118 protein-coding genes and 2 tRNA genes (1 of these 120 running past the window's edge) are annotated in these 108,308 nt (G+C 67.6%); 49 read left to right on the forward strand and 71 right to left on the reverse strand.

Translation table 11 applies throughout. The features are described from left to right. Window positions 1-51: 51 nt before the first annotated feature. The gene (locus OCH7691_RS23840) at window positions 52-801 is read right to left on the reverse strand and encodes a tyrosine-type recombinase/integrase (RefSeq protein ID WP_217808187.1); all 750 of its coding nucleotides are present in this window, start codon (window positions 799-801) and stop codon (window positions 52-54) included. Window positions 802-1,348: 547 nt separating this feature from the next. On the opposite strand from OCH7691_RS23840, the gene OCH7691_RS21050 reads away from it, so the two are divergent. Genes OCH7691_RS21050 through OCH7691_RS21060 form a run of 3 tightly spaced genes read left to right on the forward strand, consistent with a single transcriptional unit; the run spans window position 1,349 to window position 4,100 of the window. Continuing rightward, window positions 1,349-1,912 carry a DUF3489 domain-containing protein gene (locus tag OCH7691_RS21050; protein WP_085885594.1) on the forward strand — a complete coding sequence of 188 codons (564 nt, stop codon included), beginning with the start codon at window positions 1,349-1,351 and terminating at the stop codon, window positions 1,910-1,912. A 14-nt stretch (window positions 1,913-1,926) separates the two neighbouring features. Continuing rightward, window positions 1,927-2,382 (forward strand): DUF2924 domain-containing protein, encoded by a 456-nt coding sequence (locus OCH7691_RS21055; RefSeq protein ID WP_085885595.1) that lies wholly within the window; start codon window positions 1,927-1,929, stop codon window positions 2,380-2,382. After that, the gene (locus OCH7691_RS21060; RefSeq protein ID WP_085885596.1) at window positions 2,379-4,100 is read left to right on the forward strand and encodes a recombinase family protein; all 1,722 of its coding nucleotides are present in this window, start codon (window positions 2,379-2,381) and stop codon (window positions 4,098-4,100) included. Before OCH7691_RS21055 ends, OCH7691_RS21060 begins: the two co-directional genes overlap by 4 nt. Window positions 4,101-4,278: 178 nt before the next feature. Here OCH7691_RS21060 and OCH7691_RS21065 read toward each other — a convergent pair. Then, window positions 4,279-4,371: transfer RNA gene (locus OCH7691_RS21065), tRNA-Ser, on the reverse strand. 281 nt (window positions 4,372-4,652) lie between these two features. On the opposite strand from OCH7691_RS21065, the gene OCH7691_RS21070 reads away from it, so the two are divergent. After that, complete coding sequence (locus OCH7691_RS21070) at window positions 4,653-4,952, forward strand: hypothetical protein (protein WP_139839837.1); 300 nt, start codon at window positions 4,653-4,655, stop codon at window positions 4,950-4,952. A 374-nt stretch (window positions 4,953-5,326) separates the two neighbouring features. Here the strand turns inward: OCH7691_RS21070 and OCH7691_RS21075 are convergent, their stop codons facing one another. The 4 genes from OCH7691_RS21075 to OCH7691_RS21090 all read right to left on the reverse strand — a co-directional run bounded on the left by OCH7691_RS21075 (window position 5,327) and on the right by OCH7691_RS21090 (window position 8,137). Beyond that, window positions 5,327-5,596, reverse strand: coding sequence for a tetratricopeptide repeat protein (locus OCH7691_RS21075; RefSeq protein ID WP_085885717.1), 270 nt, complete (start codon window positions 5,594-5,596; stop codon window positions 5,327-5,329). A gap of 165 nt (window positions 5,597-5,761) precedes the next feature. Further along, window positions 5,762-6,262 (reverse strand): YbaK/EbsC family protein, encoded by a 501-nt coding sequence (locus OCH7691_RS21080; RefSeq protein WP_085885598.1) that lies wholly within the window; start codon window positions 6,260-6,262, stop codon window positions 5,762-5,764. 12 nt (window positions 6,263-6,274) lie between these two features. After that, a complete protein-coding gene (locus OCH7691_RS21085; RefSeq protein WP_085885599.1) occupies window positions 6,275-7,426 on the reverse strand; it encodes a trans-sulfuration enzyme family protein in 1,152 nt (383 codons plus the stop codon). 21 nt (window positions 7,427-7,447) lie between these two features. Further along, window positions 7,448-8,137: a glutathione S-transferase N-terminal domain-containing protein gene (locus OCH7691_RS21090; RefSeq protein WP_085885600.1), complete on the reverse strand. Its 690-nt coding sequence runs from the start codon at window positions 8,135-8,137 to the stop codon at window positions 7,448-7,450. Window positions 8,138-8,304: 167 nt separating this feature from the next. On the opposite strand from OCH7691_RS21090, the gene OCH7691_RS21095 reads away from it, so the two are divergent. Both OCH7691_RS21095 and OCH7691_RS21100 read left to right on the forward strand, forming a co-directional pair. Continuing rightward, window positions 8,305-8,982 (forward strand): cupin domain-containing protein, encoded by a 678-nt coding sequence (locus tag OCH7691_RS21095; RefSeq protein ID WP_085885601.1) that lies wholly within the window; start codon window positions 8,305-8,307, stop codon window positions 8,980-8,982. Window positions 8,983-9,056: 74 nt separating this feature from the next. Beyond that, window positions 9,057-10,466 (forward strand): amidase, encoded by a 1,410-nt coding sequence (locus tag OCH7691_RS21100; protein WP_085885602.1) that lies wholly within the window; start codon window positions 9,057-9,059, stop codon window positions 10,464-10,466. A 15-nt stretch (window positions 10,467-10,481) separates the two neighbouring features. Here the strand turns inward: OCH7691_RS21100 and era are convergent, their stop codons facing one another. The 10 genes from era to folK all read right to left on the reverse strand — a co-directional run bounded on the left by era (window position 10,482) and on the right by folK (window position 18,668). Continuing rightward, a complete protein-coding gene (gene era, locus OCH7691_RS21105) occupies window positions 10,482-11,414 on the reverse strand; it encodes a GTPase Era (protein WP_085885603.1) in 933 nt (310 codons plus the stop codon). Then, a complete protein-coding gene (gene rnc, locus OCH7691_RS21110; RefSeq protein WP_085885604.1) occupies window positions 11,407-12,102 on the reverse strand; it encodes a ribonuclease III in 696 nt (231 codons plus the stop codon). Before rnc ends, era begins: the two co-directional genes overlap by 8 nt. Beyond that, a complete protein-coding gene (gene lepB, locus OCH7691_RS21115) occupies window positions 12,090-12,836 on the reverse strand; it encodes a signal peptidase I (RefSeq protein ID WP_085885605.1) in 747 nt (248 codons plus the stop codon). The genes rnc and lepB overlap by 13 nt, the downstream gene beginning before the upstream one ends. 91 nt (window positions 12,837-12,927) lie before the next feature. Continuing rightward, window positions 12,928-13,344 carry a holo-ACP synthase gene (acpS, locus tag OCH7691_RS21120; protein WP_085885606.1) on the reverse strand — a complete coding sequence of 139 codons (417 nt, stop codon included), beginning with the start codon at window positions 13,342-13,344 and terminating at the stop codon, window positions 12,928-12,930. 14 nt (window positions 13,345-13,358) lie between these two features. Next, window positions 13,359-14,114, reverse strand: a complete 756-nt coding sequence (locus tag OCH7691_RS21125; RefSeq protein ID WP_085885607.1) for a pyridoxine 5'-phosphate synthase — start codon at window positions 14,112-14,114, stop codon at window positions 13,359-13,361. Between the two features lie 9 nt (window positions 14,115-14,123). Further along, entirely contained in the window at window positions 14,124-14,738 is a 615-nt protein-coding gene (locus tag OCH7691_RS21130) for a DUF2062 domain-containing protein (RefSeq protein ID WP_085885608.1), read from the reverse strand. Window positions 14,739-14,744: 6 nt separating this feature from the next. Next, window positions 14,745-15,332 carry an orotate phosphoribosyltransferase gene (gene pyrE, locus OCH7691_RS21135; RefSeq protein ID WP_085885609.1) on the reverse strand — a complete coding sequence of 196 codons (588 nt, stop codon included), beginning with the start codon at window positions 15,330-15,332 and terminating at the stop codon, window positions 14,745-14,747. Between the two features lie 27 nt (window positions 15,333-15,359). Further along, the gene (locus OCH7691_RS21140; RefSeq protein WP_139839838.1) at window positions 15,360-17,501 is read right to left on the reverse strand and encodes a RelA/SpoT family protein; all 2,142 of its coding nucleotides are present in this window, start codon (window positions 17,499-17,501) and stop codon (window positions 15,360-15,362) included. Window positions 17,502-17,624: 123 nt separating this feature from the next. After that, window positions 17,625-18,020, reverse strand: a complete 396-nt coding sequence (gene rpoZ, locus OCH7691_RS21145; protein WP_085885610.1) for a DNA-directed RNA polymerase subunit omega — start codon at window positions 18,018-18,020, stop codon at window positions 17,625-17,627. 105 nt (window positions 18,021-18,125) lie between these two features. Next, a complete protein-coding gene (gene folK, locus OCH7691_RS21150) occupies window positions 18,126-18,668 on the reverse strand; it encodes a 2-amino-4-hydroxy-6-hydroxymethyldihydropteridine diphosphokinase (RefSeq protein WP_085885611.1) in 543 nt (180 codons plus the stop codon). A 153-nt stretch (window positions 18,669-18,821) separates the two neighbouring features. Between folK and OCH7691_RS21155 the strand changes: the two genes are divergently transcribed. Continuing rightward, on the forward strand, window positions 18,822-19,445 hold the full coding sequence (locus tag OCH7691_RS21155; protein ID WP_085885612.1) for a LabA-like NYN domain-containing protein: 624 nt from the start codon (window positions 18,822-18,824) through the stop codon (window positions 19,443-19,445). Next, on the forward strand, window positions 19,442-20,107 hold the full coding sequence (locus OCH7691_RS21160) for a uracil-DNA glycosylase (protein WP_085885613.1): 666 nt from the start codon (window positions 19,442-19,444) through the stop codon (window positions 20,105-20,107). Before OCH7691_RS21155 ends, OCH7691_RS21160 begins: the two co-directional genes overlap by 4 nt. Before the next feature lie 16 nt (window positions 20,108-20,123). On the opposite strand, the gene smpB is transcribed toward OCH7691_RS21160, so the two are convergent. Together smpB and dapA are read right to left on the reverse strand one after the other, a co-directional pair. Continuing rightward, window positions 20,124-20,579: an SsrA-binding protein SmpB gene (smpB, locus tag OCH7691_RS21165; RefSeq protein WP_085885614.1), complete on the reverse strand. Its 456-nt coding sequence runs from the start codon at window positions 20,577-20,579 to the stop codon at window positions 20,124-20,126. A gap of 32 nt (window positions 20,580-20,611) precedes the next feature. Beyond that, window positions 20,612-21,487, reverse strand: a complete 876-nt coding sequence (gene dapA / locus OCH7691_RS21170) for a 4-hydroxy-tetrahydrodipicolinate synthase (protein ID WP_085885615.1) — start codon at window positions 21,485-21,487, stop codon at window positions 20,612-20,614. 229 nt (window positions 21,488-21,716) lie between these two features. Here dapA and pepN point away from each other — a divergent pair, with 229 nt between their 5' ends. The 6 genes from pepN (at window position 21,717) to OCH7691_RS21200 (ending at window position 29,926) form a co-directional block, all read left to right on the forward strand. Beyond that, window positions 21,717-24,350: an aminopeptidase N gene (pepN, locus tag OCH7691_RS21175; protein WP_085885616.1), complete on the forward strand. Its 2,634-nt coding sequence runs from the start codon at window positions 21,717-21,719 to the stop codon at window positions 24,348-24,350. Window positions 24,351-24,424: 74 nt separating this feature from the next. Further along, window positions 24,425-26,632 (forward strand): lytic transglycosylase domain-containing protein, encoded by a 2,208-nt coding sequence (locus OCH7691_RS21180; RefSeq protein ID WP_085885617.1) that lies wholly within the window; start codon window positions 24,425-24,427, stop codon window positions 26,630-26,632. Between the two features lie 85 nt (window positions 26,633-26,717). After that, window positions 26,718-27,407: a haloacid dehalogenase type II gene (locus OCH7691_RS21185; protein ID WP_085885618.1), complete on the forward strand. Its 690-nt coding sequence runs from the start codon at window positions 26,718-26,720 to the stop codon at window positions 27,405-27,407. Between the two features lie 2 nt (window positions 27,408-27,409). Then, window positions 27,410-28,276, forward strand: coding sequence for an alpha/beta fold hydrolase (locus OCH7691_RS21190; protein ID WP_085885619.1), 867 nt, complete (start codon window positions 27,410-27,412; stop codon window positions 28,274-28,276). Further along, entirely contained in the window at window positions 28,254-29,252 is a 999-nt protein-coding gene (locus OCH7691_RS21195; RefSeq protein ID WP_176245195.1) for a threonine/serine dehydratase family protein, read from the forward strand. Before OCH7691_RS21190 ends, OCH7691_RS21195 begins: the two co-directional genes overlap by 23 nt. Window positions 29,253-29,374: 122 nt before the next feature. Continuing rightward, window positions 29,375-29,926 (forward strand): hypothetical protein, encoded by a 552-nt coding sequence (locus tag OCH7691_RS21200; protein WP_085885621.1) that lies wholly within the window; start codon window positions 29,375-29,377, stop codon window positions 29,924-29,926. Window positions 29,927-30,044: 118 nt separating this feature from the next. On the opposite strand, the gene OCH7691_RS21205 is transcribed toward OCH7691_RS21200, so the two are convergent. The 9 genes from OCH7691_RS21205 to OCH7691_RS23085 all read right to left on the reverse strand — a co-directional run bounded on the left by OCH7691_RS21205 (window position 30,045) and on the right by OCH7691_RS23085 (window position 39,241). Further along, complete coding sequence (locus tag OCH7691_RS21205) at window positions 30,045-30,914, reverse strand: OmpA family protein (protein ID WP_085885622.1); 870 nt, start codon at window positions 30,912-30,914, stop codon at window positions 30,045-30,047. 271 nt (window positions 30,915-31,185) lie between these two features. Continuing rightward, entirely contained in the window at window positions 31,186-34,662 is a 3,477-nt protein-coding gene (locus OCH7691_RS21210) for a tetratricopeptide repeat protein (RefSeq protein ID WP_085885623.1), read from the reverse strand. An 11-nt stretch (window positions 34,663-34,673) separates the two neighbouring features. After that, window positions 34,674-35,381: an OmpA/MotB family protein gene (locus OCH7691_RS21215; protein WP_085885624.1), complete on the reverse strand. Its 708-nt coding sequence runs from the start codon at window positions 35,379-35,381 to the stop codon at window positions 34,674-34,676. 3 nt (window positions 35,382-35,384) lie between these two features. Continuing rightward, window positions 35,385-36,074 carry a flagellar motor protein MotB gene (locus OCH7691_RS21220; protein WP_085885625.1) on the reverse strand — a complete coding sequence of 230 codons (690 nt, stop codon included), beginning with the start codon at window positions 36,072-36,074 and terminating at the stop codon, window positions 35,385-35,387. A gap of 112 nt (window positions 36,075-36,186) precedes the next feature. After that, window positions 36,187-36,858, reverse strand: a complete 672-nt coding sequence (locus tag OCH7691_RS21225) for a MotE family protein (RefSeq protein ID WP_085885626.1) — start codon at window positions 36,856-36,858, stop codon at window positions 36,187-36,189. An 11-nt stretch (window positions 36,859-36,869) separates the two neighbouring features. Then, entirely contained in the window at window positions 36,870-37,349 is a 480-nt protein-coding gene (locus OCH7691_RS21230) for a DUF6468 domain-containing protein (protein ID WP_085885627.1), read from the reverse strand. Further along, window positions 37,346-38,362: a flagellar motor switch protein FliM gene (gene fliM / locus OCH7691_RS21235; RefSeq protein ID WP_085885628.1), complete on the reverse strand. Its 1,017-nt coding sequence runs from the start codon at window positions 38,360-38,362 to the stop codon at window positions 37,346-37,348. Before fliM ends, OCH7691_RS21230 begins: the two co-directional genes overlap by 4 nt. Before the next feature lie 60 nt (window positions 38,363-38,422). Continuing rightward, the gene (locus tag OCH7691_RS21240; protein ID WP_085885629.1) at window positions 38,423-39,004 is read right to left on the reverse strand and encodes a flagellar basal body-associated FliL family protein; all 582 of its coding nucleotides are present in this window, start codon (window positions 39,002-39,004) and stop codon (window positions 38,423-38,425) included. A gap of 51 nt (window positions 39,005-39,055) precedes the next feature. Then, window positions 39,056-39,241 (reverse strand): hypothetical protein, encoded by a 186-nt coding sequence (locus OCH7691_RS23085; protein WP_139839839.1) that lies wholly within the window; start codon window positions 39,239-39,241, stop codon window positions 39,056-39,058. Between the two features lie 41 nt (window positions 39,242-39,282). Here OCH7691_RS23085 and flgF point away from each other — a divergent pair, with 41 nt between their 5' ends. Genes flgF through flgH form a run of 4 tightly spaced genes read left to right on the forward strand, consistent with a single transcriptional unit; the run spans window position 39,283 to window position 42,577 of the window. Beyond that, on the forward strand, window positions 39,283-40,005 hold the full coding sequence (gene flgF, locus OCH7691_RS21245; protein WP_085885630.1) for a flagellar basal-body rod protein FlgF: 723 nt from the start codon (window positions 39,283-39,285) through the stop codon (window positions 40,003-40,005). 22 nt (window positions 40,006-40,027) lie between these two features. Beyond that, window positions 40,028-40,813 carry a flagellar basal-body rod protein FlgG gene (gene flgG / locus OCH7691_RS21250; RefSeq protein WP_085885631.1) on the forward strand — a complete coding sequence of 262 codons (786 nt, stop codon included), beginning with the start codon at window positions 40,028-40,030 and terminating at the stop codon, window positions 40,811-40,813. Window positions 40,814-40,832: 19 nt separating this feature from the next. Then, window positions 40,833-41,795, forward strand: a complete 963-nt coding sequence (gene flgA, locus OCH7691_RS21255; RefSeq protein ID WP_085885632.1) for a flagellar basal body P-ring formation chaperone FlgA — start codon at window positions 40,833-40,835, stop codon at window positions 41,793-41,795. A 14-nt stretch (window positions 41,796-41,809) separates the two neighbouring features. Beyond that, complete coding sequence (gene flgH, locus OCH7691_RS21260; protein ID WP_085885633.1) at window positions 41,810-42,577, forward strand: flagellar basal body L-ring protein FlgH; 768 nt, start codon at window positions 41,810-41,812, stop codon at window positions 42,575-42,577. Window positions 42,578-42,739: 162 nt separating this feature from the next. Here flgH and dksA read toward each other — a convergent pair whose 3' ends face one another. After that, on the reverse strand, window positions 42,740-43,156 hold the full coding sequence (gene dksA / locus OCH7691_RS21265; protein WP_085885634.1) for an RNA polymerase-binding protein DksA: 417 nt from the start codon (window positions 43,154-43,156) through the stop codon (window positions 42,740-42,742). 123 nt (window positions 43,157-43,279) lie between these two features. Then, window positions 43,280-43,699 carry a flagellar assembly protein FliX gene (locus OCH7691_RS21270; RefSeq protein WP_085885635.1) on the reverse strand — a complete coding sequence of 140 codons (420 nt, stop codon included), beginning with the start codon at window positions 43,697-43,699 and terminating at the stop codon, window positions 43,280-43,282. 241 nt (window positions 43,700-43,940) lie between these two features. Between OCH7691_RS21270 and OCH7691_RS21275 the strand changes: the two genes are divergently transcribed. From OCH7691_RS21275 to OCH7691_RS21285, 3 genes are read left to right on the forward strand one after another with little or no spacing between them, the layout of a single operon-like run. Continuing rightward, the gene (locus OCH7691_RS21275; protein WP_085885636.1) at window positions 43,941-45,101 is read left to right on the forward strand and encodes a flagellar basal body P-ring protein FlgI; all 1,161 of its coding nucleotides are present in this window, start codon (window positions 43,941-43,943) and stop codon (window positions 45,099-45,101) included. A gap of 11 nt (window positions 45,102-45,112) precedes the next feature. Then, complete coding sequence (locus OCH7691_RS21280; RefSeq protein WP_217808188.1) at window positions 45,113-45,442, forward strand: rod-binding protein; 330 nt, start codon at window positions 45,113-45,115, stop codon at window positions 45,440-45,442. Then, window positions 45,439-45,915: a hypothetical protein gene (locus tag OCH7691_RS21285; protein ID WP_085885637.1), complete on the forward strand. Its 477-nt coding sequence runs from the start codon at window positions 45,439-45,441 to the stop codon at window positions 45,913-45,915. The genes OCH7691_RS21280 and OCH7691_RS21285 overlap by 4 nt, the downstream gene beginning before the upstream one ends. A gap of 449 nt (window positions 45,916-46,364) precedes the next feature. Here OCH7691_RS21285 and OCH7691_RS21290 read toward each other — a convergent pair whose 3' ends face one another. The 10 genes from OCH7691_RS21290 to OCH7691_RS21335 all read right to left on the reverse strand — a co-directional run bounded on the left by OCH7691_RS21290 (window position 46,365) and on the right by OCH7691_RS21335 (window position 55,257). Beyond that, window positions 46,365-47,198 carry a flagellin gene (locus tag OCH7691_RS21290; protein WP_176245197.1) on the reverse strand — a complete coding sequence of 278 codons (834 nt, stop codon included), beginning with the start codon at window positions 47,196-47,198 and terminating at the stop codon, window positions 46,365-46,367. Between the two features lie 329 nt (window positions 47,199-47,527). Beyond that, window positions 47,528-48,343 (reverse strand): flagellin, encoded by an 816-nt coding sequence (locus OCH7691_RS21295; protein ID WP_085885638.1) that lies wholly within the window; start codon window positions 48,341-48,343, stop codon window positions 47,528-47,530. Between the two features lie 311 nt (window positions 48,344-48,654). Further along, a complete protein-coding gene (locus OCH7691_RS21300) occupies window positions 48,655-49,287 on the reverse strand; it encodes a PEP-CTERM sorting domain-containing protein (protein WP_176245198.1) in 633 nt (210 codons plus the stop codon). 159 nt (window positions 49,288-49,446) lie between these two features. Further along, on the reverse strand, window positions 49,447-49,827 hold the full coding sequence (locus OCH7691_RS21305; RefSeq protein ID WP_085885640.1) for a flagellar protein FlaG: 381 nt from the start codon (window positions 49,825-49,827) through the stop codon (window positions 49,447-49,449). Between the two features lie 140 nt (window positions 49,828-49,967). Further along, on the reverse strand, window positions 49,968-50,789 hold the full coding sequence (locus OCH7691_RS21310) for a flagellin (RefSeq protein ID WP_085885641.1): 822 nt from the start codon (window positions 50,787-50,789) through the stop codon (window positions 49,968-49,970). A 223-nt stretch (window positions 50,790-51,012) separates the two neighbouring features. Then, window positions 51,013-51,378: a flagellar biosynthesis regulator FlaF gene (flaF, locus tag OCH7691_RS21315; RefSeq protein ID WP_085885642.1), complete on the reverse strand. Its 366-nt coding sequence runs from the start codon at window positions 51,376-51,378 to the stop codon at window positions 51,013-51,015. Further along, window positions 51,329-51,763 (reverse strand): flagellar biosynthesis repressor FlbT, encoded by a 435-nt coding sequence (flbT, locus tag OCH7691_RS21320; RefSeq protein WP_085885721.1) that lies wholly within the window; start codon window positions 51,761-51,763, stop codon window positions 51,329-51,331. The genes flaF and flbT overlap by 50 nt, the downstream gene beginning before the upstream one ends. Before the next feature lie 212 nt (window positions 51,764-51,975). Then, on the reverse strand, window positions 51,976-52,482 hold the full coding sequence (locus OCH7691_RS21325; RefSeq protein ID WP_085885643.1) for a MarR family winged helix-turn-helix transcriptional regulator: 507 nt from the start codon (window positions 52,480-52,482) through the stop codon (window positions 51,976-51,978). A gap of 70 nt (window positions 52,483-52,552) precedes the next feature. Then, window positions 52,553-53,263, reverse strand: a complete 711-nt coding sequence (locus OCH7691_RS21330; RefSeq protein WP_085885644.1) for a hypothetical protein — start codon at window positions 53,261-53,263, stop codon at window positions 52,553-52,555. A gap of 2 nt (window positions 53,264-53,265) precedes the next feature. Further along, window positions 53,266-55,257: an adenylate/guanylate cyclase domain-containing protein gene (locus OCH7691_RS21335; RefSeq protein WP_085885645.1), complete on the reverse strand. Its 1,992-nt coding sequence runs from the start codon at window positions 55,255-55,257 to the stop codon at window positions 53,266-53,268. A gap of 514 nt (window positions 55,258-55,771) precedes the next feature. Here OCH7691_RS21335 and OCH7691_RS21340 point away from each other — a divergent pair. From OCH7691_RS21340 to moaA, 4 genes are all read left to right on the forward strand, one after another. Beyond that, entirely contained in the window at window positions 55,772-56,815 is a 1,044-nt protein-coding gene (locus OCH7691_RS21340) for a DUF2336 domain-containing protein (protein WP_176245199.1), read from the forward strand. Between the two features lie 144 nt (window positions 56,816-56,959). Then, complete coding sequence (locus tag OCH7691_RS21345) at window positions 56,960-58,585, forward strand: sensor histidine kinase (RefSeq protein WP_085885647.1); 1,626 nt, start codon at window positions 56,960-56,962, stop codon at window positions 58,583-58,585. Between the two features lie 150 nt (window positions 58,586-58,735). Further along, the gene (locus OCH7691_RS21350; RefSeq protein WP_085885648.1) at window positions 58,736-59,821 is read left to right on the forward strand and encodes a DUF2336 domain-containing protein; all 1,086 of its coding nucleotides are present in this window, start codon (window positions 58,736-58,738) and stop codon (window positions 59,819-59,821) included. A gap of 130 nt (window positions 59,822-59,951) precedes the next feature. Beyond that, window positions 59,952-60,941, forward strand: a complete 990-nt coding sequence (gene moaA / locus OCH7691_RS21355; protein ID WP_085885649.1) for a GTP 3',8-cyclase MoaA — start codon at window positions 59,952-59,954, stop codon at window positions 60,939-60,941. Window positions 60,942-60,977: 36 nt separating this feature from the next. Here moaA and OCH7691_RS21360 read toward each other — a convergent pair whose 3' ends face one another. Next, window positions 60,978-61,460, reverse strand: a complete 483-nt coding sequence (locus OCH7691_RS21360) for a hypothetical protein (protein WP_085885650.1) — start codon at window positions 61,458-61,460, stop codon at window positions 60,978-60,980. A gap of 168 nt (window positions 61,461-61,628) precedes the next feature. On the opposite strand from OCH7691_RS21360, the gene OCH7691_RS21365 reads away from it, so the two are divergent. Beyond that, window positions 61,629-62,396 carry an NAD kinase gene (locus OCH7691_RS21365; protein ID WP_085885651.1) on the forward strand — a complete coding sequence of 256 codons (768 nt, stop codon included), beginning with the start codon at window positions 61,629-61,631 and terminating at the stop codon, window positions 62,394-62,396. Between the two features lie 13 nt (window positions 62,397-62,409). On the opposite strand, the gene OCH7691_RS21370 is transcribed toward OCH7691_RS21365, so the two are convergent. From OCH7691_RS21370 to OCH7691_RS21405, 8 genes are all read right to left on the reverse strand, one after another. Beyond that, window positions 62,410-62,766 carry a VOC family protein gene (locus tag OCH7691_RS21370; protein ID WP_085885722.1) on the reverse strand — a complete coding sequence of 119 codons (357 nt, stop codon included), beginning with the start codon at window positions 62,764-62,766 and terminating at the stop codon, window positions 62,410-62,412. 84 nt (window positions 62,767-62,850) lie between these two features. After that, window positions 62,851-64,857 carry an ASKHA domain-containing protein gene (locus OCH7691_RS21375; protein ID WP_085885652.1) on the reverse strand — a complete coding sequence of 669 codons (2,007 nt, stop codon included), beginning with the start codon at window positions 64,855-64,857 and terminating at the stop codon, window positions 62,851-62,853. Between the two features lie 22 nt (window positions 64,858-64,879). Further along, on the reverse strand, window positions 64,880-65,788 hold the full coding sequence (locus tag OCH7691_RS21380) for a methyltetrahydrofolate cobalamin methyltransferase (protein WP_085885653.1): 909 nt from the start codon (window positions 65,786-65,788) through the stop codon (window positions 64,880-64,882). After that, entirely contained in the window at window positions 65,785-66,804 is a 1,020-nt protein-coding gene (locus tag OCH7691_RS21385) for a methylenetetrahydrofolate reductase (RefSeq protein ID WP_085885654.1), read from the reverse strand. The genes OCH7691_RS21380 and OCH7691_RS21385 overlap by 4 nt, the downstream gene beginning before the upstream one ends. Further along, window positions 66,801-67,379: a methylenetetrahydrofolate reductase C-terminal domain-containing protein gene (locus OCH7691_RS21390; RefSeq protein WP_085885655.1), complete on the reverse strand. Its 579-nt coding sequence runs from the start codon at window positions 67,377-67,379 to the stop codon at window positions 66,801-66,803. Before OCH7691_RS21390 ends, OCH7691_RS21385 begins: the two co-directional genes overlap by 4 nt. Continuing rightward, entirely contained in the window at window positions 67,315-67,632 is a 318-nt protein-coding gene (locus tag OCH7691_RS21395) for a virulence factor (RefSeq protein WP_085885656.1), read from the reverse strand. Before OCH7691_RS21395 ends, OCH7691_RS21390 begins: the two co-directional genes overlap by 65 nt. Continuing rightward, complete coding sequence (locus OCH7691_RS21400; protein WP_217808189.1) at window positions 67,632-68,240, reverse strand: DUF1638 domain-containing protein; 609 nt, start codon at window positions 68,238-68,240, stop codon at window positions 67,632-67,634. Before OCH7691_RS21400 ends, OCH7691_RS21395 begins: the two co-directional genes overlap by 1 nt. Window positions 68,241-68,271: 31 nt before the next feature. Next, on the reverse strand, window positions 68,272-68,913 hold the full coding sequence (locus tag OCH7691_RS21405) for a cobalamin B12-binding domain-containing protein (protein ID WP_085885723.1): 642 nt from the start codon (window positions 68,911-68,913) through the stop codon (window positions 68,272-68,274). A 381-nt stretch (window positions 68,914-69,294) separates the two neighbouring features. Here OCH7691_RS21405 and OCH7691_RS21410 point away from each other — a divergent pair, with 381 nt between their 5' ends. Genes OCH7691_RS21410 through OCH7691_RS21420 form a run of 3 tightly spaced genes read left to right on the forward strand, consistent with a single transcriptional unit; the run spans window position 69,295 to window position 72,806 of the window. Further along, complete coding sequence (locus OCH7691_RS21410) at window positions 69,295-70,731, forward strand: pyridoxal phosphate-dependent decarboxylase family protein (RefSeq protein ID WP_085885658.1); 1,437 nt, start codon at window positions 69,295-69,297, stop codon at window positions 70,729-70,731. Continuing rightward, a complete protein-coding gene (locus OCH7691_RS21415) occupies window positions 70,728-72,281 on the forward strand; it encodes an acyl-CoA carboxylase subunit beta (RefSeq protein ID WP_085885659.1) in 1,554 nt (517 codons plus the stop codon). Before OCH7691_RS21410 ends, OCH7691_RS21415 begins: the two co-directional genes overlap by 4 nt. Window positions 72,282-72,296: 15 nt before the next feature. After that, window positions 72,297-72,806 carry a pentapeptide repeat-containing protein gene (locus OCH7691_RS21420; RefSeq protein ID WP_217808190.1) on the forward strand — a complete coding sequence of 170 codons (510 nt, stop codon included), beginning with the start codon at window positions 72,297-72,299 and terminating at the stop codon, window positions 72,804-72,806. Between the two features lie 72 nt (window positions 72,807-72,878). Here OCH7691_RS21420 and OCH7691_RS21425 read toward each other — a convergent pair whose 3' ends face one another. The 15 genes from OCH7691_RS21425 to OCH7691_RS21495 all read right to left on the reverse strand — a co-directional run bounded on the left by OCH7691_RS21425 (window position 72,879) and on the right by OCH7691_RS21495 (window position 86,781). Then, window positions 72,879-74,201: a peptidoglycan DD-metalloendopeptidase family protein gene (locus tag OCH7691_RS21425; protein WP_085885661.1), complete on the reverse strand. Its 1,323-nt coding sequence runs from the start codon at window positions 74,199-74,201 to the stop codon at window positions 72,879-72,881. 52 nt (window positions 74,202-74,253) lie between these two features. Beyond that, window positions 74,254-74,892, reverse strand: a complete 639-nt coding sequence (locus tag OCH7691_RS21430) for a protein-L-isoaspartate(D-aspartate) O-methyltransferase (protein WP_085885662.1) — start codon at window positions 74,890-74,892, stop codon at window positions 74,254-74,256. Beyond that, on the reverse strand, window positions 74,889-75,647 hold the full coding sequence (gene surE, locus OCH7691_RS21435; protein ID WP_085885663.1) for a 5'/3'-nucleotidase SurE: 759 nt from the start codon (window positions 75,645-75,647) through the stop codon (window positions 74,889-74,891). Before surE ends, OCH7691_RS21430 begins: the two co-directional genes overlap by 4 nt. 14 nt (window positions 75,648-75,661) lie before the next feature. Continuing rightward, complete coding sequence (gene serS, locus OCH7691_RS21440) at window positions 75,662-76,936, reverse strand: serine--tRNA ligase (protein WP_085885664.1); 1,275 nt, start codon at window positions 76,934-76,936, stop codon at window positions 75,662-75,664. Window positions 76,937-77,021: 85 nt separating this feature from the next. Continuing rightward, the gene (tatC, locus tag OCH7691_RS21445) at window positions 77,022-77,858 is read right to left on the reverse strand and encodes a twin-arginine translocase subunit TatC (protein ID WP_085885665.1); all 837 of its coding nucleotides are present in this window, start codon (window positions 77,856-77,858) and stop codon (window positions 77,022-77,024) included. A 4-nt stretch (window positions 77,859-77,862) separates the two neighbouring features. Continuing rightward, complete coding sequence (gene tatB, locus OCH7691_RS23550; protein ID WP_085885666.1) at window positions 77,863-78,333, reverse strand: Sec-independent protein translocase protein TatB; 471 nt, start codon at window positions 78,331-78,333, stop codon at window positions 77,863-77,865. A 60-nt stretch (window positions 78,334-78,393) separates the two neighbouring features. Then, window positions 78,394-78,639 carry a twin-arginine translocase TatA/TatE family subunit gene (gene tatA / locus OCH7691_RS21455; RefSeq protein WP_085885667.1) on the reverse strand — a complete coding sequence of 82 codons (246 nt, stop codon included), beginning with the start codon at window positions 78,637-78,639 and terminating at the stop codon, window positions 78,394-78,396. Between the two features lie 127 nt (window positions 78,640-78,766). Beyond that, window positions 78,767-79,804, reverse strand: coding sequence for an ABC transporter ATP-binding protein (locus tag OCH7691_RS21460; protein WP_085885668.1), 1,038 nt, complete (start codon window positions 79,802-79,804; stop codon window positions 78,767-78,769). 2 nt (window positions 79,805-79,806) lie between these two features. After that, window positions 79,807-81,426: an ABC transporter permease gene (locus OCH7691_RS21465; RefSeq protein WP_085885724.1), complete on the reverse strand. Its 1,620-nt coding sequence runs from the start codon at window positions 81,424-81,426 to the stop codon at window positions 79,807-79,809. 210 nt (window positions 81,427-81,636) lie between these two features. Beyond that, complete coding sequence (gene scpB, locus OCH7691_RS21470) at window positions 81,637-82,296, reverse strand: SMC-Scp complex subunit ScpB (protein ID WP_085885669.1); 660 nt, start codon at window positions 82,294-82,296, stop codon at window positions 81,637-81,639. Then, window positions 82,293-83,087 carry a segregation and condensation protein A gene (locus OCH7691_RS21475; protein WP_085885670.1) on the reverse strand — a complete coding sequence of 265 codons (795 nt, stop codon included), beginning with the start codon at window positions 83,085-83,087 and terminating at the stop codon, window positions 82,293-82,295. Before OCH7691_RS21475 ends, scpB begins: the two co-directional genes overlap by 4 nt. Before the next feature lie 74 nt (window positions 83,088-83,161). Next, a complete protein-coding gene (locus tag OCH7691_RS21480) occupies window positions 83,162-83,854 on the reverse strand; it encodes a site-2 protease family protein (protein WP_085885671.1) in 693 nt (230 codons plus the stop codon). Further along, entirely contained in the window at window positions 83,839-84,891 is a 1,053-nt protein-coding gene (nagZ, locus tag OCH7691_RS21485; RefSeq protein WP_217808192.1) for a beta-N-acetylhexosaminidase, read from the reverse strand. Before nagZ ends, OCH7691_RS21480 begins: the two co-directional genes overlap by 16 nt. Further along, the gene (locus tag OCH7691_RS21490) at window positions 84,878-85,813 is read right to left on the reverse strand and encodes an SPOR domain-containing protein (RefSeq protein ID WP_085885673.1); all 936 of its coding nucleotides are present in this window, start codon (window positions 85,811-85,813) and stop codon (window positions 84,878-84,880) included. The genes nagZ and OCH7691_RS21490 overlap by 14 nt, the downstream gene beginning before the upstream one ends. Then, the gene (locus tag OCH7691_RS21495) at window positions 85,813-86,781 is read right to left on the reverse strand and encodes a DALR anticodon-binding domain-containing protein (protein WP_176245200.1); all 969 of its coding nucleotides are present in this window, start codon (window positions 86,779-86,781) and stop codon (window positions 85,813-85,815) included. Before OCH7691_RS21495 ends, OCH7691_RS21490 begins: the two co-directional genes overlap by 1 nt. Before the next feature lie 63 nt (window positions 86,782-86,844). Between OCH7691_RS21495 and erpA the strand changes: the two genes are divergently transcribed. From erpA to OCH7691_RS21510, 3 genes are all read left to right on the forward strand, one after another. Then, window positions 86,845-87,201 carry an iron-sulfur cluster insertion protein ErpA gene (erpA, locus tag OCH7691_RS21500; protein ID WP_085885675.1) on the forward strand — a complete coding sequence of 119 codons (357 nt, stop codon included), beginning with the start codon at window positions 86,845-86,847 and terminating at the stop codon, window positions 87,199-87,201. Window positions 87,202-87,312: 111 nt separating this feature from the next. Then, window positions 87,313-88,080 carry an exodeoxyribonuclease III gene (gene xth / locus OCH7691_RS21505; RefSeq protein ID WP_085885676.1) on the forward strand — a complete coding sequence of 256 codons (768 nt, stop codon included), beginning with the start codon at window positions 87,313-87,315 and terminating at the stop codon, window positions 88,078-88,080. 10 nt (window positions 88,081-88,090) lie between these two features. Continuing rightward, window positions 88,091-88,510 (forward strand): GFA family protein, encoded by a 420-nt coding sequence (locus OCH7691_RS21510; protein WP_085885677.1) that lies wholly within the window; start codon window positions 88,091-88,093, stop codon window positions 88,508-88,510. Between the two features lie 30 nt (window positions 88,511-88,540). On the opposite strand, the gene ilvD is transcribed toward OCH7691_RS21510, so the two are convergent. The 5 genes from ilvD to OCH7691_RS21535 all read right to left on the reverse strand — a co-directional run bounded on the left by ilvD (window position 88,541) and on the right by OCH7691_RS21535 (window position 96,138). After that, window positions 88,541-90,265, reverse strand: coding sequence for a dihydroxy-acid dehydratase (ilvD, locus tag OCH7691_RS21515; RefSeq protein ID WP_085885678.1), 1,725 nt, complete (start codon window positions 90,263-90,265; stop codon window positions 88,541-88,543). Window positions 90,266-90,338: 73 nt separating this feature from the next. Beyond that, entirely contained in the window at window positions 90,339-92,990 is a 2,652-nt protein-coding gene (locus tag OCH7691_RS21520) for a valine--tRNA ligase (RefSeq protein WP_085885679.1), read from the reverse strand. A gap of 87 nt (window positions 92,991-93,077) precedes the next feature. Continuing rightward, window positions 93,078-93,788: a DUF2497 domain-containing protein gene (locus OCH7691_RS21525; protein WP_139839843.1), complete on the reverse strand. Its 711-nt coding sequence runs from the start codon at window positions 93,786-93,788 to the stop codon at window positions 93,078-93,080. Between the two features lie 130 nt (window positions 93,789-93,918). Next, window positions 93,919-95,304: a TolC family outer membrane protein gene (locus OCH7691_RS21530; protein ID WP_085885681.1), complete on the reverse strand. Its 1,386-nt coding sequence runs from the start codon at window positions 95,302-95,304 to the stop codon at window positions 93,919-93,921. A gap of 180 nt (window positions 95,305-95,484) precedes the next feature. Further along, window positions 95,485-96,138 (reverse strand): protein-L-isoaspartate O-methyltransferase family protein, encoded by a 654-nt coding sequence (locus tag OCH7691_RS21535; RefSeq protein WP_085885682.1) that lies wholly within the window; start codon window positions 96,136-96,138, stop codon window positions 95,485-95,487. A 195-nt stretch (window positions 96,139-96,333) separates the two neighbouring features. Between OCH7691_RS21535 and OCH7691_RS21540 the strand changes: the two genes are divergently transcribed. Continuing rightward, window positions 96,334-96,407: transfer RNA gene (locus OCH7691_RS21540), tRNA-Cys, on the forward strand. Window positions 96,408-96,442: 35 nt separating this feature from the next. On the opposite strand, the gene OCH7691_RS21545 is transcribed toward OCH7691_RS21540, so the two are convergent. Continuing rightward, window positions 96,443-97,552, reverse strand: a complete 1,110-nt coding sequence (locus tag OCH7691_RS21545) for a tyrosine-type recombinase/integrase (RefSeq protein WP_085885683.1) — start codon at window positions 97,550-97,552, stop codon at window positions 96,443-96,445. Continuing rightward, window positions 97,549-97,788, reverse strand: a complete 240-nt coding sequence (locus tag OCH7691_RS21550; protein ID WP_085885684.1) for a helix-turn-helix transcriptional regulator — start codon at window positions 97,786-97,788, stop codon at window positions 97,549-97,551. The genes OCH7691_RS21545 and OCH7691_RS21550 overlap by 4 nt, the downstream gene beginning before the upstream one ends. A gap of 265 nt (window positions 97,789-98,053) precedes the next feature. Between OCH7691_RS21550 and OCH7691_RS21555 the strand changes: the two genes are divergently transcribed. Then, window positions 98,054-98,689 carry a hypothetical protein gene (locus tag OCH7691_RS21555; RefSeq protein ID WP_139839844.1) on the forward strand — a complete coding sequence of 212 codons (636 nt, stop codon included), beginning with the start codon at window positions 98,054-98,056 and terminating at the stop codon, window positions 98,687-98,689. Window positions 98,690-98,695: 6 nt separating this feature from the next. Here the strand turns inward: OCH7691_RS21555 and OCH7691_RS21560 are convergent, their stop codons facing one another. Then, window positions 98,696-99,388, reverse strand: a complete 693-nt coding sequence (locus tag OCH7691_RS21560) for a helix-turn-helix domain-containing protein (RefSeq protein WP_085885686.1) — start codon at window positions 99,386-99,388, stop codon at window positions 98,696-98,698. Window positions 99,389-99,475: 87 nt separating this feature from the next. On the opposite strand from OCH7691_RS21560, the gene OCH7691_RS21565 reads away from it, so the two are divergent. The 15 genes from OCH7691_RS21565 to OCH7691_RS21635 form a co-directional block, all read left to right on the forward strand. Then, a complete protein-coding gene (locus tag OCH7691_RS21565) occupies window positions 99,476-99,691 on the forward strand; it encodes a hypothetical protein (RefSeq protein WP_085885687.1) in 216 nt (71 codons plus the stop codon). An 82-nt stretch (window positions 99,692-99,773) separates the two neighbouring features. Next, entirely contained in the window at window positions 99,774-100,286 is a 513-nt protein-coding gene (locus OCH7691_RS21570) for a hypothetical protein (protein WP_139839845.1), read from the forward strand. Further along, complete coding sequence (locus OCH7691_RS21575; RefSeq protein WP_085885689.1) at window positions 100,283-100,621, forward strand: hypothetical protein; 339 nt, start codon at window positions 100,283-100,285, stop codon at window positions 100,619-100,621. The genes OCH7691_RS21570 and OCH7691_RS21575 overlap by 4 nt, the downstream gene beginning before the upstream one ends. After that, window positions 100,618-101,202: a hypothetical protein gene (locus OCH7691_RS21580; protein WP_085885690.1), complete on the forward strand. Its 585-nt coding sequence runs from the start codon at window positions 100,618-100,620 to the stop codon at window positions 101,200-101,202. Before OCH7691_RS21575 ends, OCH7691_RS21580 begins: the two co-directional genes overlap by 4 nt. Next, the gene (locus tag OCH7691_RS21585) at window positions 101,195-101,548 is read left to right on the forward strand and encodes a hypothetical protein (RefSeq protein ID WP_085885691.1); all 354 of its coding nucleotides are present in this window, start codon (window positions 101,195-101,197) and stop codon (window positions 101,546-101,548) included. The genes OCH7691_RS21580 and OCH7691_RS21585 overlap by 8 nt, the downstream gene beginning before the upstream one ends. Beyond that, window positions 101,545-102,042: a hypothetical protein gene (locus OCH7691_RS21590; RefSeq protein ID WP_085885692.1), complete on the forward strand. Its 498-nt coding sequence runs from the start codon at window positions 101,545-101,547 to the stop codon at window positions 102,040-102,042. Before OCH7691_RS21585 ends, OCH7691_RS21590 begins: the two co-directional genes overlap by 4 nt. Then, window positions 102,039-102,872, forward strand: coding sequence for a DUF6551 family protein (locus OCH7691_RS21595; RefSeq protein ID WP_085885693.1), 834 nt, complete (start codon window positions 102,039-102,041; stop codon window positions 102,870-102,872). The genes OCH7691_RS21590 and OCH7691_RS21595 overlap by 4 nt, the downstream gene beginning before the upstream one ends. Then, a complete protein-coding gene (locus OCH7691_RS21600) occupies window positions 102,869-103,141 on the forward strand; it encodes a hypothetical protein (protein WP_085885694.1) in 273 nt (90 codons plus the stop codon). The genes OCH7691_RS21595 and OCH7691_RS21600 overlap by 4 nt, the downstream gene beginning before the upstream one ends. Next, window positions 103,132-103,353, forward strand: coding sequence for a hypothetical protein (locus tag OCH7691_RS21605; protein ID WP_085885695.1), 222 nt, complete (start codon window positions 103,132-103,134; stop codon window positions 103,351-103,353). Before OCH7691_RS21600 ends, OCH7691_RS21605 begins: the two co-directional genes overlap by 10 nt. A gap of 82 nt (window positions 103,354-103,435) precedes the next feature. Next, window positions 103,436-103,792, forward strand: coding sequence for a DUF2312 domain-containing protein (locus OCH7691_RS21610; RefSeq protein ID WP_245826631.1), 357 nt, complete (start codon window positions 103,436-103,438; stop codon window positions 103,790-103,792). Between the two features lie 11 nt (window positions 103,793-103,803). Further along, window positions 103,804-104,922 carry a DUF5131 family protein gene (locus tag OCH7691_RS21615; protein ID WP_085885697.1) on the forward strand — a complete coding sequence of 373 codons (1,119 nt, stop codon included), beginning with the start codon at window positions 103,804-103,806 and terminating at the stop codon, window positions 104,920-104,922. Window positions 104,923-104,934: 12 nt separating this feature from the next. Then, window positions 104,935-105,342 (forward strand): hypothetical protein, encoded by a 408-nt coding sequence (locus OCH7691_RS21620; protein ID WP_139839846.1) that lies wholly within the window; start codon window positions 104,935-104,937, stop codon window positions 105,340-105,342. Window positions 105,343-105,413: 71 nt separating this feature from the next. Continuing rightward, the gene (locus tag OCH7691_RS21625; protein ID WP_139839847.1) at window positions 105,414-106,970 is read left to right on the forward strand and encodes a DNA cytosine methyltransferase; all 1,557 of its coding nucleotides are present in this window, start codon (window positions 105,414-105,416) and stop codon (window positions 106,968-106,970) included. Then, window positions 106,967-107,713: a helix-turn-helix domain-containing protein gene (locus OCH7691_RS21630; protein ID WP_085885700.1), complete on the forward strand. Its 747-nt coding sequence runs from the start codon at window positions 106,967-106,969 to the stop codon at window positions 107,711-107,713. The genes OCH7691_RS21625 and OCH7691_RS21630 overlap by 4 nt, the downstream gene beginning before the upstream one ends. Then, window positions 107,710-108,308 carry the 5' portion of a hypothetical protein gene (locus OCH7691_RS21635; protein ID WP_085885701.1) on the forward strand. Its footprint extends 310 nt past the window's final position, so the window shows 599 of its 909 coding nt (coding positions 1-599); the start codon lies at window positions 107,710-107,712; its stop codon lies beyond the right edge, outside the window. Before OCH7691_RS21630 ends, OCH7691_RS21635 begins: the two co-directional genes overlap by 4 nt.

The following is a 108,308-nucleotide window of genomic DNA, read 5'->3' on the forward strand; positions in this document are numbered from 1 at the left end:
GCTGGTATAATCCCGCCAGGCGCCATTCCGCCCTCGGCTATCAGTCACCCATCAACTACGAAAGGAGCGCCCAAACGAGACTGGAATCCCCAAGCCCTTAACTGTCCACGAAACCGGGGGAACTCCAAGGAGCACAAAGTCATGCAGTTGCTCGGCATGCCATTTGTAGCGCTTGGTTTTCGGTTTGGCCGCGTTGTCACGCGTAGCTGTATAGAGCTGCTTGTATTCGTTGGGTGTGAACCAAGGCCGGCGTTCGATCTTGCTCTGCCGCCGGTAGGGGTCCGATAGATCGGGCAGGTTCTCCAGCCAGCCATGACGCTGGGCCGTCTTGAGCACCATGCTCAGGGTGACGACTTCGTTATGGATGGTATTGCGGGCAGGCGGCTTCCAGGGCCTCGGCTTCGGCTCTGCCTTCTTTTTCGCCTTGCCCTTGCCGCCCGCGTCTTTCTTGGTTTTGTCCTCGGGCGGATCGACGGGCTCCGGCTCCGTCATGCGATGCACGCGATATTCCTGCACCATGCCCGACGTGATCTGGGTGACGGTCTTCTTGCCGAAGAAGGGCAGGAGATGGAGACGGATGCGGTCCTTGTGGCCTTGCACCCATTTCGGGGAGCGTCGGCCTCGGGTGATGGCCTCATATTCCTCCTCGAACTTCTTCGCTGCCTCGGCAAAGGTCTTGCCGGTGTGCAGCTCGCCGAAGCGGTCCTTGGCGCACAGTTCGAGATACCAATCCTCGGCCACGTCCTTCGCACGGGCGAGGCTCTTCTCCTTCGTGCTCTTACGCCACTCCTTGCCTTTCATGTAGGTGGAGCAGTGCCATGTCCCGCCGTCAACACGGCGGTAAATGCGGACTTTGTCGCCTAGGGTTCGGTGTATCTCCATGGTGCGCCCATTTGTGTGATTCTGTGTGATTTTGTGTGAGTCCTGTGCGACCCATTTTTATTATATCACAGGGCGATTCTGGAAAGAATCGGAAGGCTTCAGAAATAGCAAAAGCCCTTGCATGTCAATGACTTGCAAGGGCTTTGATTTGGTTGCGGGGGTAGGATTTGAACCTACGACCTTCAGGTTATGAGCCTGACGGGTATAATGTATCCTGGCTGCCAAGGGCGCTCCTGTACGCCGGCTACGTTGTCCAAACGCGAATTCTAGGCATGCGGCAATTTCGCTCTTAGACCAGTTCATAGGAATAGCACTGGACTTCGCCCGTCTGGCAAGCATGCATGGTGGATGAGAGCTGCCCGGGCCCGATGAACCGGTAGCCCCGCCCCTGACCGGCCTCCCGGCGGGGCTTTGGGTGGTGGAAGCGCCGCGATCACCGCGGCGCTGAACACCAAAGGAGGCCACCATGCCCAGGCTCACCGATACCCAGCTCGTCATCCTCTCGACCGCCGCCCAGCGCGCGGATCGGGCCATCCTGCCGCCGCCCAAGTCACTTCGGCTCAACAAGGGCGCCGTGACATCGGTACTCAAGAGCCTGATCAGGAAAGGCCTGGCCGAGGAGCGACCCGCGGCCGCCGGCGCCGGGGTCTGGCGTGAGGAAAAGGATGGCAGTCGCCTGACGCTCGTCATCGCCGAGGCCGGTCTCGCGGCCATCGGCGTCGACGCTGCCAAGCCGGCCGACGCCCCCAAGACGAAGGTCAAGGCCACGGCGAAGGCGCCTCGCACGCAGGCCGCCAAGCCGCCAGCCAACGACGCCCCGCGCCCTGGCACCAAGCAGGCCCTGCTGGTCGACCTCCTCAAGCGCAAGAGCGGAGTGACCCTCGACGAGGCCGTCGAGGCCACCGGCTGGCAGCCGCACTCGGTCCGCGGCGCGATCAGCGGCACCCTCCACAAGAAGCTCGGCCTGAGCGTCTCGTCCGAGAAGGTCGAAGGCCGCGGCCGCGTCTATCGCATCGCCGCGCAAGCCTGAGGTCGGCGCCGCCCATGCCAAAGCCGATTGACGAGGCGCTGGAGGCCCTGCAGGCGCTCGACACGCCAGCACTGCGGACGCGCTGGGGGAAGGCCTTCAAGAGGCCTCCCCCGAAGCACGCTCGCCGTGACCTGCTCTTGCGCGCCCTCGCCCATCATGTCCAGGCGCAGGCGGCGGGCGGGCTCCGGCCGGTCGCACGCCGCAAGCTGGCCCGGGCCGCCCAGGACCTCCAGGACGGCAAGCAGGCCACGGCCCCGCCGCCGCAGCTACGACCGGGCACGCGGCTGGTCCGCGAGTGGAACGGCGAGACCCATGTCGTCGAGGTCCTGGCCGGAGGTTTCGCCTGGCGCGGCGCGACCTATGCCTCCCTCTCCGCCATCGCGCGGGCGATCACCGGTGCGCGTTGGTCCGGGCCGCGCTTCTTTGGCCTGCTGGTCAAGCGGCCAAGTGGCGGAAGGAAGGGGGCATGAGAGAGCGCCTCCGCTGCGCCATCTATACCCGCAAGTCCTCCGAGGAAGGTCTGGACCAGGACTTCAGTTCCCTGGACGCCCAGCGCGAGGCCAGCGCCGCCTACATCAGGAGCCAGGCCCACGAGGGCTGGCGGCTGGTCGACGAGCGCTTCGATGACGGCGGCTTTTCAGGGGGCACCACGGAGCGGCCCGCCCTGCAGCGTCTTCTCGAGAAGGTGCGGCAGCGGCGCATCGACGTCATCGTCATCTACAAGATCGATCGCCTGACCCGCTCCCTGGCCGACTTCGCCCGGCTTGCCGAGCTGTTCGACGCTTGCGGCGTCTCCTTTGTCTCGGTCACCCAGCAATTCAACACCACGACCTCGATGGGCCGCCTGATGCTCAACGTCCTGCTCTCCTTTGCCCAGTTCGAGCGGGAGATCACCGGCGAGCGTATCCGCGACAAGATCGCCGCCTCCAAGAAGAAGGGCCTCTGGATGGGCGGCACGCTGCCCCTCGGCTACGACGCCGTGGACCGCAAGCTGGTGATCAACCAGGCGGAAGCGGAGACGGTGCGGAAGATCTTTCGGCTCTATCTGGAGCACGGCAGGGTGCGGGCGGTCGTCGAGGAGGCCGAGCGCCTCGGGCTGCGCTCCAAGTCCCGCATCGGCCCCCGCGGCCAGTCGATCGGCGGCTTCCGCCTGCTCGCCGGGAACATCTACCAGATCCTGAAGAATCCCCTCTACATCGGCCGGATCCGTCATCGGGAGCTGAGCTACCCTGGCATGCACGAGCCCATCCTCGACCTGGAGACCTGGGATGCCGCCCAGCAGCAGCTTCTCGGCAACCGCAACGGTCACCGCTCCCGACCCAATGCCAGGGAGCCGAGCCCACTTGCCGGCATGATTGTCGATGCTGACGGCAACCGGTTCACCCCATCCCATACAACCAAAGTCGGGCGGCGCTATCGCTACTACGTCGATCAGGCCCTGATCACCGGTGAGAAGCCGAACGGCAGGCGCTTGCGGCGCCTCCCGGCCCTGGAGATCGAGGGCATCGTCCGACAAGAGCTCACGCAGCTGCTCTCCGAGCCCGGCCGCCTCCTGGCCGCCCTGGGCGACTCCCTGGACGCGGCTGAGACCGATCAGGCACTCCGCGAGGCCGGGAACCTCCACCAGGCTTTGGCGGAGGCCACGCCGGCCGCCTGGGCTGACCGCGTGCGGCCGATCCTTCGGCAGGTGGCAATCGGCGAAGACTTCGTACGGCTGAGGATCTTGCGCGACGGCTTGCGCGCCGCGCTATCCCTGCCCGCCATGGCGAACGAGCTCCTCGTCGAGGATGGTGACCGGGCTGACCGGGGGCTGCACGACATCCTGGTCCAGGCCCGGGTGCGCACGCGCGGCGGCCAGATCAAGCTCATCGTCGGGCCGCAGGGAGACCACGCCCGTCGCGACAAGGACGCCGCGCTGATCAAAGCGGTGGCCCGGGCCCATCTCTGGTTCGACCGCCTGAAGAGCGGCGAGGCGACCTCGGCCCGTGCGATCGCGCGCGAAGAGCAGGTGACAGGCTCCTACGTCAGCCGGTTCCTGAAACTCGCATTCCTGGCGCCCGACATCGTCGAAGCTATCCTCGACGGGCGGCATCCTGTCGACCTGACCGCCGAGCGCCTGCTCGTCCACCAGGACCTCCCCCTGAGCTGGGACGAGCAGCGCCGGCAGCTGGGTTTCAACCCCGGCTGAGTGGTACCACCGGATAGGCCCGACAGAGACAGCATCCCGGATTCGGCGGTTGGGCCCGCTGCAGACCGTCTCCCGGTCACACCCGCAAACAGCAGGACCCCGGAAACCCCGCGGAGCCGCGCGGTTCTCAGTCGACAGAAAATGCTTCTAAGACATTGATATAAAAAAGAAAAATGGGTGGCGGTGAGGGTGGGATTCGAACCCACGGTACAGCTTTTGACCGTACAACTCCTTAGCAGGGAGCCGCCTTCGACCACTCGGCCACCTCACCTCGCGCCCCCTGCAAATAACCCAGCCCACCGGGGGACGCAAGACCCGAAAGCCGTCCGCGATGCGCCTTTCGCGGAGAAATCGCGGGCCGGGCCGGTTTCGCTAACGTTCGGCGCTTAATACTAAATTAAGCGCGTTGGCCGTATCGTGCTGTCAGTGCGGGACGCTTGCCCGGTCACAGTCGCTCGCTCAGGTTCGTCGTTGATCGTAACCGGCGGCCCATAAGTGATCACCCGGCGTAGTGAGGCACAAGCCACCCCACTCTCGGCGATGGAGGTTGCCATGTTCAGTAAGAGTATCGCAGTCGGTGTCCTGGCCGGCGTTCTCGTGTGCGGCGCCGCTGCGGCCAACCCGATGTGCAACGATCGGACGAAGTTCCTCGATCATCTGTCGGCCAAGTACGAGGAAGCGCCGGTCTCGATGGGGCTCGCCTCGAACGGAACGGTTCTCGAGGTGCTCGCCTCGGAGAAGACCGGAAGCTGGACGATCATCATCACCAACCCGACCGGCCAGGCCTGCGTGATCGCGACCGGCGACAGTTGGGAAAACATCACCGTCGCGCTCGGCGAACCCAAGGTCTGAGACCGTATTCCGTCCGGGCGCCATCCAGGCGCCGGGACGGCGGTGCCCGGCGAGCGGCGGGTCGCACCCGTCTGCGCGGCAACGAGGCCCCGGCACAGCCGGGCGTCGAGGCCGATCGCCCGACACGGGAAATCCCGTCCCGACACGGCGAACGAACCGGAAACCCGCCTCGCACGAGGCCGCGAACCACCATGTAAGATCTGATTACGGGGCGCCTGCCCGGCCATGCGCCGGGTTGTTCCGCATTGCGCCTGCGCGGAGGACGCGCCGCCTGCCCGTCCGCCCTTGTCCCGGCGTCCGGACGTCCTCCGGAGAGCGCGGCCGTCAGTGCGATCCGGCGGCGAGGCCGCCAGGGCGACTCGACGGCATGGCCGTCAGTGCGACAGATACCATTCCCGCGCCAGGCGCTGGGCCTCGGCGATCTCGCGCGGCGTCATGTCGCGGGCGAGCTCGGAACGCAGTTCGCGAGCCTCCCGGAAACCGGCCATGGCCGCGATGTTGAACCATTTGTGGGCGGTGATCATATCGACCGGCACTCCCTGGCCGGTTGAATACATCAGGCCCAGGTCGAACTGGGCGGTCGGCTCGCCCCGCAGGGCCGCCTTCTCCCGGTTCCTGATATCGCTGCGTGCAACAGGCGTCATATCAACCTCCATCGTCTTCGGCGGGAGGGTCGTCCGACGCTGCGGTCATGCAGCCGTTACGCCTGCTCCCTATCTATGACGTATGGTGGAGCGAATTTGGTAAACATTTTCTTTCCGGATATTAGGCAATTTTGCTTCAAACTGTATCGAGCGCGCCGGACATGCCTATTTGCCGGCGTCGCTACCGATGTCGTCGAGCACGATGCCGCCGGTGAGCCGGCAGAGACCGGCGAAGTCGATGGCGAACACGCAATGGGGATGGCCGGCGGCGGCGTAGATCGTCTCGAAGCGCGCCAGCCCGGCATCGATGGCGAGCGGCATCGCGGTCGCAAGCCCGACCGGCGACACCCCGCCGATCGTGTAGCCGGTTGCCTGGCGGACGAAATCGGCATCGGCCCGTCCGACCCTGGCCTCGAGCCCGAGGCCGCGCCTCAGCGCCTTCGTGTCGCATTGCCGGTCGCCGGAAACGAGCGCCATCAGGGCCTGCTCGCCGGCGGCGAAGACCAGCGACTTGACGATGGCGCCCTGCGGGCAATCCAGACTGCGGGCCGCGTCGGCGGCGGTCCGCGCGGTTTCGGCGAGCGTCAGCACCTCACCCGCCCCGGCGGCGGCAAGCACTGCGGCGACCCGGCGAACCGGTTCACGTTCAAGCAGCTTCTCGTTCATCGGCCGTGACTCTCAGAGACTGGCAAGGGTGCGGTCGATATCGGCGATCAGGTCGCGGACATCCTCGACACCGATGGAGAGCCGGACCAGGTCGGCCGGCACCGGCGAATTCGGCCCCTCGACGCTCCGCCGATGTTCGGCGAGGCTCTCGACGCCGCCGAGCGAGGTGGCCTCGGCGAACAGCCCGAGCCTGGCCGCGAAGGACCGCGCCGCCGCCTCGCCGCCGGCGAGCCGGATACTGAGCATGCCGCCATAGAGCCCGTCGCGCATCTGCCGGCTGGCGACCGCATGCCCGGGGTGATCGGGCAGGCCCGGGTACAGCACCGCCGCGACCGCCGGGTGGTTGCGGAAATGGCCGGCGATCTCGGCGGCATTGGCGCTTGCCTGCCGGACCCGGAGAAACAGCGTGCGCATGCCACGGAGCAGCAGCCAGCTTTCGAACGGGCCGAGCACCGCGCCGTCGCCGCCCCGGCGTTCCCGGATGGTCCGCCAGAAATCGTCGGCCGCCCGGCAGACCAGCGCACCCGCCAGCACGTCGGAATGGCCGTTCAGGTACTTTGTCGCCGAGTGCATGACGATATCGGCGCCGAGTTCCAGCGGCCGCGTGATGACCGGGGTCGCGACCGTGGAATCGACGGCGACCTGCGCACCGGCCTGGTGGCCAAGCTCGGCGGCGCGGGCGATGTCGGTCACCTCCCAGGTCGGGTTGGCCGGCGTCTCGATCCAGAGCAGCCGGGTCGCGCCCGGATGCAGCGCCGCCTCGAGCGAGGCGATGTCGTCATTCTCGTAGTAATCGAGGGTCAGGCCACGGTCCGCCGCCTCGCGCTCGAGAAAGGCGCGGAAGCCCCAGTACATCCGGTGCGGCACGGCGATCCGGCTGCCGGACGGAACCGCGCGGATCACCGCCGCCGCCGCCATGCCGGAGGCGAAGAGCAGCGCCTCGGCGCCCCCCTCGAGGGCGGCAAGGACCGCCTCGGGCGTCGCATAGCCGGGATTGCGGTCACGGGTGTAGCGGACCGGTCCGGCGCCGCTCTCGTCGTGCTCGCGGACGAAGGTGGTCGCGACATGGATCGGCGGCACGACGGCGCCGAACGGCGCCGCCTCCCCGAAGGACGCCTGCACCGCCTGGGTCTCGGGCGTGAGCCCGTTGGTCTTGCCGCTCATGGATTGCCTTTGCCGGGGTTGTCAGCGGGCGCGCTGGCCGAACAGGATTTTCTGCGCTTCCGGATCCGTTACCTTGCCCTGCTCACGCAGTTCGGCGGCGAGCGCCTTGCCTTTCACGACGGCCGGACGCGCCGCGATGGTCTCGAACCAGCGTTTCAGGTTCGGGAATTCGTCCAGGTCCTGGCCCTGCCGCTCGTAAGACACGACCCAGGGCCATGACGCCATGTCGGCGATCGAGTAGTCGCGGGCCAGGAATTCGCGGTCGGCAAGCCGACGGTCCATGACGCCGTAGAGGCGGTTGACCTCGTCGGTATAGCGCTTGACCGCGTAGGGCGCCTGCTCAGCGGCATAGTGCCGGAAGTGATGCGCCTGGCCGCACATCGGTCCGAGGCCGCCGATCTGCCAGAACAGCCATTGCTGGACGTCGTACCTGCCGCGCAGATCACGCGGCATGAAGCGGTCGTGCTTCTCCGCCAGATAGGTCAGGATGGCGCCGGATTCGAAGATACTGAGCGGGCCGCCGCCATCCGCCGGGGCATGATCGACGACCGCCGGCATGCGGTTGTTCGGCGCGATGGCGAGGAAGGCCGGCTCGAACTGCTCGCCCTTCATGATGTTGACCGGCTTGAGCGTGTAGGGCGCCGCCAGTTCCTCGAGCATGATGGAGATTTTCCACCCGTTCGGCGTGGGCCAGTAATATAGATCGATCATTCGGCAACTCCCGTTCCGCGCCCCAACAGTGCCTCTCGACAGTCATCGTCAAAACCCGGCGCGCCGCACAGGAGCTTTGCGAGAACGCCGCGCGGTGCGACATTGAGTGTCCGGCCGGATCGCGCAGCTAGAATGGCACCGGTCACGCCCTGGCAGGAAGGACACCCATGTCGCATGAACTGAACGCCGATTTCCACGCGCGCGTCGCTATGGATACAGCGGCGATGGCCTGGCAAGCAAGCCCGAGCCCGAGTGTCTGGCGAAAACGCCTCGATCTCTCGGGGCCGGCCGAGGCCGGCCGGGTGACCGCCCTGGTCCGCTACGAACCGGGCAGTCGCTTCCCCGCCCATGAACATCCGGACGGGGAGGAAATCCTTGTCCTCGAAGGGACCTTCTCGGACGAACATGGCGACTATCCGGCCGGCAGCTACCTGCTGAACCCGGAAGGATTCCGGCATGCCCCCTTCTCCGTCGACGGCTGCCTGCTGTTCGTCAAGCTGCGCCAGTTCGGCGGCCCGGGGCGGGCGCATCACGCGATCGACACGGCGGCGCTCGACTGGCAGCCGGGCAACATGCCGGGGCGGTCGGTGAAGCCGCTCTATGCCGCCCCCGACGGGATCGAGCAGATGCGCCTCGTGCGCCTCGATCCGGGCGCGCAGGTCCCGCGCCATGTCCATGACCGGGGCGAGGAAGTGCTGGTCCTCGAAGGGGCGATCGCCGACGAGGACGGGACCTACGGCAAGGGCAGCTGGCTGCGGTTCCCCGACGGCAGCGCGCACAGCGTGCGGAGCGAGCACGGCGCCGTGATCTACGTCAAGCAGGGCCATCTGCCGCCGGCGTCGTAGGACGCGGCCTTCTGGCGCTTGCGCGAACCGCCCGAGGCACTAGGCTTTTCCCGAACCACAGGGGGAAGGACGAGATGTCTGACGATGCATGGCGCCTCGGCGCGATCGAACTGGCGGGCCGGATCGCCAACCGCGAGCTATCGGCGCGCCAGGCGGCGGAATCGGTGCTGGCGCGGATCGATGCGGTCAACCCGGCGCTGAACGCGGTCACGGTGATCGACCGCGACGGCGCGCTCGCCGCCGCGGACGCCGCCGACGAACGGCAGGCCGCCGGCAAGCCGCTCGGCCTGCTGCATGGCGTGCCGGTCACCGTGAAGGAGAATATCGACCAGGCGGGCCAGGCAACGACCATGGGCGTCGTCGCCATGAAGGACCTGGTGGCCCGGGACGACGGCCCGGACATCGCGCGCCTCAGGGCCGCCGGAGCGATCTTCGTCGGGCGCACCAACACCCCCGACTTCGGCCTGCGCTGGCATACCGACAACGCGCTGCGGGGCGCCACGGTCAATCCCTGGAACGCAGGCGTCACGCCCGGCGGATCGAGCGGCGGCGCCGCCGCCGCGCTCGCCACCGGCATGGGGCCGATCGCGATCGGCAACGATCTCGGCGGCTCGGTCCGCTACCCGGCGCAATGCTGCGGGATCGCCTCGCTCCGCCCGACCTTCGGCCGCAACCCGCGCTATACCGCGACCCAGACCGCCGAGCCGCTGCCGATGTCGCAACTGATGGCGGTCAACGGCCCGATGGCCCGCTCGGTCGCCGATGTCCGCCTCGCCTACCGGGTCGCCGCCGGCGCCAGCGCCGACGATCCGTGGTCGGTCCCGGCCCCGCTCGACGACATGCCGGCGGCCGAACCGGGCCGCGTCGCCCTGACCCGGGCGCCGGGCGGCAACGCCGCCGACCCACAGGTCGAGGCCGGGCTGGATCGCGCCGCCGCGGCGCTGCGCGATGCCGGCTACGAGGTCGAGGAAATGGAGCCGCCGGCGATCGCCGAGGCGTCCAATCTCTGGCAGGACCTGCTGTTCGCGGAGATCGCCGAGGTCACCTACCCGCGGCTGCGCGACATCGTCGGACCGGGCGCGCGGGAAGTGCTCGACCAGATGCTTGTCATGCGCCGCCCGCTCGACCTCCCCGGCTACATGCAGGGCGTGGCGAAACGGGCCACCCTGCTCCGCGAATGGCAGCAATTCCTGGTCCGCTACCCGATCGTTCTCGGGCCGATCTCGACGCGGGTACCGTTCGCCGTCGGCGCCGATATCGGCGCCGGTTCCGATTTCACCGGGATCGCCGACAGCATGCGGCTGGTCATCACCGTCAACCTGCTCGGCCTGCCCGCCGCCGTTGTCCCGGTCGGCGCCGACGGCGGCCTGCCGCAGGCGGTCCAGCTCATCGGCGCCCGCTTTGCCGAGGAATCCTGCCTGCGCGCGGCCGAGGCGATCGAGGACCGGCTCGGCCCCCTGACCCCGATCGACCCGCGCAACTGAGAACGCGACAGCCGTTCAGTCGGAATAGTCGAGGCCCATCTCGCGATAGCGTTCCGGATCGTCCTCCCAGCGCGGCCGGACCTTGACGAACAGGAAGAGGTGGACCCGGCCGTCGAGTATGGTTTCGAGTTCGGCGCGGGCGGCGGCGCCGATCTTCTTGATCATCGAGCCGCCCTTGCCGAGGACGATGGCCTTCTGGGTCTCGCGCGCGACATAGATGACCTGCTCGATCCGGACGGCGCCCTTGGCGGCGTCCTTCCAGCTTTCGGTCTCGACCGTCGTCGCGTAGGGCAGCTCCTCGTGCAGCTGGGTATAGAGCTGTTCGCGGGTGATCTCGGCGGCAAGCTGGCGGAGCGACGCCGTCGCGAGCTGGTCCTCCGGGAACAGCCAGGGGCCGGCCGGCAGGCGCGCGGCGAGATGGGCCTTCAGGTCCTCGACCCCGTCGCCGGTCAGCGCCGAGATCATGAACACGGCCTCGAAGGGAAGCATCTCGCTGAGCTGCTGCGCGAGATCGAGCAGGGTCACCCGCTTGACCGAGTCGACCTTGTTGAGGGCGAGAACGAGCGGCCGCTTGTCACCTTCGAGACGGCGCACGATTTCCCGGACGTCGCCGGTCAGTCCGCGCTTGGAATCGACCAGCAGGACGACCATGTCGGCGTCGGCGGCGCCGCTCCAGGCGGCCTCGACCATTGCCCGATCGAGCCGGCGACGGGGCTGGAAGATGCCCGGCGTGTCGACGAACACGAGTTGTGCCGGCCCGGCCATCGCGATGCCGGTGATGCGCGTCCGGGTCGTCTGCACCTTGGGCGAGACGATCGCGATCTTCGAGCCGACAAGGGTGTTGAGCAGGGTCGACTTGCCGGCATTGGTCGCGCCGATCAGGGCGATGAAGCCGGCCCGCGTGGTTTCGGCCGTGCCTTCCGCTTCGGGTCCGGTCGGTTCAGTCATGATCGATACGCCCCAGCAGGTCCTGTGCCGCCGCCTGTTCCGCCTTGCGCTTGGAGAGCCCGGTCGCCCGTGCCGGCCGGCGCTCGCCGAGCTTCACCTCGACGGTGAAGACCGGTTCGTGCGGCGGTCCCTCGGTACTGACAATCCGGTATTCCGGGAGCCCGAGGCCGCGGCGATGGGCAAGTTCCTGCAACAATGTCTTGGGGTCCTTCGTGCTCTCGGATTGTTCGAGACGGCTTTGCCAGTGGTCGATGATGAAGCGTCGGGCGACATCCATGCCGCCGTCGAGAAACAGTGCGCCGATAACCGCCTCCAGGCAGTCGGCGAGGATGGCCGGCTTCTCCCGGCCGCCGCTCGCCGCTTCGGAGGTGGCCATGCGGATATGCTGGCCGAGGCCGATTTCCAGGGCGATCGCCGCCAGGCTCTCGCGCCGGACCAGGGCATTCAGGCGCGGCGCCAGGTCGCCGGCCGGATCGCTCGGATGGCGTTCGAACAGCAGCGTCGTGATGACCAGGCCGAGGACCCGGTCGCCGAGAAACTCCAGCCGCTCGTAGTCGCCGCCGCTCTCCGAGCCCTGGAGCGAGGAATGCGACACCGCCTCGCGGAGCAGCCCCTGGTCGGCGAAGCGATGCCCGAGCGTTTCCTGCAGCGCGGCGAAATCCCCTGGCGTTTCGGTCAATGGAGCCATTCGAGGAAGCGGCTCCAACGCCAGGCCCAGGGCCATTTCCAGAATTCGAAGAAGGCCGCGCTGCCGTCATGGGAGAAGAAGATGATCTCCGCCCGGCCGACCAGGTTGACCGCCGGCACGTAGCCGACCGCGCGCTGCACGCGGCTGTCCTGGCTGTTGTCGCGGTTGTCGCCCATCGCGAAGAAATGGCCCTCGGGAACCGTGTAGACATCGGTGTTGTCGAGATCGCCGCGCGGCGTCATGTCTAGGACATTGTAGCTGACCCCGTTCGGCAGCGTCTCGCGATATTGCGGGATGCGCCGGAAGTTGCCGTAGGGATCGGTATAGACGAAATCCTCGATCTTGGTCTTCTCGACCGCCATGTCGTTGATGTAGAGGACGCCTTCCCTGACCTGGATATGATCGCCCGGCAGGCCGACGATGCGCTTGATATAGTCGGTCTTGTTGTCGGCCGGCAGCTTGAAGACGGCGATGTCGCCGCGCTCGGGCTGGTCGAAGAAGACCCGGCCGGGAACGAGCGGCAGGCTGAACGGCAGGGAATGACGGCTGTAGCCGTAGGAAAATTTCGAGACGAACAGATAGTCGCCGACCATCAGGTTCGGCAGCATCGATTCAGAGGGGATATTGAACGGTTCGAACAGGAATGTCCGGATGCCGACCGCGATCAGGACCGCGTAGACAATCGTCCGGACCGCTTCGCCGAAACCGCCTTTGGCGGTCGTATTCGCTCGCATTACGCCAACCTTCCCGTCTCATTCCGATTATGTGTGTCTGTTCTGGGTATCGGCCGCCACCCGGCGCAGGCGCGCGGGCGCGCGGCGCCGGTCATTCGGACGCCGCCTGGCCGGACGGGATCGCGGAAATCAGGACGATCGCCTGCGCCTGCGGCGGCTCGTCGGTGATGGTCAGGTCGATCTGCGCGACCATCCCCTCCGGCGTGATCTCCTCCAGCCGGCGCAGCGCGCCGTTGGTGAGCCGCATGGTCGGCTTGCCGGACCGCATGTTGACGACCCCCATGTCGCGCCAGAACACGCCTTTCCGGAAACCGGTGCCGAGCGCCTTCGAGCAGGCCTCCTTGGCAGCGAAGCGCTTGGCGTAGGAAGCGATGCGGTTGCGGCGGCGCTCCGACTTGGCGATCTCGACATCGGTGAAGATGCGGTCGATGAAACGCTGGCCGAAGCGCTCGATCGTCCGTTCGATCCGCCGGATGTCGATGATGTCGTTGCCGATGCCGATAATCAAGAAACTGTCCCCGTTCAGGCGCTGCGCGCGCCGGCGGCGTCCGCGCGCGCCTTGTCCATTAGGCCGCGCATCCGGCGGATCGCGCTGTCGAGACCGGAGAAGATCGCCTCGCCGATCAGGAAATGACCGATATTGAGTTCGACGACGGTGCGGATCGCCGCGACGGGCGCGACAGTCTCGTAGGTCAGACCATGCCCGGCATGGCATTCGAGACCGAGCTCGTCGGCCAGCGCCGCGGCGCGGACGAGCCGGTCGAGCTGCGCCGCCCGCTCCTCGCCCTCGGCATCGCAATAGGCGCCGGTATGAAGCTCGATCACCGGGGCACCGAGCGCCCGGGCGGTCTCGATCTGCACGGGATCGGCCTCGATGAACAGCGAAACGCGGATCCCGGCCTCGTTCAGGCGGTCGATATAGGGGGCGAGCGTCTCGCGCTGACCGGCAATGTCGAGGCCGCCCTCCGTCGTCCGTTCCTCGCGTTTCTCGGGCACGAGGCAGCAGGCGTGCGGGCGATGGCGAAGCGCGATCGCCAGCATCTCCGGCGTCGCCGCGATCTCGAGGTTGAGCGGCAGGGCGATGGCGTCCATCAGGCGGCTGATATCGCCGTCGCCGATATGGCGGCGATCCTCGCGCAGATGGGCGGTAATGCCGTCGGCTCCCGCCGAGGCGGCCTGAACGGCGGCGCGCACGGGATCGGGATGCCGGCCGCCGCGTGCGTTCCGGATCGTCGCGACATGATCGATATTGACGCCCAACCGTAGCTTGTCTGCCATCTTGTCAGCCTATTGCCTTGGCGCTTCGTCGGCATTCACGCGTCGACGGCCGCGCCGCTTCGCGCCCTGGCCGCGCCGCCGCCTGCGCTCGTTCTGGTACGATTCTATCAGGAAGCGCAAGGGGTAAAAAGTCGCGACCCAGGCGATCACGGCGATCGGCACCGCGGCAACCATCATCGGCAGCAGGATGCTCCAGGCAATATGGGTCAGCACCGCCCACTCGCCGTTGAGCGCCGCTTCCCAGAACCGCTGCAGGGCGGCGCCGATGCCGATCGCGGTCGCCGGATCGTCGCGCCCGATCAGCCAGCTTCCGACCTCGTAGAGAAAGGTCCAGATGAAGGGAAAGGTCCACGGATTGCCGACCACGGTACCGATCGCCGAGGCCAGGATATTGGCCCGGGTCGCCCAGGCGCCGAGCGCGGCGAGAAAGAAGTGCAGGCCCACGAAGGGGGTGAAGGAGACCGCCGATCCCCAGGCGAAGCCGGCCGCCAGCGAGTACGGCGTGCCCGGCATCCGCGCGACGCGATGCGCGACATATGTCGCGAAGCGCCGGAATCCCATCGTCGGCCAGAGAAAATCCCTGAGACGGTGATGGGTGGGGCGATTCTGGCGGCGGCGGAACATGTCGGTTCAGGCGAGCCCGCGGCTGCCTGGTTTCACCGCCGGTGTTGCCGCGAGCGCGGCCGGAACCTCGTCCGGCGCATAACTCGGCACCTCGACCCGGGCCAGCGAAATCAGCGGCACGCCGAGCGCCGCGCTGCCCCCGGAGCGGTCGATCAGGGACGCCTCGGCGACCACCTCGCCGCCGGCGGCGCGGATGCAGTCGAAGCATTCGAGGCTCGACTTGCCGGTGGTGACCACGTCCTCGACGACCAAGACCCGGGCGCCCGGCGCCAGCGTGAAGCCGCGGCGGAGCGCGAAACGTCCCTCCACCCGTTCGGCAAAGATCGAATCCAGGCCCAGATGGCGGGCCAGCTCGTAACCGACGATGACGCCGCCCATGGCCGGCGCGACGACGATATCGACCGCATCGTCACCCAGTTCCGCCCGCACCATCGCGGCCAGCGCCCGACACAGCCGCCCGCCGCGATCCGGCGACATCATGACGCGGGCGCATTGCAGGTAAAGCGGACTGTGACGGCCCGAAGTGAGCAGGAAGTGCCCCTCCAGAAGCGCCCCGGCGTCGCGGAATTCCGAAAGTACCTCTTCATGCGTCATGGCGGATCCGAATGTCTGCTGAATGTCCTAGCCGCTGGCCCGGTCGACGGAGCTGACGACCGGGTCGGCACGTAGCGCGGCGATGATGTTGGTCAGATGCCGCACGTCGCGGACCTGTATATCGATGATCATCTCGAAGAATTCCAGCGACCGGCTGGTGATCTTGAGATTGTTGATATTGCCGCCGTTCTTGGCAATCACCGTGGTCAGGCTGGAGAGCGCGCCGGGCTCGTTCGCGATGACCGTCGTGATCCGCCCGATGTGGTAGTCCTCGGGGCTGCTGTCGGGGCTCCACGAGACGTCGAGCCAGCGTTCCGGGGTCTCGGCATATTGCTCCAGCGTCTCGCATTCGATGGTATGGACGGTGACGCCGCGCCCGGTGCTGACGATGCCGACGATGCGGTCGCCCGGCAATGGGTGGCAGCAACCGGCGAAATGCACGGCCATGCCGGGAATGAGGCCGCGAATGGGCACCGAGTGGCGGTGCTTGCTCTTGCGGTCGGTCCGCGCGCGGGCGAGCGGGACCACGTTGTCGTCCGGTTTCGCCGCCTCCGGAAACAGCACGTCCTTGACCTGGCGCGGCGTCAGCGTGCCCTCGCCCAGCGCGACATAGAGGTCGTCGGACTTGTCGCACTTGAAGAAGCGGACCGCCTCCTGGATCGCGCGCTCGGTCAGGGTCTGGCCGGCCTCGCGGAGGATCTTCTCGGCGATCGCCTTGCCGAGCTCGTGATATTCGACCCGCTGGCGGTTGCGGGTGAAGCGCCGGATCGCCGACCGCGCCTTGCCGCTGACGACGAAGTTCTCCCAGGTCGGCGATGGCGTCTGGTTCTTGGAGCGCAGGATCTCGACCTGGTCGCCGTTGCGCAGGATGGTGCGGAGCGGCGTCATGCGCTGGTTGACCTTGGCACCCACGCAGGTGTCGCCGACCCCGGTATGAACGGCATAGGCGAAATCGACCGGCGTCGCCCCGGCCGGAAGGGCGATCAGGTCGCCCTTCGGGGTGAAGCAGAAGACCTGGTCCTGGAACATGGAGAGCTTGGTGTGCTCGAGGAATTCCTCCGGGTCCGAGGCATGCTCGAGGATCTCCAGCAGTTCGCGCAGCCAGCGATAATCCCTGCCCTCGCCGGTCTCGACCCCCTGCTTGTACTGCCAGTGGGCGGCGACGCCGAGTTCGGCGATCTCGTGCATTGCCTGGCTGCGGATCTGGATCTCGATGCGCTGCTTCTCCGGCCCGATGACCGAGGTATGCAGCGACTGGTAGCCGTTCCGCTTCGGCGTCGAGATGTAGTCCTTGAAGCGATCCGGGACCATCTTGAAGTGGGAATGGAAGACGCCGAGCGCCTGGTAGCATTCCGCGATATTGGCGACGATCACCCGGAAGGCGATGATGTCGGAGAGCTGCTCGAAGGAGACGTTCTTCCGCTCCATCTTGCGCCAGATCGAGAACGGCCGCTTCTCGCGCCCGTTGACGATCGCCTTGACGCCGTATCGGGCGAGGGTCTCGGTAAGCTGCTGGCTGATCCGGCTGACGACGTCGGCGCCTTCCTCGCGCAGATAGCTCAGACGCTTCTGCACCGACGCGCGGGCGTCCGGATTGAGCTCCGCGAAGGCCAGGTCCTCGAGCTCGTCCTTCATGCTCTGCATGCCGATCCGCTCGGCCAGCGGCGCATAGATCTCCATCGTCTCGAGCGCGATCCGGTGCCGCTTCTCCGGGCGCTCGATGAAATGCAGCGTGCGCATGTTGTGCAGCCGGTCGGCCAGCTTGACCAGCAGGACGCGAATGTCGTTCGACATCGCGATCAGCAGCTTGCGGAAATTCTCCGCCTGCTTGGTCCGGTCGGATTGCAGTTCGAGCTGCGACAGCTTGGTGACGCCGTCGACCAGGGTCGCGACTTCCTCGCCGAATTTCGCGGCGACTTCCTCGCGCGTCGCGACCGTGTCCTCGATCGTATCGTGGAGCAGCGCGGTGACGATGGTCGCGGTATCGAGCTTGAGGCCGGTCAGGATGCCGGCGACTTCGATGGGATGGGAGAAATACGGGTCCCCGGAATCGCGCAGCTGGCTTCCATGGGCCCTGACAGTGAACACGTAGGCGCGGTGGAGCAGATCCTCGTCGGCGTCCGGATCGTATGCGAGAACACGATCGACTAGCTCGACCTGTCGCAGCATCAACAGCCCTCGCAAGTCATCGGTCTACCCTGCGCACCCACTAAACTCCGTCGACTGTCGCTGCCGACGTTCTCAGCGTGAGCCAACCGGCAACGGCGCGTCCGCTGCCCGCGGCCGGCGCCTTCACTCGACCTCGGTCTGGCCTTCTTCCTCGTCAGGCACGACAACCGGCTCGGCATCGCTCGACACCTCGATGATGCTGTCGCCACGGGGCTGCTGTTCCTGGGTGACGCCGGCCCATTCGCTTTCGGCCATGAGCAGCGCCATGTTGTCCTCTTCCGGCTCGTCGACCTCGACCCGGCGCTGCAGGCCATGGATCAGATCCTGCCGCAGTTCGTCGACCTCGACCATGCTGTCGCCGATCTCACGCAGCGCGACGACCGGGTTCTTGTCGTTGTCGCGATCCACCGTGATCGAGGCGCCGGCCGAGATCGCGCGCGACCGCCGGGCCGCTAGCAACACCAGTTCGAACCGGTTCGGAACCTTCTCTACGCAATCTTCGACGGTAACGCGAGCCATTCGACGAATTCTCCACATGCGGCAGGGGCCGCGCCAGCGCGGCAACGGGGCCGTCATTGATATTTCATTTGGCGGTCGGAAATCAAGGCTGATGCGCGGTTTGCCTCAATTCTCCCGCGCCGCCGCCGGCGCCCCGCCAAGGGGCCGGAGACTGTCGCTGATGTCGCCGAGCCGGGACAACAACTCGGTTGCCGTGAGCCCGCTCATCGGATGCCGCCAGTCGGGCAGGATATCGACCAGCGGACGCAGCACGAAGGGGCGGTTCTCGAGGCGCGGATGCGGCAGCGTCGCGACCCCGTGGCGGTGCGGCACGGCTGGCGCGACCACATGCCCCCGGTAGTCGAGCAGGTCAAGGTCGACGGTGCGCGATTCCCAGCGCGCCTTGCGGACGCGGCCGAGTGCGGCCTCGATCTCGTGCAGCATGGCCAGCAGGCTGTTGGCCGCGAGCACGGTATCGACCTGGGCGACGCCGTTCACATACCAGGGCTGCCCTTCGTCCGGCACGGGGCGGGTCAGGTACCAGGGGGACAGACGGACGACGGAGACGCCGCCGAGGGCGAGGGCATCAAGGGCGGCGAGCAGCGTTTCTCTCGGACCGCCGTGAACGGGATGATCGAGGTTAGCGCCAAGACCAATCAGTACTACCATAGTGATCCCCTGAAAGTTACGAGACGCGGCAAAAAGCAGATCCGGGAGGCTCCGGCCCGTCAATTCCTGTATTTTTTGGCGTCGCCCGCCGCTATACAATCGGAAGCGCATTTTTGCGACACGTAATCCATTCTCGTATTCAGGTAACGATCAATGCCATTTTATCCACAGGAACGAATTGCCTTGTTTATCGACGGCGCGAACCTCTATGCCGCCGCCCGATCGCTCTCGTTCGACATCGACTACAAGAAACTGTTGGAGGAATTTGCCTCGAAGGGGCAACTCGTCCGCGCTTTCTATTACACCGCCCTTGTCGAGGATCAGGAATATTCGCCGATCCGGCCGCTGGTCGACTGGCTCGACTACAACGGCTACACGATGGTCACCAAGCCGACCAAGGAATTCACCGATTCCCTCGGCCGGCGGAAGATCAAGGGCAACATGGACATCGAGCTCGCCATCGACGTGATGGAGATGGCCGAGCATCTGGATCACGTGGTGCTGTTTTCCGGCGACGGCGACTTCCGTCGCCTGGTCGAGGCGGTGCAGCGCCGCGGCAAGCGGGTGACGGTGGTCAGCACGATCCGCTCGCAACCGCCGATGGTCGCCGACGAGCTGCGCCGCCAGGCCGACACCTTCCTCGAACTGCAGTCGCTCATGCCGCGCATCGCACGCAACCTGCCGCAGCGCGAACAGGCGGCGGCCGGCGACGATTACGACGACTACGAGGACGACGAGGAATATGACGAGCCCGAGAGCCTCGACGGCAACGCATGACGGCACTTCCGAAAGACCAGCCGGCGGCCGCTGAGCCGCCGGTCGACTGCCGCCTGTGTCCCCGGCTCGCCGAATTCAGGGCCGCGAACCGGGTTCGCCACCCGGATTTCCGGAACGCCCCCGTCCCCGCCTTCGGCGACAGGGCGGGACGGCTGCTGATCGTCGGGCTGGCGCCGGGGCTGAAGGGAGCGAATGCCACCGGCAGGCCGTTCACCGGCGACTATGCCGGCGACCTCCTCTACGCGACATTGCTCCGCTTCGGCTGGGCCGAGGGCCGTTACGACCGCCGCCCCGACGACGGCCTGCGGCTGATCGACTGCCGCATCACGAACGCGGTGCGCTGCGTGCCGCCCGAGAACAAGCCGGTCGGCGCCGAGGTCAAGGCCTGCCGGGGCTTTCTCGAGACCGACATCGCCGGCATGACGGGGCTGAAGGGCCTGCTGGCGCTCGGCGGGCTGTCACACAACGCGATCCTGGGCACGCTCGGCGTCCGCCGGGCGTCCTATCCGTTCGGCCATGGCGCGCGCCATGCCCTGCCGAACGGCCTGACCCTTTTCGACAGCTATCACTGCTCGCGCTACAACGTGAATACCCGGGTCCTCACCGAGGACGGCTTCTACGACGTCTTCCGCGGCATCAACGCCTTTTTCGGGCGCGCCTGAAACGGCCGAAGCGACCTCAGACCGAGCGTTTGAGCATCCGCTGTTTCGCGCGCTGCCAGTCGCGGTCGCGCATGTCGGCGCGCTTGTCGTACTGCTTCTTGCCGCGCGCCAGGCCGAGCGAGACTTTGGCGATACCGCGCTCGTTGAAATAGATCGACAGCGGCACGAGGGTCGCGCCGCCGCGTTTCAGCAGGCCGAGCAGTTTGTCGATCTCGCGGCGATGGAGTAGCAGCTTGCGCGGCCGCCGCAGTTCGTGGTTGAAGCGGTTGCCGTGGCCGTATTCCGAGATATGCAGGTTGAGCAGGTAGATTTCCTCACCCTGCGGCGCGGCATAGGAATCGGCGATGTTGGCGCGCGCGGCGCGCAGCGCCTTGACCTCCGTGCCGACAAGCTGGATGCCGGCCTCGAACGTCTCGTCGATGAAATAGTCGTGTCGCGCCTTGCGGTTTTCCGCAACGGTCCGGGATTTCATCTCGATGCTCCGAAGGACAGTCTGTCGTCCCGTCAGTTGATCAGGCCGGCGCCCCGCATGGCCGCCTCGACCGCCCGCTTGGTCGGGTCGGTGATGCCGACCAGCGGCAGGCGGATCTCGTCGCGGCACTTGCCGAGCAGCGACAGCGCGTATTTCGCCGGCGCCGGATTGGACTCGATGAATAGCGCCTTGTGCAGCGGCATCAGTTGATCGTTCAGCTCGATCGCGCGGTCGCGCTCGCCGGCGAGCGCCGCCTCCTGGAAGGCCGCGCAGAGCCGGGGCGCCACGTTGGCGGTCACCGAGATGCAGCCATGCCCGCCGAGCGCGTCGAACCCGAGCGCGGTCGCGTCCTCGCCGGAAAGCTGGATGAAGTCGGTGCCGCAGGCGAGGCGCTGCTCGCTCACCCGCTCGATCTTCGCCGTCGCGTCCTTGACGCCGACGATGTTGGGCAGTTCGGCAAGCCGGGCCATCGTCTCGACGCTCATGTCGATCACCGAGCGGCCGGGAATGTTGTATATGAAGATCGGCAGCTCGACGGCGTCATGTATCGCCTTGAAATGGGCGTACAGGCCTTCCTGGGTCGGCTTGTTGTAATAAGGCGTCACGATGAGCGCGGCATCGGCCCCGGCTTCCTTGGCATGCCGGGTCAGGTCGATCGCCTCGGCGGTCGAGTTCGAGCCGGCGCCGGCGATGACCGGCAGCTTGCCGCCAGCCGTCTCGATGCAGAGTTCGACGACCCGCTTGTGCTCGTCATGGTCGAGGGTCGGCGACTCGCCGGTCGTGCCGACCGGCACGAGGCCGTGCGTGCCTTCCGCGACATGCCACTCGACAAGCCTGCGGAACGCGTCCTCGTCCACTTTGCCGTCCGCAAAGGGTGTAATGAGGGCAACGAAGGAACCGGAAAACATGGCGTAGCCTCCCCTTTGCTGGATGTGGTGCCACAGGCACGCGAAATCGCCGGGCCCGTGCCCGTGCGTCCCCGGTGAACTAACGGATGCCCGGCCCGAAGGCAAGATCCAAGAAGACGCGGCCCGCCCTTCCCCGTGCCGCCCGGCATCACTATGTTGCACGGATATCGTCTTCCGTCGCCGCACCGAACGCCGCCGGCGCACGCCCCGCAAGCAACCAGAGCCCGACATGCCGCAGAACAACCCGGACGTCATTCATCTCGAGGATTACAGGGTCCCCGACTTCCTGATCGAGCACGTCGAACTGCATGTCGACCTGGGCGACGGCGGCACCCGCGTCGGCTCCCGCCTGACCTTGCGGCGGAACGGCGAGCACGGCCGGCCCCTCGTGCTGCACGGCGAGGGGCTCGAGCTTCTGTCGATCGCGCTCGACGGCAAGTCGCTCGCTGCCGGGCGCTACCGGCTCGACGACGAGACGCTGACCGTCGAGGGCCTGGGCGCGGAGGCGGTGCTCGAAACCGAATGCCGGATCGATCCGGACGGCAACACCGCGCTCGAAGGGCTCTACCGTTCGAACGGAACCTTCTGCACGCAGTGCGAGGCCGAGGGCTTCCGCAAGATCACCTGGTATCTCGACCGCCCCGACGTCATGGCGCGCTTCCGCACGACCATCGTCGGCGACCGGACGACCCAGCCGGTCATGCTGTCGAACGGCAATCCGGTGGCCAGCGGGACGACCGGCGACAACCGGCACTGGGTGACCTGGGAGGACCCGTTCCCGAAACCGTCCTACCTGTTCGCGCTCGTCGCCGGCGACCTTGCCGTGGTCGAGGACAGCTTCACCACCCGCTCGGGCCGGGAGGTGGCGCTCAGGATCTATGTCGAACATGGCAACGAGGACCGGTGCGGGCACGCGATGACGGCACTGAAGCATGCCATGGCCTGGGACGAACGGGTCTATGGCCGGGAATACGATCTCGACATCTTCATGATCGTCGCGGTCAGCGACTTCAACATGGGGGCGATGGAGAACAAGGGCCTCAACGTCTTCAACGCGAAATACATACTGGCCAAGCCGGAGACCGCGACCGATGTCGATTTCGACGGCATCGAGAGCGTGGTCGCGCACGAGTATTTCCATAACTGGACCGGCAACCGGGTGACCTGCCGCGACTGGTTCCAGCTTACCCTGAAGGAAGGCCTCACGGTGTTCCGCGACCAGCAGTTCTCGGCCGACATGAACTCGGCCGCGGTCAAGCGGATCGCCGACGTGCAGCGGCTCCGCGCTGCCCAGTTCCCCGAGGACGGCGGCCCCCTCGCCCATCCGATCCAGCCGCAGTCCTATATCGAGATCAACAACTTCTACACCGCGACGGTGTACGAGAAGGGCGCCGAGGTCATTCGCATGATCCACCGCCTGCTCGGCACCGACGGTTTCCGCAAGGGCAGCGATCTCTACTTCGAGCGCCATGACGGCCAGGCCGTGACGACCGAGGATTTCGTCGCGGCGATGGAGGATGCCAACGACGCCGATCTCGGCCAGTTCCGCCGCTGGTACGTGCAGGCCGGAACGCCGCGGCTGATCTGCTCGGGCGACTATGACGCGGCGGACGGGAGCTATCTCCTGACGGTCCGCCAGGAAACCCCGGCGACCCCCGGGCAGCCCGAGAAGGCGCCGCTGCACATGCCGTTCGCCGTCGGCCTGATCGGCCGCGACGGAGCGGACCTGCCGCTCCGCCTCGCGGGCGAGAACTCGGCCGAGGCAGGAACGCGGGTCCTGCAACTTCGCGAGGCCGAAAGCCGTTTCCGCTTCGTCGACATTCCCGAGCGCCCGGTGGCCTCGCTGCTGCGCGGCTTCTCCGCCCCGGTCCGGCTCGAATTCGCCCAGCCGGCCGAGGACCTCGCCTTCCGGATGGCGCATGACAGCGACGACTTCAATCGCTGGGAAGCGGCGCAGGAACTGCAGAACAAGGTCCTGCTCGGCCTCGTCGCCGACCGCCGCGCCGGCCGGCCGCTGGTCCTGCCGGATATGCTTGCCGAGGCGCTCGGCACGGCCCTCGACGATGACGGCGCGGATCCCTCCCTGCTTGCCCTGATGCTGACCCTGCCGGGCGAGGTCATGCTCGCCCAGCATATGGAGGTGATCGACGTCGAGGCGATCCACGACGTCCGCGAATTCGCCGTGAAGGCCCTGGCCGAACGGCTTCGCGACCGCCTGCTGGCGCGCTACCGTGCCTGCCACGCAGCCGCCCGCCCGGGCTTCGACGGGGCATCGATGGCCGCCCGCCATCTGCAGAACGCCTGCCTCGCCTATCTCAGCCAGCTCGACGATATCGGCCGGGAGACCGCGCTCGCCCAGTATCGGGAGCGCCGGACGATGACCGAGACGATGGCCGCACTCGCCCGCATCGCCGCCAGCGACTGGCCGGAACGTGACGAGGCCCTGGCCGATTTCCACGCCGCCTGGCGGAACGATCCGCTGGTCATCGACAAGTGGTTCACGGTGCAGGCGACGGCGGCCCGGGCCGATACCCTGGAGCATGTCCTGGCGCTCGCCGGACACGAGGATTTCACGCTTCGCAATCCGAACCGGGTGCGTGCCCTGATCGGCGCCTTCGCCAGCGCCAACCCGACCGCGTTCCATCGCGCCGACGGCGCCGGCTATGATTTCGTCGCCGAGCGGATCCTCGCGCTCGACGCCAGCAACCCGCAGGTGGCGGCCCGGCTAATCGCGCCGTTCGGCCAGTGGCGGCGCTATGACAAGGCGCGTCAGGAACGAATGCTTAACCAGCTGAAACGTATCGTGAGCCAGCCGGGGCTCTCGAAAGACGTCCGCGAAGTCGCTTCCAAGAGCCTGAACTAAAGGGACGCGTCGTGGGATTCGCGGCGAACGGATGATATCGTCGACGCAGTCGACCTTGCTGACGGGAGAGTGAGTTGCGCCTGGTCGCCAGTCTCTCTGGGATCGCCTGCCGGACCGTCTGCGGTCTGGCGCTTGCCCTGGCCGTTCTGCCGGACGGCACCACGGCCCTGGCCCGGAGCGTGCCGTTGCCGGTCGCCAAGCCCGACGTGCCCGCCAGGGCATCGGCCGCGCCGGCCGCAGACCCGGAAACGCCCGTCGCCGCCGACGATGCCGCGCCGCTTCCGGCGGCAAAGCCGGTCGTGCCGACCGCTGCCGCCGACGGCACCCCGCTCCCGCTCGACAAGCCGCTGCATCTGGTCGCGCCGCGTTACCTCACGCCAACGGACCTTCAGCTCTACCGCGCCGCCTTCAAGGAAGCACACGCACGGCGCTGGGCCGAGGCCGAACGGATCGCCGGCAAGGCCTCCGAACGATTGCCCGGCGTCGCGGTGACCTGGATGCGGCTCAGAAGCGATGACGACGCGTCCTATGCCGAGATCGAGGCCTTCCGCCTTCGCCACCCCGAATGGGACGCGCTCGGCGACCTCGACGGCCGGGCCGAGGAGGCGCTGGCCCGGCAGGGCTCCAATGCCGCCCTGCTCGCCCGCTTCGCGGCCAGCCCGCCCGGCCGGCCGCTCGCCATGGTCCGCTACGGCGAGGCCCTGCTCGCGACCGGCGAGACCGCGAAGGGCGAGGACTGGATCCGCCGGGGCTGGGTCGCGGGCGATTTCGACGCTGCCGACGAGGCCCGGATCTGGCGCCGCCATCGCGCGCTGTTCACCGCCTCGCACAACATCGAACGTCTCGACCGCCTGCTCTGGGACCAGCGCCGGAGCGCCGCCGGCCGCATGCTGCGCCGGGTCGACCAGGACTATCGCAGTCTCGCCGAGGCCCGCCTTGCCCTGATGGGCCAGTTGCCGGGCGTCGACGGCGCGGTGCGCCGGGTCGCCGCCCGCTACCGCGACGATCCGGGCCTCGCCTTCGAACGGGCCCGCTGGCGCCGCCGCGCCGGACTCGACGACGGCGCCCAGGAGATCCTTCTCGACCCGCCGGCCGCGCTCGGCCGCGCCGACGCCTGGTGGGGGGAAAGCCGGATCCAGGTGCGCGAGCTGCTGCGCAAGGGTTTCATCACCGACGCCTACCGCCTCGCCGCCGGACATCGCCTCGAGAGCGGCGGCAGCGAGTTCGCCGAGGCCGAATGGCTGGCCGGATGGGTGGCGCTGCGCTTCCTTCGCGACAGCCAGGTCGCGCTCACCCATTTCCGCACGCTCTACGAGAATGTCAGCTACCCGGTCAGCCGGGCCCGCGGAGCCTACTGGGCCGCCCGCGCCGCCGAGGCCATGGGCGAACGCAACGGCGCGGCCCGCTGGTACGGGCTCGCCGCCACCCATCGCACCACCTTCTACGGCCAGCTTGCCGCCGGGAAGGCCGGCCTGCGTCCCGGCCTGGACGAGGCGCCGCCGATCACGATACGGGCCGCGGCGCGGCGCGACTTCGACCGGCGCGAGCTGGTCCGGGCGGCACTGATGCTGGCCGAGGTCGGCGAGGATTCTCTGGTCCGACGGATCGTCCGCAACCTTTCAAGGACGGCGAAGACGCGCGAGGATCACCTGCTGGTGGTCGGCCTGGGCGAGCGCATGGGGAGCACCGCGCTGGCGCACCGCGCCGCGAAGGACGCCCTGAAGGACGGCATCGTCCTGCTCGACCAGGGCTGGCCGGTCGAACTCGGCGTGGCCCCCGCCCCCGACATCGAACTGCCGCTGGTGATGGCGGTGATCCGGCAGGAAAGCGGTTTCGACGACGGCGCGGTCTCGCATGCCGGGGCGCGCGGCCTGATGCAGATCATGCCGGCCACCGCCCGGCAGGTCGCCGGCGAGCTCAAGATCCGCTATTCGCACGAACGGCTGCTCGGCGATCCCTTCTACAACAGCCAGATTGGCAGCCGTTACCTCGCCGACCTGATCGCCCGTTTCGACGGCTCCTACGTGCTGGCGCTGGTCGCCTACAATGCCGGCGAAGGGCGGGCCCGGCGCTGGATCCGCGACTGGGGCGACCCGCGCTCGGGCGCCATCGACCCGATCGACTGGATCGAGCTCATCCCGTTCACCGAGACCCGCAACTACGTGCAGCGGGTGCTGGAAAATCTCCAGGTCTACCGCTCACGCATGCATGGCAGCGGGGCATTGCCGGACAGCCTCCGCACCGATCTCGAACGCGCCATGCGGGGCCGCGCCGATTCCTGAATCGGGGCGGCAATCGGTCACTGGACAAAGGCAGCCGTTCGGCTACCGTACCGCCCGAAGCGAGTAGTGGCAGAGGAAGCGGTTGATGAGCGATATCCGGTTCGACGATATCGGCGCCTGCGTATTCGACGCCTATGGCACGTTGTTCGACGTCAACGCGGCGGCCCGCGAGGAAGCGGCGGCGCTGGGCGATGACTGGCAGCGGCTCGCCGAGACCTGGCGGAGCCGCCAGCTGCAGTACACTTGGCTGCGCAGCCTGGCCGGCCGCCACGCCGATTTCTGGCAGGTCACCGGCGATGCGCTGGATTTCGCCCTTGCCGAGATCGGAAAGTCGGACAGCGCCCTTCGCGAACGCCTGATGGCGCTCTATCTGCGCCTAGACTGCTACCCGGACGTGCCGGCAACGCTGGCCAGGATCAAGGCGGCGGGAATACGGACCGCGATCCTCTCGAACGGCTCGCCCGACATGCTGGCCTCGGCGGTCGCCAATGCCGGCATCGGCGACAGTCTCGATGCCGTTCTCTCGGTCGAGGAGGTCGGCATCTTCAAGCCCCATCCCCGCGTCTACCAGCTTGCCGTCGACCGCCTCGGCGTCGGGGCCGGGCGGATCTCGTTCCAGTCGTCGAACGGCTGGGACGCCTACAACGCGAAGGCATTCGGCATGCGGGTGGTCTGGTGCAACCGCTTCGGCCAGCCGGCCGAGCGGATCCCCGAGAGCCCGGATGCCGAGGTGACCAGCCTCGCCGCGCTGCCCGCAATCCTCGGCATCGCCTGATCATGGCCCTGGCCTTCCGTGACATCGTCTTTCACGCCCAGGACGACCTGCCGCTCTACTATCGCGATTACGGCGATCATGACGCGCCCCGTACGCCGCTGGTCTGCCTCGGCGGCCTGACCCGGAACTCGAAGGATTTCCACGACTTCGCCCAGCGCTACGCGGACGAGCGCCGGGTCGTCGCGCTCGACCTGCGTGGCCGGGGCCGGTCCGGTTACGACACGAATTTCCGCAACTACCGGCCGGAAACCTACCTGCTCGACATCGTCGCCCTGCTGGCCGCGGCCAACCTGCATCGCGCGGTTTTCGTCGGCACCTCGCTCGGCGGGCTGCTGACCATGGGGCTTGCCGCCTTCCGGCCGAGCGTGCTCGCCGGCGTGGTGCTCAACGATGTCGGACCGGCCGTGAGCGCCGACGGGAGCGCCCGGATCGCCGGTTACGTGGGCGAGGACAAGCGTTTCGCGGATCTCGACGAGGCGGCCGAGCATCTTCGCGGCCAGTTCACCGGCGCCTATCCCGACCTCGACGCGCCGGGCTGGAAGCGCATGGCGGCCGCCACCTTCGTCGCTGACGACGAGGCGGGCAACGTGCGTCTCGACTACGACCTGGCGATCGGCAAGGCACTGCGGGAACAGCTCGCCAACGGCGCCACCCCGGATCTCTGGCCGCTGTTCGGGGCGCTCCGCAGCATCCCGACCCTGCTCATCCATGGCGCGCGCTCGGACGTGCTCTCCCTCGAGACCGTGCAGGCCATGCGGGCGGTCAAGCCCGACCTCGAGATCGTCACGCTTGCCAATCGCGGCCATACCCCTAACCTCGACGAAGCCGAACTGCTGCCCCGACTGGATGCCTTCCTTGAACGGTTCTGAACCCGAATTCGCCGACATCAGGCGCGCCGCCGACCGCCTGGACGGTCTCGCGGTCCGCACGCCGCTGCTCGAATCCCCGCTCCTGAACGAGCGCCTGGGCGGCCGCCTGCTGGTCAAGGCCGAACCCCTGCAGCGCACCGGGTCATTCAAGTTTCGCGGCGCCTACAATTGCCTACAGGCGATGCTCGAAACCGATCCGCCGAAGGCAGTGATCGCCTATTCGTCCGGCAACCACGCCCAGGGCGTCGCCGCCGCCGCCGGGCTGGCCGGCGTTGCCGCGACCATCGTCATGCCGTCGGACGCGCCGGCCCTGAAACGGGCGAACACCGCCGCCTACGGGGCGCGCGTCGTGCTGTATGACCGGGCAAACGAGGACCGCGAAGCGATTGCCGAAGCGCTCCGACGCGAAACCGGCGCTACCCTGATCCGGCCCTACGACGATCCGAACATCATTGCCGGACAAGGCACGGTCGGCCTCGAGATCGCCCAGCAGTGCCGCGAAGCGGGCATCCGGCCCGACGCGGTGCTGGTGCCCTGCGGCGGCGGCGGGCTGGTCTCCGGCACGGCACTCGCGCTCCACGGCGAATGGCCGGACCTGCCTATCCACGCGGTCGAGCCGGACGGTTTCGACGATACCCGGCGGTCGCTGATCGAGGGCATCCGGGTCCGCAACGCCGCCATGACCGGCAGCATTTGCGACGCGCTGCTGTCGCCGATGCCGGGGGAACTGACCTTCGCGATCAACGCCCGCGAGCTGGCCGGCGGCATCGCGGTGAGCGATGACGATGTCCGGGGGGCGATGCGGGCGGCGGTCGAGAACTTCAAGCTGACGATAGAGCCGGGCGGCGCCGTCGCCGTTGCCGCGGTCCTGTCGGGCCACCTCGACTGCCGCGGCAGGACGGTCGTCGTCGTGGCCTCCGGCGGCAACGTCGATCTTGCCGCGTTCGCCGCGGAGCTTGCGCCGGCCACGCCTTGAAAGCCGGCCCGGACCGGGCGTCCGGCCCGGCTTACACGTTAAGGTTATCCTGACACGGCTTGTTAAGCCTTGTTTAAATAGGATAAGACGCTGATGCACGGGATGTGAGGAGGAATCCGAGAATGAAGAGGCCCGAACCGGCCAGACGCTTCAATGCGAAGCGCGGCCACTCCCGCACCAGGATCGCGGCCGCGGTTGCGGCGACGCTGGCATTGTCGACCGGCATCACCTCGCTCGCCGAGGCGGCGACCAGCTGCGTCAACGCCGACGTGATGAGCGCGGTCTCGCTGCGGGTCCTGCAAAGCGACCTGATGGTCGTGGCGCTCGGCTGCGGCTCGCGCGACGCCTACAACCGGTTCGTCGTCCAGAACAAGGATCTCCTGGCCGGGAACGGCGCGGTCCTCCGCCGCCATTTCTCCCAGCGCTACGGCGCGAACGGGACCAAGAAGCTGAACCGCTTCATCACCTTCCTCGCCAACCAGGCGTCGATCCAGCGTAATCACGGCGGGCCGGATTTCTGCGAGGTCGCGGCCGAGCGCTTCGAGGCCGTGCTGACGCTCCCGCCGAAAGACCTGCATCGCTTCTCGGTCGAACGTGCCCGCGAGACGGGCTACTCGTCGATCGCCTGCGCCGGCGACATCGCCTCCATGGAATCCGCCGTCGCCGAGAAGTAGGACCGGGGCCGGGCCTCGGCCCGGAACCGCCCGCGCTTCCCGCCGCCGGCCGCATCGGCCAAAAGAAAAGGGGCGCCCCGCGAGGGGCGCCCCTTCCTTTTGGTGCGATCGCTGCTGGTTACTTCAGCATGATCTCGACGCGCCGGTTCTGCGGCTCGCGGACACCGTCGTCAGTCAGGACGAGCGGATCCTCTTCACCGCGGGCGTTCACTTCCATGACCGAGGCCGGAATGCCCATGGCCTGGAGAGCCGCCTGGACCGCTTCGGCGCGGCGCAGCGACAGGCCCATGTTGTAGCTGTTCGGGCCCGAACGGTCAGCATGGCCGACCAGGGCAACGCCCTTGGCGCCGCTGAGCTTCATGTTGCCGGCGACATCCGCGAGGATGGAGTCGGCCTCGCCGAGAACCTTGCTGCTGTCCCAGTCGAAGAAGACCAGGTAGGAGCGCGGCACTTCCGGGGCCTTCGGCGCCGGCGCAGGGGCCGGGGCAGGCTGGGCGACCGGCTTCGGCATCATCGCCTCGACCTTCTCGATCGCCTGGATGAAGCCGTCACGGCAGGCCGCGATGTCGCGGGGCTGGAAATTCTCTTCCTGCTCCTGCATCCAGCAATCGAACATGCCCTGGGCCATCGCGGCCTCGGCCGGCGAATTGTCACGGGCGCCCTTCGAGAAGGCACTCATCAGGCGTTCGCGCGCGCCACGAAGGACGGACACGCGGTCGGCCGGAAGCTCGCGGCTCTCGATTTCCTCGGGAAGGACGAGCTCGCCCTTGGCCGCGGCAATCGCGCGCATCGCGAAGGTGTCCGAGTCGGCGTAATCGCCTTCCTCGTACTCGGCCGCCGAAAGGTCCAGATAGACCTTGTAGAGGGCCTTGTCGAAGGACGTGCCTTCAGCCGTCACATCGCGGGCATGGTCGAGCTGGAACCCGGCGCAGCCTGTGAGCAACGCGGCAAACGTCGCCACGATGACGAATTTTGCGGATCTTATCATTCGATACCTCCTGGTGGTGCAGTGACCCCACGCGTTTGCTCATATTCCATACAACGCTGGTCGTGGGAAACTACTTAGAAGCCATGACCCGGTACGCGGACGCCAGCCGGGCACTGATTTTTGGTGGGATGTGTGATTTCTGTCGCAACGCATCACTTGAGAAGGCGGTTCGCACGCTCAAGGAGCCATTTTCATTCATGCATATTGCATATAGTGCAGACCCCGGTAGTGCAAGCGCCTATTACCCTCACCATAACACACTAACGCGGGTTTATGTATTTGGTTCACTCGGCGTGAACAGGCCGCCGCGCTCGAGTTGCTGGCGATAGTTGGTCATGAATGCTTCCAGCCGATTGACTTGCGCGATACTGCTGGCCAACTGGCGGAAATCGGTTTCATCCCGATTGACCTGGGCGGTGATGACCTCGAAAGCATCGCTCTCCGGCGTATCGTGCAGCAACGGCCCGTACCGACCCCGCAACTCGGCGAGCGCCTCCCAGTCATTCGCCATGCTGAGCGCCACCGCCCGCTTCATCACATGCTCCAGATCCGACCGGTCGAGCGGCGATTCGTCATTCCAGCGCTCGCCGAGCAGCGCCTGGTAGGCCTTCTCCGCCGCCGCCCAGTCACGCGAGCGCCAGTGAACGTCGGCGCGCAGCATCTGCGCCTCGTGGCTCGCGTCGTTGCGCAGCAGGGAAAGCGCCTCCCCGTAACGTTCGAGATCGACCAGGGCGCGCGCCTCCAGGTGCGCCCGGGTTTCCCGGATCGGCGCTTCCAGGCCGAGATTGTTGGTGGTTCGCAGCACCTCGAGCGCGCTGGAGGCCTGCCGGTCGAGCAGGTAGATGACGGCGAGCCGGGCCGCGACCTCCGACTGCTCGGCACCTTTCAGGCGGTATTTCACCTGGTGCTGCAGCAGGTCGGCCGCGTTGCCGAGCAGGTCGACCGAGACCAGGCGCTCGGCAAGACGCCGCACCATCTCGTCGCCGGCCCTGCCGACCGGGGTCAGTTCCTGGAAGTCGTAATAGAGACCGAGCGCCTGGATCGGCGGCAGGCTGTCGGCCTCGCCGCTGACATAGAGGCCGGTGAAGACCTCGCTCATGCGCCGCGCGATCGACTGGGTCTCGCTCGACTTCGGGAAATAGCCGACCGCCTGGCGAAGCGTGTTCAGGCCCTCCGCATACTTGTGCTCGGCGATGTAATGTTCGCCGAGATCGACCAGAAGATGCCGTTCGAAATCGTCGCCGCGCCATGTGAAGCGCAGGCCTTCCAGCTCGGCGGCCTTCTCCTCCGGCGTGATCTCGTTCATCGCCTCGCGCAGCTTGACCTTCTCCAGGCGCGCCTCGACCGCCGCCTTGCGGTCGACGCCGGCGATCGTCGCGTCGAGCCGTTCGCGGGCCTCGTCGAAGGCGCCGTCGAGAAAGGCGAGCCTGCCACGGGCAAGATTGATCCACGACCGCTGGCGCGGTTCGATGAAGGGCTTCTCGTCGCGTTCGAGGATGTCGAGCGTCGCTTCCGCGCGATCCGGCTCGTCGAGCTGCATCATCGCCTCGACCTGCTGCAGCGTGAAGGCGATGCGGGATTCCGGATCCATGACCGGCATGGCGTCGGCCCCGGTCGCGAATTCCAGCCGCGCGGCGGTCCAGTCCTTCAGGCGGGCCGACACGGCGGCCCGCCACAGGCCGATTTCCGGGATGTCGTCGAAAGCCGGCCGGTCGAAGATCTGGCGCGCCTCCTCGTAACGACCGAGACCGTATTCGGCGAGCCCGCGCATGGCGAGATAGACCGGGTCCAGGGCAACGTCGCGGCTCTTCGCCACCAGGCGCTCGAGAACGCCCAGCGCGTCGGCATAGAAGCGGTGGCCGAGGTAGAACTTGGCGAGATCCATCCGCGCGGCCGCGCGGCCACCCTCCGGTGCCAGCGCCAGTGCCCGCTGAAGATCCTGGCGCACCAGGTTGAACGGCCCTGCCCCGTCGCGCCGCCATTCGGCCAGCTTGAGCAGGCTCGGTTTCATCGCGATCGTGCCGCCGCCGCTCTCGGCCTGCATCTCGAAGGCGGAGGCCGCCGCGGTTCGCGAAAGCAGCAGGCCGTCCCGGGCAGTGACCCGGACGCCGGTGGCCGCGACCTCGACCGCCAGATCGTCGGCGCGCACGGCCATCGCCACGCCGAGCCGGCTCGGCAGCACCTCGAACTGCGTGAAGGCGCGGCCGGTGGCAACACCAGGCCCCTCGGAGAGCAAGGGCACGGCAATGATCGTGTCGCCGACCTCGGGGTCAGTGAAACTGACCCGCGGCGCCGCATCGGTGACCGGGAAGAAGATCTCGGGGCCGCCTTCGGCGCGCGGCTGCGGCTTGACGTCGATGACCTTGCCGAGCGGCGGCGCCGGTGTCGGCAGGAAGTCGGCGATCCACCGGAAATCGCGGCGGCTCACCTCCGGGTAGACCTTGTCGGTGGCGCGGATTCGAACCACGGTCGCGCCGCCATGGGCGACCTGCTCGGCCTCGACGATATCGCTGCCATAGCCGGCCCGGACCTCGCCGTCGTCGACGATGGCCTTCCTGTCGAACACGAAGTACCAGTTGCCGCCGCGCTCGAAGGCGGCGAGACCGGTCGCCTCGTGCCAGGCGAAGACCAGCCGGGTCGCATCGCCGCGCCGCTCCGGCTCGATCACGACGGTCGGCAGATCGCTGGGCAGTGACGAGGGCGCGGCGGCACTGGCGCCCTGCACGTCGGTGTCGGCGAGAAGGTTCCGGGGTGCCGGCGCGGGCGCCGCATGGGCCGGCGCGCGCGGGCTCTCGACCACCGGGAGCGTCGACGGCCTGGCCGCGGGCTTCGCGGCCGGCGGCGCCGCCGGCATGGCCGCCGGTTTCCCGGCACCGGTGTCGGCGGCGACATCAGGCTTCGGCGCGGCGGACGGCTTGGACGCGGCTGCGGTGGAAGGTTGCGGGGCGGCCGCGCGGCGTTCCTCGACCCCGGTGCCGCTCTTTCCGTTGCCGGCGCCGGGCTTCGGCCGCATGACGTCGACGACGATCTTGTTGCCGAGCCTGAAATGGCGAAGGTCCGAACCTTCCGGGACCGCGAAGCGGGTCTCCGATCCATCCGCGCCGCTTTGCGCCGAGAGCCGGCCAACGAAGGCCGGCAGGTCGCGATTGACCTCGGACAGGTCGAGGCTTGCCGGGGCAGCGAAGCGGATCGTGACCCGGTCGCCCTCCTGCATCGTCTCGTACTCGACCTTGCGCGGCCAGTCGAAGACCAGCCGGCTGTAGGCGTCGTGCTCGCCCCGGCGGACCGCGACACGGGGCGGCGACGCCGCTTCGGCGGCAGGCGCGCCGGTCGCGACGGTGCGGACCGGCGGTGTCGCCGCCGCCTTCACCTCGGTCGCCGGCAGCAGATCGATCGCGACGACATTGTCGTAGGACTCGCTCCGGACCCGGAAGTCACCGGTCAGTTCGAACCGCACGCTCCTGCCGTCCTCGCCGGGCACCACGCCGGTCACGTAGCTGCCGAGCTGGTCGGTCACCGAGCCGTAGTCGGCCGTGAACGGGTGGTCGAAACGGACCACCAGCCCGCCCTCCTCGATGGCCGCGCGGTAGGGCTCGGCGCTCGCCCACTGGAAGGCGATCCGGCCATGGCCGTCATGGGCCCAGGCCCGCACCGCGATCCGGGCAGGTTCGGCCAGGGTCGCGCCGGCGAGAAGCGTCAATGCCAGCAAGGCAAGCGAGAGGCGCGTGAACAGGGTGCGGATAGCCATTCTGCCGTCCTTTACTTGTCGGCGCGCACGACGACATCGACCCGTCGTGCCCGCTCGTAACGCTCTTCCAGCGGCAGGTTGCCGGGAAGGCGGAAGAATTGTGAATCGGCGAGGCCCAGGACCCCGATCGGCCGGCGGTAGCCGGTTCGGCGAAAGGCATTCTCGACCGCCAGCGCCCGGGCCAGCGAAAGCTCCCAGTTGCTCGCGAAGGCGCCGGCGCCGCTGACCGGGTCGGGATCGGTATGGCCCTGGATCTCGATCCGGTTCGGCACCAGCCGCAGGACATAGCTGAGCACGGCGGCAACCGACATCACCTTGTCGTTGACCGAGGCCTCGCCGGCGCCGAACAGGATCGCGCCGGGCAGCGAGACGACCACCCTGTCCTCGCCGCGCTCGACCCGAGCACCGGCAAGCAGCGGCTCGCCCGTGATCTTCTCCGCGAGCAGCGATTCCAGATAGCTGAGGTCGGTGGCGTACTCGACCGCCGTCGTCGAGACATTGTCGCGGGAGGTCGGCCCGACATGGACTTCGGAATCGATCTCCGCGTCGCGTGACGACAGCGCCTGAACGACCTGCCGCCAGGCATCGGCCTTCACCTCGCTCATCGAATAGAGCAGGACGAAGAAGGTCAGCATCAGCGACAGGAGGTCGGCGAAGGTGATCAGCCACGGCGCATCCATCGGGCCGGGCAATTTCTGGTTGGGCGCGCGCTCGTCCATCGCTCAGCCCCCGAGGCTTCGGAACAGGCCGGGGCGGCTCTCGAACTCGCGCTCCGGCACGAAGACGAAGGTCACCTCGCGCGGATCGCCCCGATGCAGGCCAATGGCGATCGATTCCGCGGCAACGCCGCGCTCGCGGAAGTCGCGGGCGACCATTCCCGCCCGCTGTATCTGCAGGATGCGCCCGGGATTGGCCGCATCGGGCAGCGTCGCGCCGCTGCCGAAGAGGACTTCCATGCCATAGCGCTTGCCGCGCTGGCGATCGGTCATGGCCTTGGCGACCGCCCGGAACAGCCCCGTCCGGGTGCGCAGCAATGTCGCCCTTCCAGGCTCGAACAGGCGGTCGGCGGGAACCGTGATCGACATCTGGTTGGTGTCTTCGTTGAATTCGTAGCGCGCGACAGAGATTGCCGTCTCGAAGACCCGGCGTATGCGCGTCTGGATCTGGTCGGCGCCGAGCGTCACGCCCTGGGCAAGGCTCTGCGCGACCTGCACGGCGTCGGCCGGGCGCGGCGCATTGAATTCCGCGTTGACGCTGGCCATTGCCGCCTTGGCCCGTTCGGCCTGCTGTTCGGAGATCGAGTTCATCAGGATGAAGAAGGCGAGCAGCAGCAGGTAGAGCGACAGGAAGACGACGATGCTGGGATCGCTGCGCGGTCCTGGCTCGAAGGTGTCGAGATCGTCGCCGGTCATCGCGGTCTAGCCGCGCGTCATGCGCGGCGCGGCGGTCTCGCCCCGCCTGCTCAGATCGTCACTGAACGCTGCCATGCACATCATTGATAACCTTCAGAAAAGCGCGCCGAGATCAGCCGCTGTTGCTTTCGCCCGGCAATTGCCGCCGCGTCGCCAGTTCGACGGTAAGCTCCTTCGCCTTCTCCTGGTCCATGGCCGCCAGGACCGGCGCGAAGCGGATGCCGCTCATCCGCTCGGCCATCTCGATCAGGATCGGCATTTCCAGGGAGTTGAAGATCCGCGCCGCGTCCTTCGGCTTCATCTTCTCGTAGACCTTGACCAGCGCCGCCATCTGGGCGTCCTTCTCGGCGTCGTGCTGCTTCAGAAGGCCGCGGATGGTTTCCTCGATCTTCTTCAGCTCGGCGATCTTGTCGTCGATCCGGGCTTCCGTGACGTTGAGGAGCTGCTCGCGCATGTCGAGGTCGCCCGCGCGCTCGTCGAGTTCCGCCCGGCGCGCCGACAGGCGCCCGAGGACATCGATCTCGCTCTCGGTATAGCCGGCCGGTGCGGGCCGGATGGCCGGCGCCGGCATCTCTTTCTCGGCTGCCTTGCCCTCGCCCGCCGGGCTGTCCCCCTGCGCCGCCTCGTTCTTCTTCTCCTCTTCCGGCGCGGCCGAAGACGCGGCCGCTTCCGGCACGGCGACGGTCAGGGCGATCGTGTCGTCCCAGACCACCCCGAGCTTGAGGACGAACAGGAAGGCCGAAGCGAAGATCACCAGCGGCAGAAGCCTGATGCGCGTGAGCATGGCGCCGTCCCCTATTTCCGGGCCGAGCGCCGCAGCGCCTCGACCAGTTCCCGTTCGGCGACAGAATTGCCGTCGGCTGAATCGTTGTCGTCATCGCCGGCGCGACCGTCCGTGCCCGCTTGCGGCCGGGACTTGGCGGCCGGCGACTTGCGGGAACCGGCGTCGCGATGTCGGTCGACCGCGGCCTCGAGACGTTCGGCAAGATTCTCGCCGGAGCGGGTCATCAGGGCGAGTTCGTCGACCAGGCTGCGCGCCGTCGCGATCCGCTCATCCAGCTCGGTGCCGGCCCCGGCGCTCGCCGCGACCAGGTCGTCAACCCCGTGGCGGGCGCTCTGGAGCGATTTCTCGAGTTCCTTCCCGAGTTCGCGCATCTCGTCCTGGGCATTCCTGAGCTTGTTGAGACGTCGATTGAGGATGACGCAGTAAACAATTGTCGTCGCGAGAAGTGCGGCGAGAAGAACTTCCAGGATGAAGGTGGGATCAGCGATCATGACCGGCCTCCGCCGTTGGCCGCGTGCATCGATTTCTCGACCCGGATCGCGATCTTCTGACCGATCCGGCCCATCCGCCCCTCGACCATGTCGATGTTGCCGCATCGCAGCATGATCGGGCTTTCGGGGCTGGCATTGAGCATCACCGTGTCGCCGATCTGAAAGGCCATCACGTCGCTGAGCGACATGACCTGCTCGTCGAGCACGGCATGCAGGTCGAGCTTGGTATTCCACAACTCGGTCGCCAGATGGTTTTCCCAGATCGAGTCGCGGCCGAACTTCTCGCCCATGAACATCTGCAGCAGGAGTTCGCGGACCGGCTCCAGCGTCGCATAGGGCAGCAGCAGCTCGAGCCGGCCGCCGCGATCCTCCATGTCGATGCGGAGCTTGATCAGGATGGCGGCATTGGCCGGCCGGGCGATCGAGGCGAAGCGCGGATTGGTCTCGACCCGCTCGTGGGCGAAGCGGACCGGGCTCAGCGGCTCGAAGGCGGCCGTCATGTCGTCGAGGACGACATCGACCATGCGCTCGACGAGATTGCGCTCGATCGTCGTGTAGGGCCGCCCCTCGATGCGGAGCGGCGCGGTCCCGCGGCGCCCGCCGAGCAGGACGTCGACGATCGAGTAGATCAGCGAGCTGTCGACCATCATCAGGCCGTAATTGTCCCATTCGACGGCCCGGAAGACGCTCAGGATCGCCGGCAGCGGGATCGAGTTCAGATAGTCGCCGAAGCGGATCGAGGTGATGTTGTCGAGGCTCACCTCGACATTGTCGGAGGTGAAGTTCCGGAGACTGGTCGTCATCATCCGGACGAGGCGGTCGAAGACCACCTCGAGCATCGGCAGCCGCTCGTAGTTGACCAGCGCCGAGTTGATGATCGCCTTGATGCCGGAGCGATCCTTGTCGCCCTCGCCGTCCATGTCGAAGCCCAGCAGGCTGTCGATCTCGTCCTGGTTCAGGACGCGCGCGGACTCGTCACCGTCAGCGGCGGGTGCACTCTCTTCTTCAGCCATGTTCGCTCACTCGCCCGCCTTACTCTGGTCGGCACTCGCCGTCTCGTTGGTCATACTCACCTACTGAACAAGCATTTCCTTGAACAACACGTCGTTGATCCGGACCGGCTTCAGGGCCGTGTTGACGCGGATCAGCAATTCTTCCTTCAGGCGATAGAGGCCGCCGGATCCCTTCAGGTCCTCGTTGCGCAGTTCCCGCAGATAGGTCTGGAAGTTGTCGAGGACGCGCGGCAGCAGGTGCTCGATCTGCGGTACCGCCGCCTCGTCGGCGAGTTCCAGCGAGACACGGATCTTCAGGTAGCTCGTCCGCTTGCCGCCGGTATTCAGGTTCACCAGCATTTCCGGCAGGTCATAGAAGACGACACCGCCGCCATGGCTGACATTCTCGTTTGCCGGGGCGGCGCCGTGGCCGCCTTCCGCCTCGGCGCTTGCATGCTGCTCCCCCTCGCCCGCGTCGGCCGTATCCTCGGCACCGAGCAGGCCGTCGAGGGCGCCGGCGAAATAGGCCCCGGCCCCGCCGCCGACCAGCAGCAGCACCGGCAGCACGACAAAGAGGATGAGCTTCTTGCCGCTCATTCCCTTCTTTTTCTTCTTGGCCTCCTCGCCGTCGACTTCGGCGTCTTCGTTCTCTGAATCTGCCATGTTCTCTGTCACTCAATACCGGACGGTCAGGGCTCGGTTCCTCGAAACACTCTATGGGGCCGTGGTTAACAACTCGTTGCCCGGGGCCCACTTGGACGCCGGCCCGGAAAGATTGTCCCCGGCGGCAGCTTCTGCCGGGCCGAAGCCGGCGAGATCCTGATCCGCCGACTGGGCGAGATCCATTAATTGATTGATTTCATTCACGGTTTTCTGGGAACGGCGATTGGCACGGCGCATGCAGATACGTCGGGGCCAGCAGCGGCCAGAAAGGCAGGCAGATGGAAAACGCGGTTTATATCGGACTATCGAAGCAAATGGCGATGCGGCGCGAGCTGGACATCATCGCCAACAATATCGCGAACATGAACACCACGGCGTTCAAGAGCGAGACGGTCCTGTTCGAGGAATATCTCGTCGACACCGCCGTCGGTGAGAAGGCATCGTTCGTGCAGGACTACGGCGTGCTGCGCAATGTCGGCGAAGGCGCGCTGCGCGAAACCGGCAATACGCTCGACGTCGCCCTCCGTGGCAACGGCTACATGGTCGTGCAGACCCCGGGCGGCGACCGCTATACCCGGGTCGGCCAGCTTCATGTGGACGATGCCGGCAACCTGGTGACCGGCGACAACCACCCGATCCTGGACAGCGGCGGCAGCCCGATCTTCCTCGATCCGCAGGGCGGACGGCCGGTGATCGCGACGGACGGTTCGGTTTCCAACGGTTTCGGGCCGCTCGGCCGTATCGACCTGGTCACCTTCGCCAACGAACAGGCGCTGAAGCCGGTCGGTACCGGCCTCTATGCCGCCGGCGACCAGGTGCCGGAGCCAGCCGAAGGGACCGAGGTCCTGCAGGGCTGGCTGGAAAGCTCGAACGTCCAGGGCCTGCAAGAAATGACCCGGATGATGGATGTGCTGCGCAGCTACCAGTCGCTGCAGCGGCTTCTCGACGCCAACAACGAATTGCAGACCCGCGCCGTCGAACGGCTGGCGCGGTTCGGCTGACCCCTAACGCAAGGAACCCGTCATGACTGCACTCGGTACCGCCGCCAGCGGCATGGAAGCCCAGCAGCTGAATGTCGAGGTGATCTCGAACAACATCGCCAACATGTCGACGACCGGCTTCAAGCGCCAGCGCGTCGCCTTCCAGGATCTGCTCTACCAGAACCTGAAGAGGGTCGGCTCGTCCTCGTCCGACGCCGGGACGATCGTCCCCTCCGGCATCCAGATCGGCGTCGGCGTCAAGCCGGGCTCGGTCTATCGCATCGACGAGCAGGGCAACCTGCAGCTGACCGAGAACAAGTACGACCTGGCGATCCAGGGTTCGGGCTATTTCCGGGTCCAGATGCCGGACGGCAGCGAGGCCTACACCCGCGACGGGGCCTTCCAGGTCAGCGCCACGGGCGAGCTCGTGACTCTCGACGGCTATACCGTGCAGCCGGGCATCACGATCCCGCAGGATGCCATCGACGTCACCATCAACCCGACTGGCGAGGTCCAGGTGAAGCTCGCCGGCCAGGTGTCGCCGCAGACCGTCGGCCAGCTCGACCTGGCGATCTTCTTCAACGATTCCGGCCTCGAGTCGATCGGCGACAACCTCTATCTCGAGACCCCCGCCTCGGGCACCGCGACGACCGGCGTGCCAGGCGCGCCGGGCTACGGCACGGTGGTCCAGGGCTACCTCGAGACCTCGAACGTGAACGCGGTCCAGGAGATCACCACCCTGATCGCCGCGCAGCGCGCCTACGAGATGAACTCCAAGGTCATCACCACCGCCGACGAGATGATGGCCGAAGTCAGCCGTCTCCGCTAAGCGGCCGAAAGGATTGATCATGCGTATCGCAACATTCGTTCTGGCGCTCGGCCTGGCACTCGGCGTCTTCACCGCCGAGGCGACCGCGGAGACCGTGGTCACGCTTCGCCACGACGCGGTCGTGGACGGCAACCAGATCCGCGTCGGCGATGTCTTCGACGGCGCGGGCGCGGCGGAAAAGCTGATCCTGTCCGGCGCCCCCCGGCCCGGCGAGACGGTCGTCTTCCGGCCGTCCAGCCTGGTCAGCTACCTGCACCGCAACAATCTCGCCTGGCGACCGTCGCCCGACCTGCGGCGCGTCGTCGTGCGACGGGCCGGCAACCTGGTGTCGAGCGAGGCGATCGTCGACGAGATCCGCTACGCGATCGAGCAGCAGGGGCACGACGGGTCGTTCGACATCCAGCTTTCGCTGCGCAACTTCTCGCTCTATGTCGCCAGCGACGAGATGCCGACGGTTGCCGTCCGCGACCTCGTCTACGATGCCCATCGCGGCCAGTTCCAGGCCCTGATCGTCGCCCCGGCGACCGGCGAGGGCGGCCAGCGCCTGCGCGTTTCCGGCCGGGTCTTCAAGAGCGTCGAGGTGCCCGTCCTGGCCCGGCAGCTGTCGCCGGGCGAGGTGATCGCGGCCGATGACGTGCGCCTGGTCGCGGTGCGCGAGTCGACGGTTCGCCGCAATACCGTGCTCGAGTCCGACACCCTGGTCGGGATGGCCGTCAAGCGCCCGATCCGGGCCGGCCAGCCGGTCCGCGTCGGCGACCTGACGACCCCCAAGCTGGTGACCAAGGGCGAACTCGTGTCGATCCGCCTGCGCTCGGGTTCCCTCTCGCTGACCGCGAGCGGCATTGCCCAGGAGTCGGGCGCTGCCGGCGACATCATCCGGGTCGTCAACCAGCAGAGCCGCAAGACCATTCAGGCCACCGTCGAGGGTCCGCGTATCGTGACCGTCGACCTTCAGCGCCGCGTCCTCGCTGACGCCCGCTGAGCAGGAGCAGTAACATGTACCAGACCGCGAAAGCCCGCTCGGGCCTTGCCCGCCTCGCCCTCTCGGCAATTCTCCTGACCGCGCTCGCAGGCTGCAACGCCTACAGCCGGATCGCTTCGATCGGCGAGGAGCCGCCGCTTTCCCCGATCGAGAACCCGGTCCAGCAGCGCAACTACAAGCCGGTGGCGTTGCCGATGCCGAAGCCGGAGCCGATGGTGCACCAGGCCAACTCGCTCTGGCGGCCGGGCTCGCGCGCCTTCTTCAAGGACCAGCGGGCATCCCGGGTCGGCGATATCCTGACCATCAACGTGACGATCGAGGATTCCGCCTCGCTCGACAACACGACCAGCCGCACCCGTGCCAGCGGCGAGGACGCGAACCTGACCAACCTGCTGGGTCTCGAGACGCAGCTTGCCCGCCTGCTGCCGAACGCCGTCGATCCGACCAACCTGGTCAATCTCGGGGCGAATTCGTCGGCGACCGGCAGCGGTACCGTCGACCGGGCGGAGAAGATCAACCTGAAGCTTGCCGCGATCATCACCCAGGTCCTGCCGAACGGCAACTTCGTGATCACCGGCCGGCAGGAAATGCGCGTCAACTACGAGGTCCGCGAACTCCAGGTCACCGGCGTGGTGCGCCCGGAGGACATCTCCTCGCTCAACACGGTCAACAGCGCCCAGATCGCCGAGGCCCGCATCGCCTACGGTGGCCGCGGCCACATCTCGGACGTCCAGCAGGCCCGCTACGGCCAGCAGCTCTACGACATCATCTTCCCGTTCTGATGGCGTCCGCCGCCGGCGGGTCGCCGGGGCACCCCGAATAACCGCGTCGTGTGCCACGCCAAGGCACACAGCGAAAGGGCCGGTGCAAAATGCACCGGCCCTCAGCCTTTTCAGGATCATGTCGTCCGGAAAGCACCTGCGACGGCGATCATCCGCCGCCCGCTAGTCGTCCCGATAGAGCCGCTCGCGGCGCTCGTGCCGCTCCTGGGCCTCAATGCTCAGCGTGGCGACCGGCCTGGCCTCCAGCCGCTTCAGGGAAATCGGCTCGCCGGTTTCCTCGCAATAGCCGTAGGTTCCGTCCTCGATCCGCCTGAGCGCCGCGTCGATCTTGCTGATCAGCTTGCGCTGGCGATCGCGGGTACGCAGTTCCAACGCCCGTTCCGTCTCCGTGGAGGCCCTGTCCGCGATATCTGGCACTTGCGCGGTATCCTGCTGAAGGCTCCGAAGCGTCTCGTTCGCCTCGTCGAGGATCTCCTTGCGCCAGCGCTCCAGTTTCCGACGGAAATAGGCGAGCTGCTGCGGATTCATAAACGGTTCATCATCTGACGGACGATAGTCTGCAGTGATGTGAGTTCCCATAACGCAACTCCACCGTGTTTCGCGAAAGAGTGAGCGCGGAATATATAGAGGCTGTGCGTCAGCCGCAAGAATTCTGGTCGAGCATGCCGATATATTTTTACAACTGCATTTTGGCGCGTAAAATCAATATCCTAGCTTCGCCAATTCGACTGCTACCCTAATTTCAATCTCGCTGACGATCACTGCGAGGCGAGGATCGGCCGCGGCCCCCGCCCTGTTCTTCAGACGCTCCTGCAGCGCCAGCAGCCGGCGTTCGGGCACCCTGCCGAGCAGCATGTCGTGTCGAAGCTGCTCCAGCTCACCGAGCAGATCCTCGGCGCGCTCGACCTGTTCCCGCTGACCGCGGCGGCCGTCCTCGTCGACTTCCTGCGCGGCCAGGATGCCGCTCAGGGTCGCGATCTGCCCGACCGGTGCGGAACTCCATGTGGCCGCCGTCTCCTTTGGCCCTTCCGGGATCGAGAATTTTGCGCCGGACACACCCCCGGCGCGCTCTTTCGAGCCCGCCGGGCTGGATCGCGTGCTCCGCGGTCCGGTAATACGCATGACGCCTCATTCCTCCACTTCGACAGGGTGCAGTCTGCAGGCAACAGCTTAATGGCCGGTTAAGTATATCGGGCAACAGGGCAAAGAATGCCCCCGACCCGGCAATTTCCGCCCGGCGCCTCCGGGGCGCCCACCGGGACGGCGGAGAAACCGCAGGATCGCGGGGTTTCCGGGTATCGCCGATCTGGCACGATATTCGCTACGGACACGGCGAGTTCTATTCTTGTGTTGGATGGCCAGAATGACCTTCTCCCGGAAAACCCCGACCCTGATGCACGACGGCGGCCGTTTTCTCCGCCTCGTCGCATCGCTCTGCGTCTTCGTCGCCCTTCTGGTGCCGGCGACCGGCGCGGGCGCCACGTCGCGGATCAAGGATATCGCCGAATTCGAGGGTATCCGGGACAACATGCTGGTCGGCTACGGCCTCGTCGTCGGCCTGAACGGCACTGGCGACACGCTCAACAATTCGCCCTTCACCCGCCAGAGCCTGGAAGCGATGCTGGAACGGCTCGGCGTCAACACCCGCGACCAGAACCTGAAGACCGAGAATTCCGCCGCCGTCATGGTGACCGCCACCCTGCCCGCCTTCGCGCGCCAGGGCGGCCGCATCGACATCACGGTAAGCGCCCTCGGCGATGCCTCGAACCTGCTCGGCGGGACGCTGCTGGTGACCCCGCTGCTCGGTGCCGACGGCGAGGTCTACGCGGTCGCCCAGGGGTCGGTGACGGTCGCCGGCTTCTCCGCCGGCGGTGCCGCGGAAACGGTCACCAAGGGCGTGCCGACGTCGGGCCGGATCGCGAACGGCGCCATCGTCGAGCGCGAGGTCGCCTTCGAGCTCGCCTCGCTCGACACCATTCACATCATGCTGCGCAATCCCGACCTGACCACATCGCGACGGGTCGCCGGCGCGGTCAATGCCTATTTCGGCAACAACGCGGCGCGCGCGCTCGATCCGTCCACTATCGCCGTCGCCATGCCGTCCGGCGCCGGAGTCGACCGGGTCTCGCTGATCACCGACATCGAGCAGCTGCGCGTCGAGCCTGACCAGATCGCCCGCGTCATCATCGACGAACAGTCCGGCGTCATCGTCATCGGCCAGAATGTGCGCGTCGATACCGTCGCGATCGCCCAGGGCAATCTCACCGTCCGCGTCACCGAAACGCCGCAAGTCTCGCAGCCGGCGCCGTTCTCCGAGAATGGCGAGACCGTCGTCGTGCCGCGCACCGACGTCACGATCGACGAGGACAAGGACAAGCGGCTCGCCGTGCTGCAGCAGGGTGTCAGCCTGCAGGACCTGGTCGACGGCCTGAACGCCCTCGGCATCGGTCCGCGCGACATGATCGCGATCCTGCAGGCGATCAAGGCCGCAGGCGCGCTGCAGGCCGAAATCGAACTGATGTAGGATCCGATCCGATGCAGAGCGACATGCTGGACTCATCGACGATGCCGACCGCGGCCACGCTGCGGAAGGCGCTCGCCCACCCGCGCCCCGGCCAGACCGAGCTGCCGGATCGCGCCCTCGACGCGGCGAAGGACTTCGAGGCGGTCTTCCTCACCGAGATGCTGAAGTCGATGTGGGCCGGGATCGAGACCGACGGTCCCTTCGGCGGCGGCCACGGCGAGGAGATGTTCCGCTCGCTGCTGACCGAGGAATATTCCAAGACATTGAGCCGGGCCGGCGGCCTCGGGATCAGCGACGCCGTCCACCGCGAGATTCTTGCGCTACAGGAGATCCATCGATGAACGAACAGAACGGCGGCCATAATGCGGGCCTTCTCAGTCCGGGCGAACTGCAGTCCCTGCTCGCCAAGCTGACCGACATCCTCGAGCAGGAGAACCGGCAGCTCGATGCCCGCAAGCCTCGGGCCCTGCAGGAAACGGCGCAGGAGAAGAACCGGCTGGTCGCGATCTACAATCAGCAGATGCGCCTGATCGCCGCCTCTCCCGACGCCTTCCGGAAGGCGAGCGACGCGCGCGCCGTCGAGGCCCTGAAAACCGCGAGCCGGAGCTTCCACGAGAGCCTGGACGAGCATTTCCGCAAACTCTCGACGGTAAAGTCGGTAACCGAGGGGATCGTCAAGTCGATCTCGGCGGAAGTCGAGAAGCAGTCCCGTCCGGCGCCGGGCTATGGCGCCAATGCCCATCTTCGGCCGGCCGGCGTCGCGGCGCGGCAGACCAGTGCCGCCACCTCGATCGCCCTGAACCGGGTCATCTGACGACCCCGACCCGCTGGCGGCATCCGCCGGCGGACCTTCGAAGACCGGAAAGGCCCGCGCCCGTCGCGGGCCTTTTTCGTGCGGGACGGTACCAACCGAGCCGGCACGCAGGCCATTCCATCCCGGCGTCGACCGGCCCTGCCTGCGCTCTCCCGGGCCTGCCCGAGCCGCGCCGGTCCTGTCTGCCGCATTGATGCCGACGGGCGCCCCGGGAAGCCGGCGGACACGCGGTCGGCGGCACCCCTCTCGCCTGCGTTCCGGCGGACACCGCGGCGCATATCCCCGTGGCCCGACCGCCTGCCGGCGCATCGGCCAGGACGGCTCTCCGTCGCCCCGGCCAAGCGATCGACCATGGCCCGGAGAGATGGTCGCGGATTCCGGGCACGAAAAAGGGGCCGCCCGCGGGCGGCCCCCAGTTCGTGAGTTCGTGATGGTCTGTCAGGCGGAGCTCAGCTCCGGAACAGGCTGAGGATCGACTGCGGCGCCGAGTTGGCGATAGAGAGCGCCTGCACGCCGAGCTGCTGCTTGACCTGCAGCGACTGCAGCTTGGCGCTTTCGACCGCCATGTCCGCATCGACCAGGTTGCCGATGCCTGCATCCAGGCTGTCGATCAGCTTGCTGACGAAATTGTTGTGGATCTCGAGGCTCTTCGAACCGGTGCCGAGCACGCCGAGGCGCTGGTTGACCGTCAGGATCGCGTTCTCGATCGCGGTGACCGCGGCCTGGGCGTCTGTCGTCGTCGTCAGCCCCTCACCCGAGATATTGAGACCGGTCGCGCCCACCGACAGGTCCTGCGCGGCCACCGTGATGGTATTGGTGCCGTCCTCGTTGGCGATCGAGACGACATCGTCGCCGTTCGCCTTGATGATGTTCAGGCCGTTGAACTCGGCATTGGTGACGATCGTGGTGATCTGCTGCATCAGCGCCTGGAAATCGGCATCCAGCAGGGTCTTGGAGACCGTGTCCATGCCGTTGTCGGCGGCGAGCACGGCCTTTTCCTTCATCTCGATCAGGATGTCCGAGATCGCCCGCCCGCCGGCGATCGCTACATCGACCGCGCTGACCGCGTTCGAGAGCGCCGTCGAAACGGAATGCAGACCTCCGACGGATCCGCGCATGTTCTGCGCGATCGCGAAAATGGAGGCATTGTCCTGGGGACCCGAGATCTTCAGACCGGTGTTGATCCGGTTCTGGTTCTGGGCAAGGTCCTGCGCTGTCTTGTTGAGATTCTGCAGCGCGGTCATCGCACCGATATTGGTGTTCACGGACATCGAAACGGCCATCGATCTTCTCCTCGAACTCACGTTGCCGGCATTCGGCCGGATATTCTCCTCAACTACTTAGCAATCGTCGTGCCAGTTCGAAATTGTCCATAACTATCTGATTTTATTTTTCTTTTTTATCTTCTTCCGGACCGAGCCGTGCCGGGTCGGCGGCAATTGCCGGATCCGGCCCGGTGTGCCCTGCAGGAATTGCCCGGGCGTGCGCGCCTCGCGCGGCACCCTGCGGTCGGGCACAGACGGATGCACCCGCGCGTGGCACGGGTGGCGATCAGATTCCCGGATCGAGGAAAAGCGGTGGGGCCGGCCGCAGCCGGCCCCACGGGAAGTGCTTACCTGAACAGGCTGAGGATCGACTGCGGGGCCTGGTTCGCAATCGACAGCGCCTGGAGGCCGAGCTGCTGCTTGACCTGCAGTGACTGCAGTTTCGCACTTTCGACCGCAAGATCGGCATCGACCAGGTTGCCGATACCGCGATCGAGCGAGTCCTGCAGCTCCGTGACGAAGGAGGAATGGACCTCGAGCGCCTTCGCGCCGGTGCCCAGCGATCCGAGGCTGGTATTCAGGCTCGTGATCGCCGCATCGACCGCGGTGATGGCGGTCGACGCATTGGTCCCCGTCGTCAGGTCGTTCGACGTGATGCTCAGACCGGCCAGAGACAGATCCTGCGCGGCGACGGTGATGGTGTTGGTGCCGTCGGAGTTGGCAATCGTCACCACATCGTCACCACTCGCCTTGATCATGTTGATGCCGTTGAACTCGGCATTGTTCACGATCGTGGTGATCTGCGTCTTCAGGGCCTGGAAGTCGTTGTCCAGGGCGGTACGCTGATCCGTCGTGAGACCGGAATCGGCGGCGAGAACCGCCTTTTCCTTCATCTCGATCAACAGACCGGCGATGCCCGAGCCAGCGGAAAGCGCGACATCGACGGAGGAGACGCCATTCTCGAGGGCAGTCTTCACCGAGCGAATACCGGCCACTTCCGACCGCATCGTCTGGGCAATAGCGAAGACCGCGCCGTTATCCTTGGCGGTCGACACCTTGAAACCCGTGTTGATGCGGTTCTGGGTCATCTCAAGCGCGTTGTTGGTCTTGTTCAGGTTCTGGAGCGCGATCATCGCGCCGACGTTGGTGTTGACGGACATCATGGTCAGGGTTCTCCTAGGCTTGATTAGCGTTCTGCTATCGGGCGTTTTGCCCTGCCCCACAGAAAGCAATCACCGTGCCAATCGGGACTTTCCCATAACTCATTGATATTATTTATGTAAATCAAATTCCCGAGCCCGCCGGCAGCAACGGAACATGACCTGCCCGGCAATCCCTGCCTGGCTGGCCGGGGCGAAATGACCCCCTCACACCGCGCGGACGGCCTCGACACAAAAAAAGACCCGCCGGAATGGCGGGCCTTGAAGTGGGTAACAAGTCGGTCCGTCAAGACCTTGAGAGAGGAACCACTGAACTACACGATCCGGCGCCGCCGCACGGCGAACACGAGAAGCCCGATACCGAGCATGAAGAGGATGAGGAACGGCGGTTCCGGCACTTCCGTCGACAGGCTGACCTGATCGAGCAGGGCGCCGATATTGTCGCCGCCGACGCCGGAGATGCGGAGCGATGCCGAGGTCGCGTCGGTGACGGTGATCTCGAAACTGTACCGGGTCCAGCTCTGGTTGCCCTCGACCTCGATCTCCTTGCTGAAGAGATCGCCGAGCGCGACGATGACCTTGTCGCCGCTTCGCGTCCGCTGGTTTCCCGAGAGCCAGAACTCGAGCGTGTAACTGCCCGGCGCGAGCGCCAGGGCCGCGGTCTGGAGGCCGCCGGCCTTGCCGGTCGAGCCGTCGAGGTCGACGCAATTGCCGTCGTCGCCGAGGCAGTTGATCGAGTAATCGCTGTTGTAGACGATATCGACCGTGCCGTCGAAAATGGACCAGTTGTCGTCGCCCAGCCAGTTCAGGTCGGACATCCGCGACCTGCCTTCGTTGCCGTCGGCCACGCCATCGAAATTGTCGGAGAAGATGACGCCCGCCTGGGCCCCGGTGGCGATCCCGACGGCGAGGGCGATACCACCGACAATCCTGCTGATCCTGCGCATCTCGATCCTTCTCCCCGCGCTGTCGCCGGTTGAACCGGTGGCGACTGCATTCGTCATGAATTCGGCTAAAATTTGAACTTTCGGTCCGGCGGATTGGCCATCCCGCGTCCCTCGTTCCCGAGGCGAGGCAGGCTTCAGCGGCGTTTCCGTTCCTGGCCTTCAGACCTGCTTGTCAACAGAGAGCCCGGACAATCCCCGGAAGTAGGCGATACGTTTCAGCGCCTCTTCGCTCGGGAACTGCTTGATCACCTCGCCGTCCTCGTTGTTCACGAGGAGGTAGACGAAGTTGTTGGACTCCTTGTGGAAATCGACAGCAAAGCGGGCATTGGGATAATCGGGTAACTGCACCGCGCTGTTCAGTGTCGTTTCCAGAATCTCGCGGAGGCTCTTGCGTTCGTCCTTGACGTCCGCTTCTTCCTCGCGCTTGACAATCGGCTCGACGGTCTCGCTTTCCTTCTTTGCGGGACGCGTCTCGGCGGTGGCTTTCACCTCGCCGACGCCGCGGGTCTGCGCCAGTCCTGGTAATGCGGATATATTCATGACGTTTCGTCCATAAACATATCGACCATTCGAACGGTCACTTGCTCACTCGACCGCTCACTCTCCAGTTACCGGGGTTGATTCATCGTGCGAACGCTGACCGGGGAATGGCGCTGGTGGGCGCCATTCCCCGACGGCCATTAACGGAAGAGGCCGAGAAGCGTCTGCGGGGCCGAGTTGGCGATCGACAGCGCCTGGAGGCCGAGCTGCTGCTTGACCTGCAAGGACTGAAGTCGGGCGCTTTCCACGGCGAGGTCGGCGTCGACCAGGTTGCCCACACCGCGTTCCAGCGAGTCCTTCAGTTCGCCGACGAAGCTCGAATGGACCGAGAGCGCCTTGGCGCCGGTGCCGAGCTGGCCGAGCGAGCTGTTCAGTGTGGTGAGCGCTGCATCGACCGCGGTGATGGCGGTCGAGGCGTTGGTCCCGGTCGTCAGGTCGTTGGCCGAGATGCTGAGGCCGGCCAGAGACAGATCCTGCGCGGCGACCGTGATCGTGTTGGTGCCCGAGGAGTTGGCGATCGAGACGACGTCGTCGCCCGAAGCCTTGATCATGTTGATGCCGTTGAACTCGGCGTTCGACACGATCGTGGTGACCTGGGTCTTGAGGGCCTGGAAGTCGTTGTCCAGGGCCGTGCGCTGCGCCGTCGTGAGGCCGGAATCGGCGGCGAGAACCGCTTTTTCCTTCATCTCGATGAGCAGGTCGCCGATGCCCGAACCGGCCGAGAGGGCCACGTCCACCGCCGAGACGGCGTTGTCGAGGGCGGTCTTGACGCCGTTGATGCCGGCGACTTCGGCCCGCATCGTCTGGGCGATCGCGAAGATGGCGCCGTTATCCTTGGCGCTGGAGACTTTCAGGCCCGTGTTGATACGGTTCTGAGTCATCTCGAGGGAATTGTTGGTCTTGTTCAGGTTCTGCAGCGCAATCATCGCGCCGACATTGGTATTCACTGAAAAGCCAGCCATTACCGGTACTCCTGTTCTAGGGTCTGAGCGTTCTGCTCCGGGGCATTTTGCCCACGTCCCTTACACAGCAAGTCGCGTACCAGTTTGGCGAGTTTCCCCTAGTGGATTGTTTTGCCTGGATAATTATTGCCGGGTGTCGGAATTGCCGGGCGGCAGATCTGGCTCGGCGGCAGTTCTTGCCCGGCAAAATCTGCCGCGACCGGCAGAAATTGCCGATCCGGGTTCAGCCGGCGGGCTCGGCGGCCTGGCGCGCGGCAAGGCCTTCCATGATGTTCCGGTTGACGTCGATGAGGGCGGAAATGTCGGCATCGCCACGCATCGTCTGGGAGCTGTACTTGCCGACCCAGAGCGCGATCGAGATCAGGTTGGCGCGAAGCGCGGCCGGCAGGCCGTTCGCCTCCTGGGACAGGTCGTTGCTCAGCGCATTCCAGACCTGACGGTTCCAATGCACGGCATCGACGAACTTGCGTTCGTAGGGCTTCATCTCGCGGGCCTCGATGAGGGCCCGGGTAACCTGCGCGAAGAGGCGATACTCGACGCTACGCGGACTGCCGGTGTTCTTCTGTATCTGCTGATACGCCTGAAGCATCGCCAAGCCTTTCCTTCTCATACGCGATCAAACGCTTGGCCAGGGCGAGCGCCTTGTAGTAGCGCGCGTCCATGACCTCCTTGCTGACGGCGACGCAAAGCGTCTTGCCCTCGCCGCTGACAAGCGCGGCCATCAGTTCGGTCATCCGGACCACGAATTCCTCGTAGTAGGTGGCCCGGTTCGCCTCGTCGATATACATCATCATGACCGAGAAATAGATCCGCCGGGCGGGCGAGTTGACGTCGCTTTCCTGGAGGATGTCGCGCTCGCGCAGGATCGCGGCGCGGTTCTTGATCACGAGATTGGAGCGCCGGTCGCCATTGGCGATCACGGCACCGTTCACGACCAGTTGTTCGTTCGGCTTCAGCGACAGTTTCAGTGCCATGTCCGCCTCGTTCCTTCCGGCAAGCATCGGCCGCGGTCTCGGGGGGCGAGGATTCAGCCCCTGCCCGCCCGCGTCCATCGAAGTCCAAAGTTAGAAGGAAAGCGGTTAATGCTTTACTAAGGCGGCACTTCTGCGCCCCCTTGGCCGGCTCTTCCGCGGCCCCGGCGATCCCGCCCGGGTCCGCCGCGGCGCCGGCGGCAACTCGCGGGCCGTCAGAGCCCGTAGTTCATCAGATCGGACCAGAACCGTTCGAGACGGCGCAGCGTCTGGTGCGTCTCGTTGAGGTCGAAGGGCGGGTTCTGTTTCCCCAGGGCTTCTTCCTGCTTCTTCTCGAACAGGTCGATCGCGCGGCAGAGCTCGCGGCCCTTCTCGGTCACGCTGATCAGCGTCGCCCGGCGATCATGCGGCGATTTCTGCTGCACGATATAGCCGGTCTCGACCAGCTTCTTGAGATTGTAGGAGGCGTTCGAGCCGAGATAGTAGCCGCGGTTCATCAACTCGCGGACATTGATCTCTTCGTCGCCGATATTGACCAGCAGCAGGGCCTGGACCGCATTGATGTCCTCGATCTCGCGCCGGTTCAGTTCGCCGCGCAGCACGTCGAGAAAGCGACGGTGCAAACGCTCGATGAGCCGGGTGAGCTCATGATAATTCTCCAGGCCGGAGGTCACGGGGCTGGCCTCGGTGGTGCGGTTTGCGAAGGCGGCGTTGTCCAACATGATTCCGGCATACCGCGCCAGGAGTTAAAAGTTGGTGAAGGGCCGCCGTCCGCCGTCGAACCGGCGACGCTCAGCCGAGGCTTTCCAGCAGCAGTTGCGCCTGCTCGCGGCACCCCTTGTCGATCATGTAGGCGGCCTCCCGAACCGGGCCATCCAGCCCGCCGGGCACGAGGTGGACGGTCAGCCGGGACGCGGTGAACGCGCCCTGCATCTGGACGAGATACTCGCCGCCATCCTTGAGCGGCACGCCGTCCGGCCAGGCCGTCAGCGGTTCGCCGGCCTTCCAGCGCAGGTCGCCGCGCTTGTTGCGGGCGACTTCCTTGACCGAGGCCGAGCCCTTGCCGGACTTGCCCTCGCGCCAGAAATTCGCGGTCTTGCCGTCAGCCACGCAATAGGTGCCCGACTTCTCCGCGTTGATCGCCCAGATCTCGCCCGAGGTCGGGCCGCCGCCGTCGCGCGTCGCGCCGAGCTTGGCGCCGCCCGCCTTCTGTTCCCTCATGAACACGCTGATCCGCTTCAGCAGGTTGGCATCGCCGCCGCCCGAATCCGCCGCGACCCCGTCGAACGGGCCCTTGAAGGAAATCGGCTTGCCGCTTTGCGACAGCAGCGTCAGCGTTTCCCCCTTGCCGAGCGCGATCTTTGCGCCGGCCGCCACCTGCTGGCCCGGCTGATAGGCCTGGGCGGTCGATTTGATGACCACGAGTTCGGCCGCGAACGCGCTTGCCAGAGGCAGGGACAGCGTCAACGCGACGATCAGGGGCAGCCCGGGAATGCGCTTCATCACTATTTTCCTTCCATTACGACGCGCGCTCCGCCTTCGCCCTTCTGCAGACGCCTGTGGTGGAACGCGATCAAGCCGTCTTGCCCATATATATGATGCAATTCGGTGAACGCCGCCTTGGCGGCCGTCACATCATTGTCGATCAGCAAGGCGAATGCACGGGCGTAACGCTCGACCGACGGATCCCCGGCGCGCTCGCCGGACAACGGTTCGCAGACCGTGATGCCGGTTTCCTTGCCCATCGCGACCACGTCGCCCACGGGACGGAACACGTAACCGGAGGCACAGTCCGCGACCGCGCTGCTGACCAGGATGCGGGTGCCGAAATACTTGTTCATGCCCTCCAGCCGGGCGGCGGTGTTCACCACGTCGCCGATCGCCGTGTAGTCGAAGCGCTTCTCGCCGCCGAAATTGCCGACCGTGGCCTCGCCGGCATGGAGGCCGATGCGGGTGTGGCCGAAGGTGATGCCCTTCTGGCGCTGTTCCTCGCGGAAGCGTTCGGCGAATTCGTCCATTTCGAGCGCGCAGGCGAGTGCCCGCTGCTGATGGTTCTCCATCGGCTTCGGGGCGCCGAAGAAGGCGACCACCGCGTCGCCGACGAACTTGTCGATCGTCCCGCCGTGCTTCAGCACGATCTGGCTCATGCCGTCGAGATAGCTGTTCAGAAGCGGCACGAGGAAGCGCGGCCGGGTCGATTCGGAAAGCGTCGTGAAGCCCGCGACATCGGTGAAGATGAAGGTCATCTCGCGCTTCTCGCCATGCACGGCGAGACGGTCGGGATCCTCCTCCAGTTCCTGCACGATCTCCGGCGGCACGAAGGCGGTGAAGGCGCGGCGGATGGTCTGGCGCTGCTTCCACTGGCGCCCGCGTTCGTAGGCTTCCTTCAGGAAGCTCCCGAGCAGCAGGCCCGCCGACGGCGCCACCACCGGCAGCAGCAGGCCGCCATAATAGAAGACCAGGATCGCGACGCCGGTCACCAGCGTCGGCCCGCCGATCACGACCAGCGCCAGGCGCCCCGCGATGTTGATGCGCCAGTGAACGAGGATCATCCCGAACAGCACCGCGAGGGTACAGACGACCGCCCGCAGGAAGGTCGAGGCCAGCGGCAGGCGCCGGCCATCGATCATCTGGGCAAAGGCGTGGGCATGGATCAGCACGCCCGGCATCTCCCGCGTGTGACTCTGGAAATCGGCACCGAACGGCGTTCCGTGGCGGTCGCTCTGCGGCTGGTCGGCGCCGATGAAGACGGCCCGGCCGGCGAACCAGTCGGCCGGCAGGACCCAGCTCCCGTCGTCGTTCCGCCTGACAACCCAGGCGGCATCGTAGGCGGCGAAGGCGGCAGCATCCGGCCCCGGCCCCTGGCGATAGGCCAGCCGGCGCGGCTCCTCCGACGGCTCGAAGCCGAGGCTGCGGGCGAGTGCCAGGGCGAGCCCGTCAACCTCGGTTCCGTCGACGACGAAGCGCAGCGGCAGGTCGCGGACCTTGCCATCACCGGCCTGGGACAATTCCGCGTAGCCGGTCAGGATCCCGTCCAGGTAATCCCGCTGGAACGCGAGCTGCGCGTCGGTCAGGCCGGCCTTGCTGTCGCCCGTGGCCACCACGATCGGCACGCTGGCGCCGGTGAGAACCGATCGCAGCCGCTCGTCGACGCCGCTGAGCGTGCGCTGGTCGAACAGGATGTCGATGGCGATCCCGGCGACCTCGCGGGCCTCGAGCGCCTCGACGAGATCGGCGAGAAAGTCGCGGTTCACGGGCGAGCGGTAGGGAAACGCGGCCAGCGTGTCCTCGGTGATCGTCACGACCACGATGCGCTCGTCCAGCGGCTCGCTGCGGCCGAGCGTTCCCTGCATGCGGTCCGCGACGTAATTCTCGGTTCGCTCGACGAACCCGAACAGGTTCGGGCCGACCGTGGCGGCAACGGCGCAACCGGCGCCGATCAGCAGGAGCGCCAGCCATTCCTTTGATTCCCGCTTGCGCCGAGTTCCAGCCGCCATGCCGCCCCTTATCCGTTCATGGCCCGCCCCCTGGCCGGGGGATCGGTCGCCGGCCGGCAGGATAACACCGCCCGGCCCGGGTCGACACCGGTTGAGGCGCGCCCGATTGTAACGCCCGTCATGACATGCGCAGGTTGTCCGCCGCCGCGCCCGGTTCCGCCGCGGCGAACGGCCCGGCGACGCCGCCTGGACGACAATCTCCGGCCGGGCGCCCGCACTTAATACGGGCTTAAGAAAGAACTGGTAAACTGCGAATCGGGTGTGGTAGATGAATCTATCAAGGATTGTAACGGGATAGGTTCGTATTTTCAGCTTGGTTCTGAGCAACGCAATAGCCGGCGCCGAAAGTTAGGCCGGAAAAGCCGATCAGGGGGACTATAATGATCGGCTATTGGCGGCGCGAAGGCATTGGAGGGGGCCTATCAGTACGGTAATGGTAGAAGCAGGCGACGCGTACATATCGGGCCTGATTGCGCTGGCCCGGGACAAGCGATCCGAGAGCCGGAAACGGCTCATGGAGAATATGTCCGACCTGTTCGTGAGTGCGAACGGCCGTCTGAACGACCGTGAGCGGGCCATGATGTCGGACATCCTGCGCAAACTCGTCATCAGCATGGAAATGGCCGTCCGACGGGACCTTTCCGACCGGCTGGCTGCGAACGACGCGGCGCCGCGCGATCTCGTCAACCAGCTCGCCAACGACGAGATCGAGGTTGCCCGGCCGATCCTTCTGCGCAGCAAGGTGCTGGAGGAACTCGACCTCATCGAGGTCATCAAGCATCGCGGACAGGAACACCAGATTGTCGTCGCCCAGCGCGAGGGCCTGAGTGCCGCCGTCGCCGACGTGCTCATCGATTTCGGCGACGAGGACGTGATCAGCGCCCTCATCGAGAATCACGAGGCGGAGATCTCGGCGCGCGCGCTCGATTACCTGGTGAGTGAATCGCGCCGCATCGACCGCTTCCAGGAACCGCTCCTGCAGCGCGAGGACCTGCCGACCCGCCTCGCCCAGCGCATGTTCTGGTGGGTCTCGGCGGCGCTCCGCAAGCATATCCTGAGTGAATTCGATGTCGACGAGGGCATGCTCGACGACGAGCTCGAGGCGGCCACGCAGTCGATCGTCGACGAGGCGACGTCGCCGCGCATGACCGAGGCCGAGCAGCTCGTTGCCGAGCTCGAGGCCCGCCGCGAACTCAACGAGCGTTTTCTCGTCCAGTCGCTCCGCAACAACCAGGTATCGGTCTTCATCGCCGGCCTGGCGCGGATTGCCGGTATCGACCGCTTCATCGCGCGCCGCATCGTCTTCGACATGGGTGGCGAGAGCCTCGCCGTCGCCTGCCGCGCGGCCGGCTTCGACCGGACCAGCTTCGGCGCGATCTTCATGCTGACGCGCGCCGGCGCGCAGCCGGGCGGCCGCGGCGCCGATCCGGCGACGCTGCAGGCAATCCTGCAGTTCTTCGACAAGTTGACGGTGCAGCGCGCCCATTCGGCGCTGCGCTACTGGATGCGCGACGAAGGGTATCTTGCCGCGATCGAGCGGCTCGAGGCGATGGCGTGATCGAACAGCGGTCGCCGATGGTGTATGAATAGTCTCAAGAGCGTAGTGGTGTGAGGGGCATTAGCGGTCTGATCGGTGCACAACCGACATGCGACCGTCCTGCAGAACGAAGAATTCGATCTGGTGGGTGACAGGGGGCTATTGATGAGCCGGCAACAGAATGAGCGGCTCGCGTCGGTCGACGAACGATTGGCCGGTCGCGGACGGGGTACCGATACGGTGATGAAGGGGGTCGTCGGAAACGTCTTCTTCGACGCGCTGTTCGAGCAGGCGCCGCCGACCTACGTGGCGCGACAGGACGGCACCCTGATCTATGCCAACAGCGCCTTCCGGCGCGCCTTCCGGCTGCCGGGCGGCAGTGCCGGCGGCACCCTGCCCTCGCTGCCCGACCAGCATCTCGCGATCATCCGCGAAGTCGCCGACAACGGCCGGATCAGCGCCCGGCGGATCACCCATGACTGCGGCAACCAGCGGCTTCACTTCCTCGGCCGCCATTTCCCGATCCGCGACCAGGGCGAACAACTTCTCGCGGTCGGCGCCACCTTCATCGACGCGACCCGCGAGGCGGAGGTCGAGGAACGGCTCCGCCGCGAACGGAAGCGCTTTTCCGATGTCGCCCGCGCCGCGTCCGACTGGATCTGGGAAACCGACGCCAAGCTGCGCCTCACCTTCGTTTCCGATCCGGTGACCCAGGCCCTTGGCCTGCCGCCACTGCTCCTCAAGGGGCGCCGCCTGCACGAGCTCGGCCGTCTACCCGAGACGGGACACGACCTGGAGAACATCGCCACTTCCGCCTTCCGCGCCCACAGCCCGTTCCGCGATGCGCCCTTCGAGATCGACACCCCGGACGGGACGACGCGGAACTACCTGCTGAACGGCGTTCCGGTCTTCGACGAAGAGGGCGATTTCGACGGCTATCGCGGCACCAGCACCGACGTGACCGCCCGCCTCAGCGCCGAGAACGAGGCCAACACTTCCAAGAACGAGCTGGAAAAGGCGCTCGAGGCACTCACCAACAAGAATCTGCAGCTCGAACTCGCGGTCAAGGAAGCCAATTCCGCGATCCGCTCGAAAAGCGAGTTCCTCGCCAACATGAGCCACGAGCTGCGCACCCCGCTGAACGCGGTGATCGGCTTCGCCGAGGTCATGAAGCTGGAGACCTTCGGCGCGCTCAGCGACCACTACCGGGGCTACGTCGACAACATCCTGAATGCCGGGCGGCACCTGCTCAGCCTGATCGAGGATATCCTCGATATCGCCCGCATCGAGAACGACATCGTCACCATCAACGTGACGCCGATCCCGCTCTCCGACATCATCCGCGACGCCCGGGCACTGATCGAACTGCGCGCCGGCGACCGGGGCATCGATATCGGCGAGGTCGCCTACGACGGCCCGATGACCCTGCGGGTCGACGGGATGCGGACCCTGCAGATCTTCGTCAACCTGCTCGGCAACGCGGTCAAGTTCACCCAGCCGGGCGGCAAGGTCGGCATCGACGTGCGCCTGGATGCCACGCGCCAGCTTGCCGATATCGTGGTCTGGGACAACGGCCCCGGCATCTCCGATGAAATGCGGGAGACGATCTTCGATGCGTTCCGGCAGGGCCAGGAAGGCGTCATGACCAGCCCGCAGGAGGGCGTCGGCCTCGGCCTGACCTTGTCGCGCAAGCTTGCGCGCCTGATGGGCGGTGACGTTACCCTCGAGAGCGCGGGGGGCGAGAGCTGCCGGTTTGTCGTCAGCCTGCCTGTCGGCACCGGCGAGGACTGACCGCAACGGCACTCCCTGCTCCGACCCAATTTCTGGTTACCGGATTCTGAAATTGATCGTAACGCCGAAATCGCTTTCAGGTTTTGTTAAACCTGCTGGTGCAATCTGTGCGTAGTTCAGTAGTAGATCCCATCAACCAGTGTGTCCGAAGTGCCAGAAGCTCAATTCAATGTCTCTCCAGACCTGGTCTCGCCGGCTCGTCTCCGCTCCGCGGAAGGTCGTCGCCATCTGTTTGGAGAACTGAGCGGCACGCTCGTTCGCGGCAGCGCGAACCTGACACCTGCCGAACGCCGGCTGACCGAGGAAATCCTCTGCCAGCTGCTCTCGAGCGTCGAGGTATCGGTACGCCTGGGACTGGCGGAACAGATCGCCGACATGCCGGAGCCGCCCCGGGATCTCGCCATTGCCCTGGCCAACGACGCGATCGAGGTCGCAACGCCGGTCATCCTGCGCTGCACGGCGCTCACCGACAACGACCTGCTGGATCTGATCCGCGCGCGCGACCTGCCCCACCAGCTCGCTGTCGCGGTTCGCGAGAATATCGGCGAGGCCGTCACCGAAGCGCTGGTCGAGATCGGCGACCCGAAGCTCATCGAGGCCCTGGTCGACAATCTCACGGCCCGGATCTCCACCTCGGTCATGTGCCAGCTGATCGACCTCGCCGCCGATAACGCGGCGTTGCACGGCCCGCTTTCCCGTCGCCGCGACATCGACAGCGACAATGCGAAGAAGCTCTATCTCACGGTGTCGCTGGACCTGAAGCGCGACATCTACCGGAACTTCGACCTGCAGGGGCTGGTCGCCGAACCGCTCGACGCGGTGCTCGGTACCGCCCTCAACCCGGACCGCGCCGCGCGGCCCGACCTGCTGATCGGAAAGCTTCACGCCGCCGGCCAACTCACGGCCGGGTTCCTCGTCAAGTGTCTTCGTGACGACAATGTCGAACTGTTCGAGCTCGGCCTCGCCCGTCGCCTCAACATGGCGCCGGCACTGGCACGCCATATCGTCCGGAACGGCTCGCTGGACGAGCTCATCGCGGCCTGCCGGGCGATCTCGATCGACCGGCTCGTCTTCGGCTCGATCTTCGACGCCCTTGCCGGAGCCCGCGCCAGCAACGCGCTTGCCGCAGCGAACGGCCGCGAGGCCGTGCTCGCCGCCTACGGACAGATGTCGGCCGAGGACGCCGACCGGATCCTGACCGACGCCGGGCAGGAATTCCAGCAACGGCTCAATTAGCGCGCCGGCGCCGGACGCCTTTCCGGCTGGCGGTCATCACCTTCCCGTTCCGATCGCGCCACCGCTCTTTACCCGCGGGCTCCGCTTCGCCATGTTATGATGGCAGAGGGGAAAATCGGAGCCACATTCCATGATCGACCCGTACGGACGTGAAATCACCTATCTCCGCGTTTCGGTGACCGATCGCTGCGATTTCCGCTGCGTCTACTGCATGTCCGAGGACATGACCTTCCTGCCGAAGCGGGACATCCTCTCGCTTGAGGAACTGGAGCGCCTGTGCGGCGCCTTCATCCGCAAGGGCGTGCGGCGTCTGCGCCTGACCGGCGGCGAACCGCTCGTCCGCCGCAACGTGATGAACCTGATCGGCGCTCTCGGCCGCCATATCGCCGACGGCAATCTTGACGAGCTGACGCTGACCACGAATGGCAGCCAGCTCGCCCGCTTCGCCGATCAGCTTTATGCATCCGGGGTCCGTCGCATCAACGTATCCCTCGACACCCTAGATGCGGACCGGTTCAAGGCGATCACCCGCTGGGGGCGGCTCGAACAGGTGCTCGGCGGGATCGAGGCCGCCAAGCAGGCCGGCATCCGCGTCAAGATCAACACGGTGGCGCTCAAGGGCGTCAACGAGGGCGAGTTCGATCGCTTCGTCAACTGGTGCGGCGCCGAGGGATTCGACTGGACCCTGATCGAGACCATGCCGCTCGGCGATATCGACGGGGACCGGACCGACCAGTATCTCCCGCTCGACGGTGTGCGCGAGCGGCTGGGCGAACGCTGGACGCTCACCGAAAGCGGCTATCGGACCGGCGGACCCGCGCGCTATGCCGACGTGGCCGAGACCGGCGGACGGATCGGCTTCATCACCCCGATGAGCCACAATTTCTGCGAATCCTGCAATCGTGTGCGGCTCACCTGCACCGGCACGCTCTACATGTGCCTCGGGCAGGAGGACGCGGCCGACCTGCGGGCGCCGCTCCGTGAAAGCGCCGAAGACGACCTGATCGAGGCGGCAATCGACCGGGCGATCGGGCGCAAGCCGAAGGGCCATGATTTCGTCATCGACCGCGCCGGCCGGAAGCCGGCCGTCGCCCGTCACATGAGCGTCACCGGCGGCTGACCGGGACGCGTCGTCCCGTGCCAACGGGGTCGGGCGCTAGTCCAGCGAGACTTGGTGCGAGTAGGTCAGGCCGTTCGAGACGGTGATCTGGGTGAACCCGAGAAGCTTCGCCAAGTCGAAGAAGGTGAACAGGTCCTCGACCTCGTATTCCCGGAACAGATCGGTCGTCCGTGCCACCGCGGTGAGCTGCGCGAGCAGGCCCCGCATCTGGTAGATCGTCGCGTAACTGCTGTCGCTCAGGGCGACGATGATCAGTTTCTCGGCCTCGGCGCCCTTGGCGAAAATCGCGTAATCCGGGGGATAGGGTCGCGAGAACTGGGCCTGGGTCATCCCGGTGACAAAGCCGAGCCGTATCGTCCGGCTCGCATCCGGCATGACCTGGGCGCGGGCCTCGTATCGCTCGGCGGTTGCCGGACCCGGATAGTAGTAGCCGGCATGTTCGTCGTCGGCCGCCCGGACCTCGCTCGCTCCGATGCCGAGCGCGGCGACGACGATGCAGGCAACGGCAATGACTTTCATCGGACATCCTCACTTCGGTACGAGATGCGGCATGGCGTGCCGGCCGATCATGACGCGCCCGGTGCGATCGCACAATAAGCGGCGGGTAATCCCGGCCCGGGTAGCGCGGCCGTTGCATTCCGCTATACTGCGGCGCGACCTGGTTCTATGTCCAAAGGAGACGTCTCGATGGCGTTCAGCAAGTTGCATTTCGCCGCAAGCCGAAGCGAGACGGCTCAGGCCTCCAAGGAACTCCTGATCGAACGTTACGGACAGGCGGAGGTGAAGGATGCCGACGTGATCGTGGCCCTCGGCGGGGACGGCTTCATGCTGGAAACGCTGCACCGGAACATGGAATCCGGACTGCCGATCTACGGCATGAACCGTGGCACGGTCGGCTTCCTGATGAATACCTTCGACGCCGACAACCTGGAATTGCGCCTCAACAGCGCGGAAGTGGGCGAGATCCACCCGCTGCGCATGGAGGCGATCAACATTTCCGGCAGCAAGCAGGTCTCGCTCGCGATCAACGAGGTCGCCCTCCTCCGCCAGACCCGCCAGGCGGCGAAGATCAAGATCTCCATCGACGACAAGATCCGGATCCCGGAATTGATCTGCGACGGCGCGCTGGTCTCCACGCCGGCCGGCTCGACCGCCTACAACCTGTCGGCCCATGGTCCGATCCTGCCGCTGTCGGCAGGCGTCCTCGCACTGACACCGATCAGCGCCTTCCGGCCGCGACGCTGGCGCGGCGCGCTGGTGCCCCGCTCCGTCAACATCGAGATGGAGATCCTCGAGGCCTACAAGCGGCCGGTCAGCGCCACCGCCGACGCGACCGAGGTTCGCGAGGTCGAGCGGGTCACGATCACGGAGGCCCGCGACATCACCCTCCGCCTGCTCTTCGATGCCGAGCACAATCTGGAAGAGCGTATCCTGAACGAGCAGTTCACGCCCTGACCCGGTAGCACCGTCACGCGGGCAGGTGGCTCAGCACGTTGACGACGTTGCCGAACGGATCACGGACGTAGAAGCGCCGGACGCCCCAGGGTTCGTCGACCAGATCGTAGACGATCTCCCAGCCGCCCGACCGGGCGCGGGCATGGACCTCGTCGACATCGTCGACCTCGATCGAGAGTACCGGGACCGCCGTGCCCGAGCCGCCTTCGCTGGCCACGCTCAGTTGCGGCGCCATGCGCTCCCCGCTGGAGAGCGTGACGATCCAGCCATGGTCCATGACGACCTTCAGGCCGAACAGGTCGCCATAGAAGGCATTCGCGCGCGCCGGGTCGGCGACGGCAAGATTGGCGACGATACGCTTCACGGCCATTTTCATATCCTTGTCACGACACGGGAGACAACAGCCCAACGTTTCCGGGCGTTCCCTGTCAAGCGACCGGGAGCAATCGCCCGCTCAGTCGCGGCCCCGGTTCCGCCGGCGATTGCGCCGGCCGCCCTCGGCCGTCGAATCGTCCGGGTCGACCGCCTCCGGCACGACGATCGCGGCGCGAAGCTTCGGAAACGGGTCGCGGCGATGGGGCAGCGCGATCGCATCCACGAAATGTTCCTGGAAGCGCGGCTCGACGGCCGTCTCGATCTTCTCGACGCGCCGCACGACCTGCTCGATCTCGGTTCGCGACGCATTGTTGAGCAGGGCGATCCGCGCGCCGGTGCCGGCGGCATTGCCGGCCGAGGAGACATGCGGGATCTCGCAGTCCGGGATGAGCCCGAGGACCATCGCGTAAGTCGGATCGATGTAGGAGCCGAAGGCGCCGGCGAGGTTGATGCGCTCGACCGCCGTGACACCGAGCCGGTCCATCAGCAGCTTGACGCCGGCATAGAGCGCGGCCTTGCCGAGCTGAATGGCGCGGACATCGTTCTGGGTCACCAGGATCTCCCGGCTGCCGGTGACCAGCCGGTAGGAGAAGGTGCGGCCGTCGGCGATCACCCGGTCCGGGTTGCGGGCCGCCGAGGCGCCGTCGATCACTCCGTCGCGGGTGATGACGCCGGACAGGAACAGCTCGGCGATCACCTCGATGATGCCCGACCCGCAGATCCCGGTCGCGTTGCCGGCGAAGCCCGCCTCGTCGGACCAGCGTTCGTCGCCGATCACCCGGTAGCGCGGCTCCAGCGTCTCCCGGTCGATCCGGACCCGCTCGATCGCGCCGGGCGCCGCGCGCTGGCCGGAGGAAATCTGCGCCCCCTCGAAGGCCGGGCCGGTCGGCGAGGAACAGGCGAGGATGCGTTCGCGGGTACCGAGGACGATTTCCGCGTTCGTCCCGACATCGACCATGAGCGTCAGCGCGTCGGCGAGGTGGGGCGACTCCGAGAGCATCGCGGCGGCGCAATCGGCGCCCACATGGCCCGCGATGCAGGGCAGGAAATAGGCCCGCGCGCCGGGATGGAAGGCAAGATCCAGTTCGCCGGCCATCACCGTCACCGCATTGTCCACGGCCAGCGCGAAGGGCGCGCCGCCGAGCTCCTGCGGATCGATGCCGAGCACCAGGTGATGCATGATCGGGTTCCCGACGATCACCAGTTCGACGATGTGATCGCTCTCCACCCCGGCCGCCTCGGCCGCCCGGGTCGCGAGGTCGCGGATCGCCCGGCGCACGACCGCCGTCATCTCCGCCGCCCCTTCGGGATGCATCATGACGTAGGAAACCCGGCTCATCAGGTCCTCGCCGAAACGGATCTGCGGGTTCATCGCCCCTTCCGCCGCCAGCACCTTGCCGTTCAGGAGTTCGCAAAGCTGCAGCGAGATCGTTGTCGAGCCGACATCGACGGCGATCCCGTAGAGCCGGTCCTCGAAGCCCGGCCAGAGGGCGATCAGTTCGCGGCTGTTGCGAACGGCCGCCGTCACCGCCCATTTGCCGGTGCGGAGGGTCGTCTGAAGGCTGCGGATCACGGCGATGTCGGCCTCGAGCTCGACCAGGCCCCATTCCCGCTCCAGCGCCTCGAACAGGCGGCGGAGATCGCCGGACGGGTCGTGCATGTCGGGCTCGCGGACCTCGACGTAATAGAGCCGGGTGACCGGGTCGTTCTCGATCGCCCGCATCTCGACGCGCTTGCGCACGATCTGGCGATGCACCTGGCTTTCCGGCGGGACGTCGATGACCGCGTCGCCGAGCAGCCGGGCCTGGCAGCTCAGCCGGTTGCCCTCGGCCAGCTTGCCGCGGGCGGCGCAGCGCGCCTCCCCCTCCTCCGCCGGCGTCAGGCTGGTCGCGGTCGCGCTGATCTGGAACTTGGAGAATTCGCCGGCCGGCTGCGCGACCTGGCAGCGGCCGCAGATGGCGCGCCCGCCACAGACGGAATCGATATCAACGCCGAGCGCCCGGGCGGCGTCGAGAACGGCCGTCCCGACCGGAAAACTGCCACGCCTGCCCGAGGGCGTGAAAACGACTCGTACCGTCTCGTTCATCGCTCTGCCTGACCGTTACGCCTTACCCCTCGCGACGCCGGCGCCGTTCCCGTCGCCGCCCGCCCGTATCCGCCTCCGGTTCCGCCCCGGGTTCGCGAAAGGCCCGGATCCAGGCCCGGCAGTCCTTGTCGTGGCCGAGCAGCACGTTGCCGGCGCGAACCGCCGTGGTGATCTCGGGGTGCAGCGGATTGGTGATCGCCGAGGTCATCCCGGCGGCCATCGCCATCGGCAGGAAGGCACCGTCGAGGCCGCGCCGGTTCGGCAGGCCGAAACTGATGTTGGAGGCGCCGCAGGAGGTATTCACCTTCAGCTCCTCGCGCAGCCGGCGGATGATCGTGAAGGCGGTCCGCCCGGCGACGCCGATGGCGCCGATCGGCATGACCAGCGGATCGACGATCACGTCGGCCGGCTTGATGCCGTAATCCTGAGCCCGCTCGACGATCCGCTTTGCAACCGCGAAACGCTCGTCCGGATCCTCGGAAATCCCGGTCTCGTCGTTGGAAATCGCGATCACCGCCGCGCCGTGCCGGGCGACCAGCGGCAGCACCGATTCAAGGCGTTCCTCCTCGCCGGTGACCGAGTTGACCAGCGCCTTGCCCTGGTAGACGGCAAGGCCTGCCTCAAGCGCCGCGACGATCGAGGAATCGATGCAGAGCGGCACGTCGGTAACGCTCTGCACGAGTTTCACGCAATCGGCGAGCAGCTTCGGCTCGTCGGTCATCGGCACGCCGGCATTGACGTCGAGCATCTGCGCGCCGGCGGCAACCTGGGCGAGCGCGTCCGACTCGACCCGGCTGTAGTCGCCGGCCGCCATCTCGGCGGCGAGCAGCTTGCGCCCGGTCGGGTTGATCCGCTCGCCGATGATCACGAACGGCCGGTCGAAGCCGATGACAACCTCGCGCGAGGCCGAGCTCAGTACGGTATCCGTCATGGTTTCTCCCTCATCGCCTCGCTGCGCCTGCCACGACGTCGCGCGACCGGCTGCCGCCCTGACAGGACCCCGGATTCGAGGATGATCTCGGAGACCAGTTCCTCCTGCCGGTAGGCCATCACGTGGACGCCCGATACCCCTGCAATCTGGCGGATCTGCTGTATCAGTTCGACACAGATCCGCCGCCCTTCCCGCTTCTGGTTCTCCGCCCCCTCGAGGCGCCGGATCACCGCGTCGGGTATGTGGATTCCGGGGACGTTGCCACGGATCCATTTCGCCGCCCGGGCCGAGGCCAGCGGCCCGACCCCGACCAGAATGAAACAGCGCTCGTGCAGGCCCATATCCCTCACCCGCGCCATGTAACGCTCCAGAAGCGGCAGGTCGTAGCAGTACTGGGTCTGCACGAACTCGGCCCCGGCGGCGATCTTCTTGGCGAGCCGGTCGGCCCGGGCGTCGTAGGGTGGGACGAACGGGTTGGCGGCGGCGCCGAGCAGGAAGCGCGGCGGCTTGGTGATCTGCCGGCCGGACAGGAAGCGGCCGTCGTCGCGCATCCCCCGCGCCGCTTCCAGCAGCGACATGCAGTCGAAATCGAAGACCGGGCGGGCGCCGGGCTGGTCGCCGACACCAACGCCGTCGCCGGTCAGGCAGAGCACGTTGCTCACCCCCATCGCCGCGGCGCCGAGCAGGTCGCCCTGGATCGCGATCCGGTTGCGGTCGCGGCAGGAGACCTGCAGCACCGCCGCGTAGCCGGCCCGGCTCAGCAGCGAGCAGATGCCGATCGAGGACATGTGGCAGTTGGCGCCGGAGGCATCGGTCGCGTTGATCGCGTCGCAAACCTCGGCGAGCGGCCGGGCACGCTCGAAGACATCCTCCGGGTCGGCGGAGTCGGGCGGGTTGAGTTCCGCCGTGACCGCGAAGCGGCCCGAGCGCAGCACCCGTTCCAGCCGGCCCGTGGAACTGTAGCCCGGCAACGGCGCGAGCGGGTCACCGGGATCGTAGAGGCCCTGCGGGGTCACGATGCGGGCGACCGGCCGGGAACGGCGGCGGCATCATCGCCGGCCCGGCCGGCCGCGCGCGCGTCGGCAAGCTCACGGATACGGCGCAGCCAGGCCGAACTCCCCTGCAGGGAATGATCGACCGGGCCCTGCACGGTCATAATCGCCTCGCCCTTATTCATCAGTGCCGCGCCGCGCCAGGCCTCGACCCAGACGCAGCGCATCTCGGGCCGCACCTCGCAATGGCCGTTCGGCCGGACCCCGCCGCAGGGCCCGTTGCGAAGCGTCTTCGGGCAGTTCATCGGGCAGGACATGCCGGTCGATGACAACACGCACTGGCCGCACATCCGGCAATCGAACAGGAAACCCTTCACGCCGCGCTCCACCGTCGCGACCGGCCTTTCCAGGCGGGCGTAGCCGATCCGGCGAAGCAGCGGATCGAGCCGGAGCAGCGTCCCCTCGAAGGTATCGTAAAGCCGCTCCATCAGGCGGGCATGGCGGATCGACCAGAGACGCACCCGATACATGGTCTCACCCCGTTCCGTCGTCGACCCCGGCATGACCGCCGGCGGCGACCAGTTCGTCCAGGCGGGCATCGTCGAACGCGGCCTCGATCTCGGCGACCCGCGCGGCCACCGCCTGCTCGAGGTCGTCGCCGCAGGGCTCGCCGTCGCTGCGCCGCCATTCGGCCAGATAGGCGTCGCTGTCGCGCGTCTTCGAGCGCATGGCGGCCCGGTCGATCGCCTTCTCGAATCGTTCGTCCAGTTGCCGGCCGACCTTGTTCCGGCCAGCCCTCGCGATCACCTGGGCCGGGATGTCGCGCCAGTAGAGGACGGTGAGCGTGCCCATCAGGAGACCCTGTCGACGCTGGCTGCGGCCATGAAGTCGGCAAGCTCGCCATAGCCCGTGCGACGGAGCTCGAAGGCGAGGCCGAGCCGCGCCGCCGCCTCCTCCGCCTTGCGCACCAGGGTCGGATCGTCGCGCTGCGCCAGGTAGACGAGCCGGCTGTAATTGCCGAAATAATCCGGCAGCAGTTCCGGGTGGCGGTCGAGCCCGAGCCCGGTCCAGACCAGGCTGTCGAACTGCCGGGTCAGGTAGTCGGTCAGGAAGAAGGTGCCCGGCTCGGCCTCCATCAGGGCCGCGAAATCGGTGCTGCCGGTATAGAATTCATAGCAATGGTCGCCGCCGATGCGGCTCACGCCCTCTTCCTCGAGCACCCGGTCGAGAAGGCCGCCGGTGCCGCAGTCGCCGTAGACGACCAGGATGCGCGCGAAACGGTCGCGATTGGCGCGGATCACGCCGCGCACGGCCTCGGGGATCAGGGCCGGGCGGTTGTGCAGCTTGGCCGGCAGGCATTGCAGCTCGAAGCGGTCCCAGCCGCCGGCGGCGTCGATCGCCAGGATCTCGCGCGCCAGCGCGCCGCAGGCGATCAGGAGCGTCTTGTCGTTTCCCTGCACGGCGGAACCCTTCCCAGGCTTCCGGGGGCCGTCAGGCGGACCTTCGCTGATTGTGCCGCCGGGCCACCATGTCCTTCGCCGTCTCGACCGCGACGGCGGCGTCCCGGCAATAGGCGTCGGCGCCGATCGCGCGGGCGAATTCCTCGTTCAGAGGGGCGCCGCCGACGAGCACGATATAGTCGTCGCGGAGGCCCTTCTCCTTCAGCGTCTCGATCACGACCTTCATGTAGGGCATGGTCGTCGTCAGCAGCGCCGACATCCCGAGGATGTCGGGCTTGTGTTCCTCGAGCGCCGCCAGGTAATCCTCGACCGGATTGTTGATGCCGATGTCGATGACCTCGAAGCCGGCGCCCTCCATCATCATCGAGACGAGGTTCTTGCCGATGTCGTGGATGTCGCCCTTGACCGTCCCGATCACCATCTTACCGACCTGTGGCGCGCCGCTCTCGGCCAGCAGCGGACGCAGGATCGCCATGCCGGCCTTCATCGAGTTGGCGGCGAGCAGGACCTCGGGCACGAAGAGGATGCCGTCGCGGAAGTCGATGCCGACGATCCGCATACCCTCGACCAGCGCCTCGGTGAGAACCCGGTAAGGCTCCCAACCCCGTTCTAGCAGGATGTTCGTGCCCGCCTTGATCTCCTCGGCAAGGCCGTCATAGAGATCGTCATGCATCTGTTCGACGAGATCCTCGTCGCTCAGTTCATTGAGATCGAGTTCGTCCTCTTGATCGGCCACGAGACAACTCCCAACCTGGCGCCAACCGGCGGCGATGTCGACTGTTCCTCCAGTTAAGAACGGGGGGGAATCCGGGCTGATCCGCCGGCGACTCGTTTTATGTCGAATACGACAGATCGCGACGGGGCGACCGCTATCGGCGGGTCCGGCCTGCCGCGGGCGATCGCAGGGCGCAAAGATGTTGCGGCCGGCGGGGTCGCCCCGGCACAATGCGCGCGACAATCGTCACCGAGACATTCGCCGCCGGCGAGCGTCCCGCCACGCCGCCGGCCCGGCGGGAGGCGCCGCATGGCCCCGTATCGGCAAGGGGGAAATTCCTTGGACAACGAAGCATTCCGCGCGCACGCCCATCAACTGGTCGACTGGATGGCGGATTACCTGGAAACGATCGAGGAGCGGCCGGTCCGCTCCCGCGTCGCGCCGGGCGAGATCGCCGGTGCGCTGCCGCCAGCGGCGCCCGGGAAACCCGAGGATTTCGCGGCGATCTTCCGCGACTTCGAGCAACAGATCGTGCCCGGCCTGACCCATTGGCAGCATCCCTCCTTCTTCGCCTATTTCCCGGCCAACTCCTCGCCACCGTCGGTGCTGGCCGAGATGCTGACCGCCACCGTCGCCCAGGTCGCGATGATCTGGCAGACCTCGCCGGCGGCGACCGAGCTCGAACAGGTGGTGCTCGACTGGCTGCGCCAGATGATCGGCCTGCCGGATGGCTTCACCGGGGTGATCCAGGACACCGCCTCGACAGCGACGCTGGCGGCGATGATCGCGGCGCGCGAACGGGCGAGCGATTCCCTGGTCAACGATCTCGGCTTCCGGGCCGCCCCCCGGCTCACGGTCTATTGCTCGGCCGAGGCCCATTCGTCGGTCGAGAAGGATGTCCGTATCGCCGGCTTCGGCCGCAGCAACCTTCGCCTGATCGACAGCGACGACGCCTTCGCGATGCGGCCCGACCTGCTCGCCAGCGCGATCGAGGCGGATATCGCGGCGGGCGCCCGGCCGGCGATCGTGGTCGCAACGCTCGGCACGACCGCGGCCGGCGGCTTCGATTCGCTCCGTGCCGTCGGCGAGCTCTGCGCCCGCCACGGGATCTGGCTGCATGTCGACGCCGCCTGGGCCGGCAGCGCGCTGATCCTGCCGGAGCAGCGCTGGATGCTGGACGGCATCGAGTTCGTCGACAGCTTCGTCTTCAATCCGCACAAGTGGCTGCTGACCAATTTCGACTGCACCGCGCTCTACGTCCGCGATACCGACCAGTTCGTCGATTGCTTCGCCATCGACGCCGCATATCTCCGGACCCGCGAGGGCGACCGGGTGACGAACTACCGGGACTGGGGAATCCAGCTGGGGCGCCGCTTCCGCGCGCTCAAGCTGTGGTTCGTGCTGCGCTCCTACGGGCTCGAGGGCCTGCAGGCGATCATCCGCCGCCATGTCGCGCTGGCCGGGAAGATTGCCGGAGAGATCGCGCGCGAACCCGGTTTCGAGATCCTGGCGCCGGCCCGGCTGGCGCTGTTCGTCTTCCGGCTGCACCCGCCCGGGCTCGATGACGAGGCAAGGCTCGACCGGCTGAACGAGCAGCTGCTGGAAGCGCTCAACGACAGCGGCCAGGCCTATTTCACCCAGGCCCGGGCAAAGGGGCGCTACGGCATCCGCTTCTCGGTCGGCCAGACAGCGACCGAGGACCGTCATGTGGAGGAGGCCTGGGCGCTGATCCGCGAGACTGCGGGGCCACTGATCGCGGAAGCGGAGGCGGCATGAGCTGGGACGAGGAAGCCGGACGAATCGCGGCGCGGCGCCTTGCCGCGAAGGCCCAGGGCGGCGAGGACGCGGTCCGCCGCCAGCACGAAAAGGGCCGGCTGACGATCCGCGAACGGATCGCCGGGCTCGCCGACGCGGAAAGCTTTCGCGAGCATGGCCCCGGCGCCGGATCGGCCGAGACCGCCCCGGACGGGACGGTCCGCTTCACCCCGGCCAACTATGTCACCGGGCTGGCCGAGATCGACGGCCGCCGGATCGCCGTCGCCGGCGAGGATTTCACCCTCAAGGGCGGCTCGCCGAACGCCGCCGGCCTGCGCAAAAGCATCTATGCCGAGCATCTGGCGATGCAGTACCGGGTTCCGCTGGTGCGCTTTCTCGAGGGCGGCGGCGGCAGCGTCGCCGGGGCCGGCAAGGGCCCGGCCGGGCCGGTCGGCGACCCGGTCTTCAACGCCCCCCGTTTCCGCTCGATCGCCGACGTGCTGTCGGAGGTGCCGGTGGTCTCGGCCGCGCTCGGCCCGGTCGCGGGCTTTCCGGCGGCCCGGCTTGTCGCCTCGCATTTCTCGGTGATGACGCGGAAGACGGCGCAGGTGCTGATCGCCGGCCCGGCCGTGGTCAAGCGCGCGCTCGGCCACGATCTCGACAAGGAGGCGCTCGGCGGCGCGGCCGTGCATGGCCGGAACGGCGTGGTCGACAATGTCGTCGACGACGAGGCGGCGGCCTTCGACCAGATCCGCCGCTTCCTCGGCTACCTGCCATCCAATATCGACGAGCGGGCGCCGCGCATCGCCACCGACGACCCGTCCGGCCGGCGCGAGGAGAAGCTGCTGAACGCCGTGCCGCGCGAGCGCCGCAAGGCCTTTGACATGCGGATCATCCTGCGCGCCGTGCTCGACCGCGACAATTTCTTCGAGATCGGCCCGGGATACGGCCGCGGCATCATCACCGGCCTCGGCCGGATCGCCGGCCAGCCGCTCGCCGTGCTCGGCAACGACTGCCGCTTCTATGCCGGGGCGATGACCGCGGATGGTGCGCGGAAACTGCGCAAGATGGTCGAGATCGCCGACCTCTTCCACCTGCCGATCGTCAGCTTCGTCGATGAGCCGGGCTTCATGATCGGCCCCGACGCGGAGGCCGCGGCAACGATCCGCGCCGGCACCGCCGCGGTCGCCGCGGTCGCCCAGTCGGTGGTGCCCTGGGCAACGGTGATCGTGCACAAGTCGTTCGGCGTCGCCGCTGCCGCCCACTATGGCCCGGACGGTCATGTTCTCGCCTGGCCCTCCGCCGCCGTCGGCGCCCTGCCGGTCGAGGGCGGTGTCGCCGTCGCCTTCCACCGGGAGATCGCCGCGGCCGAGGATCCGGACGCCCGGCGCAAGGAACTGGAGGACGCCCTCGCCGCCCGCCAGAGCGCCTTCCCGAGGGCCGAGAGCTTCGCCTTTCACGACCTGATCGATCCGCGCGAGACGCGCCCGGCGCTGGCCGACTGGGTCGAATGGATCCAGCCGCGCCTGAAGACCCTGACCGGACCGGTCCGCTTCGGCTATCGCCCCTGAGCCATGAGTGCCGACATGCCGACCCGGAGTCCCGGGAAAACGCGGCGGATCATCCTGCTCTTCGCGGGCGCGATGGTGCTCACCACCGCGCTCGCCCTGTTCGGCCGGGCCGATCTGGAGAACCGCCAGCTTGCCGCCTGGCGGACGATCGTCGCGGAAGCCGATACGGCGGCGGATGGCAGCCGCCTGGTCGATGCCCTGCAGGCGCTGCACGGGGCCGGCCAGTCGCTCGGCGGATCGCACCTCGCCGGCCGTCGCCTGATCTTCGCGCGGCTCGCCGGCGCCGATCTCCGCGATGCCGATCTGTCGGGCGCCCGGCTCGATTTCGCCAACCTGGCGCGGACGCGGCTTGACGGCGCGACGCTGAGGGGGGCGACCCTGACCGGCACCAATCTCGCCGGTGCCCGCCTCGCCGGCGCCGACCTGAGCGAGGTGACCGGCCTGGAAGACGCCGTTCTCGCCGGCGCCTGTGGCGACGAGGCGACCCGGCTGCCGCCGGGACTTCGCCTGCCCGACTGCCGCTAGGACCGCCGCGCTCGCACGGGAACGATCACCCGGGGCTAACGGGCGGACAATTCCGGTTGTTGGGAAGTGGCTTCAGCTCGACCGGTCGAGGATCGCGGCCGGATCGACGGCGGTGACGCCCTTGCGGACCTCGAAATGCAGTTGCGGGCGGGAAACCGAGCCGGTCGCGCCGACGCGGCCGATCACCTGGCCCCGGGTCACCCGGTCGCCGCGATTGACCAGCAATTCGCCGGCATGGGCATAGGCGGTCGTGTAACCGTCCGCATGGCGGATCAGCAGCATGTTGCCGAACCCACGGATCTCGTTGCCGCTGTAGGCGACGACGCCGTTCTCGGCGGCCAGAATGGGGGTGCCGGCATCGGCCGAGATATTGATCCCGTCGTTATGGAGGCCGTTCTTCTTGGCGCCGTAGCGCGAGATCACCTTGCCCTGGACCGGCCAGGCGAAACGCCGCGCCGAGAGCGGCGGCGGCGAGCGGAGCGCCGCTTCGATCACGGCGGGATCGGCGGGCGCGCGGAGAGCCTTCGCCGGTGCCTGGGCGACCGGCTTCACGACCGGCAAGGGCACCGGATCGGTGGTCGACGACATCCCGGCGGCCGTCGGCAAGGCCGCGAGCGCCGGACCCGGCACCGGTTCACGGCTGACGGCGCCGCCATCCGGGGCCGGCAGTTCGGCAACGTCGGTCCCGCCCGGCATGCCGGACAGCGAGGCGACCTGGACTTCACGGGCCGGCGCGGCCGGTGCGATCGGCTGGATCTGCCCCGCCGGCGCCGGCACGGAGAGCCGGTTTCCGGCGGCCAGCCGATAGGGTTCGGCGAGGCCGTTCAGCGCCGCGAGTTCGCGAAGCTCGACCCCGTAGACCCGGCTGATCGCATAGAGCGTCTCGCCGGGACGGACGACATGCCGACGGAGAACCGGAATCGTCAGTTCCTGTCCGACCCTCAGAATATAGGGCGGCCGGAGATTGTTGCCGCTCGCGATCACGGCGACCGGAACGCCCGCATCGGCGGCGATCGCGCCCAGCGTGTCGCCGGCGCGCACGCGCACCACGCGGCTGTTCGGGGCGGCGGCCGGTGCCGTCATCATCGCCCCGGCGGTCCCGCTCGGCAGGGCCGAAGCGGTCTGGAATACGCCGCTCGTGCCCGAGCCGGCGTCGAGTTCGCGCACTTCAACGGCAGGCGGCAGGTTGCGACGGGCCGGCTCCGGGGCACTGTAGGCGCCGCTCTCGGCATTCACGCTGGCGGTGCGGACGGCGAGCGTGGTGCCGCCACGGGCGACCGGTGCCGGCGCATCCCGGAAGATGACCGGCGCGGCAAAATTCGACGCACAGCCGCTGACGAGGAGAGCGAGCCCCGCGATTATCGTCAGCCGGAAAGGTCGGATCGCCTGAATCATGCCAGAACGATAGGCGATTCTCACATACGATTCAACAGCTTCTGAGGCGATCTTATTGTGCTACTCCGCCTACGAGCGGAACAAAGCGGACCGGCAGCAGGAATTCCTCCGAGAAACGGCCGTCGTCATCGCGGGAAATCCGGACGATTTCCTGCTGTTTCTGGCTCTGGCCGACCGGGGCGAGCAGGATTCCGCCCTCGCCGAGCTGGTCGAGCAGCGCATCCGGAATGGTTTCCGTCGCCGCGGTCAGGATGATGCGGTCGAGCGGCGCCTGTTCCGGCCAGCCCTTCGAGCCGTCGCCGACCTTGGCGACGATATTGGTGATGCGGAGCGCCTGGAAGCGCTCGACCGCCTCGCGATGCAGCGAGCGATAGCGCTCGATCGTGTAGACGCGGCGGCACAGGCGGGCCAGGATCGCCGCCTGGTAGCCGGAACCGGTGCCGATCTCCAGCACCTTCATCCGCTTGTCGAGTTTCAGCGCCTGGGTCATGAAGGCGACCACGTAGGGCTGGCTGATGGTCTGTCCCTGGGAAATCGGCAGCGCGATATTCTCGTAGGCCTGATCGCGGAAGGCCGGGGCGACGAACTGTTCGCGCGGCACCCGCTCGATCGCCGAGAGGACATCGGTATCGTTGATGCCCTGGCGCCGGAGATCCATGATCAGGCGGATCTTCTGGGCATTCTCGCTCACGACAGCGCCTTCTCGAGACGCTTCATGGTTTCCCGATGTGTCATGTCGATCTGCAGCGGCGTCACCGCGATCGCGCCCGCGCGGATCGCGCCGAGATCGCAGTCGCGCGCCGGCGGCGCCGCCTCGGGCCGGTAGCCGAGCCAGAAATACGGCAGCTCGCGGGCATCGATGCGGCGGTCGATGATCAGCGCCGTCGCCTCGCGCCGGCCCTGCGGCACCACCTCGACGCCGGTCACCCGGTCGTGCAGGACATCCGGGAAGTTGATGTTGACCAGCACGTTGCGGTGGTCCCAGCCGGTCTCGATCAGCGACCGGATGATGCCCGGCGCATGATGCTCGGCGGTCGACCACTTGACCGGCGAGCCGCGCAGCATGCACTGGCTGAGCGCGATCGAGGGCACGCCGAGCATGGTCCCCTCGAGCGCCGCCGAGACGGTGCCCGAATAGGTCACGTCCTCGCCCAGGTTGCCGCCCCGGTTGACCCCGGACAGGATGAGATCGGGCTGCTTGTCGGTGATGATGTAGTTCAGCGCCATCATCACGCAGTCGGTGGGCGTGCCGCGCACCGCGAACTTGCGGTCGGAATATTCGTGAATGCGCAGCGGGTCGTGTAGGGTCAGCGAATGGCCGGCGCCGCTCTGTTCGTTCTGCGGCGCGACGATCCAGATGTCGTCGCTCAGTTCGCGGGCGATCTTCTGCAGCACCTGCAAGCCCGGCGCGTCGATGCCATCGTCGTTGGAGAGAAGAATACGCACGCGAAGGGTCTCCGTCAGGGGGCGGGAATGTGGGTCATGCCGCCGGTATAGGAATGCAGCGCCTCGGGGATCCTGATGCTCCCGTCGGCCTGCTGGTAATTCTCGAGCACGGCGATCAGCGTTCGCCCGACGGCGAGCCCCGAGCCGTTCAGGCTGTGCAGGTAGCGCGTCCCCTTGCCCGTCGCCGGGCGGTAGCGCGCGTTCATGCGCCGGGCCTGGAAATCGCCGCAGTTCGAGCAGGAGGAGATTTCCCGGTAGGCGTTCTGACCCGGCAACCAAGCCTCGATATCATAGGTCTTCGTGGCGCCGAAACCCATGTCGCCGGTCGACAGCACGACCACCCGATAGGGGATGCCGAGGCGCTTCAGCACCGCCTCGGCGCAGCCCAGCATGCGCTCATGCTCGGCGGCCGACTGCTCCGGCGCGGTGATCGAGACCAGTTCGACCTTGTAGAACTGGTGCTGGCGCAGCATGCCGCGGGTATCGCGGCCGGCAGCACCCGCCTCGGAGCGGTAGCAGGGGGTGAGCGCGGTATAGCGGCGCGGCAGGTCGTCCTCGGCCAGGATCTGCTCGCGCACCATGTTGGTCAGCGGTACCTCGGCGGTCGGGATCAGGGTCAGGCCGTCGCCGGTCACGAACTGCTGGTCGGCGAATTTCGGCAGTTGCCCGGTGCCGAACAGCGCGTGGTCGCGGACCAGGGTCGGCGGCTGCGTCTCCTGGTAGCCGAATTCCCCCGTATGCAGGTCGAGCATGAAATTGGCGAGCGCGCGCTCGAGCCGGGCCAGGGCGCCGCGCAGCACCACGAAACGGGCGCCCGACATCCGCGACGCCGCCTCGAAGTCCATCAGGCCGAGCGCCTCGCCAAGCTCGTAATGCTCCTTCGGCGCGAAATCGAAGGCCGGCTTCTCGCCGACCGTCCGGAGTTCGACATTGGCGCTTTCGTCGGGGCCGACCGGCACGTCGTCCGCCGGCAGGTTGGGGATCCCGGCGAGCAGTTCCTGCAGTTCGGCGGCAAGGGCGCGCTCGCCCTCCTCCGCCGCCTGGATGCGCTGCTTCAGGTCGCCCATCGCGGCGATCCGGTCGTCGGCATTCTCGCCGCGCGCCTTGGCCTGGCCGATCGCCTTGGCGGTCTCGTTGCGCGCCGCCTGGTCGGTCTGGAGCGCCTGCGTCAGTTCCCGGTGCCGGCGATCGAGGTCGAGGATTTCCGCGGACAGCGGCGGCGCACCCCGTTTCGCGAGCGCTGAATCCAGCGCGTCGGGATGTTCCCGTATCCACTTCAGGTCAAGCATCGGTGCGCTCCGTCGGGTAGGCGTAGGGGGCCGGGCCGGATGTATACGCCGCCGCCGAAATCAGGTCCAGTGCCCGGAAGGCGGCTCAGCCGCCCCCGGATGTGCCATCCCCGTCGGTCTTCTCGCCCGACAGTTCGGCCTCTTCGGCGGCTTCGCGTTCCGCCCGCTTCTTCTCGACCGCGCGGACGCACCAGATCGAGATTTCGTAGAGGAGCAGGATCGGCAGGGCCAGGCTGATCTGGCTGATCGGGTCCGGCGGCGTCAGCACCGCCGCGACAACGAAGACGCAGACGATGGCGTATTTGCGTTTCTGCGCGAGCCCGGTCGAGGTGACGATCCCGGCGCGCCCGAGCAGGGTGAGAAAGACCGGCAGCTCGAAACACAGGCCGAAGGCGAAGATGAGCTTCATGATGAGGCTCAGGTATTCGCTGACCTTGGTTTCCAGCTCGATCGGCAGCGTGGTCGCCGTGCCCCTGCTCTCGAACAGGGTGAAGAAATGCAGCGCCAGCGGCATGACAAGGAAATAGACCATCGCGCCGCCGAGGAAGAACAGGATCGGGGTCACAACCAGGAACGGCATGAAGGCCCGCCGCTCGTTCTTGTAGAGGCCGGGCGCGACAAACATCCAGATCTGCGCGGCGATGATCGGGAAGGAGATGAAGGCGGCCGCCCAGAAGGAGACCTTCAGATAGGTGAAGAACGCCTCCTGCGGCGCGGTGAAGATCATCCGCCGGCCGGTCAGGTCGCCGTCGAAGGCAAGCACCAGCGGCCGCATCAGGATCGCGTAGATCTGCTCGGAAACCAGGTAGCAGGCGATGAAGGCGATGAACAGCGCCGCCGAGGCCCACATCAGTCGGTTGCGCAGTTCGATGATATGGTCGAGCAACGGCGCCTTGGAGGCGTCTACATCCTGTTCGTGCACGCCATCAGACTCCCGACGCGGTCTTCTTCTCCGGATCGCTGGCGACCGGCGTCGGTTCGGCCGCGGCCGTTTCCTTCGTCTCGGCCGGCGACGACGGCGCGGCGATGCCCGCCGTTCCTTCTTTCCTTGGTTCCGTCGGTTTCGCCACGCTTTCCGCGTCCTTTTCCTGGGTCGCCGGCGACGTCGACGCCGGTGTCTCGAACAGCTTGTCGGCGGTGCCCGACGGATCGATCATGTTCTCGATCTGCTTCTTCGGATTGAAGGCGCCGGCCTTGTCGACGGTTTTCTTGATCTCGTCGAGCTCGGCCTCGCGCGCGATATCCTCAAGCCCGGACTGGAACTCGCGCGCCATGGCACGCGCCTTGCCGACCAGCTTGCCCACCGTACTCAACGCCTTCGGCAGGTCTTTGGGGCCGATGACGATGATGGCCACGACCGCGACCACCATCATTTCCGCCCAGCCGATATCAAGCATGGCGCCTTTTCCCGATCACGACGAAATGGTTGCGCAGGCCGGTTCCCCGGCCCGCTGCCTTCAGCTCTGCGCGGCCTTGTCCTTCTCGGACAGGCTGGCATCGGCGCTCTCGCTGGCGCTGATCGTCTTGCCGTTCTGGTCGGCGGCCGGAGCTGCCGGCTTGTCGGACGAGTCGTCCGCCATCCCGCTCTTGAAATTCTTGATGCCCTTGGCCAGGTCACCGGCCACGCGCGGCAGCTTGCCGGCCCCGAAGATGATCAGGATGATCACCAGGACCAGAACGATCTGCCAAATACCAATGCTCATTCCCTGCACTCCCGAAATGTAGCGGACCTCCGTCTATTCGGATGGAGCCGCAAAAGTTGCCGCATCATGGCAGAAAGCCTGTAGCGGCGCAATGAAACCGGGCTGTCTCGTACCCCCGGATATGGGGTCAGGGGGCGGGAAAAACAAAGGCCTCGTCGCTGGCGACCGTCAGCTGCACACGGCTGCCGCGGGCCAGCGGACGCTCGCGCATGCGGGCGGTCAGCACCGTCCCGTCGGCGAGCGAGAGCCGGGTCACGGTTTCCGCCCCCATCGAACGGGACGACAATACCGTCGCCTCGACCCCGCCGTCCGGAGGTTGCCAGCCGATCGCCTCGGGACGCAGCAGGATCTGCGCCTGCTCGCCATCGGCCAGGCTGTCGTCGCTGACACAGAAGCGGCCGATCCGCGTTTCCACGTGGCCGGCCACGACGGCGCCCCGAATCTCGTTCACCTGGCTGAAGAAGCGGGCGACGAAATCCGAGTTCGGATGGCGGTAAAGCTCGTCGGGCGTGCCGACTTGGACGACCCGCCCGGCCCGCATCAGGGCGATCCGGTCGGCGGTCAGCATCGCCTCCTCGGGATCGTGGGTCACGATCAGGGTGGTCGCATGCTCGGCCCGAAGCAATTCCAGCGTCGCGTCGCGGACGGTGTCGCGCAAGCCGGCGTCGAGGCCCGAGAAGGGCTCGTCCATGAGCATCAGGTGCGGCTTCGGCGCCAGCGCCCGGGCAAGCGCCACGCGCTGCTGCTCGCCGCCCGAAAGCGCATGCGGATAGCGGTCGGCGTAATCGGCGAGCCCGACCCGGCCGAGGATGTCGCGGGCCCGCGCCCGGCGTTCCTGCCGCCCCATGTCCTTCAGCCCGAAGGCGATGTTGTCGAGCACCGTGAGATGGGGGAAGAGCGCGTAATCCTGGAAGACCAGCCCGACGTTGCGCTCCTCCGGCGGCAGCGAACGGCCGTCCTCGGCGACGGTGCGGCCGTCGATCAGGACCCGCCCCTCGCTCGGCACCTCGAGGCCCGCGGCGACCCGGAGCAACGTCGACTTGCCGCTCCCCGAGGGCCCGAGCAGGCAGAGGATCTCGCCGTCGCGAACCGCGAGGTCGATGCCGAGCAGCGACGGGCCGGTATCGTAAGCGTGCGAGACCCCCTCGAAACGTAACGCATCCATGTTCAACGGGCCTCGTGGTGGCCGGGTCGGGATCGTGCGATCGCCCGGCTCAGGATGATGACCGGGACGATGCCGGCGACGACAATGGCAAGCGCCGGTGCGGCGGCTTCCGCGAGACGCTCGTCGGAGGCCATCTCGAAGGCCTTCACGGCGAGCGTGTTGAAGCCGAACGGGCGCAGGATCAGGGTTGCCGGAAGTTCCTTCATCACGTCGACGAAGACCAGCATGGCCGCGGTCAGGAGGCCGCCCGAGATCATCGGCAGATGGATGCGGAACAGCATGCCGCGCGGCCGTTCACCGAGGCTGCGCGCCGCCCGGTCCATGTTCGGCGTGACCTTGCCGAGGCTCGATTCGACGGTGTTGAAGGAAATCGCGAGGAAACGCGCGACATAGGCAAACAGCAGGGCGATCACGGTGCCGCTCAGGATCAGCCCGGTCGAGACCCCGAAGGTCGAGCGCATCAGTTCGTCGAGCCGGTTGTCGAACCAGGCGAAGGGCAGCATCACGCCGACCGCCATGACCGCGCCGGGGACCGCGTAGCCGATCGAGGCGACGCGGATCGCGACGCCGGTCGCCCGCCCCGGGCTGAGCCGCTGGGCATAGGCCAGCAGGACGCCGACCGCGACGGCGATCAGGGCGGCGGCGACGGCGACCGAGAGGGTCGAGCCGACCAACCGGAAATAATCGCCGACCAGCGGTGTACCCAGCGCCCAGTAAAGAAGCTGACCCGCCGGAACGACGAAGCCGAGCAGCACCGGCATGAGGCAGGCGACGAAGGCAAGCGCGGCCAGACCCGGCCGCAGGCGGGCCCGGCGAAGCGCCCGGTAGCGGCCGGACGTATGGTGGAAACGGGCCCGTCCCCTGCTCCAGCGCTCGACCAGCAGCAGCGCCATGACAGCGAGCGTGAGCACGGCCGCGAGCTGGGTCGCGGCGGCGGTCTCGCCGAGCCCGATCCAGGTCCGGTAGATCCCGGTGGTGAAGGTATCGACGGCGAAATACTGCACGGTGCCGAAATCGCCGACCGTTTCCATGAGCGCCAGCGCCAGCCCGGTGACGATCGCCGGGCGGGCGAGCGGCAGCGCCACCCGCCAGAAGCTGGCCACCGGGCCGAGACCCAGCGTGCGGCTGGTTTCCAGGGCGCAAACCGACTGTTCCATGAAGGCGGCGCGGCTCAGGATGTAGACATAGGGATAGAGCACGAGCCCGAGCATGACGGCGGCGCCCGGCAGGCTGCGGACCACCGGGAACCAGTAGTCGTTGCGGTCCCAGCCGAATGCCTCGCGCAGCCCCGACTGCACCGGGCCGGCGAAATCCAGCAGGCCGGTGTAGGTATAGGCGATGATATAGGCCGGCATGGCGAGCGGCAGCAGCATCGCCCACTCGAAGACCCGCCGCCCCGGGAAGGCGCACATGGTCACCAGCCAGGCGGTGGTCACGCCCATCGTGAAGGTGAGCAGCGCGACGATCAGCGCCAGCATCGCCGTGTTGGCGACATAGCGCGGCAGCACGGTCGAGGCGAGATGGGCCCAGATCTCGCCGGCCGGCACGAACAGCGCGCCGAGCACGACGACGACCGGCACCGCGGCCAGCGCGGCGACCAGGAAGGCGCCCACGGCAAGCATGCCCGTCCGGCCCCTGACCGGCTTCGGCCGGGCCGCGACGAGCCCGCCGGCCGGCACTGCCCCGGGGCCGCCGTTCAGCATCGCCGGGCCCCCGGGCGCCGCACGCTCACCGTGGCCGGCACCGACCTGTTATTGATAATCGTTCGCATGAACTTCACACTAGGGTGCTACCGGCAAAACGGCAATCCTGCAATCCCGCTCAGGCTCCCTTCAGCGCATTTCATCGGGATCGTCCGCCTCGCCGAGCGGCGGGGCGAAGCCGTCATCATCGTCGCGCTCGTCGTCGTCACCGTCGGCCACCTCGTCCCGGTCGGGCGACGGCGGGGCATAGGCCGGCGGCGGATCGAGGTTGAGGAAGCCCGCCTGTTTCAGCTCCTCGACGCCCGGCAGGTCCTGCAGGCTTTCGAGGCCGAAATGCAGCAGGAAATCCTCGGTCGTGCCGTAGGTCAGCGGCCGGCCGGGGGTCTTGCGGCGGCCGCGCGGCTTGATCCAGCCGGCCTCGAACAGCACGTCCATCGTGCCCTTGCTCAGCCCGACGCCGCGGATATCCTCGATTTCCGAGCGTGTCACCGGCTGGTGATAGGCAATGATGGCGAGCGTCTCGACCGCCGCGCGGGAGAGCCGCCGGGTCTCCTGCCGATGTTCCTGCAGGAGGTGCCGCAGGTCCGGGGCGGTCAGGAAGGTCCAGCGCTCGCCGACCCGCACCAGGTTGACGCCGCGCCCGGCATATTGTGCGGTCAGCGCTTCGATCAGGGCCGGGAGGTCGGCCTCCTCCGGCAGGCGACGGGCCAGCGAGGCGGAGTCGAGCGGCACGACGGCAGCGAACAGCAGGGCTTCGAGGATCCGGAGATGTTCGGCATCGACGCTCATTGCCGGGGTTCCGCCTTCTTCACGTGAATCGGACCGAAAGCCGTCCCCTGGCGCAGCTCCAGGCGGCCGTCCTTGACCATCTGCAGGCCGGCCAGCAGCGTCGAGGCGATCGCCGAGCGGCGGCTGAACGGATCGTCGGCAAGACCGGCCGGCAGGTAGGCCTGCAGCGTCGCCCAGTCGGGCAGCGAGCCGAGCAGCCGTTCGAGCCGGGCCAGCGCATCCTCGATCGAGTAGACGCGCTGACGGCGCAGCCGCACCGGATCGTCGATACCCTTCATCGCCTTGTTCTGGGCATAGGCGTGCAGCAGTTCGTAGAGCGAACATTCGTAGGCGCTTTCCCGGATCACCGTGATGCCCTCGGGGCGGCCACGGGCGAAGCGATCCTCGCCGAAACGCGGTTGCGCCATCAGCCGCGCGGCGACCGCCCGCATCGCCTCCAGGCGCTGCAGCTGGAAGGCCAGCCGGGCCGCCATCTCCTCGCCGCTCGGCCCCTCCTCCTGCGGCTCGGGCAGCAGCAGGCGCGACTTCAGGAAGGCGAGCCAGGCGGCCATGACCAGGTAATCGGCCGCGACCTCGATACGAATCCGGTGGGCCTGTTCGATGAAGGCCAGATACTGCTCGGCCAGGGCCAGGATCGAGATCCGCCGGAGATCGACCTTCTGGTCGCGGGCCAGCGCCAGCAGCAGATCGAGCGGCCCCTCGTAGCCTTCAAGGTCGAGGATCAGGCTCTCGCCGCCGGCCGGAAGGCCGTCGCGGGTCGCGCTCTCGAATTCGCTCTCGGTCGTCGTCATCGCTCGCCGTGACGGGTTGTGGTGGCGCGGCCCCTGCCGGTGCGCCTCGTCATCAGTCTACTATGCCCCGCGCGTCAGCCAAATCCCGCTCCCCGCATCAGGAGGCCGGTAACGCCGTCGACCAGTGGATGCAGGACCTGGCGGAAGATATCCAGGTCGAGGCCGACCGCGCCGCCGAGCAGCGGCAGCAGGATCAGCAGCCCGAGCAGGATCAGGATGCCGTAACGCTCGAGCCGGGCGAGCGGAAAGGCCAGCCGGTCCGGCAGCAGCCCGACCGCGACCCGGCCGCCATCGAGCGGCGGCAGCGGGATCATGTTGAAGACCGCGAGCAGGACGTTGATCAGGATCGAGTTCCGCAGGTTGTAGAACACCCACTCCTGGGCCTCGCCCGGGAACAGCGGCAGCAGATGGAGCGCCAGCGCCGAGACGAAGGCGATCGCGAGATTGATCCCCGGCCCGGCCAGCGCCACCCAGACCATGTCGCGTCGCGGTTCATGCAGGCGCGCGAAATTGACTGGCACGGGCTTCGCGTAGCCGAACAGGAAGGGCGACTTCAGCAACAGCAGAAGCGCCGGCAGCAGGATCGTCCCGAAGCGGTCGATATGGGCGAACGGGTTGAAGGTGACCCGGCCGAGCCGTTTCGCGGTGTCGTCGCCGAGCCGCCAGGCGACCCAGCCATGCGCCGCTTCGTGCAACGTGATCGCGATCAGCAGGGGCGCCACCCAGACGGAGACGGTGTAAAGGATCCGCGTCAGGTCGCCGTCCATGAAATTCCTTCCAGTAGGGCGGCGAGTTCGGTCTGCACCGCCGCGATGTCGAATTCGGTCGAGCGCCGGGTCAGGCGATAATCCTCGGCCGCCCGCACCCGCGCCGCCGCGGCCGCGTCGAGCGGCCGGATCGCGGCCGCGATGCCCTTCATCTCGCCAAGCTCGCCATTGCAGTGGAGCGCCAAGTCGCAGCCGGCATCGAGCGCCCGGGCGGCGCGTTCGGCAACCGTCCCCTCGAGCGCCTTCATCGACAGGTCGTCGGTCAGAAGCAACCCGGAAAAGCCGATCCGCCCGCGGATCACGTCGGCGATCACGGTCGGCGACAGCGTTGCCGGCCGGTCGGGGTCGAGCGCCTCGAACAGGATGTGGCCGGTCATCCCGATCGGCAGGTGGGCCAGCCGCGCGAAAGGCAGGAAGTCGCTGTCCGCCAGTTCCGCGAGGCCGGCGTCGACTGCCGGCAGGGCATGATGGCTGTCGACCCGGGCCCGGCCATGGCCCGGCATGTGCTTGATCACCGGCAACACGCCCGCCGCGGCCAGCCCGCCGGCAACCGCCCGGCCAAGCGCCGCGACCGCCTCCGGATCGTCGGACAGCGCCCGGTCGCCGATCGCCGCCGTGGTTTCCGGGCGCGACAGGTCGAGCGCCGGCAGGCAATCGACGGTGATGCCGAGCCGCGCCAACTCGTCGCCGATCAGCCGGGCATTCAGGCCGGCGGCGCGCACCGCATCGATCCGGTCGCGTTGCCAGAGCCGCCCGAACACCGCCTGCGGCGGGGCGCTCCGCCAGTGCGGCGGGTGCAACCGGGCGACCCGGCCGCCTTCCTGGTCGATCAGGACCGGGGCGTCGTCACGGCCGACGCAATCGCGCAGATCGTCGACCAGCCGGCGCACCTGGTCCGGCGACTGGCAGTTGCGCTGGAACAGGATGAAGCCGACCGGGTCGGCCTCGGCGAAGAACGCGCGTTGAGCCGCGCCGAGCTCCGGACCGGCAACACCGAAGATCGCGGCGAGCTGCCGGCCCGCCTCAATCGCGGACAACGAAACAGTCCAGCTTGCCGGCCTTGAAGCGGGCGCACAGCGCGTCGGCGCCATCCTTGTCGGCAAAGCCGCCGATCTGGATGCGGTAGCGCACGCCGCTGCCGCCGACATCGGCCCGGCGGATGCGGTGGCTTTCGCCCTTCAGCAATGCGCCATGGCGGGCGAGAAGCCGGTCCCAGCCATCCTTCGCAGCGGCCTCGCTCTGCAGGGAGGCGACCTGGACCCGGTAAAGCGGCGCGCCGTCCGCCGCCGGCGCGGTTTCCGCCACCGGCGCCTTGACCACGGGTGCGGGCGGGGCAACAGGCGCCGCAGCCGCTTGCGGCGCCTCGGGCTGGCTGGCCTCGTCCGCCGTCGTCCCGTGATCGGGCACGCTCTTGGCGATCAGTTCGGCGACCTTGTCGGCATTCTCCGGCGTCACTTCCTCGACCACGACTTTCGACGGCAGCCCGCCCTCGGCGCTTTCTGCCGCCTCACTGGCGGCCTCGGTACCCTCGGACGGCGGCGCGACCTGCCCGTCCGTCGTCGCGTCGTCCGCCCCGACCTCTGCCCCGGCTTCGGCGGTGCGGGCCTCCGGCTCGACCGGCGCCTCGGGCAGCGGCTCCTCGGGCGGCGGCAACAGCCGCTCGATCCGCGGCGGCTGCGCCCCGCCCTCGAGGCTCTCGAAGACCAGCTTGTCCCGGTTCGGCACGTCCATGCCGCCCGGGTCCTCCGGCGGAACCTTGATCGGGCCGGGCTCGGCCTTGACCAGCGGCGGCGTGATCCGCACGCCCTCGTCCGGCGCCTGCCTGAGGCTGAGCCACGCGCCGCCGCCGATGATCAGCGCCGCGGAAACGAGCGAGAGGGCAGCCGCGAGCTTGAGCCGGCCCTTGAGGCCCGGGTCCTCGACGTGCCTGCCGTCGTCATAATCGCTCTCGTCATGCATCAGAACGCACTTTCCGTGGCCGTCATATCCAGCATCATCATGGCATCCGCGACAACATATCGAAATGCGCGCAAAAGGCCATGTCGCGTCGTCGTCAGCGCCGCCGGGTCGCGCACCGGACCGCCCTCGCCGATCATCGCGAGAAGCGTCCGGGCGAGCGCCAGGAGCGCCACCGGCAGGCGCTCCGGCTCGCCGGCAACGAGCGCCCCGGCGAGCACCCGGGGCCAGCCCGCAAGTTGCTTCATCAGGGCAAGCTCGTTGGCCGAGAAGACTGCCGCTCCGTCGCCGGACGGCATCGCCGCGCCGCCGAGCAGGCTTGCCGCGCGGGCATCGGCATAGGGCACGAGAAAGGCCGGATTATGGCGGCCGCGATCCGCGACGGCGGCACGCAACTCATCGACGCCCGCCTCCGGCGGCTGGCCGAGCAGGTCGAGCGGCGTCAGGCCCGGCGGCAGGACCGGGACCGCGACCGGGCGGCCTGCCCCGCCGTGCAGACGGGCGAGATTGTCGAGCACCCGGCGCCGCACATCGCGGCGCAGAAGCGCCAGGGGGTGCGCCGGTCCGTCGGTCTCAGGCGGCATCGTAACCGGCGCGGTGATCCGGGCACGCGGCATGCCGTCGAGCAGCCGCATGGTCTCGCGCAACCAGCAGGCGGCAGGAAGATGCAAGTTGAGATAGCCGGGCGCCACGGCCTCCGGCCGGCCCGGGCCGCCGTCGGCGGTGAACCGATCGGCGATCGCGTCGGCGAGATCCATCGCCGCCATTCCGGCCTCTCCCGCGAGGCGGAGCGCCACCCGGCTGCTCAGGTCGCCGGCCCGGCCTGGACGCGACGGGCGGAAGCGCGCCTCGACCGAAACCGCCTCGCCGAGTCCGGGCAGCACGGCGGCCGTCGCCGCGCCCAGGCGGTCGTTCAGCGCGTCCAGATAGTCGCCCGCGACCACGCCCGCGCCACTCGCTCGAATTGACAACGGCGACCTTGCTCCATACATCAGGGATGGTTGAAGAAATACCTTTTGGGAAAGTCTAGCCAGATGAGTGACAACGGGCCAACGGGGATCGACATCCCGGTCAGCGTCTCGGCGCGCGCCGCCCGGCGTATCGCGGCCATTCTCGCCGCCGACGAGACGACGGACGCGAAACTGCGGGTCGCCGTGCAGGGCGGCGGCTGTTCCGGCTTCCAGTATGACTTCAGCATCGAGGCTACCCAGAACGCCGACGACCTGGCGATCGAGCGCGACGGCGTGACCGTCCTGGTCGACCCGATCTCGCTGATGTACCTGGCCGGATCGGAGATCGATTTCACCGAGGACCTGATCGGCGCCGCCTTCCGTATCCACAATCCGAACGCGACCGCGTCCTGCGGCTGCGGCTCCTCCTTCTCTATCTGATCCGCCGCTTCCGACGGCGCTACGCCGTGTAATCGACGGGCCGCCTGTGCTATCAGGATGGACGGTGCGCCGGCACCGATCGTCCGTTCTCCAGCAGATACAGCCTCAGCCATGAAAATCGCCACCTGGAACGTCAATTCGGTCAAGGCGCGGCTGGAGTTGCTGCTCGACTATCTCCGCGAGGAAGCCCCCGACGTCGTCTGCCTGCAGGAACTCAAGTGCCAGGACGCGGGTTTCCCGGCGCTGGAGATCGAGGATCAGGGCTACAACATCGCCGTGCATGGCCAGAAGAGCTACAACGGCGTCGCGATCCTGTCCAAGAGGCCGATCGAGGATGTCACGCGCGGCCTGCCCGGCGACGACAACGACGAACAGGCCCGCTACATCGAGGCGGTCATCGACGGAGTCCGTGTCGCCTCGATCTACCTGCCGAACGGCAACCCGGTGGACAGCCCGAAATTTCCCTACAAGCTTGCCTGGCTGGGTCGTCTGGAGGCCCATGTCCAAACGCTTCTCGCCTACGAGGAGCCGTTCGTCCTGGCCGGTGACTACAATGTCATCCCGCAGGATATCGATTGCTACGATCCCGAGCTCTGGGCCAAGGACGCGCTCGGCCGGCCGGAGACCCGCGCCGCCTTCCGGCGCATCCTCAATCTCGGCCTGACGGAAGCCTTCCGGACGCTGCACAAGCGGCACGACTATACCTTCTGGGACTACCAGCGGGGCGCCTGGGAACGCGACAACGGGCTCCGCATCGACCATCTGCTGCTGTCGCCGCAAGCGACCGACCGGCTGCTTGCCTGCGAGATCGACAAGCGGCCCCGGGCCAAGCCCCGGCCGTCCGACCACACGCCGATCTGGTGCGAACTTTCGGAATGAGCGGAACCGAATGAACAAAGCCGGGAAAATCGAGGGCGGCTGCCTTTGCGGAGCGATCCGCCTCGAGGCGTCGGCAGACGCGCTCGGCTCGAATGTCTGCCACTGCAGTCTATGTCGCCGGGCCCATTCGGCGCCGGCAGTGCCATGGGTGACCGTGCGGCGGGAAGGCTTCCGATTCACCCAGGGCGAAGCGAAGAGCTACCGCTCGACGCCCGGGGCGGTGCGGCGTTTCTGCGGCGATTGCGGACAGCAGCTCACCTTCGAACTCGCGCGCAATCCCGGCTGGATCGATGTCGCCGCCCTGGCGCTCGACGATCCGGAGGCCTTTCCGCCGGATCACCAGATCTATCTCGCCAACAAGCTCGGCTGGATGGAGCCGTTGCCCGGCATGACCGGCTACAAGGGACCGCGAACCGGCGAGGAAGACTAGCCTCCGCGCCGGCGCGTCAGTCCTGTCGGCTCAGATGTCCGCGTAGCAGCGGACCTCCGCCTTGCCGCCCGGATGGGTGACCGCGCCCTTGTGGGCCGGGCCGACGGTCTGGGCATATTTCCACAGCACGCCGGACTGGAAGTCGTTCTTGCGCGGCGTCCAGGCCTTGCGGCGATCGGCCAGTTCCGCGTCGGACAACTCGACCTCGAGCGTCCCCTTGACGGCGTCGATATGGATCATGTCGCCATCCTTGAGCAGGCCGATCGGGCCGCCCTCGGCGGCTTCCGGGCCGACATGGCCGATGCAGAAACCGCGGGTGCCGCCGGAGAACCGGCCATCGGTGATCAGCGCCACCTTCTCGCCCATGCCCTGGCCGTAGATGGCCGCCGTGGTCGACAGCATCTCGCGCATGCCCGGGCCGCCCTTCGGACCCTCGTAGCGGATGACGATGACGTCGCCTTCCTTGTAGTCACGGCGCTGCACCGCGTCGAAGGCGTCTTCCTCGCAATCGAAGACCCGGGCCGGGCCGGAATGCTGCTGGCGCGCCATGCCGGCTACCTTCACGATCGCGCCGTCCGGGGCAAGGTTGCCCTTCAGGCCGACGACGCCGCCGGTCGGCGTGATCGGATCGGTGATCGGGCGGATGACGTCCTGGTTGGTCGGGAAGACGACGTCGGCGAGATTCTCCGCGATCGTCTTGCCGGTCACGGTGATGCAGTCGCCGTGCAGGTAGCCGCCGTCGAGCAGCGTCTTCATCAGCACCTGCACGCCGCCGATCTCGAACATGTCCTTGGCGACGTAGCGGCCACCGGGCTTCAGGTCGGCGATATAGGGGGTGCGGCGGAAGATCTCGACCACGTCGTCGAGATCGAAATCGATGCCGGCCTCGTGGGCGATCGCCGGCAGATGCAGCCCGCCGTTGGTCGAACCGCCCGAGGCGGCGATGATGACGGCGGCATTCTCCAGCGCCTTGCGGGTCACGATATCGCGCGGCCGCAGGTTGCTGGCGATCAGGTTCATCACCTGCTGGCCGGAGGCGCGGGCATATTCGTCGCGGCTCTCGTAGGGCGCCGGCGCGCCGGCGGAACCCGGCAGCGCGAGGCCGATCGCCTCGGAGACGCAGGCCATCGTGTTGGCGGTGAACTGGCCGCCGCAGGACCCGGCCGACGGGCAGGCGACGCATTCCAGTTCGTGCAGGTCCTCGTCCGACATGTTGCCGGCGGCATGCTGGCCGACGCCCTCGAAGACATCGACGACGGTCACGTCCTTGCCGTGGAAGCGGCCGGGCAGGATCGAGCCGCCATACATGAAGATCGACGGCACGTTCAGGCGGACCATGGCCATCATCAGCCCGGGCAGCGACTTGTCGCAGCCGGCGAGGCCGACCATGGCGTCGTAGCAGTGGCCGCGCATCGTCAGTTCGACCGAATCGGCGATCACGTCACGGCTGACGAGGCTCGACTTCATCCCCTCGTGGCCCATGGCGATGCCGTCGGTCACGGTGATCGTGGTGAATTCGCGCGGCGTGCCGCTCGCCTCCTGCACCCCGACCTTGACCGACTGGGCCTGGCGGGCAAGCGAGATGTTGCAGGGCGCGGCCTCGTTCCAGGTGGTGACGACGCCGACGAAGGGCTGGGCGATCTCTTCCTCGGTCAGCCCCATCGCGTAATAGTAGGAACGATGCGGCGCGCGCGATGCGCCCACGGTCGTGTGCCGGCTCGGCAGCTTGGATTTGTCGAAAGTCTTGGCGTCCATCGTTCCCTCTCCTCCAGCGGCGCCCCGGGCGCCGGCTTCCATTCCCATTCCCTCGGTCTTCGCGGCCGGCCTGTCAGCCGCTGCCGGTGAGCCGGCCCAGTGCCTCGGCGAGCTTCGCGCGGGTCTGCTCGGCATCGCTCTTGCGCGCCCGTTCCGCCTCGACGATCTCGGCCGGCGCCCGGGACACGAACTTCTCGTTGCCGAGCTTCTTCTCCAGACCGGCGATCAGCCCGTCGCACTTGTCGATCTCGCGGGCAAGTCGGTCCCGCTCCTGCCCGATATCGATGACGTCGGCGAGCGGCAGAACCAGCGTCGCCTCGTCGACCACGGTCTGGATCGCACCCTTCGGCAGGGCCTCGTCGAAGCTCACGCCGGCGACCCGCGCGAGCCGGGCCAGCAACTCGCCAGTCCGCTCGAGCCTGGCCTTCGTCGCCGCCTCGGCGCCGTTCAGGATCAGCGGCACGCGGGCCCCCGGCGGCACGTTCATCTCGGTACGCACGGCGCGGATCCCGGTGATCATGCGGATCAGCCAGTCGATCTCGGCATCGGCCTCGGCATCGACCAGGTCGTCGCCCAGCACCGGCCAGTCGGCGAGCATCAGCAGGCCGTCACGCGACTGCCCCGGGCGCGCCCAGAGGGTCTCGGTGATGAACGGCATGAAGGGATGCATCAGCTTCAGCAGCTGGTCCAGCACCCAGCCCGCGGTCGCCCGCGTCTCGGCCTGGCCCGGGCCGCCGTCGCCCTGCAGCAGCGGCTTGGCGAGTTCCAGGTACCAGTCGCAGAAGGTACCCCAGGTGAAGCCGTAGATCGCCGCCGCGGCATCGTTGTAGCGATAGGCGGCAAGCGCCTCCTCGACCGACTTGCAGGCGGCGGCGAGCTGGCCGACGATCCAGCGGTTCAGGGTTTCGTTCAGGCCCGTGGGCACGAAGCCGGCCGGCGCGGCGCATTCGTTCATCTCGCAGAAGCGCGCGGCGTTCCAGAGCTTGGTGCCGAAATTCCGGTAGCCTTCGACGCGCTGCTCGGCGAGCTTGATGTCGCGGCCCTGGGCCTCCATGGCGATCAGGGTGAAACGGAGCGCGTCGGCGCCGTATTTCTCGATCAGTTCCAGCGGATCGATGACGTTGCCCTTCGACTTCGACATCTTCTGGCCCTGCTCGTCGCGAACCAGAGCGTGGATATAGACCGTGTCGAACGGGATCTCCTTCATGAAATGGAGACCCATCATCATCATCCGGGCGACCCAGAAGAAGATGATGTCGAAGCCGGTGACCAGCAGGCCGGTCGGGTAATAGCGCGCGACTTCCGGCGTCTCGTCCGGCCAGCCGAGGGTCGAGAACGGCCAGAGGGCGGAAGAGAACCAGGTGTCGAGAACGTCCTCCTCGCGCGTCAGTTCAACCGTCTTGCCGTAATGGGCCTCCGCGGCGGCCGTGGCCTCCTCCTCGCTCTCCTCGACGAAGATCGTGCCGTCCGGGCCGAACCAGGCCGGGATCTGGTGGCCCCACCAGAGCTGGCGCGACACGCACCAGGGCTGGATGTTGCGCATCCACTCGTAATAGGTGTTTTCCCACTGCTTCGGCACGAAACGGGTCCTGCCGCTCTCGACCGCCTCGATCGCCGGCCTGGCGAGCGTCTTGGCATCGACGAACCACTGGTCGGTCAGCCAGGGTTCGATGACGACGCCGGAACGGTCGCCGAACGGCACCATGTGGGTATGCGGCTCGATCCGGTCGAGGAAGCCTTCGGCCTCCATCGCCGCGACCACACGCTTGCGGGCCTCGAAACGGTCGAGGCCGCGATAGGCCTCGGGCACGTTCTCGTTCAGCGCCGCGTTCTCGTCGAAGATGTTGATGACCTCGAGATCCTGCCGGCGGCCGACCTCGAAATCGTTGAAGTCATGCGCCGGGGTGATCTTGACCGCGCCCGACCCCTGCTCCGGATCGGCATAGTCGTCGGCGACGATCGGAATCCGGCGACCGACCAGCGGCAGGATGCAGTGCTTGCCGATCAGCCCGGCATAGCGTTCGTCGTCCGGATGCACGGCGACGCCGGAATCGCCCAGCATGGTTTCCGGCCGGGTCGTCGCCACGGTGATGAAGCGGCCCGCCTCGCCCTCGACCGGGTAGCGGAAATACCACATGTTCCCGGCCGTCTCGCGCGATTCGACCTCGAGATCGGATATCGCCGTGTGCAGCTTCGGGTCCCAGTTGACCAGCCGCTTGTCGCGATAGACCAGGCCGTCCTTGTAGAGCTGGACGAAGACCTTGCGGACGGCGCGCGACAGCCCCTCGTCCATGGTGAAGCGTTCGCGCGACCAGTCGCAGGAGGCGCCGAGCCGGCGCAGCTGGCCGATGATCGTGCCGCCGGATTCGGCCTTCCAGTCCCAGACCTTCTCGACGAAGGCATCGCGGCCGAGATCCCGGCGCTTCTGGCCGGCCGCCTCGAGCTGGCGCTCGACCACCATCTGGGTCGCGATGCCGGCATGGTCGGTGCCGGGCTGCCAGAGCACGTCGTAGCCCTGCATGCGCCGGTAGCGGACGATCACATCCTGGAGCGTGTTGTTGAGCGCGTGCCCCATATGCAGGCTGCCGGTGACATTCGGCGGCGGAATGACGATCGCGTAGGGTTTCGCGTCCGGCCGCCGGCCGCAGGCGAAGGCGTTGGCGTCTTCCCAACGCTGATAGATGTCGCGCTCGACCTCGGACGGTCGATAAGTCTTGTCCAGCATTGCTGAACCTTCCTGATTATCACTTTTCAAGGAGCGGCCCGGGCATCGCTGCCGGTCCGCGTCTGGGCTCGCCCGCGCTGGCGGGACTTAGTCGCCGAGGGACTGATCGTTGTCCTCGGCGCGGCCTACGAGCTTCGCGACCTCGCGCTCGACGATGCGATTGACGATGCCCGGCAAATTCTCGTCGAGCCATTCCTTCAGCATCGGGCGCAGCAGGCCCTTGACCAGATCCTCGAGCGTCCGGTGCCCGGCACCGATCCCGACCCCGCGGGAAGCCGATACCACGCCGGAAAGCTCGGAAAACGCGCGTGCCGTCGTCTGCTGGGTCATCTGCGACAGCAATCCTTCGTCGATGGCCGTCTGCGGCCGTTGCAGCGGCTCGGGTTCCGGTTCCGGTTCCGGCTCGGGCGCCGCCGCGAACGGTTCCGGCTCCGGCTCGGGCTCGGGTTCCGGCTCGGGTTCGGGTTCGGGTTCCGGCTCGGGTTCCGGTTCGCTCTCGAACGCCAGATCGGTTTCGGGGAGGTCGGGTTCGGCCTCCGCCTCGGGTTCCGGCTCCGGTGTTTCGGCCAGCGACACGACCTCACCCTCGTCGGTGACCATGTCGGTCAGCTCGAGCACCTCATCGGCCGCCTCGGGTTCGGCTTCCTCGGCCGGCGCCTCGGGCTCGGCAGCTTCCGCCTCGGCCTTCTTCGGCGTCTCGCCCTCGCCTTCGCCCTCGCCGTCTTCGGAAATGATCCGGCGGATGGAAGCGAGGATCTCTTCCATGGTCGGTTCTTGCTGGGATTTCGCGTCGCTCATATTCGATATCCTGCCGTTATCAGGGCCGGATGCGCCTTGGCATCGTCACCCTAATGCAGCCAATAACCAATTACCAGAACGTAACCCGCCGGCAAAATCGGCGAGCGACCGCGTGTCGGAACGGCGAAGACTATTCCAGCCCGCCGTCGGTGCCGACCCACTTGTCACGGACTCGCTGGTAATTCGCCGTGGGATCGTAGCCTTCGACCGGCAGCCCGAGACGGGTCGCGGTCAGCCGGCCGATCGAGGACAGGACCTCGAAGGCGGCGACGTAGCGGTCCCGTTCGGCGCGCACCAGGGCAACCTGGGAATCGAGCAGTTCCTGCTCGGCGTCGAGCACGTCGAGGGTGGTCCGCGAGCCGACCTGGGCTTCCTGCTGGACGCCTTCGCGGGCGATCTCGTTGGCCTTCACCTGCTCGCTGTTGGCCTCGATCTGGGCAAGCGCGGTCTGCAGGCGCTGCCAGGCCTGGATGACGCCCTCGGTCACCTGGCGTTCGGCCTCGCTGATTTGCACCTTGCGCTGGCTGTTGACCTGGCGGCGCTGGCGAACCCGGCTGTACACCGAGCCGGACTGATAGAGCGGCACCGAGAGGCGGGCCAGAAGCTGCGCGGAATCGCTCTGCTCGGTCGACGAGGAGGCATCCAACAGATGACTGGCCTGGGCCTGCAGCGACAGCGTCGGCAGCAATTCGCCCGAGACCGTCCGGATATCGTGGCGCGAGGCTTCCTCGCTGAAGCGCGCGAAGACGACAGTCGGATTCTCGACCCGAGCGGCCTCGATCGCCTCGGCCTCGCTCGCCGGCAGCGGCGGCAAGGGCGGCGGCGGCTGCAGCTCGCCCGGCAGCTGGCCGACGATACGCTGGTAATTGGCCCGGCTGGCGATCAGGTTGCCCTCGGCCTGGACGCGATCGGACACCGCGCGCGAAAGCCGCGCCTCGGCCTGGACCACGTCGGTGCGGGTGATCTCGCCGACATCGAAGCGGTCGCGCGAGGCATCGAGCTGCTTGCTGATCACCGACTCGTTGTTGCGGGTCAGCTGCAGCACGGCCTGGTCGCGCAGCACGTTCATGTAGGCGGTCACGCCGAACAGCAGCACGTCCTGTTCGGTGCTGGTCAGCCGGGCGCGCCCGGCTTCCACCTGCGCCTCGGCCGCGCTGGTCGCGGAGACGGTCCGCCCGCCGCGGTAGAGCGGCTGGGAGACGGTCAGGTCGGCGGAGCGGGGAAACCGGGTATCCTCGCTGTAGCGACCGCTGAATGTGGAGCTGGATTCGACGCCTTCGGTACGAACGCCGGCGTCGGCCGAGACCACCACGGTCGGCCGCCAGCCGGACAGCGCCTGCGGGACGGTCTCGTCCGTGGCGCGCAGATTCGCCCGTTCGGCGGCGAGCGTGGGATTGTTCTGGTAGGTCAACACGAGGGCATCGGTAAGCGTCTCGGACTGTGCCGAGGCCCCGAATACCGTCATTGCCGCAATCGCCAGTCCGGGCAGCGCGACTGACCGTATCGCATTCCGCATGCCGAGTTCCTTGCCGCTATGGGAAACCCCAAGTAAGACGCGACATTCTTGGACGAAAACGCTGTCGGACTCAAGGTTTAGTATTGTGAAATCGCTCGACGCATGAACACCGGCACGGACGCGAACCGCTTTCGCCGACGCGCTCCCGCATGACGGGCCGGTCCGCGATGCCGGGCCCGGTCAGAAGGTGAAGGCCGGCTCGCGGCGGAATTCCGGCAGGACCGGCACCGAGGCGTCGAACAGCACCCGGCGGTCGATCTGATCGCCGTGACGGAGATAGACCACCGCAGCGCCGGCATGGGCGCCCTCCACCGTGACCAGGCGACCGCCATCGGCGAGCTGGTCGAACAGCGCGTCGGGAAGGGTCTCGACCGAGCCGTTGATGAAGATCACGTTGTAGGGCGCGTCGGCGGCATAGCCCTCGGCGAGCGGCGCAACGACGACGGTGGCGTTGCTGACCTCGAGTTCGGAAAGCCGCTCGGTCGCCTTCTCGGCCAGCCCCGCGTCGCTTTCGATCGCAACCACGGCGCCGGCCAGCGCGCCGAGTACGGCGGCCGGATAGCCGGTGCCGACACCGAGCGCGAGGACGAGATCGTCGTCGGTGACGCCGGCCTCCTGCAGCAGGCGGGCGAACACCATCGGCTCCATCAGGATGCGGCCGGGCGCGATCTCCAGATCCTCGTCGACATAGGCGACGCTCTGCCGCGCCTTCGGCACGAAGCGCTCGCGCGGCATCCGCCCGAGAACGTCCAGAATGCGCTCGTCGGTCACCTTGTTGGGCTGCACCTGGCTCACGATCATGGCGCGGCGCGCGGCGGCGAATTCGTCGCTCATGCGAATGCTCTCTCATCCGGTTGGCTAACGTTCGCCGGGTTATAGCCCGCGCCCCCCGCGCTTGCAATCCGGCTCTGGGCGGTGACGTGCGACGCGGGCCGGCTTGCGGCGTGCCCGGGCGGCCGCCGGCTGCTCTATTGACGCCCGCCGGCAAGGGCCATATACAGCCTACCTGCTCACCGCAGACGGTCCGGTGGCCTGGTGGCGGAGTGGTGACGCAGCGGACTGCAAATCCGTGTACACCGGTTCGATTCCGGTCCAGGCCTCCACCACCTTCGCAACTTATTGATTTTATTGCGCGAATTCAGAAATGGTCCCACTCGTCGCCGGAAGTGGGACCTTTGCTGTTCCGATTCCGTTCGTCCTCGAGGCGGACGACGGCGGCGGAGGCGAGCTTCTTCTGACGGGCGCCGCGGGTGTATCGCGTGACCTCCTTCGAGGTCCGGTGGCCGGTCCAGGCCTTGATTTCCTCCTCCGAGCAGCCGGCCTCGGCCAGCCTCGCGGCGGCCGCCTTGCGGAGCCCGTGAGCCGAGCAGTGCGGCAGGCCGGCCTCGTCGCAGCGCCGGCGAAACCAATTGCCGAAGCCGTTGGCGGTGAAGGGCTTGCCGAACCCGGTCACGAGGAAGGCAAGATCGCCGGTCGGCGAGGCGTCAATGACGGCCTGCAGCTCCGGCAGGACCGGCAACGAGAGGGTCACCGGGGCGCGGTTCCGGCCCTTGAACTGGGTCAACGTCAGCCAGCCGGCACGAACATGCTGACGGCCCATGCGGACCACGTCGCTCTTGCGCTGCGCGGTGTAGAGGAACAGCGCGAGGGCCAGCCGCGCCTTCGTCCCGACCGGGTGCGCCCGTTCGAAGCGCTCGACCTCCTCGATCGACCATGAATGGTAACCCTGGCTGCCGCTTCGCAGCAGCGGCACGTCGGCAGCGGGGTTCCGTTCGATCCTGTCCGGCTCGGCCTCGACCGCCCAGGCGAAGACGACGCGCAGCGCCTTGACGATGGCATTGGCCGCCTCGACCTTGTCCGCGCGTTCGTCGCGGAGCTTGCGGACGTGACGCGGCGCCATGGCCGCCAGGGGCTTGTGACCGTGCTTCTCGCAAAGCCGATCGAGGATCCGCCGTCGGGCGGCCTGGGTCGACGGCGCCAGCGCCCGGAATTCCGGCGAGGACTGGTAGCCGACGACGAACCAGCGGAGCGAGCCCGTGGCGCCGCGCCGGTGATCGATCGCCTCAGCCGATGCGCTGGGCGCGCCGTCGCGGGCCGCATGATAGGCGGCCATGAAGGCGTCGGAACCGAAGACATCGGGCAATCGAACCTTCGGCCATGGCCGCCGCCGGAAGTAATAGCGGACCTGGCCGGTCCTGCTGACGTCACGGACGACGAAGGGAAGATGAAGGCGGACCACGTCGCTCATTCCGGATCGTCCCAGGGATTGCGCTCATCGTCGCCTGGCAGCGCGGAGAAGGCAAGGTCGACCGCCTGGCGGTCCCACACGACGCGGCCGCCGACGCGCTTCGGCTTCGGCATCAAGCCGCTCTCGACCCATTTCGAGTAGGTGTTGGGCGAGACCCCGACATAGGCGGCGGCGAGCTCGCGCGACAGGCCGCGCGGAACGAGCGACAGGGCCGGGATCTCGCGCCGGGCGGTCATGACCAGACCGCCGTGTCAGCCCATCCGGCCGCCGTCGAGGTGGCGACCCGCCTTTCGCCCGTCATGTCGATGTCTCCGTGCAGGTTGCCGGGTTTTGCCATCAATTGGGAATGTACTGGTAGATTTTTTACTCAGTCAATAGGATTTGTACTTTTTTTCATCCACTAAGGGAGAACACGCAAAACCAGCCTCCGTCAACATGATCGACGTCAGAGGATGTGCTCACTAGGCTATGTGGAACGCTATGCGCGAAGGGGGCACAACGATGGCTGATAAAGGCAGTGCTGATGGCGGATTGATCGCGCGGCGGGCGACCGTCGGCGACGAGTACGAAATCGTCTATCGCGGCTCCAAGGGCGCGATGTCGAGGCGCGGCATCACCGTGCAGCGGTTCGAGGGCAAGAAGGGCGACATCGAGCTCAAGGCGATATGCCACATGCGCCACGCGACCCGGACGTTCCTGGTTTCGGGAATCGTCGAATTGACCGACCTGAAAACCGGCGAGGTCACCGACAACCCGGCGCTGATCCAGGCATTGTTCACCGGCGACCTGACCGGCGACGCGCTGCGTGACCACGGCGACATGCTGACGCTGCTCGCGGCCCTGGCCCGGTGCGAAAGCCCGCCGGACGCGCCGACCCTGACGGTGATCGGCGACTGCCTGGCGGAGTGGGTCGGGGAACTCGAGCTCGACCGGGGCCGGGTCGAGCGTCACATCAAGGGGCTCGAACCGGATGGTGCGGGCGTGCAGGCGCTGGTCAGCGGGCTCGGCGACTGGCCTGTCCGGCGGCTCGCCGCCCTGCTGCGGGCGGCGGAACGGGTCATCCGGGCAAGCGGCGCGGACGGACCCGACAAGCGGACCTTCTTCCTGGAGGCGATGCGCCGTTCGGCCGGGCTCTGAGCGGCCTCAAAAACGGCGGATCATCCCGACGACGCGCCCGATCACGCGAACGTCGCCGGCGACCCGGTCGTATGGCGGGTGGTTCCGGTTGTCCGACAGAACGCGCATCGTCGGCGGATCGGAGTGCGGCACGAATTCGAGGCGCTTGCAGACGACGCCGAAACCGTCCCACAAGGCGAAAATGCCGGGCGGCGCGGGCCAGCGATCGGCCAGGTTCAGTATGACCCGGTCGCCGGGGCTGAGCGTCGGCGCCATCGAATCGCCGACGATCTGGATGATGCGTCCGGCCCGCTGCGCCATGCGGAGTTCGGACCGCAGGAAGTCATCGGGCATAGACCAGCGCCCGGTAACCGAATCGGCGATCATGTCATCGTCCTGATCGGTTATTTCATACGGGAGTAAACCGCCACCGCCTTCCATGCCGCCCCGAACATCCACTTCGGGGATCGAAGCGCTCGGGATGCCGTCGCCGCCTCGGGGCGTTGGCGGGAGGTCGCTGATGAGCTCCTGCATATCCCAACCGACCGCCTTTGCCAGGGCCTGCAAGGTGTCGTGCCGGGGGTGCTGGGACCGCCCGGCGAGGATGCTCTTGACGGCGCCCTCATTGAGGCCAGCCAAACGCGCCAGGCCGCGCTGCGAGAGCTTTCGCTGCCGCATGACTCGCTGAAGATTTCGCTTCAAAGGGGTTTCGTCTGTCATGGGGTCGAAAAATCCCACAACAGCAGAATAATTGCCTGATTGAAAAATCTACTTGCGTTGGGCAATTTTTTTTGCGGTGATTGACCCATGAGCACCCGGAAATTCATCCTTCAGGCCGTGGACGGCTATCTCCGACAAACGGGAATGTCCGAGCGGCAATTCTCGATGGCCGCTGTCCGCGACCCCAAGTTCGTCCGACGCCTGCGCGGCGATTACGGCGTAACGCTCACCACGATCGAGCGGGCCGAGGCCTTCATCCGGCAGCATCCGGACGGCTGCGCCGAAAAGGGGCCGTCAGCATGACCCGCCCTGCCCTTATCGCCCGCGCGCCGCGCCCGGTCACCGGAACGGTTGTGCCGTTTTTCCCGTCATGCGGGTGCCGGCCATGAGCGCCGAGATCGGGCGGCCGTTCGGGCGAGCGTCCTATCTTGGCCTCAAGGCGGCGATGCGCCGGCTGGTCCGCCTCTGCGGCGGGCTTGAATCGGCGGCTATGGTCACGCGGGTCGGAAAGACCGAGCTGGGCCGCTACCAGAACCCGAACGAGGCGCTGTTCGCGCCGGCGGACGTGATCGCCGACCTGGAGGCCGATGCCGGCGAGGCGCCGGTGACACGGGCGCTGGCGCGAATGGCCGGGCTCTGCGTCTTCCAGCTGCCGCCGGCCGATTCCGACCCGACCTTCGTGGCCCACCTGGGCGCCACCGCCAAGGAATGCGGGGAAGCGATCTCGCGCACTGCCGAAGCGATCGGCGAATGCGGGACGATCACGGCGGCGCGGATCCGGGACATGGAGCTGCACCGGGAGATCGCCGAGGCGCACGAGGCGCTGGCCGCGCTCGACGCGGCGCTGACCGCCGTCGAGACGGCCGCCGCAGACGCAGAAGACGGGAGGACCGAATGACCACGACAAAGACGCTGATCCCCGAATGGCTCGACGGCCTGTTCCTGATCGGTCAGGAGCGCCGGCGACAGGTCGAGGGCGGAGCGGTCGCCAACGGTACGGTCGAACGACATCACGGCGTCATTTCGATCGCTCTGGACGACAGCGCCTGGGAGGGCCGCTCACGGCTCCGGACGCTGCAGGTCGCGGCGGCGCTGATCGCAGGCGAGCTGGATCGCGTCATCGGTATGGCGCGCAACGCCGGCGAAAGCCTGCCGGCCGACGTGCTGGTCAACCCGCCGGTGAAGCCGCACCGCCGGCACCGGCCGGGCGACGGCGCGGAGGCGGGGCAATGAGCGCCGGGGCCCACTGCGCCGCGCTCGGTGACGACGTCTCCTACGACTTCGTCCGGATCACCTATCCGCGCGCGCGGAAAGCCTACGACTGTCGCGAGTGCGCGACGGGTGTCCTGCCGGGCGCGGTATACGAGAAGACCGTCTACCGCTGCCCGGATTATCACCTGCCCGGCGAGATCGAGACGGTCCGGGTCTGCGGATCCTGCTGCGCCCGTCGCCGCGCCGCGACGGAGCTCGTCGACGACGAGGATTGCTGGCCGATCGAGGGCGAGCTCGACGACTACATCGTCCATCACATCACCGACCGGGTCGCCTTCGAGGCGCTGGCGAAGCGATACCTCGCCCAGATCGAGGCGGGCGACTGGAACAGGCCGGGGGTGGCACAAAACCGGGTGATCGCCGAGCGCGAACGGTCGGATGCCGGGGAGATAATGGCCCTGGCACTCGAGTCGATTGCCAAGGGATTGGCCCGGCACCCGGAACTCCTTGCCGACGGGGAACTGGCCGGGGTGGTCACGCGGGACCGCGACGCCGCCAACACCTGGCGCGCCTTCGCCGTCGCGGGAGGCGCCGATGCCTGATCTCGACCCGCCGGAATTCGCGGCGCCGCCGGACGACATCCTGCGGATCGGCGCGCAGGTCGCCCGGATCGCCCTCGGCCTGCTTCTCGCATGGGTGGCGGCGATCGGGCTCGCCTGGTACGTGCTCGACCGGATCGCCGCCGCACCGCTTCCCGGCGCCGCATACGACAACCCGATCGCCGCTGACCGGCCGGCGATCGGCCCTCCCCTTGCGCCAGCCGGTCAAGCCTCCCTGTATCACTGCGCGGGCGGAGGTCTCGGCCTTTCCACGGCTGATGACGACGCAACTCCGCCCGCGGCTTCTTCGTGCAGGGGGGCCCTGCCCGGCTCCGAGGCCGTTCGATGAGGGCCCGCCGGACCTGGACGGCGGAGGAGGACGCGCAACTCCGCGCGCTGTCCGAAGCGGGGCACCGCTCCGATTTCATCGCGCGGCGGCTCGATCGCACCGCGCGGGCGGTCAACCAGCGACGCATCGCGATCGGCCTCGCCGAAAGCCATGCCCGCTGGACCCGCGAGGACATCGCGACACTCCGCGACGGGCTGTCCCGCGGATCCTCACTCGCCGCGCTCTCGCGGGCGCTCGGCCGGCCGGAATCGGTGATCGTGCGGCGCTGCCGTCTGCTCGCGCTGCGCCTGCCGGCGCGATCCGTGCCGGCCACCGCCGCGCCGGTCCCGCCGGCGCCGGTGCCGGCGCCGAGAACGGTCGCGGCCGATCCCTGGCCGCCGCATGCCCGGTTCGACATCGAATCGAAGTACCACCCGCGGATCGCCGAACTGATCGCCCGCGGGCTCTCCTCGGCCGACGCGGCGCGCGCCGCCTGGGCGGAGGATCACCCATGACCGCGCCGGTCGCCAGTTCGGCCGATCCGGGGCCCGAGCCGGTGCTGGACTGGCTGCCGCTCGACCGGCTGGTGGTCGACGACCGTTACCAGCGCGACGCGAGCCGGACGGGAAGCCGCGGGATCATCAACAAGATCTGCCGGGAGTTCCGCTGGCGGGCCTTCCAGCCGCCGACCGTGGCGCCGCTCGGCGACGGGACCTTCGCCATCATCGACGGCCAGCACCGGGTCGAGGCGGCGCGCAAGCATCCGCTGATCGACCGGGTGCCCTGCTACGTCGTCGAGGCGGACGACCTCGCCGACCAGGCCGACGGCTTCGTGCGCATCAATGCCGACCGCCGGCAGGTGCCGGGCACGGTGCTGCACCAGGCGCGCGCGCGGGCCGGCGACGGCGACGCGCTGCAGCTGGAGAAGGTCTGCCACGCCGCCGGGGTGCGGATCGCCCGCTATCGCCCGGCGCACGGCTGCGAGCCGGCCGAGACGGTCGCCGTCGGTTCGATCCGCAAGCTGATCTTCAATTACGGCGAGGCGCCGGTGCGCGAGGCGCTGGAAACCATCCGCGCGGCGCACCCGGAGACCCGCGACGCGCTGCGCGCGCCGCTGATCAAGGCGCTGGCCGTTTTCCACGCGAGCTACCGCCGCGCCGACGGCTTCGACCGGGAACGGCTGATCCGCGTCGTCGGCGAACAGTCGCCGCTCGACCTGGTCGAGACCGGCCGGACCTCCAAGAAGATGTTCGGCGGATCCGCCTCGGCGGCGATCGTCGCGGCGCTCCGCCATGCCTACAACCGCAATCTCGGCGCCGCGAAGCGCCTGCCGGAAGCGCCATGAACGCGATCACGAACGGGCAGATGTTCGAGCTGATGCGGCTCTGGCGCGATCTCGGCGGCGCCGGGTCGATGGCCGAGCGCGGGCTGGCGGACGCGGCGCTGTCGGCGCTGGTCCAGCACGGGCTGGTCGAACGCCACGCCGGCAAGGCGCCCGGGCGCGTCGTCTTCATCATCACGCGGGCCGGACAATGGGCGGCGAGCCACTGGTACAGCACCACCGCGGCCGGGCTGATGAACCGGACGGTCGCGGAGGTCGACGGATGCGCGTGACGCCGCACCGGGGCGGGCTCGGCCGGGGCGTCAGCGTCCCGCCGCGGCGGCTGGCGGCCGGACGGCCGGCACCGGCCGCGACCTGCCAGTTCATCGCCGGCGACCCGCGCCACGACCCGACACGGTGCGGCGCGCCGGTCAAGCCGGGCTCGTCCTGGTGCCCGGACCATCACGCGCGCTGCCACCGGCCACCGGAGGAGGACGAAGAATGATGCGTCGGCCCGATTTCATCATCGGCGGCGAGACTGTCGGCCGGGGTTGCGACTGAGGCCGTTTCACAACGGGGGACTAGCGATGCCGAGAAAGAAGGTAGCGCCGGCCATGCCGGCGAGTGACGCGCCGGCGGCCGGGCACAACGCCGCGGCCGACGACATCCGGAGCTATGTCGAGCGGGTCGAGCGGCTGGAGGAGGAGAAGAAGGAGCTCGCCGGGGACATCAAGGAGGTGTTCGCGGAGGCCAAGGGTCGCGGCTACTCGGCGAAGATCCTGCGCCAGGTGATCCGGCTGCGCAAGCTCGACCGGCACGACCGCGAGGCGCAGATCGCCGAGCTGCAGATCTACTGGGAGGCGGTGCACGACCTGCCGCTGTTCGCGGCGGCCGATGCCCGTCCGCGACCGGCCGCCGTGCCGCCCGGCGCGACCGTCAACTGAGGGGCCGGGCCATGGGCGACCATAGCAAGATCGAGTGGACCGACGCGACCTGGAACCCGATCCGGGGCTGCAGCCGCGTCAGCCAGGGTTGCGTCAACTGCTACGCGGAACGGGTCGCGGCGCGGTTCTCCAAGCCCGGGCAAGCCTATGCGGGGGTGATCGATCGCCACGGCCGCTGGAACGGCCGGATCCGGCTGGTCGAGCACAAGCTCGACGAACCGCTGCGGTGGAAGAAGCCACGCCGGATCTTCGTGAACTCCATGTCGGACCTGTTCCACGAGGCGGTGCCGGTCGAGGTCGTCGATCACGTTTTTGCCGTCATGCGCCTGGCGGCGCAGCACCGGTTCCAGATCCTGACCAAACGACCGGCCCGGATGCGAGCCTATCTGGCCGACAGATCGACGGCCAGGGCGACCAGTCGCGGCGAGATATTCGCCAAGCTCGCGCCCGGCCATCTGATGGAGGGCTGCAGCTGGCCGCTCCGGAACGTCTGGCTCGGTGTCTCGATCGAGGACCAGGCGACGGCCGACGCGCGCATTCCGGACCTGCTGGCGACGCCGGCGGCGGTGCGCTTTGTCAGCTACGAGCCGGCAATCGGGCCGGTGGATCTGTCCCGGGCCATCGCCATCGACTGGCAGTGCACGACATGTCGCAGCTATTTCAGTGGCCCCCATCGGCCGACCTGCCCTGGTTGCGGCGCGGTTGGCGGCTGGTGCGGGTCTCACGCCTTCAACGGGCGAGGTTATCCAGACGGGCCGATTGCGCCGTCGCAGCGTGGGGCCGGCATCGACTGGATCATATGTGGCGGCGAGAGCGGCCCGGGCGCGCGGCCGATGCATCCTGATTGGGCGCGTTCCGTTCGCGACCAGTGCAGGGCGGCGGGAGTGCCGTTCTTCTTCAAGCAGTGGGGCGAGTGGGCGCCGACAGGTCAATCGACGGCGGCGGACGAGAAAGCGGCTGAAGGTGACTTCTTCCTCTTGCACTCCGACGGCGGGATCGACGTTCCCGACGACAGATGGCCGGACGACGAGAGCGGCGAGATTGCCATCACGAGAATCGGGAAGAAGGCCGGCGGCGCGCTGCTGGACGGCGTTGCGCACAGGGAATTCCCGGACGATCCGGGCGCATGAGGGGAGGCTGCATTGGCTGGACGAAAACCGAGATTCACAGCGGAAGAGATCGACCGGGCGGTCGCCTGGCGCGAGGCCGGCCGATCGTGCGCGTTCATCGCCCGACGATTGGGCAAGTCGGAAAGCGCCGTCTATTGGAACTTGCTGCGCGAGGGCGTCGACCCGGTCGCCTATCGCGACCGGCCCCTGCCCGCCGTGCCTGTCGAGCCGATCGTCCAGCGTCGGGGTGACCATGTCATCCGCCGCTTCACGCGCGACGAGGACGACCAATTGCTGGCGCTCGAGGCCGAGGGGCACAGCTACCAGGAGATCGCCCGGCGGCTCGGCCGCCAGCGCAACAGCGTCTACGGCCGCGCGCTGACCCTGACACGCCACCAGGCGCGCGGCACTGTCGACGCGGATCCGGCGGTGACGCCGTGATGTCGAGCGAGGGGCGCGACCATGTCTGAAAGGAATTGCTTCCGGTGGCGCTCGGCTGTCGGTGCGCGGCCGTGAGCGACGGCCTCGTCATCGACAATTTCGCCGGCGGCGGCGGCGCCTCGACCGGCCTCGAGCAGGCGCTCGGCCGGGTCGACGTGGCGATCAACCACGACCCGCGCGCGGTCGCCATGCACGAGGCGAACCATCCCGAGACGCGGCACCATTGCCAGTCGGTCTGGCGCGCCGACCCGCTCGACGTGACGGGCGGCCGTCCGGTGCGCTGCGCCTGGTTCTCGCCGGATTGCACCTATTTCTCGAAGGCGAAGGGCGCGGCGCCGATCCGCGACGGCCAGCGGCACCGCCGCGACCTCGCCTGGGTCGTCGTGCTCTGGGCCGAGCGGGTCCGCCCGGCGGTGATCCTGCTCGAGAATGTCGAGGAGTTCCGGGACTGGGGGCCGCTGCTGGAAAACGGCCGGCCCTGCCCGGTCTCGAAGGGCATGACCTTCCGGCGCTGGAAGCGCCAGCTGCAGCGCCTCGGCTACCGGGTCGAGCATCGCGAGCTCCGCGCCTGCGATTATGGCGTGCCGACCAGCCGGAAGCGCCTGTTCGTCGTCGCCCGGTGCGACGGCCTGCCGATCGTCTGGCCCGATCCGACCCATGGCGATCCGGCCAGCGAGGCGGTCGCCGCCGGCGCGCTCAGGCCCTGGGCGACGGCGGCAAGCGTGCTCGACTGGTCTCAGCCGATCTACTCGATCTTCCTGACGCGGGAAGAGGTCAAGGCCCGGCGGCTGCCCTGCCGCCGGCCGCTCGCCGACAACACCATGGCGCGGATCGCCCGCGGCGTGCAGCGCTATGTCCTCGACGCGGCGGAGCCCTTCATCGTGCCGATCACCCATACGGCCAACAAGTCGGTGCATGGGATCCATGATCCGCTCCGCACCATCACGACGGCGCATGGCGGCGAGTTCTCGCTGGTCTCGCCCTTCTTCGTGCCGCGCTACGGCGAAAGGGCCGGCCAGGCGCCCCGATCTAGCGGCCCGGCCGAGCCGATGCCGACAATCGTGCCGACCGCCAACGGCGCCTCGCTCGTCGCCGCCTTCATGGCGCAGCACAACCTCGGCATGGTCGGCCATCCGCTGACCGACCCGCTCTCGACGATCACGACGCGCGGGACCCAGCAGCAGCTCGTCGCCTCGCACCTGATGAAGTTCCGCGGCACCTGCCGGGACGGCCAGCCGCTCGCCCGGCCGGTGCCGACGGTCACCTCGGGCAGCGAGCATCTGGCCGAGGTCCGGGCCTTCCTGATCAAGTATTACGGCGCCGGAATCGGCCAGGCGGCCGCCGATCCGCTGCACACGATCACGACGCAGGACCGCTTCGGCCTCGTGACCGTCGCCGGCGAGGATTACGCGATCGCCGACATCGGCATGCGAATGCTGACGCCGCGCGAGCTCTTCTCCGCCCAGGGCTTCCCGTCCGACTACCGGATCGACTTTGAATATCGGGGCAAGCCGCTCTCGAAGGTCGCCCAGATCGAGCTTTGCGGCAATTCGGTCCCGCCGGGCCTCGCCCGCGCGCTCGCCGCCGCGAACGTGCCCGGCGCACTCTCGATCGAGGCCGCGGCATGAGCCTGCGCGCGATCTCCTACGTCTTCGACCACTCGCTGGCCGAGGGAAAGGCGCGCCTGGTGCTGCTGGCGCTGGCCGACTATGCGGACGAGAACTGGATCGCCTATCCCTCGGTGAAGCGGCTGGCGGCGAAGACGCGGATCTCGGAGCGCGGGATCTTCCGGTTCCTGGGCGATCTGCAGAAGGCCGGCGAGCTGGAAAAGGCCGGCGTCGGCCGCCGCGGCGTCGTCCGCTATCGCATCATCAAGCGCGACGGGACCGAGGAAGAGGACGCGCCGCCGTCCTATCGCGAGCGCCTGCGCCGCGCCCGGACCCCTGCCAGTAGTGGCAGGGGTGAAACCGCCGCGACCCCTGCCACAAGTGGCAGGGGTGAGGACGCGACCCCTGCCAGTAGTGGCACCCCACCCCTGCCAGTAGTGGCAGACAAACCTTCAAAGAACCTAAAAACAAAAAAACGCGCGCGAGGCGGCGAGCGGCGGTCAGCCGACCAGATCATGCAGGACTGGTGGCGCGACAAGCTCGAGGACTTCCGGGACGACGGCGTCTGGCCGGAGCGCGAGCGGATCGGACCATCGCCGGCGGAAAGCGGTTGCCGCGCACCGCCGCAGCTCATCGAGGAGATCCTGGGACCCGGTCGGGACGACGGTGGGCCCGGGACGGAAGGTGAAGCGGCGATGCCGGCGAGCGAGCCGGTGCCGGCGGTGAACGTGGCCAGCGGCGAGGCGGAGGAGATCGGGCAATGACGGCAGTGGCAGCGGCGGAGAGCGGGCAGGTGATCGACTATTCCGGGTTGATGCAGCGCTGGCCGGATGCCGGCGATCTGCGCGCCGAACCGCTGCCGGCGGCGGCGCTGCTGCGCCACCGTGGCAAGCCGGTCTCGCCGCTGACCTGGCCGGAGGAACGGCTCGGCACACTGCGCCACGTCACGACGCCGGACGGGCGGGAACTGCTGGTCGCGATGGACCTCGAACCGTGCGAGCCGGGGAACGTGCGGACCCGGTTCCGGCGCGCCCGGCCGGGCCGGGCGACGGTGTCGGTGGCGATGTTCGCCCTCGCCGCGCGGCCCGCCCGACCGGAGGCGGCGGCCGCCGCGCCGGTGCCGCACCTGACGCTGCCGCCCCGCATGGCGGCGACGACCGAGACCTGGCGGCGGCTGCGCCCGGACAATCTCGCCGTGATGCTGCGGCGCCGGGTGCTGACCGCCGACCAGGTGGTCGCGGCCTACGAGATCCGCGACCTGTTCGAGGCGATCGCCTGCGGGCTCGACGCGCGGGCCACCGACTACGCGATGCGGGTCGATGGCGGCGGCCGGTCGCCGCGCCACCCGGTCGACGGGCT

This window comes from Oceanibacterium hippocampi, assembly GCF_900172325.1.
Taxonomy (GTDB): domain Bacteria; phylum Pseudomonadota; class Alphaproteobacteria; order Sneathiellales; family Sneathiellaceae; genus Oceanibacterium; species Oceanibacterium hippocampi.

What these genes read in the sequence shown, in the direction of transcription:
- OCH7691_RS23840 (WP_217808187.1), bottom strand. Translation starts at nt 801, where the DNA reads ATGAAAGGCAAGGAGTGGCGTAAGAGCACGAAGGAGAAGAGCCTCGCC.
- OCH7691_RS21050 (WP_085885594.1), top strand. Translation starts at nt 1,349, where the DNA reads ATGCCCAGGCTCACCGATACCCAGCTCGTCATCCTCTCGACCGCCGCC.
- OCH7691_RS21055 (WP_085885595.1), top strand. Translation starts at nt 1,927, where the DNA reads ATGCCAAAGCCGATTGACGAGGCGCTGGAGGCCCTGCAGGCGCTCGAC.
- OCH7691_RS21060 (WP_085885596.1), top strand. Translation starts at nt 2,379, where the DNA reads ATGAGAGAGCGCCTCCGCTGCGCCATCTATACCCGCAAGTCCTCCGAG.
- OCH7691_RS21070 (WP_139839837.1), top strand. Translation starts at nt 4,653, where the DNA reads ATGTTCAGTAAGAGTATCGCAGTCGGTGTCCTGGCCGGCGTTCTCGTG.
- OCH7691_RS21075 (WP_085885717.1), bottom strand. Translation starts at nt 5,596, where the DNA reads ATGACGCCTGTTGCACGCAGCGATATCAGGAACCGGGAGAAGGCGGCC.
- OCH7691_RS21080 (WP_085885598.1), bottom strand. Translation starts at nt 6,262, where the DNA reads ATGAACGAGAAGCTGCTTGAACGTGAACCGGTTCGCCGGGTCGCCGCA.
- OCH7691_RS21085 (WP_085885599.1), bottom strand. Translation starts at nt 7,426, where the DNA reads ATGAGCGGCAAGACCAACGGGCTCACGCCCGAGACCCAGGCGGTGCAG.
- OCH7691_RS21090 (WP_085885600.1), bottom strand. Translation starts at nt 8,137, where the DNA reads ATGATCGATCTATATTACTGGCCCACGCCGAACGGGTGGAAAATCTCC.
- OCH7691_RS21095 (WP_085885601.1), top strand. Translation starts at nt 8,305, where the DNA reads ATGTCGCATGAACTGAACGCCGATTTCCACGCGCGCGTCGCTATGGAT.
- OCH7691_RS21100 (WP_085885602.1), top strand. Translation starts at nt 9,057, where the DNA reads ATGTCTGACGATGCATGGCGCCTCGGCGCGATCGAACTGGCGGGCCGG.
- era (WP_085885603.1), bottom strand. Translation starts at nt 11,414, where the DNA reads ATGACTGAACCGACCGGACCCGAAGCGGAAGGCACGGCCGAAACCACG.
- rnc (WP_085885604.1), bottom strand. Translation starts at nt 12,102, where the DNA reads ATGGCTCCATTGACCGAAACGCCAGGGGATTTCGCCGCGCTGCAGGAA.
- lepB (WP_085885605.1), bottom strand. Translation starts at nt 12,836, where the DNA reads ATGCGAGCGAATACGACCGCCAAAGGCGGTTTCGGCGAAGCGGTCCGG.
- OCH7691_RS21125 (WP_085885607.1), bottom strand. Translation starts at nt 14,114, where the DNA reads ATGGCAGACAAGCTACGGTTGGGCGTCAATATCGATCATGTCGCGACG.
- OCH7691_RS21130 (WP_085885608.1), bottom strand. Translation starts at nt 14,738, where the DNA reads ATGTTCCGCCGCCGCCAGAATCGCCCCACCCATCACCGTCTCAGGGAT.
- pyrE (WP_085885609.1), bottom strand. Translation starts at nt 15,332, where the DNA reads ATGACGCATGAAGAGGTACTTTCGGAATTCCGCGACGCCGGGGCGCTT.
- OCH7691_RS21140 (WP_139839838.1), bottom strand. Translation starts at nt 17,501, where the DNA reads ATGCTGCGACAGGTCGAGCTAGTCGATCGTGTTCTCGCATACGATCCG.
- rpoZ (WP_085885610.1), bottom strand. Translation starts at nt 18,020, where the DNA reads ATGGCTCGCGTTACCGTCGAAGATTGCGTAGAGAAGGTTCCGAACCGG.
- folK (WP_085885611.1), bottom strand. Translation starts at nt 18,668, where the DNA reads ATGGTAGTACTGATTGGTCTTGGCGCTAACCTCGATCATCCCGTTCAC.
- OCH7691_RS21155 (WP_085885612.1), top strand. Translation starts at nt 18,822, where the DNA reads ATGCCATTTTATCCACAGGAACGAATTGCCTTGTTTATCGACGGCGCG.
- OCH7691_RS21160 (WP_085885613.1), top strand. Translation starts at nt 19,442, where the DNA reads ATGACGGCACTTCCGAAAGACCAGCCGGCGGCCGCTGAGCCGCCGGTC.
- smpB (WP_085885614.1), bottom strand. Translation starts at nt 20,579, where the DNA reads ATGAAATCCCGGACCGTTGCGGAAAACCGCAAGGCGCGACACGACTAT.
- dapA (WP_085885615.1), bottom strand. Translation starts at nt 21,487, where the DNA reads ATGTTTTCCGGTTCCTTCGTTGCCCTCATTACACCCTTTGCGGACGGC.
- pepN (WP_085885616.1), top strand. Translation starts at nt 21,717, where the DNA reads ATGCCGCAGAACAACCCGGACGTCATTCATCTCGAGGATTACAGGGTC.
- OCH7691_RS21185 (WP_085885618.1), top strand. Translation starts at nt 26,718, where the DNA reads ATGAGCGATATCCGGTTCGACGATATCGGCGCCTGCGTATTCGACGCC.
- OCH7691_RS21190 (WP_085885619.1), top strand. Translation starts at nt 27,410, where the DNA reads ATGGCCCTGGCCTTCCGTGACATCGTCTTTCACGCCCAGGACGACCTG.
- OCH7691_RS21195 (WP_176245195.1), top strand. Translation starts at nt 28,254, where the DNA reads ATGCCTTCCTTGAACGGTTCTGAACCCGAATTCGCCGACATCAGGCGC.
- OCH7691_RS21200 (WP_085885621.1), top strand. Translation starts at nt 29,375, where the DNA reads ATGAAGAGGCCCGAACCGGCCAGACGCTTCAATGCGAAGCGCGGCCAC.
- OCH7691_RS21205 (WP_085885622.1), bottom strand. Translation starts at nt 30,914, where the DNA reads ATGATAAGATCCGCAAAATTCGTCATCGTGGCGACGTTTGCCGCGTTG.
- OCH7691_RS21210 (WP_085885623.1), bottom strand. Translation starts at nt 34,662, where the DNA reads ATGGCTATCCGCACCCTGTTCACGCGCCTCTCGCTTGCCTTGCTGGCA.
- OCH7691_RS21215 (WP_085885624.1), bottom strand. Translation starts at nt 35,381, where the DNA reads ATGGACGAGCGCGCGCCCAACCAGAAATTGCCCGGCCCGATGGATGCG.
- OCH7691_RS21220 (WP_085885625.1), bottom strand. Translation starts at nt 36,074, where the DNA reads ATGACCGGCGACGATCTCGACACCTTCGAGCCAGGACCGCGCAGCGAT.
- OCH7691_RS21225 (WP_085885626.1), bottom strand. Translation starts at nt 36,858, where the DNA reads ATGCTCACGCGCATCAGGCTTCTGCCGCTGGTGATCTTCGCTTCGGCC.
- OCH7691_RS21230 (WP_085885627.1), bottom strand. Translation starts at nt 37,349, where the DNA reads ATGATCGCTGATCCCACCTTCATCCTGGAAGTTCTTCTCGCCGCACTT.
- fliM (WP_085885628.1), bottom strand. Translation starts at nt 38,362, where the DNA reads ATGGCTGAAGAAGAGAGTGCACCCGCCGCTGACGGTGACGAGTCCGCG.
- OCH7691_RS21240 (WP_085885629.1), bottom strand. Translation starts at nt 39,004, where the DNA reads ATGGCAGATTCAGAGAACGAAGACGCCGAAGTCGACGGCGAGGAGGCC.
- OCH7691_RS23085 (WP_139839839.1), bottom strand. Translation starts at nt 39,241, where the DNA reads ATGCGCCGTGCCAATCGCCGTTCCCAGAAAACCGTGAATGAAATCAAT.
- flgF (WP_085885630.1), top strand. Translation starts at nt 39,283, where the DNA reads ATGGAAAACGCGGTTTATATCGGACTATCGAAGCAAATGGCGATGCGG.
- flgG (WP_085885631.1), top strand. Translation starts at nt 40,028, where the DNA reads ATGACTGCACTCGGTACCGCCGCCAGCGGCATGGAAGCCCAGCAGCTG.
- flgA (WP_085885632.1), top strand. Translation starts at nt 40,833, where the DNA reads ATGCGTATCGCAACATTCGTTCTGGCGCTCGGCCTGGCACTCGGCGTC.
- flgH (WP_085885633.1), top strand. Translation starts at nt 41,810, where the DNA reads ATGTACCAGACCGCGAAAGCCCGCTCGGGCCTTGCCCGCCTCGCCCTC.
- dksA (WP_085885634.1), bottom strand. Translation starts at nt 43,156, where the DNA reads ATGGGAACTCACATCACTGCAGACTATCGTCCGTCAGATGATGAACCG.
- OCH7691_RS21270 (WP_085885635.1), bottom strand. Translation starts at nt 43,699, where the DNA reads ATGCGTATTACCGGACCGCGGAGCACGCGATCCAGCCCGGCGGGCTCG.
- OCH7691_RS21275 (WP_085885636.1), top strand. Translation starts at nt 43,941, where the DNA reads ATGACCTTCTCCCGGAAAACCCCGACCCTGATGCACGACGGCGGCCGT.
- OCH7691_RS21280 (WP_217808188.1), top strand. Translation starts at nt 45,113, where the DNA reads ATGCAGAGCGACATGCTGGACTCATCGACGATGCCGACCGCGGCCACG.
- OCH7691_RS21285 (WP_085885637.1), top strand. Translation starts at nt 45,439, where the DNA reads ATGAACGAACAGAACGGCGGCCATAATGCGGGCCTTCTCAGTCCGGGC.
- OCH7691_RS21290 (WP_176245197.1), bottom strand. Translation starts at nt 47,198, where the DNA reads ATGGCCGTTTCGATGTCCGTGAACACCAATATCGGTGCGATGACCGCG.
- OCH7691_RS21295 (WP_085885638.1), bottom strand. Translation starts at nt 48,343, where the DNA reads ATGATGTCCGTCAACACCAACGTCGGCGCGATGATCGCGCTCCAGAAC.
- OCH7691_RS21300 (WP_176245198.1), bottom strand. Translation starts at nt 49,287, where the DNA reads ATGCGCAGGATCAGCAGGATTGTCGGTGGTATCGCCCTCGCCGTCGGG.
- OCH7691_RS21305 (WP_085885640.1), bottom strand. Translation starts at nt 49,827, where the DNA reads ATGAATATATCCGCATTACCAGGACTGGCGCAGACCCGCGGCGTCGGC.
- OCH7691_RS21310 (WP_085885641.1), bottom strand. Translation starts at nt 50,789, where the DNA reads ATGGCTGGCTTTTCAGTGAATACCAATGTCGGCGCGATGATTGCGCTG.
- flaF (WP_085885642.1), bottom strand. Translation starts at nt 51,378, where the DNA reads ATGCTTCAGGCGTATCAGCAGATACAGAAGAACACCGGCAGTCCGCGT.
- flbT (WP_085885721.1), bottom strand. Translation starts at nt 51,763, where the DNA reads ATGGCACTGAAACTGTCGCTGAAGCCGAACGAACAACTGGTCGTGAAC.
- OCH7691_RS21325 (WP_085885643.1), bottom strand. Translation starts at nt 52,482, where the DNA reads ATGTTGGACAACGCCGCCTTCGCAAACCGCACCACCGAGGCCAGCCCC.
- OCH7691_RS21330 (WP_085885644.1), bottom strand. Translation starts at nt 53,263, where the DNA reads ATGAAGCGCATTCCCGGGCTGCCCCTGATCGTCGCGTTGACGCTGTCC.
- OCH7691_RS21335 (WP_085885645.1), bottom strand. Translation starts at nt 55,257, where the DNA reads ATGGCGGCTGGAACTCGGCGCAAGCGGGAATCAAAGGAATGGCTGGCG.
- OCH7691_RS21340 (WP_176245199.1), top strand. Translation starts at nt 55,772, where the DNA reads ATGGAGAATATGTCCGACCTGTTCGTGAGTGCGAACGGCCGTCTGAAC.
- OCH7691_RS21345 (WP_085885647.1), top strand. Translation starts at nt 56,960, where the DNA reads ATGAGCCGGCAACAGAATGAGCGGCTCGCGTCGGTCGACGAACGATTG.
- moaA (WP_085885649.1), top strand. Translation starts at nt 59,952, where the DNA reads ATGATCGACCCGTACGGACGTGAAATCACCTATCTCCGCGTTTCGGTG.
- OCH7691_RS21360 (WP_085885650.1), bottom strand. Translation starts at nt 61,460, where the DNA reads ATGAAAGTCATTGCCGTTGCCTGCATCGTCGTCGCCGCGCTCGGCATC.
- OCH7691_RS21365 (WP_085885651.1), top strand. Translation starts at nt 61,629, where the DNA reads ATGGCGTTCAGCAAGTTGCATTTCGCCGCAAGCCGAAGCGAGACGGCT.
- OCH7691_RS21370 (WP_085885722.1), bottom strand. Translation starts at nt 62,766, where the DNA reads ATGGCCGTGAAGCGTATCGTCGCCAATCTTGCCGTCGCCGACCCGGCG.
- OCH7691_RS21375 (WP_085885652.1), bottom strand. Translation starts at nt 64,857, where the DNA reads ATGAACGAGACGGTACGAGTCGTTTTCACGCCCTCGGGCAGGCGTGGC.
- OCH7691_RS21380 (WP_085885653.1), bottom strand. Translation starts at nt 65,788, where the DNA reads ATGACGGATACCGTACTGAGCTCGGCCTCGCGCGAGGTTGTCATCGGC.
- OCH7691_RS21390 (WP_085885655.1), bottom strand. Translation starts at nt 67,379, where the DNA reads ATGCCCGCCTGGACGAACTGGTCGCCGCCGGCGGTCATGCCGGGGTCG.
- OCH7691_RS21395 (WP_085885656.1), bottom strand. Translation starts at nt 67,632, where the DNA reads ATGGGCACGCTCACCGTCCTCTACTGGCGCGACATCCCGGCCCAGGTG.
- OCH7691_RS21405 (WP_085885723.1), bottom strand. Translation starts at nt 68,913, where the DNA reads ATGCATGACGATCTCTATGACGGCCTTGCCGAGGAGATCAAGGCGGGC.
- OCH7691_RS21415 (WP_085885659.1), top strand. Translation starts at nt 70,728, where the DNA reads ATGAGCTGGGACGAGGAAGCCGGACGAATCGCGGCGCGGCGCCTTGCC.
- OCH7691_RS21420 (WP_217808190.1), top strand. Translation starts at nt 72,297, where the DNA reads ATGCCGACCCGGAGTCCCGGGAAAACGCGGCGGATCATCCTGCTCTTC.
- OCH7691_RS21425 (WP_085885661.1), bottom strand. Translation starts at nt 74,201, where the DNA reads ATGATTCAGGCGATCCGACCTTTCCGGCTGACGATAATCGCGGGGCTC.
- serS (WP_085885664.1), bottom strand. Translation starts at nt 76,936, where the DNA reads ATGCTTGACCTGAAGTGGATACGGGAACATCCCGACGCGCTGGATTCA.
- tatB (WP_085885666.1), bottom strand. Translation starts at nt 78,333, where the DNA reads ATGCTTGATATCGGCTGGGCGGAAATGATGGTGGTCGCGGTCGTGGCC.
- tatA (WP_085885667.1), bottom strand. Translation starts at nt 78,639, where the DNA reads ATGAGCATTGGTATTTGGCAGATCGTTCTGGTCCTGGTGATCATCCTG.
- OCH7691_RS21460 (WP_085885668.1), bottom strand. Translation starts at nt 79,804, where the DNA reads ATGGATGCGTTACGTTTCGAGGGGGTCTCGCACGCTTACGATACCGGC.
- OCH7691_RS21465 (WP_085885724.1), bottom strand. Translation starts at nt 81,426, where the DNA reads ATGCTTGCCGTGGGCGCCTTCCTGGTCGCCGCGCTGGCCGCGGTGCCG.
- scpB (WP_085885669.1), bottom strand. Translation starts at nt 82,296, where the DNA reads ATGAGCGTCGATGCCGAACATCTCCGGATCCTCGAAGCCCTGCTGTTC.
- OCH7691_RS21475 (WP_085885670.1), bottom strand. Translation starts at nt 83,087, where the DNA reads ATGACGACGACCGAGAGCGAATTCGAGAGCGCGACCCGCGACGGCCTT.
- OCH7691_RS21480 (WP_085885671.1), bottom strand. Translation starts at nt 83,854, where the DNA reads ATGGACGGCGACCTGACGCGGATCCTTTACACCGTCTCCGTCTGGGTG.
- OCH7691_RS21490 (WP_085885673.1), bottom strand. Translation starts at nt 85,813, where the DNA reads ATGCATGACGAGAGCGATTATGACGACGGCAGGCACGTCGAGGACCCG.
- erpA (WP_085885675.1), top strand. Translation starts at nt 86,845, where the DNA reads ATGAGTGACAACGGGCCAACGGGGATCGACATCCCGGTCAGCGTCTCG.
- xth (WP_085885676.1), top strand. Translation starts at nt 87,313, where the DNA reads ATGAAAATCGCCACCTGGAACGTCAATTCGGTCAAGGCGCGGCTGGAG.
- OCH7691_RS21510 (WP_085885677.1), top strand. Translation starts at nt 88,091, where the DNA reads ATGAACAAAGCCGGGAAAATCGAGGGCGGCTGCCTTTGCGGAGCGATC.
- ilvD (WP_085885678.1), bottom strand. Translation starts at nt 90,265, where the DNA reads ATGGACGCCAAGACTTTCGACAAATCCAAGCTGCCGAGCCGGCACACG.
- OCH7691_RS21520 (WP_085885679.1), bottom strand. Translation starts at nt 92,990, where the DNA reads ATGCTGGACAAGACTTATCGACCGTCCGAGGTCGAGCGCGACATCTAT.
- OCH7691_RS21525 (WP_139839843.1), bottom strand. Translation starts at nt 93,788, where the DNA reads ATGAGCGACGCGAAATCCCAGCAAGAACCGACCATGGAAGAGATCCTC.
- OCH7691_RS21530 (WP_085885681.1), bottom strand. Translation starts at nt 95,304, where the DNA reads ATGCGGAATGCGATACGGTCAGTCGCGCTGCCCGGACTGGCGATTGCG.
- OCH7691_RS21535 (WP_085885682.1), bottom strand. Translation starts at nt 96,138, where the DNA reads ATGAGCGACGAATTCGCCGCCGCGCGCCGCGCCATGATCGTGAGCCAG.
- OCH7691_RS21545 (WP_085885683.1), bottom strand. Translation starts at nt 97,552, where the DNA reads ATGAGCGACGTGGTCCGCCTTCATCTTCCCTTCGTCGTCCGTGACGTC.
- OCH7691_RS21550 (WP_085885684.1), bottom strand. Translation starts at nt 97,788, where the DNA reads ATGACCGCCCGGCGCGAGATCCCGGCCCTGTCGCTCGTTCCGCGCGGC.
- OCH7691_RS21555 (WP_139839844.1), top strand. Translation starts at nt 98,054, where the DNA reads ATGGCTGATAAAGGCAGTGCTGATGGCGGATTGATCGCGCGGCGGGCG.
- OCH7691_RS21560 (WP_085885686.1), bottom strand. Translation starts at nt 99,388, where the DNA reads ATGACAGACGAAACCCCTTTGAAGCGAAATCTTCAGCGAGTCATGCGG.
- OCH7691_RS21565 (WP_085885687.1), top strand. Translation starts at nt 99,476, where the DNA reads ATGAGCACCCGGAAATTCATCCTTCAGGCCGTGGACGGCTATCTCCGA.
- OCH7691_RS21570 (WP_139839845.1), top strand. Translation starts at nt 99,774, where the DNA reads ATGAGCGCCGAGATCGGGCGGCCGTTCGGGCGAGCGTCCTATCTTGGC.
- OCH7691_RS21575 (WP_085885689.1), top strand. Translation starts at nt 100,283, where the DNA reads ATGACCACGACAAAGACGCTGATCCCCGAATGGCTCGACGGCCTGTTC.
- OCH7691_RS21580 (WP_085885690.1), top strand. Translation starts at nt 100,618, where the DNA reads ATGAGCGCCGGGGCCCACTGCGCCGCGCTCGGTGACGACGTCTCCTAC.
- OCH7691_RS21585 (WP_085885691.1), top strand. Translation starts at nt 101,195, where the DNA reads ATGCCTGATCTCGACCCGCCGGAATTCGCGGCGCCGCCGGACGACATC.
- OCH7691_RS21590 (WP_085885692.1), top strand. Translation starts at nt 101,545, where the DNA reads ATGAGGGCCCGCCGGACCTGGACGGCGGAGGAGGACGCGCAACTCCGC.
- OCH7691_RS21595 (WP_085885693.1), top strand. Translation starts at nt 102,039, where the DNA reads ATGACCGCGCCGGTCGCCAGTTCGGCCGATCCGGGGCCCGAGCCGGTG.
- OCH7691_RS21600 (WP_085885694.1), top strand. Translation starts at nt 102,869, where the DNA reads ATGAACGCGATCACGAACGGGCAGATGTTCGAGCTGATGCGGCTCTGG.
- OCH7691_RS21605 (WP_085885695.1), top strand. Translation starts at nt 103,132, where the DNA reads ATGCGCGTGACGCCGCACCGGGGCGGGCTCGGCCGGGGCGTCAGCGTC.
- OCH7691_RS21610 (WP_245826631.1), top strand. Translation starts at nt 103,436, where the DNA reads ATGCCGAGAAAGAAGGTAGCGCCGGCCATGCCGGCGAGTGACGCGCCG.
- OCH7691_RS21615 (WP_085885697.1), top strand. Translation starts at nt 103,804, where the DNA reads ATGGGCGACCATAGCAAGATCGAGTGGACCGACGCGACCTGGAACCCG.
- OCH7691_RS21630 (WP_085885700.1), top strand. Translation starts at nt 106,967, where the DNA reads ATGAGCCTGCGCGCGATCTCCTACGTCTTCGACCACTCGCTGGCCGAG.